Raw genomic sequence first — 114,609 nt, 5'->3', positions numbered from 1 at the left:
GGACCGGGCCCGTCCCCGGTCCGTCCCCGCGGAGGGGGCGCCGGGTCCCGTCAGGCCGGCACGTGCGCCTTGGCCCGCGTCCAGTGCCGGTGCGCCTTGACCGCCGCGATCAGCTCGGCGGGGAACTCCGCGGTCGGGCCCTCGCCGGTGACGACGCCGCTGTCGCTGACCGTGTTCCCGTCGGCGAACTCCACGCCGGTGATCCCCGCGCGCTCCAGCAGCCCGATGCCGGCGTCGAGGGCGGCCACCGCCTTGCAGTGCACGAACGCCTCGGCGACGAAGTGGACGGCGTCGCCGTCCTGCGCGAGCGTCCGGACGCTCTCCTCCCCGCCCGGCACGAACACCGCGTCGTAGAGGACGGACGCGACGGTCGGCATGGCCCGGGTCACCTCGACCTGGCCGCCGTTGGCCGCCTGGACGTGGCCGTCCCCGGCGGCGAGCACCTCGCAGACCGCGCCCGCCTCGGTGAGCGCGTCCCCGACCGCGGTCACGGCGCCCGAGTCGACGCCGTCCGCCACCAGGAACGCGATCTTGCGGCCCTGGACCGAGTCCCCCGGCGCGTTCGCCTGGCTCAGCGCGGGCGAGCTGCGCCCGTGGTTGGCGGTCGCGGCCGTCCCGGGAGGCGTCACGCCGACGCCCTCGGCGACCCGGACGGCGAGGTCGTGGTCGACGTGGTCGAGGTGCCCCACGACGCCCTCGCGGATGTGCATGTGCTCGCACTTGCCGAGCTCGAACCGGAACGCGCCGACGATGTGCTCCTTCTCCCAGTCGGTCATGCTGTTCCAGAACAGCGTCGCCTGGGAGTAGTGGTCGGCGAAGCTCTCGCTGCGCTTGCGGATCTTGTTGCCGTCTACCCGCTCCTGGTAGTGGCTGAACGAGCCCGCACCGCCGACCGCCGGGCAGCCGCCCGACAGGGAGTTCTTGTGGTAGGCCGCCTGCGCCGGGTGGAGGTCCATCTGGTGGTAGCCGTCCCGGTGGTGGTTGCGCACCGGCGCGATCGGCCGGTTGACCGGGATCTGCGGGAAGTTGGGGCCGCCGAGCCGGATCAGCTGGGTGTCGAGGTAGGAGAACAGCCGCGCCTGCAGCAGCGGGTCGTTGGTGAAGTCGATGCCGGGCACGACGTTGGCGATGTGGAAGGCGACCTGCTCGGTCTCGGCGAAGAAGTTCCGCGGGTTGCGGTTCAGCACCATCGTGCCGACCGGCCGCACCGGCACCTCCTCCTCCGGAATGATCTTGGTCGCGTCGAGCAGGTCGAACCCGAACCTGTGCTCGTCCTCCTCGGGCACGAGCTGGACGCCGAACTCGTACTCGGGGAAGTCGCCGTCCTCGATCCGGTCCCACAGGTCGCGCCGGTTGAAGTCGGGGTCCTTGCCGGCGATCTTCTGGGTCTCGTCCCAGGCCAGCGAGTGGGTGCCGAGCTTCGGCTTCCAGTGGAACTTCACGAACGTGCCGCGGCCCTGCGCGTTGACCAGCCGGAACGTGTGGACGCCGAACCCCTGCATCATCGCGAAGCTGCGCGGGAGCGCCCGGTCCGACATCAGCCACATCATCATGTGCATGGTCTCGGGCTGGAGCTGCACGAAGTCCCAGAGGGTGTCGTGCGCGGACGACGCCTGCGGGATCTCGTTCGGCGGCTCCGGCTTCACCGCGTGCACGAAGTCGGGGAACTTGATGCCGTCCTGGATGAAGAACACCGGCATGTTGTTGCCGACGAGGTCGAAGTTCCCCTGCCGCGTGTAGAACTTCGTCGCGAAGCCGCGGACGTCCCGGACGGTGTCGGCCGACCCGCGCGAGCCGGCGACGGTGGAGAACCGCACGAACACCGGCGTCGTCAGCGACGTGTCGGTGAGGAACTCGGCCGTGGTGTACTCGGCGAGCGACTCGTGCAGCGTGAATTGACCGTACGCGCCGGCGCCGCGGGCGTGCACGACCCGCTCCGGAATCCGCTCGTGGTCGAAATGCGTGATCTTCTCGCGCATATGGAAGTCGTCGATCAGGGACGGGCCGCGCTCACCCGCGGAAAGGGTGTTGTCGGTGTCGTCGACCCGGATCCCCTGATCGGTGGTGAGCTCCGTGCCCTCGGGGCTCACCCGCCGTCGGTCCATCTGCTCCTGTTTCGGGTCCGCGCGGTCGGCGGGGTCGGCCATGGTCCAGCTCCCTCGACGGTGAATGGGCTTGCCGGGCGGCTACCCGCCGGTGCGTGCGGCATGCGCGCTTTGACCGGAACTTGAGGCCGTTCCGGCACACCCGTTTCCACGGCCGGCGCGAGCCCTTGTCAGCACGCTGACAAACGTGCCTCCATACGGTGAAGGAAGCTGAGTGTCGCTTATCACGCCGCCTACCTAGGTTGGGATCCACCGGGACGCCAGGCCGCCCGGAAGATGGCGCTTTCGCAGAAGGCTGAGCGGGAGGTGGCACCGTGACCGCGGCATACGAAGAGGCGCACTCCGGATCACCGGTCCTGGAGAGCCTGACGGAGGAGCCCTGGCGGGACGTCCCGGCGGAGGAGGCGCGCTGGATGCGGCCCCACCTGCCCGGGCTGCTCGGCGTGATGGTGAAGGGCGTGCTGCGCCTCGTCCCCGAGTACGACCGGCCGGGCGACGCGGCCTACTGGCGGGTGGCGGAGGCCGCGGTCGCGCACGCGATGGAGCACTTCGTGCAGATGATCGCCGACCCGGACACCTCATGGAAGGAGGTGTCCCAGGTCTTCTTCGACGTCGGCTACGGAGAGGCCGTCGAGGGCCGCAGCCTGGAGCACCTGCAGAACGCGATGCGGGTCGGGTCGCGGATCGCCTGGCGGCACCTCGCGGTCGAGGCCGAGCGGCTCGGCCGCCCCCGCGCGCTGATCAGCCTGCTCGCCGAGGCGAACTTCGCCTACCTGGACGCGCTGGCGTCCGCGGCGGCGCACGGCTACGCGCGCGCCCGGGAGAAGGCGGCCGGGGAGCGCGAGCAGCGCCGCGGCCGGCTGCTGACGCTGCTGCTGTCGGACCCGCCGGCGCCGCCCGAGGTCGCCCGCGAGCAGTCCGCGCGGGCCGGCTGGCCGCTGCCGCGCCGGCTGGCGGTGATCGTGCTGCGGCCGCGGCCGGGCAACGGCGGCGAGGGCCCGGCGGGGCTGCCGCCGTCCCTGCTGACCGGCCTGGACCACGGCCGGCCCTGCCTGATCATGCCCGACCCGGACGGCCCCGGCCGGATCGACGAGCTGACCGCGACGCTCGTCGGCTGGACGGGCGCGATCGGCCCGTCCGTCCCGGTCGAGCAGGCCGGGACGTCGCTGCTGTGGGCGCGGCGCGCGCTCGACCTCGCCCCCGCCGCGCCCCGCCGCCCGGCCCGGTCCGCGCCCGCCGGCGGGCGCGCGGCCCGGCGCGCCGGGGTGCTCGTCCGGGCCGAGGAGCACCTGCCGGGCCTGCTGCTGCGCGAGGGCGGCACGCTCGCCGAGATCGTGGCGTCCCGGCGGCTGGCCCCACTGGACGAGGCCGGGCCCCGGCAGGGCCTGCGGCTCGCCGTGACGCTGCTGGAGTGCATGAAGCACGGCTTCAACGCCACCGGCGCCGCCGAGGTCCTGTGCGTGCACCCGCAGACCGTCCGCTACCGGCTGGCGCAGCTCCACGAGATGTTCGGCTTCGACATCGAGGACCCGGAGATCCGGCTGGAGATGATGCTCCTCCTGCATACCTGGATCCGGCGCCACGAAGGCTGACATCTCCGCCCTCCCCGTCCCGCCCCCCGTGTCCCATCCCTGGTCGACCCGGAATCCGCTACGGTCGGGGACGCCGCGTAGGCGAGGGGAAGGAAGACACAGAGCACATGGCCGAGAAGGTCATTCGCGTGGACGACATCGACGGCTCCGAAGGCGGCGATGTCGTAAAGCGAGACTTCGAAGTCTTGGGTCGGACGTTCACGATCGACTTGAGCGATGACAACTACAAGCGGCTGAACGAGATGCTGGACGCCCTCGCGCCCTTCATCGAGAACGCCGCGGAGGTGAAGCCCGCCGGGAAGGGCCGCAAGTCCCGCGTCGCGAAGATCAAGGGCTACACGAACGGCGATGTCCGCGAGTGGGCATTGCGTCAGGACATCGAAGTCTCCGAACGTGGCAAGATATCGGATGAGGTCTATGCTGCATTCATCGAGGCACATCCGGACGCCAGGCCGGACGTATAGCTAGAGGGAGTCCCCGCATGGCACAGAAGGTCGAAGTCCTTCTCGTGGACGACATCGACGGCGGAGAGGCTGACGAGACCGTCAGCTTTTCCCTCGATGGCACCACTTACGAGATCGACCTGAGCAAGAAGAACGCCGCCAAGCTGCGCAACGGCCTGGAGCCGTTCGTGGCGAGCGCCCGCAAGGCGCGCAAGACCACCGGCCGCGCGGGCCGCGGGTCGCGCACCGCGGGCAGCCGCGAGCGCTCCGCCGAGATTCGCGAGTGGGCGAAGAACCACGGCATCAAGGTCAATGAGCGGGGCCGTATCCCCGCCAATGTGATCGAGCAGTACGAGGCCGCCCACTAGCGGCCGCGCGGCCGGCTGCGTTCCGGCACGGCACCGAGGGGCCGGGGTGGAATTCTCACACCCCGGCCCCTTCCGTGCGCACCGGGAAAATCGCTAATTAGGAGAGAATGCCGGGAATGGTGTGAGTCATCGCAATAGGCTGGGGGCGGGCAACGGCTGGAGGGGGGCGGACCGGTTGGCACCTGTGACGCGACGGGACCGGGTCCGGTACTGGTTCGACCGGACGATGTCGAAGGGGACGCCCGCGCTGATCGGCTGGCTCGGCCTCGCATCGGTGGCGCTGGTGCTCGTGGTGGCGAGCGCGGCCGTCGTCCTGGCGCCGCGCGACAGCGAGGAGAACGGGCACTGGCCCGGCATGGTCTGGCGGAGCCTGCTGCGCACGCTCGACCCCGGCACGATGGGCGACGACACCGGCACCGGCCCGTTCCTGGCGCTCATGCTCGTGTCCACCATCGGCGGCATCTTCATCGTCAGCTCGCTGATCGGCGTGCTCACCACCGGCCTCGAGGCGAAGATCGGCGAGCTGCGCAAGGGCCGGTCGCGGATCGTCGAGCACGGGCACACCGTGCTGCTCGGCTGGTCGGAGCAGGTGTTCACCGTCGTCGCCGAGCTGGTGGAGGCCAACCAGAGCAAGCGCAGATCATGCGTGGCGATCCTCGCCAACCGCGACAAGGTCGAGATGGAGGACGCGATCCGCGCCCGGGTCGGCGACCTCGGCCGCACCCGGATCGTGTGCCGCACCGGCGACCCGCTGAAGGTCGCCGACGTGGAGCTGGTCAGCCCCGGCACCGCGCGCTCCATCCTCATCGTCACCCCGGAGCTGGAGGACGCCGACACCCGCGTCATCAAGGTGCTGCTGTCGCTCGGCGCCCGGACGTGGGAGCGCGACCCCCCGCACGTCGTCGCCGCGGTGCACGACTCGGCCAACCTGCCCGCCGCGCGCCTCGCCGGCGGCGACCGCGCGCACATCATCGACGCCGACGACGTCGCGATCCGGCTGATCGTGCAGTCGCACCGCCAGTCGGGCCTGTCGCAGGTCTGCACCGAGCTGCTCGACTTCGCCGGCCACGAGTTCTACATGCGGCCCGAGCCGTCCCTCGCGGGACGGCCGTTCGGCGAGTCGCTGTCGGCCTACGACCTCGGCGTCCCGGCCGGACTGCGGCGCCATGACGGGACCGTGCTGCTCAACCCGCCGATGGACACCGTGATCCGCGCCGACGACGAGATCATCATCCTGGCCGAGGACGACCTGCTCATCAGCCTCGCCGGCGACCGCGGACCAGCCGTCCGGGAGGAGGCGATCAGCACCGCCGTCGCGCGGGAGCCGGTGCCCGAGCGGACCCTGATGCTCGGCTGGAACCACCGCGCCCCCAAGATCATCGAGCTGCTGGACGAGTTCCTCGCCCCCGCGTCGGAGCTGACCGTGGCCGCGCCGCGGGAGGACCCCACCGAGAGCCTGCCGGCCCCCGCGAACCTCAAGATCGATTTCGTCCGGGCGGAGCCGACCGAGCGGCCGTCGCTGGAGTCCCTCGACGTCGGCTCCTACCAGAAGGTCATCGTCCTGTCGGACGCCGGCCACGCCCCCGACCACGCCGACGCCCGCACCCTCGTCACACTCCTGCACCTGCGCGACATGGCGGACGCGCTGGGCGCCCCACCCCCCGCCCGGGGGGCGACCCCCCACACCCCCCGACACGACCCACCCACCCGTGGGGGGACGACCCCCCACACCCCCCGACACGACCCTTTTGCCATCGTCAGCGAAATGCACGACGACGCCAACCGGGAGATCGCCCAGGTCACCAAGGCCGACGACTTCGTGGTCAGCGAGAAGCTGATCAGCCTGATGCTCACCCAGCTCAGCGAGAACCGCCACCTGTACGACGTCTTCGTGGACCTGCTCGACCCGGCCGGCTCGGAGATCTACCTCAAGCCCGCCTGCGACTACCTGGTGCCGGGCGTGCAGGCGAACTTCGCGACGCTGATCGAGTCCGCGCGGCGGCGCGGCGAGGTCGCCCTCGGCTACCGGATCACCGCGCGGTTCCACGAGCCGCCCGGCTACGGCGTGGCGCTCAACCCGGACAAGGCGGCGCCGATCACCCTGGCCGCCGACGACCGCGTCATCGTGCTCGCCGAGGACTGACCCCGCAGTCCCCCGGCGGCGGGGCCAGGTCGCGGCCCGCGCGCAGCGCCCCGGCGACGCGCTCGCGCAGCGCCAGCTCGGCGCGGTGGGCGTCCTCGGCCATGCCGCGGATCTCCGCGCCCGCCATCTCGTCCCCGACGGTGCTCGCCAGCAGGTCCCGGTAGCGGGCGTTCTGCTCCGGCAGCGCCTGCACCACCAGCGACTCGTGGTAGGCGTCGTCGGCCTCGCCGGCGCGGCGCGCGTACGCCTCCAGCGCCTCGATCCGCCCGGTGACCGAGCCGATCGACAGTTCGAGGGCGCGGTCCTGCGGCTCCAGCAGCGCCAGGACCCGCGGCGAGAGCCGGTCGGGCCGCTGGGCGAGGCGTTCCCGGCGCAGCCGGCTGTGCTCGGCGAGGGCGCCCGCGATCGCCCACTCCTGCCGGGGCAGGACGACCGTGTTGTTGACGTCGTCGAGCAGCCCGGCACCGTGGGACCGCGACCCGAGGACGGCGTCGACGGCCCGCTGGGCGCGGACGAGCAGCCGCGCGGCGGGCCGGTCGAAGTCGGCGGGCAGCAGGTAGGAGCCGTGGTGCTCGCGCGCGGCGCGGGCGGCGGCCGGCTCCTGCACGTGCCGCAGCGCGCCCGCCGCCCAGGCGGTGAAGCTGGCGGCGGCGAGGACGGCGGCGGCCCCGGCCTGGCCGAGCAGCAGCAGGAGGATCTGCAGGGCCGGGGTGAGCATCATCGCGAGGACGGGCAGCCGCCCCCAGCGCGTCGCGCCGCCCAGCATCTCGTCGTCGTCCAGCGAGCCGAGGAGGCAGACGCGCAGCCAGCCGCCGGGCAGGACGCCGTAGAAGACGGCGAACGCCGGGATCCACACGAGCCGCGCCACGATCGTGGGAGCGCGCAGCCGCGGCGGCGGCGGCGCCGGCAGGTGGGCCGCGACCAGCCGTTCGGGCGCCGCGGCGAGCAGGGTGCGGACCTCGTCGCCGAGGGCCGGGTCGAACACCGGACGGGGACGGTCTTCTCCGGTCATCGCCACTCCCCTCCGGGTCCGGGCGTCCGGCGGCCGCGGACGGAGTCAATCCTCGCCGACGAACCCGGTCGATTGCGGATTGTCACGAGATCCAGGCATCGCATGGCCACCGCCCCGGTCAGTCCTGGAGCTCCGCCCAGACCTCCCGGTCGCGGTCCGCCGTCCAGATCCGGGGGCGCTCGACGCCGTCCAGCTCGTCCCACAGGCGGGACACGTCGAACGGCAGGCAGTGCTCGAAGATCGGCCAGCCGCCGTAGGCGGGCGCGAGGGCGGCGTGCACGGCGGCGAACGCGTCCTTGAGCGTGCCGCCGTCCCGCCGGACCCGGCCCGCCTCGCCGGTCATCGTGGTGAGGAAGTCGCGGGTCTGGCCGACGGCGGCGCGGGCGGCGTCCCGGCCGTGCGCGACGGCGCCGCGCCCGCCGACGAGGGTCTCGGCACCGAACGAGTTCACGTGGTCGAGCGTGCCGGACGCCCACTCCCGGTGGAACGCGTCGCCGGTGTAGAGCGCCGCCTGCGTCTCGACGAGGTCGCCGGCGAACAGGACGCGGTGCCGGGGAAGCCACGCCACGATGTCGCCCTCGGTGTGCCCGCGCCCGCAGTACGCCAGGTCGAGGTCGCCGCGATCGCCGCCGAGGTCGATGGTCAGCGTGCCGGTGAACGTCACCGACGGCCAGGTGAGGCCGGGAATGCCGTCGGGGTCCTTGAACAGCCGGGGCATCCGGCCGAGCTCGGACTCCCAGTCCTGCTTGCCGCGCTCGGTGATGAGCGCGCGGGTCAGGTCGTGCGCGATCACCACCGGGGCGCCGAACGCGCTCGCGCCGAGCGTCCGGACGGCGTGGTAGTGCGACAGGACCAGGTAGCGGATCGGCTTGTCGGTGTGCGCGCGCAGCACGGTGAGCCAGTCGCGGGCGGCGGCGGGCGTGGCGAGGGCCTCGAAGCAGACCAGGAAGTCCTCGCCCTCGACGGCGCCCACGTTCGGGTCGCCTTCGGCCGTCAGCGCGTACACGCCGTCGGCGAGGATCTCCAGCGTCGGCGTCTTGTCGCCCAGATCTGCGGACGACGCGAACGGTCTGGGCATCGGGCCCCCTCGCACTCGTGGCCGCGGCTCCTGCTCGCTCATGGGTTCATTCCACGCAGAGCGGTCGATAACCGTCCGGGGATCGGGAGAGACACCGTCCCGCCGGGGTAAGGAAGATCGTGGACGGCGGCGCCGGCGGAGGCGCTCGCGGCCGCCCGCGGCGGAGGGAGACCGGGTGAACGGCGCGCTCGGGCTGCTGGCCGTGCTGGTGCTGACGGCCGCGACCGGCTACTTCGTGGCGCAGGAGTTCGCGTTCGTCACCGCGGACCGGCCGGCGCTCGACCAGCGGGCGGCCGAGGGCGACCGGGCGTCCGCGCGGGCGCTGCGGGTGATGGGGCGGCTGTCGTTCATGCTCTCCGGCGCCCAGCTCGGCATCACGGTGACCGCGCTGGTCGTGGGGTTCATCGCCAAGCCCGCGCTGGCCGACCTGCTCGACCCGGTGCTGCGCGCGGGCGGGGTCCCGGACGCGGCGGCGGGCGGCGTGGCGGTGGCGCTCGGGTTCGTCCTGGCCACCGTGGTCCAGATGGTGCTGGGCGAGCTGTTCCCGAAGAACCTGGCGCTGGCGCGGGCGGAGCCGCTGGCCCGCGCGCTCGCCGGGTCCACGCTGGTCTACCTGATGGTGGCGGGACCGCTGATCAGGCTGTTCGACGCGTCCGCGAACCGGCTCGTCCGCGCCGTCGGCATCGAGCCGGTCGAGGAGCTGCACCACGGCGCGACGCTGGAGGAGCTCGGGCACATCATCGGCGAGTCCGGCGAGCAGCTGCCGGCGGGCCAGGTCGACCTGCTGGAGCGCGCGCTGGCCTTCTCCGAGCGCGACGCCGAGGAGGTCATGGTGCCGCGGGTGGACGTGATCACCGTGCAGGCGTCCGCGCGGGCGGCCGAGCTGAGCGACGTCATCTCCGCGAGCGGGCACACGCGCTACCCCGTCCTCGGTGAAGGGGTGGACGACGTCGTCGGCGTCGTCGGGCTGGAGGAGCTGGTCGTGCTGGACCCGGACGAGGCGGCGCGCACCGGCGTCGGCGAGATCGCCCGGCCGCCGCTGCTGCTGCCGTCGTCGCTGCCGCTGCCGGAGGTGGTGCTGCGGCTGCAAGGCGCGGCCGAGCCGCTGGCCTGCGTGGTGGACGAGTACGGGGGCTTCGCCGGCATCGTCACCTGGGAGGACGTCGCCGAGGAGCTGGTCGGGGAGATCGCCGACGAGAACGAGCCGGGCGAGGACCTCGCGATCCGGACCGGCGAGTGGTGGACGACCGACGCCGGCCTGCGGATCGACGAGGTCGCCCACGAGACCGGCATCGCGCTGCCGGAGGGCGACTACGAGACCGTGGCGGGCCTGCTGCTGAAGCGGCTCGGCCGGGTGGCGGCGCCCGGCGACGTGGTCAGCGTGGACATCCCGCCGGACCGGCTGGACGAGCCGCCCCGCACGGCCGTCGTGGAGGTCCTGACGATCCACCGGCACGTGCCCGAGCTGATCCGCGTCCGGACCGTCGAGACCGCCCGGGAGGACCGGTGAACCTCGCACTCGGCGCGCCCGTCACGCTGGCGCTGCTGGCCGGCAACGGGTTCTTCGTCGCCACCGAGTTCGCGCTGGTGGCCGCGCGCCGGCCGCGGCTGGAGCGGGCCGCGGCGCGCGGCGGGCGCGCCGCCGGCGCCGCGGTCGCGGGGATCGACGAGCTGTCGCTGACGCTCGCGGGCGCGCAGCTCGGCATCACGATGTGCTCGCTCGGTCTCGGCCTCGTGTCCGAGCCGGTGTTCGCGGGGGCGCTGAGCCCGCTGTTCCACTCCGCCGGGCTGCCCGGCGGGGCCGCGCACGCGGTCGCGTTCGTGCTGGCGCTGGCGCTGGTGACGTTCCTGCACATGGTGGTCGGGGAGATGGCGCCGAAGTCGTGGGCGATCGCCGACCCGGAGCGGTCCGCGACCGTGCTGGGGCTGCCGTTCCGGGCGTTCACGACCGTCGTCCGCCCGGCGCTGGCGGCCCTGAACGGCACGACGAACCTGCTGCTGCGCGCGGCCGGCGTCCGGCCCGCCGACTCGCGGGAGGTGTCGCGCACGCCGGAGCAGCTGCGCAGCATCGCGCAGGAGTCGCGGCGGCTCGGGCTGATCGAGGAGAGCGAGCTGACGCTGCTCACCACCGCGCTGGACGCGCCGCGCACGCCGCTGGCCGACCTGGTCGTCCCGGTGTCCGGCATCGTGTCGGTGCCGGTGACGGCGTCCCCGCAGGAGGTCGTGGACGCCGCCGCCCGCAGCGGGCACACGCGGCTCATGCTGCGCGGCTCGGGCCGGCCGGGCGCCGCGCGGATGGTGCACGTCCGGGACGCCTACCTGGCCCGCGCGCGGGGACTCGCGACGCCGGCCGGGGAGCTGGCGCACCCGGTCCCGGCGATGCCGGTCGGGACCCCGGTCGGCGAGGCCGTGGCCGTCCTGAAGTCGCACCACAGCCATCTGGGCCTGGCCATCGCCCGGGACGGCGGCGTCGCCGGGCTGGTCAGCCTGGACGACCTGCTCACCACGCTGCTGGCCGTCCGCTGAGCCGCGGCGGTCGGCGGCCCGAGCCTCGATCGTCAACGTTGGTTGACATGGCGCTGATGTCAACCTACATTGACAGCATGAGCGATGGAGATGGCGTGACGCTCGCCCAGGAGGCGAGCAGCCGCGACCCGGCCGTGGGCCTGCGGGCCGTGCGGGCGCTGCGCGAGCTGGCCGAGCGGCTGGAGGCGCTGCAGGTCGCCAGCGCCCGCGACCAGGGCTGGTCCTGGCAGGAGATCGCGGTCTGCCTCGGCGTGAGCCGGCAGGCCGTCCACAAGAAGCACGGCGGCGGACGCCGCCTCTCACTCCCGGCGAAGCCGGGCGGGGGGCGCGGAGCGTCGCCCGCCCCCGACACCGGCACCACGCAGAAGAAGGAGCGGTAGGACGATGTTCGAGCGTTTCACCCAGGGAGCGCGGCAGGCCGTGACGGGAGCCCAGGCGGAGGCGCGGGCCATGCACGATCACCACATCGGCACCGAGCACGTCCTGCTCTCCCTGCTGACCGGCGACGACCCCGTCGCGCGCGCCCTCCGCGAGGCCGGCCTGGACGCCGGCGACCTGCGCGCCCGGATCGTCCGGGTCAACCGGTCCGGCGGGGACGTCCTCGACTCCGACGCGCTGCGGAGCATCGGGATCGACCTCGACGCCGTCCGGGAGGCGACCGAGGAGAGCTTCGGCGAAGGCGCGCTCGACGTGCCCGCGGGCAAGCTCCACCGCTACGGCCGGGGGCACATCCCGTTCACGCCGAAGGCGAAGAAGGCCATGGAGCTGAGCCTGCGGCACGCGATCCGGCTCAAGCAGAAGCAGATCCGCGGCGGCCACATCCTGCTCGGCGTCCTGCACGACGACGACTTCCTCGCGGCGCGGCTCGCGGTGGAGGCCGGGGTGGACGTCAGAGCGCTGCGCGCCGACGTCGAGCGGCTGCTCACGGCCGAGGCCGCCTGACCGGCTCAGCCGCGCATGGCCTCCCAACCCCGGACGTAGGCGGCGGCGCAGTACCTCCTGCGGAGCGGGTCGTCCGGGAAGCGGCGGCGGCACTCGGCGTCGATCCAGGACGGCGGCGCCGGACGCGCGGCACGCGTCTTGCGCTTCACGGTCGGGCGGGCGCGCGGCCTGTCCGGCACGGCCGGGCGGCGCGATGCGGCCGGAGTGCGGCGCGATGACCTCGGGGCCGGGCGACCGCGGTGGCGGGCCGGTTCCGGCGACGGCGCGGCGGTCACGGCGTCCACGGGCTCGGGCCGTTCGGCCGGCGGCGCGGGCCGCTTCGCGGGCGGCGGCTGCGTGGCGGCGTCCGGCGTCACCGAGCGGGACGCCGTCCGCAGCTCCCCGTAGGCGGCCGCGATCAGGCCGGCGCCGAGGACGAGCACGACGACGGCGGCGAGCAGCGGCCACGGCGCGCGGAGCGCCCGCCGGCGGGTGGGCGGGCTCGGCTCGGCCCGGGTGAATCCGGCGGGCGGGAGACTGGAAGAAAGGCGCACCCCACGATGCTCACGCTAAGTAGCCGTCCTGGCACGCAGAATCGCCGGGACCGTTGCCGGGTTGATACACGGACGGCGTGTCCCGGGTCGCCGTGATCCCCGGTCACCGGCCGGCGAGCAGCTCCACCACGGGCGCGAACTCCTCGACGAAGGCGGACGAGACCGACACGTACGACACGCCCAGCTCGTCGCGCCGCCGGGCGAGGGCGTCCGCCATCTCGCGCGCCGTCCCCGACAGCTTCGCGATCGCGTCGGAGGCCGCCATGGCGGCCGGGTCCACGCCCATCTGGCCGCTCAGCCACGCGGGCACCTCGTCGCCGACGACGTGCACCTGGGTGCAGAGCTCCAGGTCGTCGAACCGCTCCCCCGCCGCATCCCGGACGAGGTCGACGTACCCGGCGAGTTCCGCGTCGCCGGTCAGCGGCGGGACGCCGAACGCGACCGTGTCGGCCCGCCGCGCGGCCAGCTCCAGCATCCGGGGACGGGACGCTGCCACGACGACGCGCGGCGAGCGGCCCGTCCCCGCGAACAGCCCCTCAGGCGGCCGCGCGACCGCGTCGAGCACCCGCTCGACCCGGGCGATCCGCTCGGCGGGCGCGCCGTAGGGGACGCCGAAGAGGGCGGCGTCGTCCTCGCCGCCGGGGCGGCCGGCGCCGATGCCGAGTTCGAAGCGGTCGCCGGTGGCGAAGGCCATCGACGCGGCCTCCCAGGCGATCATGTGCGCGGGCCGGGTCGCCGCGGACAGCACGAACGTGCCGACCCGCAGCGTCGTGGTCGCGCCCGCCGCCGCGGCGAGGGACGCCGCCGGCATGGCCGTCCCGGACGTGTCGGGCGTCAGCAGCGTCGCGTACCCGAGGTCCTCCGCCCGGCGCGCCTGCGCCGCCCAGTGCGCGCCGTCCCGCGCCCAGGCCGCCATCACTCCGAACCGGAACAGCCGATCCGCCATCGCCGTGCCTCCCCGTGAGCGCCGTCGTCCCCACCAGTTTGAGTGGGTGCTCACTCAAAGGTCAAGGCGAACGGTCGAACACCGGAGCCGGCGCGGGTCACCCGGCCTGGGCGATGGTGAACCGGCGCAGGCCGAGCGCCGGATTCGTCTTCCGGACGGCGGCGACCCGCGCGGGCGAGATCTCGCCGGACACGACGCCCGACCCGTCCCCCAAACCGGCGACGACGACGCCCATCGGGTCGACGAGCATGCTGTTCCCGGCGCCCATCGGCGCGCACTGCCCGGCGGCCGCCACGTAGATCGTGTTCTCGATCGCGCGGGCCCGGACCAGCGTCCGCCAGTGGTCCTCCTTCAGCGGGCCCGGCACCCAGGCGGCGGGCAGCACCAGGACGTCGGCGCCCGCGTCCACGATCCGCCGCGTCACCTCCGGGAAGCGGACGTCGTAGCAGGTCTGCATGCCGAACGTGACCCCGTCGACGGTGAACGTCTCCGGGGCGCCGATCTCGCCGGGCCGCACCAGCGCCGACTCCTTGTACCCGAACGCGTCGTACAGGTGGAGCTTGCGGTACTCGGCGACGATGTCGCCGCCGGGGCCGAGGGCGACGAGCGTGTTGGAGATGCGGGCCGTCGAGCGGGGCTCGTCCGTCGCGTGGTGGCGGGCGGGGGCCGGCGGACCGTCGGGGTCGTCCAGCCGCTCGTTCACCCCCGCGACCAGATGCACGCCGTACCGCCCCGCCAGCGCGCCGAGCCCGCCCGCGAACGGGCCGTCCAGCGGCTCGGCGGAGTCGACGAACCGGCCGTCCAGCTTCGGGGCGGTGAACATCGCGAACTCGGGGAACACCACGACCCGCGCGCCGCGCCCGGCCGCCTCCCCGGTGAGCTCTCCGATCGCCGCCAGGTTCTCGTCCTTGTCGAGGCCGGGCGCGAACTGCGCCACCGCGACCTGCACCATGGGTTGCCTCCTACATCCGGTCGACGCCGGTCACCCGGATCACGGCCTCGCCCTCCTGGTCGGAGCCCGCGAGGTCGACCTCGGCGCTGACGCCCCAGTCGTGATGGCCCTCCGGGTCGTCGAACACCTGCCGGACCCGCCACAGCGCGTCCTCCGGGACCTCCTCGATCCGCAGCAGCTTCGGCCCGCGCGCGTCGGCCCCGGTGAGCAGCTCGTCGTGCTCGGCGAAGTAGCCGTCCATCGCGTCCGCCCACGCGTCGGCGCCGAAGTCCGGGTCGAGCTCGCCGAGGTCGCCGTACCGCTCCAGCGCGGCCAGCTCCACCCGCCGGAACATCGCGTTGCGGACCAGCACCCGGAACGCCCGCGTGTTCGCGGTCACCTTCGTGACCCGGTCCTCGATCGGCTCGTCCACGTCCTCGTCGGCCGGGTTCGCGAGCTGCTCCCACTCGTCCAGCAGACTGGAGTCGACCTGCCGGACCAGCTCGCCCAGCCACTCGATCAGGTCGATCAGGTCATCGGTCTTGATCGACTCGGGGACGGTCTGCTGCAGCGCCTTGTACGCCCCCGACAGGTACCGCAGGACGAGGCCCTCCGTTCGCGCCAACTCGTAGTACGCGATGTACTCGGTGAACGTCATCGCCCGCTCGTACATGTCGCGCACGACCGACTTCGGCGCCAGCGGATGGTCGCCGACCCACGGGTGCCCGGCCCGGTAGATCTCGTACGCGGCGCCGAGCTCCTCCTCGAGGGGCTTCGGATGGTCGACCTCCTGGAGCAGCTCCATCCGCTCCTCGTACTCGATGCCCTCGGCCTTCATCTCCTGGACGGCCTCGCCCCGCGCCTTGTTGACCTGCGCCGCGAGGATCTGCCGCGGGTCGTCCAGCGTCGCCTCGATCACCGACAGGACGTCCAGCGCGTACGACGGCGACGCCGGGTCGAGCACCTCGAACGCCGCCAGCGCGAACGTCGACAGCGCCTGGTTGAGCGCGAAGTCCTCCTGGAGGTCGACGGTGATGCGCGCGTACCGGCCGGCGTCGTCGGGCTCGGGCAGCACCTCCACGACGCCGCCGGCGAGCAGCGACCGGTAGATCGCGATCGCCCGCGAGATGTGCCGCCGCCGCGCCGCGGGCTCCTCGTGGTTGTCGGTCAGCAGCCGCTTCATCGCCTGGAACGCGTTGCCCGGCCGCGCGATCACCGACAGCAGCATCGCGTGGCTGACCTGGAACCGGGACCGGAGCATCTCCGGCTCGGCCTCCTGGAGCTTCGCGAAGACGTCCTCGTCCCAGCCGACGAACCCCTCGGGCGGCTTCTTGCGCTGCACCTTCCGCCGCTTCTTCGGGTCGTCCCCGGCCTTGGCGAGGGCCTTCTCGTTCTCCACCACGTGCTCGGGGGCCTGCGCCACCACGAAGCCGACCGTGTCGAACCCGGCGCGGCCCGCCCGTCCGGCGATCTGGTGGAACTCCCGCGCCCTCAGCCGCCGCACCCGGTGCCCGTCGTACTTGCTCAGCGCGGTGAAGACGACGGTCCGGATGGGGACGTTCACGCCCACGCCCAGCGTGTCCGTCCCGCAGATGACCTTGAGCAGCCCGGCCTGCGCGAGCCGCTCCACCAGCCGCCGGTACTTCGGCAGCATCCCCGCGTGGTGCACCCCGATCCCGTGCCGCACGAAGCGCGACAGGTTCCGGCCGAACTTCGTGGTGAAGCGGAAGTTGCCGATCAGCTCCGCGATCCGGGCCTTCTCCGCCTTGGTGCACACGTTGACGCTCATCAGCGACTGCGCCCGCTCGATCGCCGCGGCCTGGGTGAAGTGCACCAGGTAGATCGGCGCCTTCTGCTCGGCCAGCAGCTCCTCGATCGTCTCGTGCAGCGGCGTCAGCCGGTAGTCGTAGATCAGCGGGACGGGCCGCTCCGCCGACGTGACCAGCGCCGTCGGCCGTCCCGTCCGCCGGGTCAGGTCCTTCTGGAAGAACGCGACGTCCCCCAGCGTGGCCGACATCAGCAGGAACTGGGCCTGCGGCAGCTCCAGCAGCGGAATCTGCCACGCCCACCCCCGCTCGGGCTCGGCGTAGAAGTGGAACTCGTCCATGACGACGACGCCGATGTCGGCGTCGGCGCCGTCCCGCAACGCGATGTTGGCGAGCACCTCCGCGGTGCAGCAGATGATCGGCGCGTCCGCGTTCACGCTCGCGTCGCCGGTCATCATCCCGACGTTCTCGCGCCCGAACATCTCGCACAGGTCGAAGAACTTCTCCGACACCAGCGCCTTGATCGGCGCGGTGTAGAACCCGACCTGCTCCTTCCCGAGGCCCGCGAACAGGGCCCCGGCCGCCACCAGGCTCTTGCCCGACCCGGTCGGCGTCGAGAGGATCACGTTCGCGCCCGACACCACCTCGATGAGCGCCTCCTCCTGCGCCGGATACAGCGTGATCCCGCGCCCCGACACCCACCGCTCGAACGCCTCGAACAACGAATCGGCGTCGGCGTCATTTCCCGAGGGAAGCTCATCGATAAGGCTCACCCCTCCATCCTGCCCCCGCCCGCCCACTGCCCGCGTCATCGCCGGCACGGCCGACACGGCCGCGCCCCGGTGTCACACGAGGGAGTGCCCGTACCGTTCCGCCAGCGGCCTGAGGTCGGGTTCCCCGAAGACCTCGCGCATCGCCGCGAAGACCGCTCCCTTCCCCGCCCCGAAACGCCGCACGTGAACGGCATACGTCTCCGCGGACACGAACGTCGGCGGATTGGTCTTGCTGTGGAACTTGTCCGCGTACATGACGAGCCGCTCCTCGCCGCTCTCGGCCACGTAGTCCCCCGGAGGCACGGGAAGCCCCTGCCGCTCGATGTCGTCCCTCGTCAGCCCCATCCCGGTATGGCGGGAGCAGAACCGGCAGATCTCCTCGGGAAACCCCTCGCCCGCGAGCAGCTCGTGCCCGAGGACCCCGTGCCGGACGTACCGCGAGTGGTCGAGGCGCCCGGCCGGCCCGTACAGCCGGTAGACCCCGACGTCGTGCAGCAGGCACCCGGCCCGCACGAGGCCGGCGTCGACGCCGGCGCCGGTGACGGCCATGATCTGCTCGGCGATCTCACAGACGATCCGGCAGTGCGTCCAGACGAGCTCGAACGCCTCCCGCCCCGGCGCCCACCGCTCGTGCAACGCCCGAATCTCGCCGTCCTCCGGAATCCGCACCCGCCAACCCTACGGCCGTCGCGGCGACCGCCCGCGTGATCGCGGACCCCGGGGGCGGCGCTCAGGCGGTCACCTCGGTCCGGTCTCCGCCCCACAGGGTGTGGTAGGAGCCTTCGCGGTCGGTCCGGCGGTAGGTGTGGGCGCCGAAGAAGTCGCGCTGGCCCTGGGTGAGCGCGGCCGGCAGGCGGTCGGCGCGCAGGGAGTCGTAGTAGGCCAGGGCCGTGGCGAAGCCGGGCGCGGGGATGCCGAGGCGGGCGGCGGTGGCGACGACGTCGCGCCAGGCGCCCTGGGCGTCGCCGACGGCCTCGGCGAAGTGGTCGTCGGTCAGCAGCGTCGGCGTCTGCGGGTCGGCCTCGTAGGCGGCGCGGATGCGGTCCAGGAAGCGGGCGCGGATGATGCAGCCGCCGCGCCAGATCGTGGCCATCGCGCCGAGGTCGATGTTCCAGCCGTACTCGGCGCTGCCCGCCTGGATCTCGTGGAAGCCCTGCGCATAGGCGACGATCTTGGACGCGTAGAGGGCCTTCTCGACCGCGTCGGCGAAGCCCGGGCCGGCGGCGGCGGCGCGGGAGGGGCCGGGCAGGTTCCGGGCGGCCTCGCGGAGGGCGGCGTGGCCGGAGACGGACCGGGCGAAGACGGCCTCGGCGATGCCGCCGACCGGGACGCCCAGGTCGAGCGCGGTCTGGACGGTCCAGCGGCCGGTGCCCTTCTGCTCGGCCTGATCGAGGACGACGTCCACGAAGGGCCCGCCGGTGGCGGCGTCGGTGTGCGCGAGGACCTCGGCCGTGATCTCGATCAGGTACGACTCCAGCCGGCCGGTGTTCCAGGTGCGGAAGACCTCGGCGATCTCTGCGGGCGCGAGGCCGGCGGCGTGCCGGAGCAGGTCGTAGGACTCGGCGATCAGCTGCATGTCGGCGTACTCGATGCCGTTGTGCACCATCTTCACGAAGTGCCCGGCGCCGTCGGGGCCGACGTGGGTGCAGCAGGGCGTCCCGTCCACCTTGGCGGAGATGTCCTCCAGGAGCGGCCCCAGGGCCTCGTAGGACTCGGCGGAGCCGCCGGGCATGATGCTCGGGCCGTGCAGGGCCCCCTCCTCGCCGCCGGAGACGCCGGTGCCGACGAAGTGGATGCCGCGTTCGCGGAGGGCGGACTCGCGGCGGCGGGTGTCGGCGAAGTTGGCGTTGCCGCCGTCCACGATCATGTCGCCGGGCTCCAGCAGCGGGGCGAACTCGTCGATGACCGCGTCGGTCGGGCCGCCCGCCTTCACCATGACCACCAGCCGGCGGGGGCGCTCCAGGGACTCGACGAACCGCTCCGGCGTCTCGGCCGGCAGGAACGTCCCCTCGTCGCCGAACTCCTCCACCAGCGCCTTGGTCCGGCTGGGCGTCCGGTTGTGGACGGCGACGGGATGCCCGTGCCGGGCGAGGTTGCGGGCCAGGTTCCGGCCCATCACCGCCAGCCCGGTGACGCCGATTCGCGCCTTCTGCATTGGCTCACTCCTCCTCGTGTGCGACCCTGACCAAGGGGTGGTACGCGGAGCGTGATCCGCTCGTTCGAGCGCCCGGGCGGTGTGCCCGCGCCCGATCCGGGGGACGGCTCGCGGCGGTACCGATCATGGTTGGCCTTCACTTCGATGGTGACACTCCAGGGGGTGCGGATGCTGGGACTGCCGGACGAGGCGGCGGCGTGTCTCTTCGATCTCGACGGCGTGCTGACCCGGACGGCGTCCGTCCACGCCGCGGCGTGGAAGGAGATGTTCGACGGCTACCTGCGGGAACGTTCCCGGCGTACGGGGGAGCCGTTCGCCGAGTTCGACCCCGTGACCGACTACGGCCGCTACGTGGACGGCAAGAGGCGCGAGGACGGCACGCGCTCGTTCCTGGAGTCGCGCGGCATCACCCTCCCCGAGGGAGAACCGGGCGATCCGCCCGAGAAGGAGACGATCCGGGGGCTCGGCAACCGGAAGAACGCGCAGGTGCTGCGGCTCATCGAGGAGAAGGGCGTAGAGACGTTCGACGGCTCGATCGACTACGTCCGCAGGGCGCGCGCGGCGGGGCTGCGGACGGCGGTGGTGTCGTCCAGCGCGAACACCGTCCAGGTGCTGCGGACGGTGGGCATCACCGACCTGTTCGACGCGCGGGTGGACGGCGTCGTCGCGGCCGACCGGCACCTGCCCGGCAAGCCGGCGCCGGACATGTTCCTGGAGGGCGCGCGGGAGCTGGGCGTCCCGGCGGCGAAGGCGGTGGTGTTCGAGGACGCGCTCGCCGGCGTCCAGGCGGGGCGGGCCGGCGGGTTCGCGTACGTGGTGGGCGTCAACCGGGTGGGCGACGCGCACGCCAAGGCGCTCGCCGAGCACGGCGCGGACGTGGTGGTCGACGATCTGTCCGAGCTGCTGGAGGGCGCGTGAAGGAGCGGGAGGGCCAGGCCGCCGACCGGGCGGTGTTCACGGTCGAGCCGTGGTGCGTGCGCGAGCCCGAGCTCCGGCTGGACCGGCTGGCCCAGAGCGAGTCGGTGTTCGCGCTGTCCAACGGGCATCTCGGCATGCGCGCCAACCTCGACGAGGGGGAGCCGCACGGGCTGCCGGGCACGTATCTGAACTCGTTCTACGAGCAGCGCCCGCTGCCGCACGCCGAGACCGCCTACGGCTACCCCGAGTCGGGGCAGACGGTCATCAACGTCACCAACGGCAAGGTGATCCGGCTGCTGGTGGACGACGAGCCGCTCGACGTGCGCTACGGCCGCGTCCACCACCACGAGCGGGTGCTGGACATGCAGGCCGGCACGCTGACCCGGCAGGTCGAGTGGACGTCCCCCGCCGACAAGACGATCAAGGTGACGTCGGTGCGGATGGTGTCGCTGACGCAGCGGGCGATCGCGGCGATCTGCTACGAGGTCGAACCGGTGGGCGATGCGGTCCGGCTGGTCGCGCAGTCGGAGCTGGTGGCCAACGAGGCGCTGCCCGGGGGCGGCAAGGACCCGCGCGCCTCCGCGATCCTGGACAGCCCGCTCGTCAGCGAGGAGCACTTCGCCAACGGCACCAAGGTCCTGCTGCTGCACCGGACGCGGCACAGCGGCCTGCGGATGGGCGCCGGGATGTCGCACGACATCGAGGGCCCCGAGTCGATGCGGGTGGAGACCGAGAGCGCCCCGGACGTGGGCCGGCTGACGGTCGCGACGCGGCTGGAGCCGGGGCAGAAGCTCCGCATCGTCAAGTACATCGCGTACGGGTGGTCGAGCCGGCGGTCCCGGCCGGCGCTGCACGACCAGGTGGTCGGGGCGCTGGCGGGGGCGCGGCAGACCGGCTGGGACGGCCTGCTCGCCGAGCAGCGCGCCTACCTCGACGACTTCTGGAAGGGCGCGGACGTCGAGGTCGAGGGCGACGCCGAGATCCAGCAGGCCGTCCGGTTCGGGTTGTTCCACATCCTGCAGGCGGGCGCGCGCGCGGAGCGGCGCATGATCCCCGCCAAGGGGCTGACGGGTCCCGGCTACGACGGGCACACGTTCTGGGACACCGAGACGTTCGTCCTGCCGGTGCTGACCTACACGTCCCCGAGCGCGGCGGCGGACGCGCTCGCCTGGCGGCACATGACGCTGCCGCTGGCCTGCGAGCGCGCCCGGCAGCTCGGCCTGCACGGCGCCACGTTCCCCTGGCGGACGATCCGCGGCCAGGAGTGCTCTGGCTACTGGCCCGCCGGAACCGCGGCGTTCCACATCAACGCCGACATCTCGGACGCCATCGTCCGCTATCTCGACGCGACGCGGGACGAGCAGTTCGAGCGGGAGATCGGCCTCGACATCCTGGTGCAGACGGCGCGGCTGTGGCGGAGCCTCGGCCACCACGACGTCGGCGGCGTGTTCCGCATCGACGGCGTCACCGGGCCGGACGAGTACAGCGCGATCGTGGACAACAACGTCTACACGAACCTCATGGCGCGCCGGAACCTGCAGGAGGCCGCCGAGATGGCGATGCGCCATCCGGACGTGGCCGACCGGCTCGGGGTGAACGCCGAGGAGGCGGCGTCCTGGCGGGACGCGGCGGCGGCCATGCTGATCCCCTACGACGACCGGCTCGGCGTGCACCCGCAGAGCGAGAGCTTCACCAACCACGCCCGCTGGGACTTCGCGGCCACCAAGCCCGACCACTACCCCCTGCTGCTGAACTTCCCCTACTTCGACCTCTACCGCAAGCAGGTCGTCAAGCAGGCGGACCTCGTCCTCGCCCTGCACCTGTGCGGCGAATCGTTCACCGACGAGCAGAAGGAGCGCGACTTCGCCTACTACGAGGGGCTCACCGTCCGCGACTCCTCGCTCTCGGCGCAGACGCAGGCGGTCGTCGCGGCCGAGGTCGGCCAGCTGGAGCTGGCGCACGACTACCTCGGCGAGACCGCGCTGATGGACCTGCGCGACCTCAACCGCAACACCCGCGACGGGCTGCACATCGCCTCGATGGCGGGGGCGTGGAGCGGGCTCGTCGCCGGGTTCGGCGGGATGCGGGCCTGCAGCGGGGAGCTGCGGTTCGCGCCGCGGCTGCCGGGCGGGATCAGCCGGCTGACGTTCCGGATGCGCTACCGGGACAACCTCATCAAGGTCGGGGTCACCGCGGAGGCGGCCCGCTACGAGCTGCTGGACGGCCCGGGCCTCCCGATGCTGCACCACGGCGAGAGGTTCACGCTCGGCGACGAGGCCGTGGAGCTGCCGATCGAGCAGATCCCGGCGCGCCCCGCGCTGACGCAACCCGCCGGACGCGAGCCGGCGCCGCGCCGCTTCGACCCGCACGCCCGCGACCCGCGCGGACGCCGCCGCTGACGGCGGGTCAGTCCGCCGGGGCGCAGACGTCCGCGCATTCCGGGGGGACGGGGCCGCCCGCGCGCCGCCTCCTCCCGGACGGGGCGCCGGACGGGGAGCCGGACGGGGAGCCGGACGGGGCGCCGGACGGGGCGTGCTCGACGAGGAGCCTGCGCGGCCCGGGGCCCTCGTCGCCGAGCCGGTCGTAGGGGTTGGCCAGGGCGCACTTGTTGATCGACAGGCAGCCGCAGCCGATGCAGTCGGTGAGGTCGTCGCGCAGCCGCTCGAGCTGCCGGATGCGCTCGTCGAGGTCGCTGCGCCACGTCTCGGACAGGCGCGCCCAGTCCGCGACCGTGGGGGTGCGCTCCTCGGGGAGGGTGGCGAGGGCGTCGCGGATGTCGCTGAGGGGGATCCCGACGCGCTGCGACACCTTGATGAAGGAGACCCGGCGGAGCGTGTCGCGGCTGAACCTGCGCTGGTTGCCGGCCGTCCGCCGGCTGCTGATCAGCCCTTTGGACTCGTAGAAGTGCAGCGCCGAGACGGCCACGCCGCTCCGCTCGGCGAGCTGCCCGACGGTCAGTTCGTGCACCCGGTGCTCAAGCCGCGTCATGACCCGCATCCTATGCGACCTCAACCGGACTTGAGGTTCTTCGGGGCGCCCGGGACGGTCAGTAGCGCGCGGCCGGGCTCGTCCGGCCGTGCCGCTGGGCCTGCCGGCCGAGCCGGCGGAGCCGGAACGCGGCGCCGAGCATGGCGGCGCCGCTCAGGATCGCGAGCAGCCCGATCAGCCAGACGATCGCGATCGCGCCGGACACCGGCCAGGCGAACAGCAGGATCCCGAACAGCAGCGAGATCGCGCCGGTCAGGATGTACGCCCACTCGCCGCGCAGCTCCCGGTGCATCGCGACGGCGACGACGATCTCCAGCACCCCGACCGCGACCGCCCACGCGGCGATGAGCATCAGCAGGACGAACGCGGTGATGCCCGGCCACACCAGGGCCGCGATGCCGAGCGCGATGCCCGCGAAGCCGACGAGCAGGAGCAGGGCGCGCGACCCGCCGGTCGCCCCGCGGAACGCGTGCGCCACCGCGATCACGCCGTCCGCCAGGGCGTACGCGCCGAACAGCAGGACGAGCGCCCACACGGTGATGCCGGGCCACGCCCACGCGACGATGCCGAACAGGATCGCGAACGCGCCGCGCAGCGCGAGCACCCACCAGTGGCGGGTCATCAGGTCGAACATCCGGACCCTCCCAGGAAGGGGACTTCTTCCCTTGTGCCCCCATATGCCACGGGAAAGGCCAAGGCCGGTCGCGGACTCGGCAAAGTCCGCGACCGGCCCATGGATCACGCCTGAGTCGGCCGCCGCCCGATCAGTGCTCCCCGATCAGTGCTCCAGGCGGCGCACCAGGTCGCTGTACTCGTCCCACAGCGGCTTCGGCAGGTGGTCGCCGAACTTCTCGAAGAACTCCGGCACGAGCGCGGCCTCCTGCTTCCACACCTCGGTGTCGACCGTCAGGAGCGTCTCCAGGTCGGCGTCGTCGATGGTGAGGCCGTCGGTGTCGAGCGCCTCCCGCGTCGGCAGGTGGCCGATCGGGGACTTGGCGGCGTCGGCCTTGCCGTTGAGCCGCTCGACGATCCACTTCAGGACGCGGCTGTTCTCGCCGAAGCCCGGCCAGATGAACTTGCCGTCGGCGTTCTTGCGGAACCAGTTGACGTAGTAGATCCGGGGCAGCTTCTCCGGGTCGGTGGCCTTGCCGATGTCGAGCCAGTGGCCGAAGTAGTCGCCCATGTTGTAGCCGCAGAACGGCAGCATCGCGAACGGGTCGCGGCGCAGCTCGCCGACGGCGCCCTCGGCGGCGGCGGTCTTCTCGGACGCGATGTTGGCGCCGAGGAACACGCCCTGCTGCCAGTCGAAGGCCTCGGTGACCAGCGGGACGGCGGAGGCGCGCCGGCCGCCGAACAGGATCGCCGAGATCGGGACGCCCTTCGGGTCCTCCCACTCGTCGGCGATGATCGGGCACTGCCCGGCCGGCGTGGTGAAGCGGGCGTTCGGGTGGGCGGCCGGGGTCTGCGACTCCGGCGTCCAGTCGTTGCCCTTCCAGTCGGTGAGGTGCGCGGGCGGCTCGTCGGTGAGGCCCTCCCACCACACGTCGCCGTCGTCGGTGAGCGCGACGTTGGTGAAGATGCTGTTGCCCCACAGCGTCTTCACGGCGTTGGCGTTGGTGCTCTCGCCGGTGCCGGGCGCGACGCCGAAGAAGCCCGCCTCCGGGTTGATCGCGTAGAGGCGGCCGTCGTCGCCGAACCGCATCCAGGCGATGTCGTCGCCGATGGTCTCGACCTTCCAGCCCGGGATGGTGGGCTCCAGCATGGCGAGGTTGGTCTTGCCGCACGCGGACGGGAACGCCGCGGCGACGTAGCGGGTCTCACCGGTCGGCGGCGTCAGCTTCAGGATGAGCATGTGCTCGGCCATCCAGCCCTCGTCGCGCGCCATCGTGGAGGCGATCCGCAGCGCGTAGCACTTCTTGCCCAGCAGGGCGTTGCCGCCGTAGCCGGATCCGTACGACCAGATCTCCCGGGTCTCGGGGAAGTGGGTGATGTACTTGGTGGAGTTGCAGGGCCACTTGGCGTCCGCCTGGCCGGCCTCCAGCGGCGCGCCGACGGAGTGGACGGCCTTGACGAACGAGCCGCGCTCCTCGATGAGCCGCAGCGCGCCCGCGCCCATCCGCGTCATGATCTTCATGGACACGGCGACGTAGGCGGAGTCGGTGATCTCGACGCCCAGCTGGGAGATGTTGCCGCCGAGCGGGCCCATGCTGAACGGCACCACGTACATGGTGCGGCCCTTCATGCAGCCGTCGAAGAGACCGTCCAGGGTCTCCTTCATCTCGGCGGGAGCCACCCAGTTGTTGGTGGGACCGGCGTCCTCCTCCTTCTGGGAGCAGATGAACGTGCGGTCCTCGACGCGAGCGACGTCGGTGGGGTCGGACGCGGCGTGGAAGCTGTTCGGCCGTTTGGCCGGGTCGAGCCGCGTGAACGTGCCCTGCTCGACGAGGAGACCGGTCAGCCGCTCCCACTCCTCGTCCGAGCCGTCGCACCACTCGACGCGGTCCGGCTTGGTCAGCTCGGCGATCCCGCGTACCCACTCAATCAGTTCGGTGTGGCCGGTTGGGGCCTGGTCGAGGCCGGGGACCTGGATGGACACGGGCAACTCCTTCAGCTGTTCGCAGGATGTTTGCATGATGAACAACACCCGACGTTTTTGCCATTTGGTCTGGACCAATCCCGTCCGTATTTGAGGCTCTATGCCCGCTTTGTGATTGTTCTCACTCGCGGCCGGGCGTGACGGGCGCCACCTTGACCGCCGCCGGTCCGGGCCCCTCAAGCTGGGTAAACGTGCGTCTCGGTGGCCTTGACGGCCGCCCAGACGGCGACCCCCTCCGACAATTGGAGCTCCGCCACGGCCGCCGGAGTCACGTCCGCGACGGCGTCGAAAGGCGGCCCCGACAACTGCACCCGGACCCGGTCCCCCTGCCGTTCGACCGCCGCCACGCGGGCCCGCCAGAGGTTGCGGGGGCTGCCGTCGGGACGGGACCGGTACAGCGCCACCGAGGACGGCGCGAAGGCTATGAACACCTCACCTTCGGGTGAGTCCACCGTGTCGAGCGTCCCGCCGCCGTCGCCGATCACGACGGTCCCGCCCTCGGCCCGTCCCCGGTACAGGTTGAGCCCGACGAGCCGTGCCACGTAGCCGGTGCGGGGGCGGCGGGCGACGTCCGCGGGCGTCCCCTCCTGGACGAGTCGCCCGCCCTCGATCACGACGATGCGGTCGGCCAGCACCATCGCGTCCAGCGGGTCGTGGGTGACGAGCACGGCCGCCCCCGCGAACCCGGCGAGGTGGCGACGCAGCGCGGCCCGGATCTCCAGCCGCGTGTGCGCATCGAGGGCGGCGAGCGGCTCGTCCAGCAGGAGCAGGCCCGGATCGACGGCCAGCGCGCGGGCGAGGGCGACGCGCTGCGCCTGCCCGCCCGACAGCGCGCGCGGCCGGGCGGACGCGTACTCCGCCAGCCCCACCCGGTCCAGCCACCCGGCGGCGGCGCGGCGGGCGGCGCGGCGGCCCGCGCCCCGGCAGCGCGGCCCGAACGCGACGTTCTCCAGCGCGCTGAGGTGCGGGAAGAGCAGGTAGTCCTGGAAGACCATGCCGATGCGGCGGCGGTCGGGCGGCAGCGGGCGCAGATCCTCGCCGTCCACCCGGACGTGCCCGCCCGCCATCGGGACGAGCCCGGCCAGCGCCCGCAGCGCGGTGCTCTTGCCGGCGCCGTTCGGGCCGAGCAGCGCGACGACCTCGCCCGGCGCGGCGGTCAGCGCGAGGTCGAGGTCGAACGCGGCGCGCCGCACGACGAGGCGGGCGTCCAGCCCCTCGCTCCCCGGCCTCCGGTCCGCACCGCTCATGCCGGGCTGCTCACCCAGCGATCGCGCAGGGCGGCGAGGACGATCACCGACACGGTGAGCAGGACGAGGCTGAGGACGATCGCGGCCTGCGGGTCGGTCTCCAGCGCCAGGTAGACGGCGAGGGGCATCGTCTGCGTCCGGCCCGGGAAGTTGCCCGCGAACGTGATCGTCGCGCCGAACTCGCCCAGCGCCCGCGCCCAGCACAGCACGGCGCCCGCCGCGACGCCGGGCGCGACGAGCGGCAGCGTGACCCGGTGGAAGATCGTCCAGCGGCCGGCGCCGAGGGTGGCGGCCGCCTCCTCGTAACGCAGGTCGGCGGCGCGCAGCGCGCCCTCGACGCTGATCACCAGGAACGGCATCGCGACGAACGTCTCGGCCAGCACCACGCCGGCCGTGGTGAACGGGAACGTGATCCCGAACGCGGCGTCCAGCCGGCCGCCCACCAGCCCGCGCCGGCCGAGCACGAGCAGCAGCGCGACGCCGCCGACGACTGGGGGCAGCACCAGCGGCACCGTCACCAGCGCCCGGACGAGCCGGACGCCGGGGAACCGGACCCGGGCCAGCGTCCACGCCAGCGGCACCCCGAACAGCACGCACAGGCAGGTGGCGAGGGTGGCGCTGAGCAGCGACAGCCGCAGCGCGTCCAGGACGTGCGGCTGCGCGAGCCGGGTGCCGAGCGTCGACCACGGCGCCCGGACGAGCAGCCCGGCCAGCGGCAGCACGAGGAACCCGAGGCCGATCAGCGCGGGCAGCAGGAGGACCCACGGCGGCCTGCCCGGCAGCCGGTCGGCCCGCCCCGCCGGCCTCACGGCGCCTCGAAGCCCGCCCGGGCCAGCGCCGCCCTGCCCCGCTCCCCCAGCACGAGCCCGATGAACTCACCGGCGAGCGCGCCGTTCGGCGCCTTGGCGACCTCGACGATCGGGTAGTCGTTGACGGCCTTCGCGGCCTCCGGGAACTCGATGCCCGTGACCTTGCCCGCCGCGGCCTTCGCGTCGGTCCGGTAGACGAGCCCGGCGTCGGCCTCCCCCAGGCCGACCTTGGTGAGGACGGCCTTGACGTCCTGCTCCCGCGACGCGGGCCCGACCTCGACCCCGGCCGCGCCGAGCGCGGTCTTCGCGGCGGCTCCGCAGGGCACCTGCACGGCGCACAGGACGACCTTCAGCCCCGGCCGGGACAGGTCGCCCACCTTCGCCACCTTTCCGGGGTTGTCCTTGGGGACGGCGATGACCAGGCGGTTCCTGGTGAACACCCGCGGGCTCCCGGACGCGTCCCCGGCGTCGGTCACGGTCTTCATCGTGGCCGGGCTCGCGGCGGCGAACACGTCCGCCGGGGCGCCCTGGGTGATCTGCTGCGCGAGCGTCGAACTGCCGCCGAAGTTGAACCTGACCTTCACGCCGGGGTGCGAGCCCTCGAACGTCTCGCCGAGCGCGGTGAACGCCTCGGTCAGCGAGGCCGCCGCGAACACGGTCAGCGTCCCGCCGCCGTCGCCCGTCCCGGACGAGCCGCCGTCGACGTCCCCGCAGCCGGCCAGGGCCGTGAGGAGCAGAGCCGTGAGGGGCCCGGCGGCCACCGCGGCGCGCTTGATCATGATGCTCCCGGTTCCGCCACCTCGACCACGACGTTCGTCGACTTCACGACCGCCTCGGCGACCACGCCGACCTGGAGGCCGAGGTCGTCGGCGGCCTCCCGGCTCATCAGCGACACGACCCGGAACGGGCCCGCCTGGATCTCCACCTGCGCCATCACGCCGTCCCGGACGACGTCGGTCACGATGCCGCGCAGCCGGTTGCGCGCCGAGGAGAACCGCTCGGACTGGTCGGGCGGCGCGGCGCCGCGCGCCTGGTCGCGCACGAACGCGGCCAGCTCGGCGCCCGGGACGCGCCGGTGCCCGTGCTCGTCGCGGGACGCCGGGAGCCGCCCGCCGTCCACCCAGCGGCGGACGGTGTCCGCGCTGACGCCGAGCAGCGCCGCCGCCTCGCTGATCCTGAACGTCGTCACACGGCAAGCCTAGCCAACCGCAGATACGAGGGGAAGACCGTCATTCATCCCGAGATTGCCGCACATATACCGGCATCACATTCGCAGATGCGGTCAGCGTCCGTCGAGCAGCGCCTCGGCGATCTGTCACTTTCCACGGAAATGCTCCATTTTTGGTTATGTGTGGGCCTTCTGGCCGCGTAGACCGCCCCGTGCCGGGTAAACGGTGCTTCAAAACGAAATCACGCCCGGTCAGGAGGACTGATCATGACTGGGACCATGCGAGCACCACGCACCCGGGGCGTCCTCAGCGGAGTCCTGCTGGTCCTGCTGGGTCTGTGGGGCGGCCTGCTGCCCTTCGCCGGCCCCTACTTCGGCTTCGGCTTCGCGCCGGACGACACCTGGGTCTACAACATCGACCGGCTGGAACTGAGCATCGCTCCCGCCGCCGCGACCGTGCTGGGCGGGCTCATCCTGCTGTTCAGCGCCAACCGCGCGTTCGCGATGTTCGGCGGCTGGCTGGCAGCACTGGGCGGCGCCTGGTTCGCCGTCGGCCCGCTCGTCGCCAGGCTGTGGGACGTCCAGGGCATCGGCGCCCCGCTCGGCGCCGGCGAGGGCAAGGTTCTCGCCGAGCAGATGTCCGGATTCACCGGCCTCGGCGTCGTCATCGTGTTCCTCGCCGCGTTCGCGCTCGGCCGCTTCGCGGTCATCGGCGCACGCGAGCGGTCCTGGGCGGACGAGCCCGGACCGGCCGGCGGGGCCACCGCCACGCAGCCGATCGTGCACGGGCGCTACGCGCGGGAGAACCAGCCCGGGCAGGCGCCACCGAGGCACGGCGACCAGCACGTGGCGGGCGACCCCCGCTACGACCGCTGACCGGCGGTTGTCAGCGGCGGTCGCGGCTGCGCATGTTGCGGACCGACTTGGTCGTCTCGTAGCTGGAGCGCTCGTCGTCGGTCCGGACGTCGTCGCGGTCGGTGAACATGGCGACGAAGGCGATCAGCAGGCCGACGCCGCCTATCCACGGCTCCCGCCAGGCGAAGCTGAGGGCCACGCAGCCGACAGCAACCGAGATCAGCAGCAAGAGCTTCACGTCGCACCCCTCGACCGCGCCCTGGTGTCCGGCAGACCTGGTCTCCCGGACGACAACCGGTGTCCGTCACGAAATCCCCGAGTAATGGAAGACTTACTCGTGGATCGTTGGATGCATCCTGACATGCCGCGACCCGCCCGGGAAAGATCCCGGGCGGGTCGCATGCCGAATATTTCCGCTACTTCTTGCCCTTGCCGCGCTTCTCGCGGATCTTCATCGCGATGTCCAGCGGCGTCCCGGCGAAGCCGAACTCCTCGCGCAGCCGCCGCTCGATGAACCGCCGGTAGCCCTCCTCCAGGAACCCGGAGGTGAACAGCACGAACCGCGGCGGGCGCACCCCCGCCTGCGTCGCGAACAACACCCGCGGCTGCTTGCCGCCCCGCACCGGGTGCGGGTGGGAGTTCACCAGGTCGGCGAAGAACTGGTTCAGCTTGGACGTCGGGACGCGCGTGCCCCAGCCCTCCAGGGCCGTCTCGATGCCCGGCACCAGCTTCTCCATGTGCCGACCGGTCTTCGCGGAGATGTTCACCCGCGGCGCCCAGCGCGCGTTGTGCAGCTGCCGGTCGATCTCGCGCTCCAGGTAGTGGCGGCGCTCCTCGTCCAGCAGGTCCCACTTGTTGTAGGCGATCACCAGCGAGCGGCCCGAGTCGATCACCATCGAGATGATCCGCAGGTCCTGCTCGGCGAGCGGCTGGTCGGCGTCCACCAGCACCACCGCGACCTCGGCGCGCTCCAGCGCCGACTGCGTGCGCAGCGTCGCGTAGAAGTCGGCGCCCTGGTTCTCGCGGTGCCGCCGCCGGATCCCGGCCGTGTCGATGAACCGCCACGTCTTGCCGCCGAGCTCGATCAGCTCGTCGACCGGATCGCGGGTCGTCCCCGCCACCGAGTCGACGACCGCGCGCCTCTCCCCCGCCAGCTGGTTCAGCAGGCTCGACTTGCCGACGTTCGGACGGCCCAGCAGCGCCACCCGGCGCGGCCCGCCCTCCAGGTCGAACGTCTCCGCCGGCGGCTCCTCGGGCAGCGCGTCCAGCACCGCGTCGAGCAGGTCGCCGCTGCCGCGCCCGTGCAGCGCGCTGACCGGGTGCGGCTCGCCGATGCCGAGCGACCACAGCAGCGCCGCGTCGGACTCGGCCCCCACGTCGTCGACCTTGTTGGCCACCAGCACCACCGGCTTGCCGGACCGGCGCAGGATCTCCACCACGGCCTCGTCCACGTCGGTGGCGCCCACGGTCGCGTCGACCACGAACATCACCACGTCCGCCAGGTCGACCGCCAGCCGGGCCTGCTCGGCGATCGCCGCGGCCAGGCCGGACGAGTCGGGCAGCCAGCCGCCGGTGTCGACGACCGTGAACCGGCGCCCGCTCCACGCCGCGTCGTAGGCGACCCGGTCGCGGGTCACGCCAGGGACGTCCTCCACGACCGCCTCGCGGCGGCCGAGGATCCGGTTGACGAGGGTGGACTTGCCGACGTTCGGCCGCCCGACCACCGCCACGACCGGCGCCGGCCCCGCGTCCTCGGCGACGTCCGTGACGGCGTCCACCGTTTCGATGTCGTAATCGCTCACAGCTCACTCATGCTCTTTGGCGAGGCGGACGACCGCCTCGATGACCTCGGCGAGCCCCAGCTCGGACGAGTCGATCTCGTGCGCGCCGGCCGCCTTCGTCAGCGGCGACGCCTTACGGGTGGAGTCGAGCCGGTCCCGCCGGGCCTGCTCGGCCTGCGTGACCGTCACCGACGCGCCGGGGTCGGCCGCGAGGTCCTTCGCGCGGCGCGCGGCGCGCACCTCCTCGCTGGCCGTCAGATACACCTTCACCGCCGCGTCCGGCGCGACGACCGTGCCGATGTCGCGGCCCTCCACCACGATCCCGCCGGCACCGATGATCTCCCGCTGGAGCTCGACGAGCCGGGCCCGGACCGCCGGGACGGCGCTGACCGCGCTGACCGCGTTCGTCACCGTGCGCTCGCGGATCGGGCCGGACACGTCCGTCCCGTCCACCGTGATCGTCGGCGCGTCCGGGTCGGTGCCGCAGGCGATCTCCGGGTCGAGCGCGCGGGCCGCCACGGCGACGCCGTCCTCGACCGGGACGCCGTTCTCCAGCATCCACCACGTCATGGCCCGGTACATGGCGCCGGTGTCGAGATACCGCAGCCCCAGCGCGCGGGCGACGCCCTTGGACGCGCTGGACTTGCCCGAACCGGAGGGTCCGTCCATGGCGATGACGAGCGGCACGATCGCTCCCTCTCTTCTTCGTCGGAGCACCCGCCGACCCGGTCGGCGGGCGGAACGGGCGGCGTTCGACGCCGCCCCGCGCAGGCGTCCCCCCGGACAGGCCCCGGCGAACCAGGCTACCGGTCCCCCACCGCGGACGCGTCATTCTGGGGCACGCCCCCGGAGACCGGCCGGCCGCCGCCCTCCGTTCCGACGGCGCTCCGCTCCGGGCGCCGGTCAGCCGGGGACGGACCAGCCGCGGGCGCGCAGCTCCGCCGCGAGCCGCTCGGCGGCCTCGGGGACCACCGACAGCTCCAGCACGCCGAGCGGACGGCCCGGGGAGTGCTCGATCGTCACGTCCTCGATGTTGACGCCCGCGATCCCCGCCGCCTGGAAGATCATCGCCAGCTCGCCGGGACGGTCCGGGATGACCACCTGGACGGTCGCGTACGCCGGCTGGTCGCCGCCGTGCTTGCCGGGGATGCGGGACCGGCCCGCGTTCCCGCGCAGCAGCAGGTCGGCGACGTGCGCCGCGGCCTCCTCGCTGCCGTCGCGCAGCAGCGACGCGGCCACCGCGAGATCAGTGGCGACGGCCTCCAGCACGTCCGCGACGGGCGCGGAGTTCGCCGACAGGATGCCGATCCACAGCCGCGGGTCGCTCGCCGCGATGCGGGTCACGTCCCGGACGCCCTGCCCCGACAGGCCCAGCGCCACGTCGTCCGCGCCGGTCAGCCGGGCCGCGACGGCGGCCGACACCACGTGCGGGCCGTGCGAGACCAGCGCGACCGCCCGGTCGTGCTCGGCGGCGTCCACCTGGACCGGCATCCCGCCGCACGCCTTCACCAGCCCCGTGACGACCCCGACCGTCTCCGGCGTCGCCTCGGGAGTCGCGCACAGCGCCCACGGGCGGCCCAGGAACAGGTCGGCGCGGGCGGCGCCCGGACCCGACCGCTCGCTCCCGGCGAGCGGATGCCCCGCCACGAACGTCGTCAGGTCGCAGCCCAGCTCGGCCGCCTGCGCCAGCGGCAGCGCCTTCACGCTCGCCACATCGGTGTACGCGGCGGCGAGGCCGCGCTTCTGCGCGTCCAGCAGCGTCACCGCCACGGCCGCCGGCGGCACCGCCAGCACCGCCAGGTCGGCGGGCTCCTCCCGCGCCCCGTCCGGCAGCGCCGCGCCGGCGCCCAGCTCCACCGCCAGGGCCAGCGCCGCCGCGTCCCGGTCGGTCAGCAGCACCTCGGCGCCGCGCTCCCGCATCGCCAGGGCGATCGACGTGCCGATCAGCCCCGTCCCGACGACGACGATGCGCCGCGCCACCACGTCCTCACTCACGCCGGTCACCCTACTGCGCCCCGCCCACTGCCCCGCCCAGGCGCCACCGCGCCCCGCCGACCGCCCCCGCCCCGCTCGGGCGCTACTGCGCGATGTCCAGCCGGAGCGCCGTCGCGCCGCGGAGGTAGACGTGCTGGACGTCCGCACGCGGGCGGGCCGTCTCGATGTGCGCCATCAGCCGGATCACCCGCGGCAGCGAGCCCGGGACGCCGATCTCCGTCGCGCACAGCAGCGGCACCTCGTGGAAGCCGAGCTTGCGGGCGGCGAGCGCGGGGAACTCCGCCGTCAGGTCCGGCGTCACCGTGAAGATGACGCTGATCACGTCGTCGGTGCTCAGCTCGTTGCGGGACATCACCTCGGAGACGAGCTCCGTCGTCGCCTCCAGGATCTGGTCCCGGTCGTCGGCGTCGATCTGCGTCGCCCCGCGGACCGCGCGTACCGCCATGCCGTCTCCCCTCCTCGTGCCCGGTGCCCCCGCGGGCCCTACAGCCCCACGGCCGCGTACAGTTCGCCGATCTCCCGCACGGTCAGCGCCCGCATCCCGCCCGGCTTCAGCGACCCCAGCTTGATCGGCCCGAACTCTACGCGGGCGAGCTGCTGGACCGGGAACCCGACCTCCTTCAGCAGCCGCCGGACGATGTGCTTGCGCCCCTCGTGCAGGGTGATCTCCACCAGCACGCGGCGGCCCACCTGGTCGAAGACGCGGAACTTGTCGGCCTTGGCCGGCCCGTCGTCCAGCGTCACCCCGGCCTTCAGCCGCTTGCCGAGGTCGCGCGGGATCGGGCCGTGGATCTCCGCCAGGTACGTCTTGTAGACCCCGTAGGACGGATGGGTGAGCCGGTGCGACAGCTCCCCGTCGTTCGTCAGCAGGATCAGGCCCTCGGTGTCGGTGTCGAGCCGGCCGACGTGGAACAGCCGCTCCGGCACCTCCACGTAGTCGGCGAGGGACTTGCGGCCCCGCTCGTCCGACATCGTGGACACCACGCCGCGCGGCTTGTTGATCGCGTAGTACCGCATCTCCGAACGGGTCTCGACGCGCTTGCCGTCCACGTGGATGACGGCGCTCTCCGGGTCGACGCGCTCGCCGAACCGGAACACCTTCTTGCCGTCCACGGTGACGCGGCCCTCGCCGATCAGTTCCTCGCAGTGGCGGCGGCTGCCGATCCCGGCCTCCGCCAGCACCTTCTGCAGCCGCACGCCCTCGTTCTCGCTCACGGAAACTTCAACCATCCACTATGTCGTCAGGCAGGTCATCGGGCAGGTAGGGGGCGAGCTCGGGCAGCTCGTCGAGGTCGCGCAGCCCGAGGCGCTCCAGGAAGTACCCGGTCGTGCGGTACAGGTGCGCCTGCGACTCCGGGTCCTGCCCGGCGTCCTCGATCAGGCCGCGCAGCGTCAGCGTCCGCATGACGCCGTCGCTGTTGACGCCCCGGATCGCCGACACGCGGGCGCGGCTCACCGGCTGCCGGTAGGCGACCACGGCGAGCGTCTCCAGCGCCGCCTGCGTCAGCCGCGCCTGCTGCCCGTCGGTGACGAACCGCTCCACGACCGGGGCGCACACGTCCCGGGTGTAGAACCGCCAGCCGCCGGCGACCTCCCTGAGATCGAACCCGCGGCCCTGCTCGGTGTATTCCGCGGCCAGCTCGCGCAGCGCGCCGGCGACCTCGTCGCGGGGACGCTCCAGCAGCTGCGCGAGCGTCATCACGGTGACCGGCTCGTCCACCACCAGCAGGATCGCCTCGATCGAGGCGCGCAGCCCCGGAAGCTCCGGCGCGTCCGCGCCGGGTTCCTCAGTCATCGTCCTCCCCGTCCTTCGTCTGCGCCTCGTCCTTCTTGGGCGCGCCCTCGTAGTCGTCGCCGACCTCGACGTCCCCGTCGTCGGTGCCGGTCCACGTCACGTGCAGCTCGCCGAGGGGCTCGTCCTGCTCGAACGTGACCGCCTGCTCCCGGTACAGCTCCAGCAGCGCCAGGAACCGCGCGACGACCTCGTAGGTGCCCTCCGCGTCGGCCGCGAGGACGCGGAACGTCGTCCGGCGCAGCCTGCGGAGCATCTCCACGACGATCGCGGCCTGCTCCTTGACGCTGGCCTTCGGCTGGTACATGTGCTCGACCGACACCGCGGGCGGCGCCTTCGGCGTGAGCGCCCGCGCGGCGAGCCGGGCGAACTCGTCCGGGCCGAGGCCGAGCAGCACCTCCGGCAGCAGGTTCGCGAACCGCGGCTCCATCGGCACGAGGCGCGGGAATCGTCGGCTCGCATCGGCGATCCGGCCGGCGATCACCTGCGCGACCTCCTTGTAGGCGCGGTACTGCAGCAGCCGGGCGAACAGCAGGTCGCGGGCCTCCAGCAGCGCCAGGTCGTCCTCGTCGTCGACCTCGCCGGACGGCAGCAGCCGGGCGGCCTTCAGGTCCAGCAGGGTCGCGGCGACGAGCAGGAAGTGGCTGGCCTGGTCGAGGTCCCAGTCCCGGCCGTAGGAGCGGATGTGCGCGATGAAGTCGTCGGTGACCTTGTGCAGCGACACCTCGGTGATGTCGAGCTTGTGCTTGGAGATCAGGCCGAGCAGCAGGTCGAACGGGCCGTCGAAGTTGTCCAGGTGGACGCGGAAGCCCTGTTCCCGCTCACCCTCCTGCCCTGCCTCCTGCGCACCCTCCCGCTCGGGCTCCGGCGACGTCTCGTCCACGTCGCTCACGGTAGCGGAGGAGTCCTGCCGCGCTGTGCTCACCGGCCACATCGTCCCATGCCCGGCGCGCCGCTCGCGCCGGGCGCTACCGCCCGGTCAGCCTGCGGACGAGGCCCTCCGCTCCCGCGCGGGTGCCGGGCCCGTCGCCGGCGGGGCCGGTGATCTCCAGCTTGCCGCCCGGGATGGCGGACATCACCTGGGCGGGCTCCGCGATGAGCGTCCCGCCGAGGAGCATGCCCAGCCGGCCGCCCGGCGACCGCTGCGCGTACGCCTGCGCCGCCTTGCCGGTCAGCGCGCCGAACGCGGACGCGTCCGCCGAGGTCAGCGTTATCGTTGGGCGCGGCACTCCGTCTCAGGGAACGGCGGGCGGGCTCACTCCGCCTCGGTCTCGGCCCAGCGGATGAGGACCTCGCGCGCGAGGCTGCGGTACGCGTTCGCGCCCATCGAGCTCGGGTCGAAGAACGTGATCGGCTCACCGGCGACGGTCGCGTCGGGGAACCGCACGGTCCGGTTGATGACGGTGTGGAAGACCGTGTCGCCGAACGCCTCGACGATGCGGCCGAGGACCTCGCGGGTGTGCAGCGTGCGCGAGTCGTACATGGTGCCGAGGACGCCGTCGATGACGAGGTCCGGGTTGATCCGGCCCTGCACCTTGTCGATGGTCTCCATCAGCAGCGCGACGCCGCGCATCGCGAAGTACTCGCACTCCAGCGGGATCAGCACGCCCTGGCTGGCGGCCAGCGCGTTGACGGTGAGCAGGCCGAGCGACGGCTGGCAGTCGATCAGGATGTAGTCGTAGTGGTCGACGGCCGACTTCAGCGCGCCCTGCAGGATGTACTCCCGCCCGACCTCGTGGACGAGCTGGACCTCCGCGCCGGACAGGTCGATGTTGCTCGGCAGCAGGTCCATCCCGTCGACGCCGGTCTCGATGACGACGTCCTCCCACTCGGTGTCGCGTTCGAGCAGCAGGTTGTGGATCGTCACGTCGAGCTGGCGCGGGTCGCCCTTGCCGAGGCCGACCGAGAGGGCGCCCTGCGGGTCGAAGTCGACGAGCAGGATGCGGCGGCCGTACTCGGCGAGCGCCGCGCCCAGGTTGATCGTCGTGGTGGTCTTGCCGACGCCGCCCTTCTGGTTGCAGACGGCCACGATCCGCGCGGGCCCGTGCTCGGTCAGCGGCTCCGGCTCCGGGAAGTCGGGCTTGGGCCGCTGCGTGGGCCCGAGGGCGCGGCTCGGATCGGTCTCGATGGTCGCGGAGGAGAGGTCTCCATCCGCACCCTTTGTGCTGGTCACAAGATCCCTCCCCGGCGGCCCGGAAATGCCATCCAGAACGGGGACTCTAGGGCCGCCGTCCCCGTCGCTCAAGCCGACGCGCGACGAACGTCGCGATTTGTCAGCGCCCCGGTCCGTCCGATTCGTCCCTCAATGCGGGCCCCTCGGTCAGCTCCGCGCCCGCGGATGCGACGTCGCGTACACCTCGCGCAGCAGCCGCACCGTCACCAGCGTGTACACCTGGGTCGTCGTCACGGACGCGTGGCCGAGCAGTTCCTGGACGACGCGGACGTCGGCGCCGCCGTCCAGCAGGTGGGTCGCGAACGAGTGCCGCAGCGTGTGCGGCGACACCTCCGACAGCCGCGCCCGGTCGGCGGCGGCCCGCAGCACCATCCACGCGCCCTGCCGCGACAGCCGCCCGCCGCGCGCGTTGAGGAACAGCGCCGGGCCGCCCCGCCCCGCCCCGGCGAGCTGCGGCCGCGCGCGCACCAGATAGGCGTCCACGGCCTCCCGCGCGTAGTCACCGATGGGCACCACCCGGGCCTTGCCGCCCTTGCCCGCGACGCGGGCGAACCCGTCCCGCAGGTCGAGGTCGTCGACGTCCAGGCCGACGGCCTCGGAGATCCGCGCGCCCGACCCGTACAGCAGCTCCAGCAGCGCCCGGTCGCGCAGCCCCCGCGCGGTGCCCGGCTCGGCGTCCGCCGCCGCGAGCAGCCGCTCGACCTCGTCCAGCGAGATCGCCTTCGGCAGCCGGCGCGGCGGCGTCGGCGGCTTGACGCCGCCGGCCGGGTCCCCGGCGGCGAGGCCCTCCCGCAGCGCGAAGCGGTGCAGCCCCCGCACGGCGACGAGCGCCCGCGCCGCCGACCCCGCCGACAGCGGCGGATGGTCCTCGTCACCCTCCCGCAGGCCCGCCAGGAACGCGCGGACGTCGTCCTCGGTGATGTCGCCGATCGCCGCGCGGCCCCGCGCGTCCTGCACCTCGGCGTAGCGGCGCAGGTCGCGCCGGTAGGAGTGGAGCGTGTTGGCGGCGAGGCCCCGCTCGACGGCCAGATGCCCCAGATACGTGCGGACGGCCGAGTCGAGCGCGGAACCGGCGTCCCGCGCGGCGCTCCGGGGGGACGGGCTCGCGGACAGTGCGCCACCTCTTCCGGCCGGGGTCTGCGGGGACCCGCCCATCATGCCCCCTCCGGCCGCCGCGGGGGGACCGCATCCGCTCAGTCCTCGGGCGCGTCGGCGGCCCGCAGGCCCCGGAAGCCGGCGTCGCGCGCCGCGCGGGCCGCCAGCACCCCCATGCAGGCGACCATGTTGTGCAGCTCGCCGGCCAGCACCTTGCGGACCGCCTCGTCCAGCGGCACCCACACGACCGGCATGTCGGCCTCCTCGTGGACGCGCTCGAAGTCGATCTCGCCTGCGGGGACCTCGGTGAGGCCGCGGGCCAGGAAGATCCGGACGCGCTCGTCGGCGATGCCGGGCGAGGTGTAGACGTCGACGAGCGTGTCCCAGCGCTCGGCCCGGTAGCCCGCCTCCTCCAGCAGCTCCCGCTGGGCGAGCACGTGCAGGGGCTCGCCGTCGACGTCGCGCAGCCCCGCGGGCGCCTCCCACAGCAGCCGCCCGACCGGGTGCCGGTACTGCCGCAGCGTCAGCACCCGGTCGCGGTCGTCGAGGGCGAGGACGCCGACGGCGCCGATGTGCTCGACCACGTCCCGGCCCACGATCTCGGTGCCGGTGCCGCGCGGCATCTCCACGCGGTCGCGGCGGACGCGGAACACCGGGCCCTGGAACGCCGTCGACGACTCCACGACGTTCCAGCGCTCCGGCCGGTCGCGGACGTCGCCGACGCCGAGCTCGCCGCTCACGCGCGGCCCGCGCGCTGCTCGGCGTAGTCCAGCGCGGCGGCGATCAGCCCGGTGAACAGCGGGTGCGGGCGGGTCGGGCGGGACCGGAACTCCGGGTGCGCCTGCGTGCCGACGAAGAACGGGTGCCGCTCGCGGGGCAGCTCCACGTACTCCACGAGCCGGCCGTCCGGGGACAGGCCGGAGAACCGCAGCCCCGCCTCCTCCAGCCGGTCGCGGTAGGCGTTGTTGACCTCGTAGCGGTGCCGGTGCCGCTCGGACACCTTCGCCTCCCCGTACAGCCCCCGCACGACGGAGCCCTCGGCAAGGTCGGCCGGGTACAGGCCGAGCCGCATCGTCCCGCCCATGTCGCGCTCCCCGGCGACGACGTCCAGCTGGTCGGACATCGTCGCGACGACCGGGTGGGCGGTGGTGGCGTCGAACTCGGAGCTGCCCGCGTCGGCGAGCCCGCCGAGCGTCCGCGCCGCCTCGATGACCATGCACTGCAGGCCGAGGCAGATGCCGAGCAGCGGGATCCGGTTCTCCCGGGCGTGGCGCACCGCGCCGAGCTTGCCCTCGATCCCGCGCACCCCGAACCCGCCGGGGACGAGCACGCCGTCGACGCCGTCCAGCTGCTCCTTGGCGCCCTCGGGGGTCGCGCAGTCGTCGCTCTTCACCCAGCGGATGTGCACCTTGGCGTCGTTGCCGAACCCGCCGTGCCGCAGCGCCTCCGTCACCGACAGGTACGCGTCCGGGAGGTCGATGTACTTGCCGACCAGCGCGATCGTCACCTCGCGGGCCGGCTTGTGGACGCGGCGCAGCAGCTCGTCCCACGCGCCCCAGTCGACGTCGCGGAACGGCAGGTCCAGCCGCCGCACGACGTAGGCGTCCAGGCCCTCGGAGTGCAGCACCTTCGGGATGTCGTAGATGGACGCCGCGTCCACGGCCGACACCACGGCCTCGCGGTCCACGTCGCACATCAGGCTGATCTTCTGCTTGAGCCCGTCGGTGATCGGCCGGTCCGAGCGGCACACGATCGCGTCGGGCTGGATGCCGATGGAGCGCAGCGCCGCGACCGAGTGCTGCGTCGGCTTGGTCTTCAGCTCCCCGGACGGGCCGATGTAGGGCAGCAGCGACACGTGCAGGAAGAAGCAGTTCTCCCGGCCGATCTCGTGCCGGATCTGCCGGACCGACTCCAGGAACGGCAGCGACTCGATGTCGCCGACCGTCCCCCCGACCTCGGTGATGACGATGTCGACGTCGCCGTCCTCGGCCATCCCCCGGATCCGGTCCTTGATCTCGTTGGTGATGTGCGGGATCACCTGGACCGTGTCGCCGAGGTACTCCCCGCGCCGCTCCTTGGCGATCACGTTCGAGTAGACCTGGCCCGTGGTCACGTTCGCGGACCCGTGCAGCTCGGTGTCGAGGAACCGCTCGTAGTGCCCGACGTCCAGGTCGGTCTCGGCGCCGTCGTCGGTGACGAACACCTCGCCGTGCTGGAACGGGTTCATCGTGCCGGGGTCGACGTTGAGGTAGGGGTCGAGCTTCTGCATGGTGACCCGGAGGCCGCGAAGCGCGAGAAGCCGCCCCAGGCTGGACGCCGTCAGTCCCTTGCCGAGGCTGGAGGCGACACCGCCGGTGACGAAGAGATGCTTGGTAGGACGTGACCTGCCATTGGCTGCCGAAGGCAAGAAGGCGCTCCCGTGGTCGTGATGAGGCGGACGAGTCTCAACGTCCACGGGCCACCAGGATAGCGTGTTCATTGCATTGACCTCGGCGTCGGGCCCTGGGGGCCCTCCTTCCACGGTCAAAGCGGCGATCACGGTGTTCATCGCTTCGCCCTCGGCGTCGGGCGCTGGAGCGCCCTCCTTCCACGGTCAAGGCGGCGATCACGGTGTTCATCGCTTCGCCCTCGGCGTCGGGCGCTGGAGCGCCCTCCTTCCACGGTCAAAGCGGCGATCGCTGCATCGCTCCGGCTCGCCTGGCGGCTCGCTGCGCGATCAGGTTCTCGCAGGCTCGAACCTGGCTTCGCACGCGATCGCAACGCCGAGGTCGTCGGAGGTCCAGATTAGGGACGATCCCTCGCGGTCGGCGCCCGGCCGCTGCGACGCCACGGCCGTGGGCGCTGGGTGACATGGCGAGCGGACGTCCTGGCCTTGTGGGCGGACGTCCGCTCTCGGGTCACAGGCGGGGCGTGGCCGCGCTCGGCATGATCGTGCGGAGTTGCCTCGTGAGTTCGTCGATCAGGGAGCGGGCCTGGTCGGCGGCCTGGCGGGCGGCGTCGCGCTCCTGGGAGAGTTCGGCGATCTGGGCGCGCTGCTCGGTGACGGCCTGGGCGAGCTGGTCGACCCACTGGTCGCGTTCGGCGAGCTTCTCGGCGACGGCGTCGCGTTCGGCGGCCATCTGCCGCATGCCGGTGACCGCATTGTCGCGCTCGCGGCCGGCCTGGTCGGCGCGGCCCCGGGCGAGGGTCAGCTCGGACTCGGCGCGCGCCTGGGCCTGGACGGCGGCCTCGCGGGTGCGCTCGGCGGCCTCCCTGGACTTGGCGTTGGCGTCGCGTTCCCGTTCGGCCTTCTTGGCGGCCTCAAGGGACTGCGCGGCCGTGTCGAGGGCCTGCTGGCGCTCGGCCTCGGCGGCGTCGGCGCGGGCGGCGGTCTCCTGGACGCGGCGCTCGGCGTCCTGCGCGCGGCGCTCGGCCTCCTGGGCGCGGCGCTCGTTCTCCTGCGCGCGGCGCTCGGCGACCTCGGCCCGGCGGCGGGACTCGTCGACCTCCTTGCCGGCGGCGACGACGGCGTGCTGCAGGTTCTGCGCGGTCATCTCGGCGTCGGTGACCTTGGCGCGCAGCGCCGCCAGCTCGCCGTGCGCGGTCTCCAGCGCGCGGGACAGCTCGCCGGCCTGCTCGGCGACGCGGTCGCGCTCGGCCTCGGCGGAGCGGCGCCCGCCGGCGGCGTCCTCGACGGCGCGCAGGGCGTCGTCGCGGGCCTCGCTCATGGCGTCGCGCTGCTGGATCGCCTGGCGGACGGTCGCCTCGGCCTCGGCGACGCGGCGCTCGGCCTGCTCGACCTGGGCCTGCACCTGCTCCAGCTGCGCGCGGGCCTGGTCGGCCTGGGCGCGGGCCTGGTCGGCCTGGACGCGCCCCTGCTGGGCCTGGTTCCAGGCGGCGGCCGCGTCGCGCTGCGTGTTCTCCTTCTCGGCCTGGAGCGCGGCGATCTGCGTGACCGCCTCGTTCTGGACCTCGGCGGCGCGCCGCTCGGCCTCGGCGAGCTGGCGTTCGGCCTCGACCGCCCGGCGCTCGGCCTGCTCGGCCTGGCCCCGGGCGCGCTGCACCTCGCCCCACGCGGCCGCGGCGTCGCGCTGCGCCGCCTCCTTCTCCTGCTGGACGGCCGCGACCTGCGAGGCGATCTCGGTCTGGGACTCGGCGAGGCGCCGCTCGGCCTCGACCGCCCGGCGCTCGGCCTGCTCGGCCTGGCCCCGGGCGCGCTGCACCTCGCCCCACGCGGCCGCGGCGTCGCGCTGCGCCGACTCCTTCTCCTGCTGGACGGCCGCGACCTGCGAGGCCGTCTCGGTCTGCGCCTCGTTGACCTTGCGCTCGCCGGCGGCGAGCGCGTCGCCGATGAGGTCGGCCATCTGGCGGAGCCGCTCGACCATGTCCCAGGGCTGGGCCTCGGACTGCTCGACGTCGGGGCGCACCAGTTCGCCGGTCTGGCCGTGCCGCCCGTGCTGGCCGCCCTGCGCGGGCCGGCCCGGCTGGGCGTGCTGGCCCGGCTGGGCGTGCTGGCCCGGCTGGGCGTGCTGGCCCGGCTGGGCGTGCTGGCCCGGCTGGGCGTGGGCGTGCTGGCCGGGCTTGGCCATCTGGATCGGCTGCTGGGCGGCCGGCAGCGCCGGAGGCTGCGCGGCCTCGGGTGCGCGGCCCGGGTCGCGTCCCATGGCGGGCCAGGGCGCCGCGGCGTCCGGGACGCCGCGGTTGCCGCCCGATCCGTTCAGCTCGCTCACCGTTCTCCTCGCCTCACGGCCGGGAGCGCGGTGACCGGCAGGGCGCCGCCCATCCTGCTCGCCGCTTTCCTCGGACGGCTCGTCACTTCGCTCACGTGTCTCCTCGCCCGGCGGCGCGCGGCCGCGTTCGCGGGGGTCGTTGTGCACATCTCGTTCGCTCCGCAGCCGGCCCTGTGGCTCCTCGCTTCGCTCACTGAAGGCACTCTAGTCCCGACCAGCGGAGCGTTTGCCCAGTTTGGGGTTTACTTTCTCGGCGGCCGTGCGGCGTTCCCGCACGCAGGGCGCCTGATGGCGGCCGGTACGGGCCGCGTCACGGTGCCGCGGGTCACATCCGCCCCGCGGACGCGGCGGGTGGGACAATCGCGCTCCATGGAGCTTCGCACCCTGTATCCGCCGATCGAGCCGTACGAATCCGGGCTGCTCGACGTCGGCGACGGCGATCAGATCTACTGGGAGGTCTGCGGGAACCCCGGCGGCAAGCCCGCGGTCATGGTGCACGGAGGGCCGGGGGCCGGCTGCGGCCCGGACCACCGCCGGCAGTTCGACCCGGAGGCGTACCGGATCGTCCTGTTCGACCAGCGCAACTGCGGGCGCAGCCTGCCGCACGCGAAGGACCCGGAGGTGTCGCTGGAGGCGAACACCACCTGGAACCTCGTCGCGGACATGGAGCGGCTGCGCGAGCACCTCGGCATCGAGCGGTGGCTGGTGTTCGGCGGGAGCTGGGGCAGCGCGCTGTCGCTGGCCTACGCCGAGACCCATCCGGACCGGGTGAGCGAGCTGGTGCTGCGCGGCATCTTCACCCTGCGCCCGTTCGAGCTGTACTGGTTCTACCAAGAAGGGGCGTCGCTGCTGTTCCCCGACCTGTGGGAGAAGTACGTGGAGCCGATCCCCGAGGACGAGCGGGAGGACCTCGTCTCGGCGTTCCACGAGCGGCTCAACTCGCCGGACCGGGACGTGCGGGTCGCGGCGGCGAAGGCGTGGGCGACCTGGGAGGGCTCGACGATCACGCTGCGGCCGGACCCGGGTCTCGCGGACGAGTTCGGCGAGCCGGACTACGCGGTCGCGTTCGCCCGCATCGAGAACCACTACTTCGTGAACGAGGGGTTCTTCGAGGACGAGCAGCTCATCCGGGACGTCGGCAAGATACGCCACATTCCGGCGGTGATCGTGCAGGGCCGCTACGACGTCTGCACCCCGGCGGCGACGGCGTGGGATCTGCACCGCGCGTGGCCGGAGGCCGATTTCCACATCGTGGACGACGCGGGGCACGCGTTCAGCGAGCCGGGGATATTGCACCGCCTCATCGAGGCGACCGACCGCTTCGCCGCGACCGCGTGACCGATCCACGGTAACCCGGGGCATTCCAAGGCGATCCGGGGCAACCCAGGCAAAAGGACTTTCAAGAGTGCCTGAAGATTCGGCAGCACCATAATGCGGCCCGGCGGGCGGGCCGTAACGGGCCCGGGGTTCGGCGGTGACGCCGGCCCCGGCCCGCTCGTTCGCGGGCCGAAATTCTCATTTTCTTACTCGTTCGCAACCAACGCCTTACCCCGCAGTCAGACACTCAGCCCCTTGCAGGTAACCAGGTGCGGCCTCCCAGAGCCCGCGTGAACGCCCTGGCCCCCCACCCGTCCCAGAGCGCCCGCGACCGGACGACCTCGTCCGATGCCACGTGACGCGCGCCGCACCGGTGTCGTTGACATTAAATCTGAGTGACTTACCTCACACAACCGATACACAGGAGCACTCCCCGGGCGGCGCCGAAACATTAAGCTGGCGTTCAGGAAGCGTCCTGGCAGCCGCTCCGGTGACCTCGGCAGTACCTCCTGCGTATCAGCGGGAAAGGCGGATTCCCGCCGGTCCGAGCCTCATTCAAATTGCACCGAATTCGGCAAAGCCCTTAACCATACCCAGCACGCGCCGCGGCTAAACATCTCGCCGATAACATTCATCTGCGATCACGGGGCGAGATTCGCTAAGTTGCCTGGACATGGCAGCGCAACCCCTGGAATCACCGACCCGACGCCACGACACGAACGAGACGAACGCGGAAGTGCAACTCCAGGAGCCGAGCCTCTCCGATGGCCCGGAGCTGTGGCGGCTCGCCCGGGACTCACGGGTTCTCGACGTCAACTCGCCGTACAGCTACACGCTTTGGTGCCGCGATTTCGGGGACACTTCCGTAGTGGCGCGTGACAGCGCCGGGCCGTGCGGTTTCATCACCGGCTACGTCCGCCCGGTCCGGCCCGACACCTTCTTCGTGTGGCAGGTGGCGGTCGACCGCGACCACCGCGGCCAGGGCCTCGCCCGCCGCATGCTCGACCGCCTCGCCGACCGGCTCGCCCCCCGCGGGCACCGGTACATGGAGGCCACGGTCACGCCGGACAACACCGCTTCCACCGCGATGTTCGAATCGTTCGCGCGGGACCGCGGGTGCGAGGTCGCCCGCAGCCCGCTGTTCGGCGCGGAGCACTTCCCCGATGGGGGACACGAGCCCGAGGTGCTCTTCAGGATCGGCCCGATCGCCGCGAACTGACCCACTCCACTCCCCCATCCGCTCCCCCGACCGACCTGCCTGGAGGCAGAAAATGGACGTTTTCGCCAGCCTGGAATCGGAAGTCCGCGGCTACTGCCGAGGGTGGCCCACCGTGTTCACCACCGCGCGGGGCAGCCACATGACCGACGAGAACGGTAAAACGTACCTCGATTTCTTCGCCGGCGCCGGGACGCTCAACTACGGGCACAACAACCCGCAGTTGAAACGCCGGCTGCTGGACTATCTGGGCAGCGACGCGATCGTGCACAGCCTCGACATGTACACCGCGGCCAAACGAGACTTCCTGGAACGCTTCAACGAGTACGTCCTGCAGCCGCGTGGGCTCGACTACAAGGTCCAGTTCCCCGGCCCCGCGGGCAACAACTCGGTCGAGGCGGCGCTGAAACTCGCGCGGAAGTACACCGGCCGCGAGACCGTCGTCAGCTTCACCAACGCCTTTCACGGGATGACGCTCGGCGCGCTCGCCGTGACCGGCAATTCGATGAAGCGCACCGGCGCCGGGGTGCCGCTCGGCCACGGCGTCGCGATGCCCTACGACAACTACCTGGACGGCCGGACGCCCGACTTCCTGCTGTTCGACACGATGCTGGACGACAGCGGCAGCGGCCTGGACAAGCCCGCCGCCGTCATCGTGGAGACCGTGCAGGGCGAGGGCGGCATCAACGTCGCCACCGCCGAGTGGCTGCGCGGCCTGCAGGACCTGTGCCGCCGGCACGACATCCTCCTCATCGTCGACGACGTGCAGATGGGCTGCGGCCGCACCGGCCCGTTCTTCAGCTTCGAGGAGGCCGGGATCACCCCGGACATCGTCTGCCTGTCCAAGTCCCTCAGCGGGTACGGGCTCCCGTTCGCGGTCACGCTGATGAAGCGCGAGCTGGACGTCTGGGAGCCGGGAGAGCACAACGGCACGTTCCGCGGCTTCAACCCCGCGTTCGTCACCGCCGTCGCCGCGCTGGAGGACTACTGGACCGGCGACGACATGGAGAAGCAGACCCTCGCCAAGGGCCAGCAGGTCCAGGCGGCGCTGGAGGAGATCGCCCTCGCGCACGCCGGCGCGATCGACTCCGTCCGCGGCCGCGGCCTGGCGTGGGGCCTGGTGATGAACGACCCGGAGACGGCGCCGAAGGTGTGCGAGGAGGCGTTCGCGCGCGGGCTGCTGATGGAGACGTCCGGCCCCGAGGGCGAGGTCGTCAAGCTGCTGCCGCCGCTCACCACGACGGAGGCCGAGCTGGCCCGCGGGCTGGAGATCATCGCGGACTCGGTCGAGGCCGTCCGCCAGAAGGTCACCGTCTGAACCGGCTCCGGCCCGCCACTGGAAAGAGGAGATCCATGATCGTTCGTTCCCTTGACGAGATCGTCGGCACCGAGCGCGACGTGCAGGCGCCCACCTGGTGCAGCCGGCGTTTCGTGCTCGCCAAGGAGGGCGTCGGCTTCTCGCTGCACGAGACGATTCTGTACGCGGGGACCGAGACGAAGATGTGGTACGCGAACCACATCGAGGCCGTCTACTGCATCGAGGGGGAGGGCGAGCTCACCAACGACGACACCGGTGAGAAGCACGACATCCGGCCCGGCGTGATGTACCTGCTGGACGGCCACGAGCACCACACCCTGCGCGCGCACACGGACGTCAAGACCGTCTGCGTCTTCAACCCCCCGTGCACCGGCCGGGAGGTCCATGACGAGAACGGGGTCTATCCGCTGCTGACTGAGGAGGACGCATGAGCATCATCGAGTCCCATCCGACCATCGATGACGCCTACCCCACCCGGAAGGCCACCGAGGCGGCGCTGCTGTACCGGCAGGACCCGGTCGTGTACGGCGCCCCGCAGGACGGGCCGATCGACGGCGCCACCCTCGACTCGTTCGAGGCCAACGGCTTCCTGTCCGTCGACCAGCTGCTCGCGCCGGAGGAGGTCGAGGACTACCGCGCCGAGCTGCGCCGGCTGTCGTCCGACCCGGAGATCCTGGCCGACGAGCGCACGGTCACCGAGCGCGGCTCGGACGAGGTCCGCTCCATCTTCGAGGTCCACAAGATCAGTGAGGTCTTCGCCGCGCTCGTCCGCGACCCCCGCGTGGTCGGCCGGGCCCGGCAGATCCTCGGCTCCGACGTCTACGTGCACCAGAGCCGGGTCAACTACAAGCCGGGTTTCACCGGCAAGGACTTCTACTGGCACTCCGACTTCGAGACGTGGCACGCCGAGGACGGCATGCCGCGGATGCGCGCGGTGAGCATGTCCATAGCGCTCACCGAGAATTTCGTGCACAATGGCGGGCTAATGATCATGCCTGGCTCGCACAAGACCTTCGTGGCCTGTGTCGGGGAGACCCCGGACGACCACTACAAGGAGTCCCTGCGCGGACAGGAGATCGGGACGCCCGATCCGAACAGCCTCTCAATCCTGGCCGACAAGCACGGGATCGAGCTGTTCACGGGCCAGGCGGGCTCCGCGACCATGTTCGACTGCAACTGCATGCACGGCTCGAACGGCAACATCACCCCCTTCCCGCGCTCCAACGTGTTCATCGTCTTCAACAGCGTTGAGAACACTTGCGTCGAGCCGTTCTCGGCGCCCGCGCCGAGGCCGCCGTTCATCGGGGCGCGCGATTTCACGCCTGTCCGCGACTGAGCGGCTCACAACAATTCGATGATCCCGACCGTCAGCCCCGCGCACGCGGGGGGCCCGCACGCGGCCCCCCGCGTGCGCGTGGCACTGGAACACCGACAGGAGTTCAACGATGACCTCTTCGAGGAGAGACTTCCTCCGCACCGCCGTGCTGCTGTCCGCCGCGGCCCCGCTCGCCGCGGCGGGCTGCTCCACGACGGATCCGGAGGAGGAGAAGGCCGGCGGCGGCACGCTGCAGAAGGCCAAGGACGCCGGCACCATCACCGTGGGCTTCGCGAACGAGGCCCCCTACGGCTACACCGACAAGTCCGGGAAGCTGACCGGTGAGGCGCCGGAGCTGGCCCGCGCCATCTTCAAGAACCTCGGCATCGACGAGATCAAGGGCGTGCAGGTCGACTTCGGCGGCCTGATCGCCGGGCTCAACGCCAAGCGTTTCGACGCGATCGCCGCCGGCATGTTCATCACGCCGGAGCGGTGCGCGTCCGCGGCGTTCGCGAACCCCGAGTACGTCGCCAAGAGCGCCTTCATGGTCAAGGAGGGCAACCCGAAGGGCCTGAAGGGCGAGAAGGACCCGGCGGCGAAGGGCGTCAAGGTCGGCGTCCTCACCGGCGCGGTCGAGGCCGAGTACGCCGAGAAGACCGGCGTGAAGAAGGGCGACATCAAGACGTTCGCCGACCAGGCGAGCGCCTACGAGGGCCTGAAGGCCGGCCGCATCGACTGCATCTGGCTGACCCGCATCTCGCTGGCCGACCTGCTGTCCAAGCACAAGGGCGAGGGCTTCGAGGTCACCGAGCCGTTCACCCCCGTCATCGAGGGCAAGGAGCAGCTCGGCGCCGGCGCGTTCGCGTTCCGCAAGGCCGACTCCGACCTGGTGACCGCCTGGAACGGCGAGCTGGACAAGCTGAAGCAGCGGAACGGGCTGCTGCCGATCCTGCAGCCCTTCGGGTTCACCCAGGCCGACATGCCGGGCCCGGACGACACCTCCGCCAAGTTCTGCGCGGGCTGATCACCCGTGTCCGACGTCCTCGACAGCTACCCCCAGTGGCTGGACGGCGCGTGGGTCACGGTCCGCCTCACCCTGCTCGGCGGCGCGCTGGCGCTGGTGCTCGCCCTGCTCTTCGGCATGGCGGGCACCTCACGCCACGCGTGGGTGCGCGTCCTGAACCGCGTGTACGTGGAGTTCTTCCGCGGCAACGCGACACTCGTCCTGCTGTTCTGGTTCTTCTACGCGCTGCCGCTCATCGGCCTGCGCTTCACCACGATGTTCGCGGCCGTGCTGGCCCTCGGCCTGAACGTCGGCGCCTACGGCGCGGAGGTGGTGCGCGGCTCGATCAACGCCGTCCCGAAGGCGCAGTACGAGGCGACGATCGCGCTGAACTTCACCCCGTTCCAGCGGATGCGGCGCGTCCTGCTCCCGCAGGCGTTCGCGCTGATGCTGCCGCCGTTCGGCAATCTGCTCATCGAGCTGATGAAGGGAACGGCGATCGTGTCCCTGGTCGGGCTCGTCGACCTGACCCGCGTCTCGAAGAACATCCAGGGCAGCACCGGCGAGACCGTCGCGGCGTTCTCGATGGTCCTCGTCCTGTACTTCGTCGTCGCGCAGGTGCTGCAGCTGTTCGTCCGCTACGCCGAGCGCCGCGTGGACCGCATGCTCGGCCGCCGGCTGCCCAGTGAGCCGTCGCTCGGGACGATCGCGGCGGGCGCGCCCGGGGCGGGGGTGACGGGCTGATGACCTGGGACTGGCAGTACTCCGGGGACATCCTCCCCGACCTGCTGAGCGGCCTGCGCTACACGGTCATCGCGACGCTCGCCGGCTACGTGATCGCGATCGTCCTCGGGCTGGTGTGGACGCTGCTGCGCCGCTCCCCGAGCCGGGTCTTCAACCAGGCGATCCGGTGGATCACCGAGTTCATCCGGTCGACGCCGCTGATCCCGCAGCTGTACTTCGTGTTCTTCGTCCTGCCCGCCTGGGGCATCACGATCGGGTCGCTCACCGCGGGCATCATCACGCTCGGGGTGCACTACTCGACCTACACGGCCGAGGTGTACCGGGCCGGGATCGCGGACGTGCCGAAGGGGCAGTGGGAGGCGTGCACCGCGCTGAACCTGCCGCGGTCGCGGGTGTGGCTGGACGTGATCCTGCCGCAGGCGATCCGCCGCGTGATCCCGACGCTCGGCAACTACCTGATCGCGATGTTCAAGGACTCGCCGATGCTGCTGGCCATCAACGTCGCGGAACTGCTGTTCTCCGCGTACAAGGTCGGTTCGCAGAGCCTGCAGTTCCTGGAGCCGATCACGATCGTCGGCCTGTTGTTCGTCGTGGTCAGCGTCATATCCTCGATACTCGTCCGCCGCTTGGAGAGGCGCTATGCCACCATCTGACACACCGGAAGCCCCCAAGGACGCCCAGCGGGACACGGCGGCGGAACCCGCGCCGGACGTCGTCACCGAGAAGGGCGACGTCACCGAGAAGGGCGACGCGCCCGGAGGAGGGCCCGCGGCGGAACTGCCGCAGAGCGGCGCGCCGGGAATCCGCTTCGAGAAGGTGGTCAAGCGGTTCGGCTCCAACGTCGTCCTGCGCGAGCTCGACTTCACCGTGGCGCCCGGCGAGCGCGTGACGCTCATCGGGCCGAGCGGGTCGGGCAAGACCACGATCCTGCGGCTGCTGATGACGCTGGAGACGCTCGACGAGGGCGTCATCTGGATCGGCGACGAGACGCTGTGGCACATGGATCGGGGCGGCAAGCGCGTGCCGGCCAACCAGAAGCACCTGCACGAGATGCGCAAGCAGGTCGGCATGGTGTTCCAGCAGTTCAACCTGTTCCCCAACATGAACGTGCTGCGCAACCTCACCGAGGGGCCGGTGCGCGTGCTGGGGGTCTCCAAGGACGAGGCGGTCGAGCGCGCCAAGGGCCTGCTGGACCTGGTGGGCCTCGCCGACAAGGAGAACGCGCATCCGACGCAGCTGTCGGGCGGGCAGCAGCAGCGGGTGGCGATCGCGCGGGCGCTCGCCATGCAGCCGAAGGTGCTGCTGCTGGACGAGGTCACCTCCGCCCTGGACCCCGAGCTCGTCGTCGGCGTCCAGGACCTGCTGCGCGACATCGCCCGGCAGAGCGACCTCACCATGCTGTGCGTCACCCACGAGATGGCCTTCGCCAAGGACATCTCCAACCGGGTCCTGATGTTCGACCAGGGCCAGATCGTGGAGGAGGGCCCGCCGGACCAGATCTTCGGCGAGCCGTCCGAGCAGCGCACCCGGGAGTTCCTGCAGGCCGTCCTGGCCTCGTAGGCCCCCGGCACGCCGGCGCCCGCCGCCCGCGTCCCCGTCGCCCCGGGGACGCGGGCGGCCCTCGTCTCGGCGCGGTGGTTCAGGCGAGGCCCGGCCAGGCGGCGGCGATGATCTGCGTCCAGTCGGGCACGGGGGCGCCGACGCCGTGCCGGCGGGCGAGGTCGGCGGGGAAGCCGCCCATCGGGGCCTTCTCACCCCGGCGCATCCTGCACCGAATGTCGTTCGGTACCGTGGTGCGCACGGGACGAGGAGAGCGAGGCGATGGGCATTTCGACGGGCACTTCGATCGTGGGGCTCGGCATGACCGAGCTCGGCAAGGTGTACGGGCGGAGCCCGCGGCGGCTCGCCGCGGACGCGGTGCGGCTCGCCGCGCAGGACGCCGGACTCGAACTCGGCGACCTGGACGGGCTCCTGGTCAGCCACGGAATGGGCGGCTCCCCCGGCATCGAGCTGGCCGGCACGCTGGGGCTGCGCGACCTGCGGCTGCTGTCGCAGGTCAACTCGTTCGGCGCGACGGCGGGGGCGATGGTGTCCTACGCGGCGATGTCGGTGCTGAGCGGGAACGCCACCACCGTCGCCTGCGTGTTCGCCGACGCGCCGCTCAAGCCGAAGCAGTCGGCGGGCTCGGCCTACAACCGGGACGCCCGCGAGTGGTACGGGTTCAGTGGGATGACGGCCGCGCTCGGGCTGCGCAGCGTCAACTCGTTCTACGCGCTCGCCACGCAGCGGCACATGGCCCGGTACGGGACGACCAGCGAGCAGCTCGGCGCGATCGCCGTCGCGACCCGCGAGTGGGCGTCGCGCAACCCGCTCGCCCAGATGCGCGACCCGATCACCCTAGAGGACCACCAGAACTCCCGCTGGGTGTCGGAGCCGCTGCACCTGCTGGACTGCTGCCTCGTCTCCAACGGCGCGATCGCCGTCATCGTGACGAGCGACGACCGGGCCCGCGACCTGGCCCGTCCGCCCGTCCGGCTGTGGGGGTGGGGGCAGGGGCATCCCGGGCACCGCAAGGAGCGCGGCAGCGACTTCGGCCTGACGACCGGCGCCGCCTCCTCGGGCGCGACGGCGATGAAGATGGCCGGGATCACCACGTCCGACGTCGACATCTGCGAGCTGTACGACTGCTACACCTACACGGTCCTCGTGTCGCTGGAGGACTACGGGTTCTGCGCCAAGGGCGAGGGCGGCGCGTTCGCCGCGTCCGGTGCGCTCGGACCCGGCGGGTCGCTGCCGACCAACACCGGCGGCGGGCAGCTGTCGGCGTACTACATGTGGGGCATGACCCCGCTGTCGGAGGCCGTGATCCAGGCGCGCGGGGACGGCGGCGAGCGGCAGGCGCCCGCCAACGACGTGATCCTCGTCAGCGGGAACGGCGGCATCCTCGACCACCACTCCACCCTGATCGTCAGCCCGCACCGGAAGGGGGCCTAGCCATGGAGATCGGCGTTCTGCGGCGAGACGGGCGCACCGACCCGTTCTTCGACGGCACCGCGTCCGACCGGCTGGTCGTCAAGCGCTGCGAGGCGTGCGACCAGTGGTTCGCGCCGGACGCGTCCGGCTGCCCGGGCTGCGGCGAGGAGGACCTCGGCTGGGCGGAGGCGAGCGGCGAGGCGACCCTCGTGACCTGGACCGTCCTGCCCAAGGACCCGCCGGCCTACCTGGCGCTGGTCGAGCTGGCCGAGGGACCGTGGCTGCACGCCCGCCTGGACGGCGTGACCCGCGACGGCCTCCGCGAGGGCCTGCCCCTGCGGGCGGCCTTCGAGCACCCCGCCGAGGGCGAGTCCTACATCCTGTTCCGCCCCTAGACCGAATGACATTCGGTCCGTTAGCGTCGGAGCCATGAACACCGAGGTCTGCAAGCGATTCGGCATAGAGTTCCCGCTCTTCGCCTTCAGCCACTGCCGCGACGTCGTCGCCGCCGTCACCAACGCCGGCGGCTTCGGCGTCCTCGGGGCGGTGGCCTACACGCCCGAGCGGCTCGAAGAGGAGCTGCGCTGGATCGACGACCACGTGAACGGCCGCCCCTACGGCGTCGACGTGCTCGTCCCCGGCAAGATCGACAAGTCCGCGGAGAGCGGCGGCGGCCTCGACGCCATGCTCGCCGCCATCCCGGAGGAGCACTGGACGTTCCTCACCGGCCTGTTCGACAAGTACGACGTCCCGCTGCCCGACTTCGAGAAGACGAAGCACTCGAACGCGCGCGGCGGCACGCAGGTCACCAAGAAGGGCGCGACCGAGCTGATCGACGTGTCGCTCGCGCACCCCATCGGCCTCATCGCCAGCGCCCTCGGCACCCCTCCCCCGCTCATGGTGGAGAAGGCCCGCGAGGCGGGCGTCCCCGTCGCCGCGCTGGTCGGGACGTCCGAGCACGCCCGCCGCCAGGTCGCCGCGGGCGCCGACCTGATCATCGCGCAGGGCGGCGAGGCGGGCGGCCACACCGGCGAGATCTCCACGATGGTCCTGGTCCCCGAGGTGGTCGACACGGTCGCGCCGGTGCCCGTCCTCGCCGCCGGCGGCATCGCCACCGGACGCCAGATGGCCGCCGCGCTCGCCCTCGGCGCGTCCGGCGTCTGGTGCGGCTCGGTCTGGCTCACCACGGAGGAGGCGGAGACGTCCCCGGCGGTCAAGGAGAAGATGCTCGCCGCCACGTCCCGCGACACGATCCGGTCCCGGTCCCGCACCGGCAAGCCCGCCCGCCAGCTCCGCTCCGCCTGGACGGACGAGTGGGAGGGCCCCGCGAGCCCCGGCCCGCTCGGCATGCCGCTGCAGATGATCGTCGCCGAGGGCGCGATGCGGCAGATCACCAAGGTGGCCGAGTCCGGCAACCCCGGCGCCCGCGCCCTCGCCAACTACTTCGTCGGCCAGTGCGTCGGCCTGATGAACACCGTCAAGCCCGCCCGCCAGGTCGTCTACGACATGGTCGAGGAGTTCGCCGGCGCCGTGGAGCGCCTCAACGCCATCACCGAAGAGGACTGAACGACCGAAACCGGCCGCGACGCCATGGCGTGATTCGGTCATCACGCCATGGCGTCGCGGCGATCATCGCCCTACGCTTTCCCCCCGACACGAGATCCCCCGCCCGGGAAGGCCAGCCGTGGGCAACCCGCGACACCCCGAGTCCGGACGCGGGCTCCTCGCGCTGTTCGACTGGATGTCCGGACGGCTGCCGTGGCGGCTGGACTCCCGGCCCTACCCCGTCATCGTCCTGGAACCGGCCGACGGGCCGGACGCGCCCGCCGGGCACCTCGACGAGCTGAAGCGGCTCGCCGCCGAGATCGGGCTGCCCGCGATCGCCCCCGACCTCGCCGCGGGCGGCGCGGACACCGCCGCGATCGGCCTGGTCGACACGATCTCCCAGCCGCTCACCTGGACCCACACCCGGTCGCCGTTCGGCCGGCTGCGCTTCCCCCGCTCCGACCTCGTCCGGACGATCCAGGCCGCGGCCGCCGAACCCGGCCCGGACGGCTCCCCCGCCCCGCCCCCGTACCGCCGCTCCCCCGTCGCCGCCGTCGACCGCTGGAACGACAGCGCCCGGCTGCCAGGCGGCGCAGAACGCCTTCGCGGGCCTCGGCCTGACCGCCGCCGGGACGCGCCCCGTGGCGGGCAGCCGCTCGGTGACGTCGGGGGCCGTCCTGCTGGAACTGCGCCACCTGTACGTCCGCAAGGCCGCGACGGGCGACATCGACTTCCGCGGCGACACGCACAAGGTGAACGGACCCGGCGACCGCGGCCTCACCCTGATCAAGGTCACGCCGAAGGACGGGACCCCGGTCTCCAGCCCGGTCTGCGGCCGAACGCGAGGCCGCCGAACGCGAAGCGGCCGAACGCGAGACCCTCGCCCGCGCCGTGCTCCCGGCCAGGGCCCGGAACTAGACCGACCGGAGCGGGGGCGGGCCGGCGAACCGCATCCACACCGTCGTCCTCTGCCCGTCCGTCCTGACGCCCCACGCCAGGGCGAGCGCATCGATGATGCGCAGCCCCCGGCCGTCCTCCGCCAGCGGATCGTCCCTCATCACCGGGCGCTCCCCCGACGCCCCGTCGTCGGTCACCTCGGCGACGACGTGCTCACCGTCGACCGAGAACAGCACCGTCACCCTCCCGCCCCGGCCGGACGCGGTGTGCTCGACCCCGTTCACGAACGCCTCGTTCACGCACGTCTGGACGTCGTCGAGCGACGGATGCCCCTCCCCCAGCACATCCCGCGCGAACACCCGCGCATACCTCGCCGACTGCTCCACACCCGGCAGCGTGAGCGCCGCGATGACCTCGCTGATCGCCATGAACACCCCTTCTCGTCGGGGCCCAGGTTCGTCAGCGCAGCGCACCCGCCACAACACGTTCCGCAGCCCCCGAAAGGACCTCTCACTAAAAATTCAGCGCACACCGGTTCTCCGGACATCTGACTCCGTAGCGTGACACGCTGACCACATGCCGGAAGCGACCCTCTCCACCACGCGCCGCCGCAAGATCGGAAGAGTGCTCCGCCGGCTCAGGGAGGAGTCCGGCTACACCCTCAAGACCGCGGGCAGGCACCTGGAGCGCTCGCCCTCGTCCCTCAGCCAGATCGAGAACGGCGTCCAGTGGCTGCGTCTCCGCGACCTCGGCTTCATCCTCGACCGGTACGACGTCCCGACGGACCTCCGCGCGGCCCTCATGACCCTCGCCGAGCAGGACCGCCAACCAGGCTGGTGGGACGCCTATAAGGACCTGGCCGCCCCCGAGGCCCTCGACCGCGTCTCCCTGGAACACGACGCCTCACGCATCATCACCACCGAGACGACGTTCATCCCCGGCCTCCTCCAGACCGAAAGCTACGCCCGCGCCGTCATCCGAGGTCTTACGTTGCGGCATTCGCCGACCGCCTTGGAACGCTACGTGGAATTCCGCCTCACCCGGCAGTGCATCCTCAACGAAGATGCGCTGATCAGCCTCGACGTCATCCTCGACGAGGCGGCCCTGCGCCGGGTGCGCGGCGGACGGGACGTCATGAGGTCCCAGCTCAGAAGACTCCTCAACCAGTCAGAACTCGACACAGTGGCATTGCACATCCTGCCGTTGTCCGTCGACGCAGGTCCCGCCTACGCCGGGCAGTTCCAACTTCTGGACATCGGCAACCGCATACTCAGCGCCGTACTGACCGACCATCCCACGGGCCAGTGGATCGCGGAGGACGACAAAGAAGTCGCCCAGTACCGGGACACGTTCGAGCAGGTCCGATCGTCCGCACTGTCAGAAGCCGCTTCGCGGGACATGATCCGCCGAATAGTGTCGGAACTATGAACGGTTCATGCCTGGTCCATGCGACGTGGCGCAAGAGCAGCCAGAGCGGCTCACAGGGAGCCGACTGCGTCGAGATAGCCCAAACCGCTGAAGTGGTTGCCGTGCGGGACTCCAAGGACCCGGACGGCCCCGTCCTCACCTTCGGGCCGCGGGCATGGAGCGCATTCCTCCACCACCTCAAAGCACAGAATCCCTGACCGCCCTCCGGCCGAGCAGAGGCGACACCGGCTCTCACACTTTGGAATCACATACCCGCGTCGTGTGACGCATCCGAGAATCAGCCGCTGGCGGGCGGGGGCGTCCAGCGTTCGGTGAGGAGCCGGGGCGAGGGCGGCGAGCCGGGGAGGGCGGAGTGCCGCCCGGCGCGCAGGCCGTCGACGGCGATCCCGACGAGCCTGCGGTGGGCCTCGGCCGCCGCTTCGAGCAGGTCGGTGCGGCCCTGCCGGCGGAGTTGCTCGACGGCGGGCGAACGGCCGAGCTGCTCAAGCAGCAGGAAGATGTCGGCGCTGGTGACGTCCGGCCGCAGCACCCCGGCCTCGTGGGCGCGGGCGATGAGCGCCTCGGTCAGCTCGTCCGAACGGGCGGACTTGGCCGCCATCGCGTCGGTGACCTCGATGGTCCCGGCGATGGGTCCCAGCGTGCCCTGCCCGTACTCGACACGCTCGGTGATGAAGCCCGTCAGGCCCCGCCATGGATCGTCTTCGGCCAGCCCGCGTTCGGCGGCCTCGATCCAGTGGTCGAGGGACAGCTCCGTCAGCCGCTGGAAGAGGTCCTCCTTGGTGCGGTAGCGGCGGTAGAGGCTGCCGATCCCCACCCCGGCGCGGGCCGCGATGGCCGCGACCGTGGCGTGGGCGCCGTCCTCGGCGAGCACCTCCCGTGCCGCCTGGAGCAGGGTGCGGTCGTTGCGTTCGGCCTCCGAACGGCGCGGGGCGCGGCGGCTGCGCTTCTCGGTCATGATCCCATCCTATTGCCGCGGAGCGGATCGCTCCGCTAGTGGCCGCCATCTCTTGCGGAGCGATTCGCTCCGCGATAGCCTCCTATCGGAGCAGATCGCTCCGTTTGGGGGGTCCGCGCGACCCCTGGGAAGGAGCAGCTCGCCATGGCGAACATCGACGCGGAGGCGGAGACCGCCGCCGTCCGACGGCTCGTCGCCGAAGTCCAGGAGCATCAGAACGATCTCGACCGCTTCCTCTCCCTCCACACGGCCGACACCAGCATCGTCAACTTCGTGGGACGCCGGGTCCGCGGCAAGGACGTCCTCCACCGGACCGCGAAGGCCGCCCTGGAGTCGCCGCTGGCGAAGGTGACCTCGACGGCCGAGATCGAGGACATCCGCTTCGTCCGGCCCGACGTGGCGATCGTGGCGGCCGTCAAGCGCGTGTTCGACGGGCGGGAGGACTCGCCGCCCGACGCCCTGCCCGCGTCCTCGGGATGGATCACCTACGTCGTGGCGAAGGAGCACGACGCCTGGCGCATCGTCTCCGCGCAGACCACCCCGATCATGGAGTGACCAGCCGCGCCCGCGACGCCCGCCCGCGACGGCCTTCCTGTTGCGCGTCCGCGACTCCCGAGCCCGGCCGTACTGGGACGACCTGTCGGCCGACGCCGCGCTCGGGGCCTCGTTCGACGCGCTGATGGGGCAGCGGCTGGAGGCCGAGGCGCCCGACGTGGCCGCGCCCCGGCCCGGTAACCTCGCGCGGCTCGCGCTCGATCGTCGAGTTGCACCCCGCCCGCTGAGCAGCGGTGGCGCGGCGTGGCGGTCCGGCCGCCCGGACGCCTGATCAGTCGCGGGCGGGGAAGCGCATCACCGGGTTGGTGCGGCCGGCCAGGGACAGGACCAGCGCGATCCCGGCGGCGGCCCATACGCCGAGGACGACCAGGGGCCGCGTCAGGGCGTGGCCGTCGAAGTAGACGGCGTTCCGCACGGCCTCCGTCGCGGCCCAGTTCGGCAGCCAGGGGCCGACGTCCCGCCAGAACCCCGGCAGGAACTGGAGCGGCCACGGGCCCCCGGCCGACGGGTTCCCCAGCACGACGAACACCAGGATCGTCAGCGCCGTCCCGATGATGCCGAGCAGGCTCTCGGCGGCGGCCGTCGCCACCGTCACCGCGAAGACGCACAGGGCGCCGACTCCCGCGAGCAGCCAGGGGGCGCCGGGCAGGTAGCCGTACCCGGTCTCCACGATCAGCGTCCCGGCCCCGCCCATGGCCGCCGCGTACACCGCGAAGGCCAGCACGCGGAGGGCGCCGTCCCGCGGCGTCCCGGCGGCCATGCCCCGGTAGAGCCCGAGGATCGCCGCGACCAGGTAGCCGCTGACGATCCATCCGATCACCAGGTAGAACGGGACGAGTCCCTCCGAGTCGCCGGCGTCGGCCGGCACCACGTCCCGCACGGACAGGCTCTTGCCGCCGGCCGCGGCGACGGGGCCGAACGCGCCGCGCAGGACGGTGACGGTCGTCGGGCCGAAGGCGGACGTGACGAGCAGCCGGCCCTGCTGCGGCAGGTAGGCGCCGTAGACGTCGCGGCGCCGGATCGCCCGGTCCGCGGCCCCGGCCGTCGGGTACGCGCGCGGGTCGATCGTGTCCCCCTCCCGGCGCAGCGCGGCCTCGACCCGGGCGGTGGCCTGCGGCGGGCCGACGACCGCCACCGGCACCCGGTGCGGGCGCGGCGCGTGGAGCCCGCCCACGTAGGACGCGATGAACGCCGCGCCGAGCACGAAGACGGCCAGCATGAACAGCGCGGCGACCGGATAGGAGACGACGCGTTCGGGCCGGTCCGACTCTCGCATTGCAGCGAGCTACCCTCAAGGCACGCTCAGTAACTCCACTTGCCGGATCGCGTCCTGGATGATTTTATAAATGCTCGTTCATTTATAAATGGGGGTGCGATGGCGGGACGGCCGCGCGGCGTGGACGACTCGGCGATCCTGCGGGCGGCGGCCGAGGTGGTCGGCCGGGCCGGCCCGGCGGGGCTCACGCTCGGCGCGGTGGCCCGGGAGGTCGGCCTCGTCCCGGGCACGCTCGTCCAGCGGTTCGGGTCCAAGCGCGGGCTCCTGGTGGCACTGGCCGCCCGGTCGGTCCAGGATCCCGAGGCGCTGCACGAGCGGGCGCGGGCCGGGCACTTGTCGGCGCTGGACGCGCTCATGGCGTTCGCCATCGGGTCGATGTCCGAGATGTCGACACCGGAGCGGTACGCCAACCATCTGGCCTTCCTGTGCATGGATCTCACCGACCCCGAACTCCACGAGCACGCCCTGGCCGTCCACCGCGCCAACGAGCAGGTGATCGGGATGCTGCTCGCCGAGGCCGTGGCGGCGGGCGAGCTCCGCGCCGGCACCGACGCCGGGGCGCTGGCCCGAACCGTCCGGGCCGTCATCGCGGGGGCCGGGCTGGCCTGGGCCCTCGACCGCGAGGGGACGCTGCCCGAGCGGCTCCGGCGGGAGATCGGCGCCGTCCTCGCACCGCACGTCCCTGAGGGGGAACCATGGGAACACTGACCGACCGGGTCGCGCTCGTCGCCGGGGCCACACGCGGAGGCGGCCGGGGCATCGCCGTCCAACTCGGGGCCGCCGGGGCGACCGTCTACGTGACCGGACGCAGCAGCCGGTCCGAACGCTCCGACCTCGACCGGCCCGAGACGATCGAGGAGACCGCCGAGCGGGTCACGGCCGCCGGCGGCACCGGGATCCCGGTGCGGGTCGACCACTCCCGCCCGGACGAGGTGCGCGCCCTGGCCGACCGCATCGCCGCCGAGCAGGACGGCCGGCTCGACGTCCTCGTCAACTCGGTGTGGGGCGGCGACCCGCTGACCGACTGGGAGCACCCGCTGTGGGAGCAGGACCTCGGCACCGGCCTGCGGCTGCTGCGGCAGGCGGTGGAGACCCACGTGATCACCAGCCGGTTCGCGCTTCCGCTGCTGGTCGCGCGGGGACGCGGCCTGGTGGTGGAGGTGACCGACGGCAACACCGCCCGCTACCGCGGCTCGTTCTTCTACGACCTGGCGAAGTCGTCGGTGATCCGGCTGGCGGTCGCGCAGGCCGCCGAGCTGAGGCCGCACGGGGTCGCGGCCGTCGCGCTCACGCCCGGATTCCTGCGGTCCGAGGCCGTCCTCGACCACTTCGGCGTCACCGAGGACAACTGGCGGGACGCCGTCGCCCGGGACCCGCACTTCGCCCACTCGGAGTCCCCCGCCTATGTCGGGCGGGCGGTCGCCGCCCTGGCCGCGGACCCCGGCGTCATGGCCAAGACGGGCCGGGCCCTCGCGACCTGGGGCCTCTACGCGGAGTACGGGTTCACCGACGCGGACGGCACCCGGCCCGACTTCGCCGCCCACTGGGCCGACGCGCTGGTCGACGAGTACGGGCCGCTCGGCGACCCGCTATGACCCGCTATGACCCGCCGGCCGCGACGACCAGCCGGCCGTCCCGCACGCTGACGTCCGTGCCGAAGGCGCCGCACGCCGCGATGAAACGGTCGGTGATCCAGGCGCGGTCGGCGCCGTCCGCCAGCCGGGGGCGGGCGAGGCCGAGGCGGAGCGGGACCGCCTCGATCCTGGACGGGCGGCCGCCGTCCACGGTGACCAGGAACATCAGGCCCAGATCGTTGCGGAGCCGGGCGTCGACCACGTAGTCGTCGATGAAGTCGCCCATGTCGAAGACCACCGGCCAGGCGACGCCGTGGAACACGTGCGCCGAGCTCCCCGCGACGAGCGAGGCGCCCGCGTCCACCAGGGACCGGGCCGCCCGGCGGACGTAGCGCAGCGGTTCCCGCGTCATGTTCGGGCCCCAGTGCGGCATGACCAGCACGGCGTCGGCCTCGTCCCGCAGCCGGCGGACCAGCCGCACCAGGTCGTCCGGGACCCCGGCGCGAAGATCGGCGTAGGCGACGCCGGGCCGGCCGGGCCCCGCGGCGAAGTCGGCCGGATGATCGGTGACGCCGACCAGCGCGACCCGCGTGCCCCCCGCCTCCAGGATGGCGGGTTCGCGGGCCGCCGCGGCGTCCGCGCCCGCGCCGACCGTGCGGATCCCCGCCCGTCCCAGGAGGGTGAGAGTGTCCGCCAGGGCGTCCGCGCCGAAGTCGAGGGCGTGGTTGTTGGCGAGCGTCACGCAGTCGACGCCCAGGTCGGCGAGGGCTTCGGCGGCGGCCGGCGGGGCCCGGAAATGGAATGGCTTGCCCGGCGCGTCCCATGGGCGTCCGCGCTCGGAGACGCAGCATTCCAGGTTCAGCAGCGCGAGATCGGCCCCGGCGAAGGCCTCGCGCACGCCGTCCGAGAACAGCCCGTGCGGGCCCGACACGGCGATCTCCTCCGCCACGCCCCGGCCCAGCATGGTGTCCCCGGCGAGCGCCACCGTGATGGGCATGCCCTAGCCGTACCCACGCGCCCGGCGACGAGTCGGTGCCGCGCCGGAAAGGAGGTCCAGGACCGCGCGGCGGTCGCCGTCTCCCGCTAGGAGAGGGGGCGGCCCGGCCCCTTCTTGATCTGGGCGATGAACAGCTGCGCCAGGGCGTGCTGCCCCGCGACCGTCGGATGGTAGCTGCGCGGCTCGGCCTCGAGCGCCGGCAGGTTCACCGTCAGGCCGTTCATGTACGCGTCCCGGCTGCCCACCTCGTGCCCGGCGAAGGCGCTGTAGGCGTCGACGAACTCGACGCTCCCGTGGCCGCGCGTGGCCGCCTTGCGCGCGTCCGCCTCCTGGACGGCCTGCCGGATCAGCTGCCCCAGGTCGTAGGCGCGGGCGTTGAGCCAGCGCTGGTCCGACACCGTGATGTTGTCCCCGTCCACGCCGCTCACCTCGGAGAACGCCTTCGGGTAGCCCATCACGATCACCCGGGCGTAGGGCGCCCTCGCGGTGATCTCGGCGAGCAGGGCCGGGAGGTTCTGCCGCAGGTCGCTCATCTTCCCGGCGATCTCCCCGCCCTGGGCGGCGCAGCCCTTGCTCCACGGCAGCCGGACGACGCACCCGGCAAGCACCGTGGAGAACCCGACGTCGTTGCCGCCGATGCTGATCGTGATCAGGCTGGTGTCGCGCCCGATGCGCCCGATCTGCGGGGGCTCGCCGCCGTGACCGTCCAGGACATCGCGGGTCTTGGCGCCGGAGCAGGCCCAGAACGAGGTGCCCTTCGCGAACCGGAACGCATGGGCGACCTCGTTGTAGTACGCCTTGGACGTGCGATGGCAGCGCTCCAGGGGGTTGTGGTCGGCGGGGGTCGCCTCCGCGCCCACGCCCGCCGAGTAGGAGTCCCCGAGCGCGGCGTAGGAGCCCCGCGTCGCCACGTCGAGCGGCGTCGGCGCCCTCTCGGCCGCGACCGGGTCGGCGCGCTTCTCCTGGACGGGCGTCCGGCATCCGCTGCCGAAGACCTCGCAGCGCGCCGCCGGCAGCGCCACCACCGGAAGGACGGCCAGCACCAGCAGTGCCACCAGCAGGAGGAGTGCGGCCCTCCGTTCGCCGAGGCGGTCCCGCACCCATGCCACCGGGCTGATCATCGTCCTCCTCGTCGTCCATGGGGCAAGACGTCCGCGGGCCGTTCCGGGTTCCCGCCTTTACATTGTAGATCTTCTACTGGAACGCGGGCGGGAGACCGTGCGTCCAAAGACCAACGGTAGGTCAAGTAGGGACGAGTCAGCGGGAGGGACCCATGCTCGCGGCACTGACCGGCTTCGGCCTCTCCGCGGCCGCCGGTCTCAACGCCTTCATCCCCTTGCTGGTCGTCGGCCTGATCGCCCGCTACAGCGACCTGGTCCGGCTGCCCGCCGAGGCCGGCTGGCTGACCGACGGGCGGGTCCTCGCCGGACTGGCCGTCCTGCTGGCCGCCGAGGTCGTCCTCGACAAGGTGCCGGTCGTGGACAGCGTCAACGACGCCGTCCAGACGTTCGTCCGGCCCGCCGCCGGAGGCGCGGTCTTCGCCGCCACCGACGCCGCCGGAAAGGTCGACTCCTCCGCGTTCATGCGGGACCACGCGTGGATCGGCTGGGGTCTCGGCATCGCCGTGGCGCTGATCGTCCACGCCGCGAAGGCGTCCGTGCGGCCGGTGGCGAACGCGGGCACGATGGGTGCCGGAGCGCCCGTCCTGAGCACCGTCGAGGACGTCGCGTCCCTGGTCATGAGCGTGCTGGCGGTCCTCGCCCCGGTCATCGGGCTCGTCGCGGCGGTCCTCACGGGATACGCGGGCTTCCGCCTGTACCGCCGGCGGCGACGGCGGCGCGCCGCTACGCGATCGGCGCCCACATGACGACGCGCGGCCCCAGCTCGTGCAGGCCGGCCTCGATCTCGGCGTCCCAGTAGGACCGGATCCCGCTCCCCCACCGCTCCTCGGGCAGCTCGGCGAACCCGTGGCGGGCGTACCAGGGGCCGTTCCACGGGACGTCCCGGAACGTCAGCAGGCTGACGCCGGGCGAGCCGGCCGCCGCCGCGCGCGCCACGACCTCGTCCAGCAGAGCGGCGCCGATCCCCCGTCCCACCAGGTCGCCGCGCACCGAGATCTGCTCCAGGTGCGCCGCGCCGTCGACCTCCTCGACCGCCGCGAACCCCACCGGCGGATCGCCCGCCACCACGATCTCCGCGTCCTTGCCGATCAACTGCTCGACCACGGTCGGGCCCGGCGGGAACACGATCCCGATCTCCCCGAACATCGGGTCGCCCGAGTTCTCGATGTCCGCCAGAACCGGCAGATCGGCGGGCCGCGCCGGCCGAACCTCGTACTCCATCCCGCGATCGTAGGCCGCGCCGCCGCCCGGCGCCTCCCGTACGCCCGGGCACCGGCCGGGGTGCCGCCACGACCTGATCGCGTCAGGAGTAGAAGCGGCCGTGCCAGCCCGCGGGCGCCGTACCGGGCGCCGAGGAGGTTCCGCAGAGGGCGCCGGTGGAGTCGCTGTCGCCGGAGTGCTCGACCGCGAGCAGCGGCCCCCGCGGGTCGGGCGGGTCAGTACTCGGTGGAGGCGAGCAGCGCGGCGGCGAGGCCGCGCATCTCGCGGTCCTCGGAGAAGCTGCGCCAGCCGCCGGAGCAGCGGTGCCGCCGGTCGGCCTCCAGGATCGTCCGGAGCTCCCGCCGGTGACCGTTCGGGGCGGTGCCGAGGGCGGCGAGATCGCGGACGGCCTCCCAGCTCGCCGGGTGGTGGACGCCCTCCGCGATGTGGTCGAGAACGCGGGCCAGCATGCCGGCCCAGGTCGACGGCCTGCCGGTGATCCTGCCCATCGCGTACGCGGCCTTGTACCGGACCCGCTCGCGGTTGGAGTCCAGGAAGGACCGCACCCACCCCTCACACGCGGCGGCGTGCGGCCCCAGCTCCGCGATGTACGGCAGGATCCGATCCGGCAGGCCGCGCGGGCCCGCCAGGGCGCTCACCAGGCCGGCGAGGCGCGCCGGATCACCGGTGATCTTCCAGTGCGCCCGGGCGAAGGCCAGGTCCCGGAATTCGTCGATCGGGCGGCCCGACCTGGCGGTACGCCGCATCGCCTCCTCGATGACCGGGAGGGCGTCCCCGGCCGCCGGCCCCATCGCCGCGAGCGCCTCCACCGCCGGTACCGCCAACCTGCTCCCGAGCAGGCCGGTCAGTTCCGGGACGGCCGGTGCGCCCTCCTCCTCCCACAGCCCGACCAGCCGGACCAGGCACGCCTCCGCGCGGGAGGGCCGCGCCCGCATGTGGGCCTGCGGCGGCGTCTCGGGGACGTCGGCGAGCCGGTCGCGGATCACCGGGAGCAGTGCCGCGGCATGGTCGCGGAGCGGGGCCAGGACGTCCGCGGCGCCGGGCAGGCGGGCCGGGTACCAGGTGCCGGCGGAGCCGCCCAGGTCGCCCGGGCCGTAGACGAGGCCCTCGGCTCCGAGCCGCTCGACCAGCCGCGGCAGGCACCGCGGGTCGCCGTGCCACGCCAGGCCCCAGGCGGCCACGTCGGCGATCCGGTCGTCGGTCGAGGAGTGCAGCCGCCGGTCGTCGTCCAAGGCGGCGGCGAGCAGTTCCGTGTGGGCGGCGGCGTCCGGGCCCATCGCCGCGATCACGTGCAGGGCGTGCAGGCGGTCTTCCACCGCCTCGTCCGCCGCGCGTTCCGCCAGGACCGGCAGCAGCTCTGCGGACGCGGACCGCCACCCGGCGGCCAGGGCCGCCGCGACCTTGATCGCCTCGCTCCGCCGGTCGGGGTCACGGTGGTGCGCGAGCACCGCGCACAGGCGGGTGCGGGTGACGAGATCCTCCGCGAGCCGCTCGTCGACCCAGTGGACGAGCTGCCGCGACGTTCCGCCGTACGAGGGGATGACATAGGGCGGCTCCAGGTCGGGGATGTACCGCCACACCTCGACGTCGGGTTCGCTCAGCGCCCGGATCACCGCGTCGGGGTCGGCGCGATCGGCCTCGACAAGGCGGGCCAGGGAGATCGACGCCGCCATCCTGGCGTGCGGGCTCCCGTGGGCGGCCCTTTCGCGGAGCCAGATCAGCGCCTCGGGCAGGACGGCGGCCGAGCAGAGTCCCGCGAGGTCCGCCACGGCCAGCACGGCGCAGAGCCGTACCGCCTCGTCGTCGTCCTCGTCCCATGCCTCGCACAGCGCGCTCACCGCCAGGTCCGGGTCGCCGACCGCCGACGCGAGCGCGCGGGTCGACGCCAGCCGCACCTCGGCCTCCGGGGCGGCGAGCAGCACGGCGAGGTCCGGCAGGACGCCCCGCAGCGCGGGGTCCCACTCCGGGTCCTCGTGGTCGTTCGCCTCGCGGCTCAGCCGCGCCAGCAGGTTGAGCGCGTCGACGCGGACGTCCTCCTCGCCTGATCCGGCCAGCTCGACCAGGAACGGCAGCGCCGGTATCGCCTCCGCGTACAGCGAGCGGGGCAGGAAGAAGGCGTCGTCCGCGTTGCGCGGGTTCTCGGCCCTGTCGGCCTGCACGGCCAGCTCCCGGACCACGTCGAGCAGCGGACCGGCCGTTCCGCAGGCGCGTTCCAGCCTGGCCAGGTCGATGTCGCCGGATTCCCGCAGGGCCACACGCGCGATGCTGCCACGGTTCCGGGCGTCCGTCGCGCGGTTTTCCGCCGGAAACCGGGATGCGGGCGGCGCGGCGGCAGGGGCATGCTCGGGTATGGCCTGGACACTCGCCGACGATCTTGAGAGCTTCCTCGCGCGGGCGGGCGGCTTCCTGCGGGCCGATCCCGTCGCGAACACGGTGCCGCTGACCGTGACCGAGTCCATGCGCGTCCAGGGCCCCGGGCTCTTCGGGGACGCGCTGCTCGGGTGGTGGACGGCGGGCGGGCAGGTCGCGGGCGCGTGCCTGTGGACCGGCGCGCACCCGCCGATGCTGAGCGCGATGCCGGAGGCGGCGGCCGCGGAACTTGCGGACGCACTGGCCGGACGGGGGGCGAGGGTGTCCGGCGTCAACGGGGCACCGCAGGCCGTCGAGGCGTTCACGGACGCGTGGACGAAGAGGACCGGGGCGGCGAGCAGCGTCGCGATGCGGCAGCGGCTCTACCGGCTCGACGGCCTGGACGCCCCCGCCCCGCCGCCCGAGGGCGCCGCGCGGGTGGCGGGCGGTGGCGACCGCGGGCTGGCGATGGAGTGGTTCACCGCGTTCCATACGGACGCCGGGCAGCCCGCTCGCGCGAATCCCGGGCTGGTCGACGGCAGGATCGCGGCGGGCGGGCTCATGTTCTGGGAGATCGGCGCCAGGCCGGTGGCCATGGCGGGACGGACCGAGGTCGTCGCGGGCATGGCGAGGGTCGCGCCCGTGTACACGCCGGCGGAGCACCGGCGCCGCGGCTACGGGGCGGCGATCACCGCCGCCGTCACCCGCTCCGCGCTCGACGCGGGCGCCGAGCACGTCGTGCTCTTCACCGACCTCGCCAACCCGACCAGCAACGGCATCTACCAGCGCCTCGGCTACCGCCCCGTCGAAGACCGGCTCGTCCTCGCCTTCACGTAGGCGCCATCCAGGCCGGGCCCACCTGACACCGGGCCCACCTGACACCGGACCTACTTGACGCCGGGCCTACTTGACGCCGGCCTCCTTCATGTCGCGGAGTTCGCGCTTGAGCTCCTTGATCTCGTCGCGGAGGCGGGCGGCGAGCTCGAACTGCAGGTCGGTGGCGGCCTGGTGCATCTGGTCGGTCATCTGCTCGATCAGGGCCTCCAGCTCCTCGCGGGGCCGTTCGCCGACGAGGTCGGCGGCGTGCCGGCCGACCTCCTTCGTCCTGGAGGCGAGGCCCGGGACGGGGGCCTTGCCGCGGGACTGCTGCCGCCCGGCGCCGCCGATGAGGGTCTCGGTGTCGGCGTCCTCGCGGGCGAGGGAGTCGAGGATGTCGGCGATGCGCTTGCGCAGGGCCTGCGGCTCGATGCCGTGCTCGTCGTTGTAGGCCTGCTGCTTGGCGCGCCGCCGGTTGGTCTCGTCGATCGCCCGCTCCATCGACGGGGTGACGGTGTCGGCGTACATGTGGACCTGCCCGGACACGTTGCGGGCCGCGCGGCCGATCGTCTGGATGAGGGACGTCTCGGAGCGCAGGAAGCCCTCCTTGTCGGCGTCCAGGATCGCCACGAGGGACACCTCGGGCAGGTCGAGGCCCTCGCGGAGCAGGTTGATGCCGACGAGGACGTCGAACTCGCCGGCGCGCAGCTCGCGGAGCAGCTCGATGCGGCGCAGCGTGTCGACCTCGCTGTGCAGGTAGCGGACCTGGATGCCGAGTTCGAGGAGGTAGTCGGTGAGGTCCTCGGCCATCTTCTTGGTGAGGGTGGTGACGAGGACGCGCTCGTCGCGTTCGGTGCGCTCGCGGATCTCGTGGATGAGGTCGTCGATCTGCCCCTTGGTGGGCTTCACGACGATCTCGGGGTCGATGAGGCCGGTCGGGCGGATGACCTGCTCGACGACGTCGCCCTTGACGCGGTTCATCTCGTAGGTGCCGGGCGTCGCCGACAGGTAGACGGTCTGGCCGATGCGGTCGAGGAACTCCTCCCACTTCAGCGGCCGGTTGTCCATCGCGGACGGCAGCCGGAACCCGTGCTCGACCAGCATCCGCTTGCGGGACGCGTCGCCCTCGTACATGGCGCCGATCTGCGGGACGGTCTGGTGCGACTCGTCGATGACGAGGAGGAAGTCCTCCGGGAAGTAGTCGAGGAGGGTGTTGGGCGCCGTGCCCGGGCCGCGGCCGTCGATGTGCCGGGAGTAGTTCTCGATGCCCGAGCAGGTGCCGACCTGCCGCATCATCTCGATGTCGTAGGCGGTGCGCATGCGCAGCCGCTGCGCCTCCAGCATCTTGCCCTGCCGCTCCATCACGGCGAGGGTCTCCTCCAGCTCGGCCTCGATGTCGCGGATCGCCCGCTCCATGCGCTCGGGCCCGGCGACGTAGTGCGAGGCGGGGAAGACGTACAGCTCGTCGTCCTCGGTGATCAGCTCGCCGGTCAGCGGATGCAGGGTGGCGAGCTTCTCGATCTCGTCGCCGAACATCTCGATGCGGACGGCCAGCTCCTCGTACTGCGGGATGATCTCGATCGTGTCGCCGCGGACCCGGAACGTGCCGCGGGTGAACGCCAGGTCGTTGCGGGTGTACTGCATGCCGACGAGCTGGCGGAGCAGGTCGTCGCGCTCGATCTCCTGGCCGACGCGCAGCCGGACCATGCGGTCGACGTACTCCTGCGGGGTGCCGAGGCCGTAGATGCAGGACACCGAGGCGACGACGACGGTGTCGCGGCGGGTGAGCAGCGAGTTGGTCGCCGAGTGCCGGAGCCGGTCGACCTCGTCGTTGATCGAGGAGTCCTTCTCGATGTAGGTGTCGGTCTGCGGGATGTACGCCTCGGGCTGGTAGTAGTCGTAGTACGACACGAAGTACTCGACGGCGTTGTTCGGCATCATCTCGCGCAGCTCGTTGGCGAACTGGGCGGCGAGCGTCTTGTTCGGCTGCATGACCAGGACGGGGCGCTGCAGCTTCTCCACCAGCCAGGCGATCGTGGCGGTCTTGCCGGTGCCGGTGGCGCCGAGCAGCACGGCGTCCTTCACGCCGCCGGAAACGCGGGCGTTCAGCTCGGCGATCGCCTGCGGCTGGTCGCCCGACGGCGTCATCTCGGTGACGACCTCGAACGGCGCGACGCGGCGCCGCAGGTCGGTGACTGGGCGCATCGGCACTCCCCCTGCTCCGGCGAACTCCCTGCTCTGACAACTGTATGCAGGGCCTCCGACATTCCGCGGCCGGCGAGGTCAGGACGCGGGCAGCGGGAGCCTCGCCCGGACGGCGTAGCCGCCGCCGCGCGGACCGGCGTCGAAGCTGCCGCCGAGGGCGTTGACCCGCTCGCGCAGCCCGACCAGGCCGTTCCCGCCGCTCGGCAGCAGGTGCTCGGGCCGGGCGGTGGGCGGCGCGTTGACGATCTCGACCTCGATGGCCTCGGGCAGCAGCCCGAGGGCGACGCGGGTGTCGGCGGCCCCGGCGTGCTTGTGGACGTTGGTGAGGGCCTCCTGCACGAGGCGGTAGACCGTCCGCCCGACGGCGGTGGGCATCGGGCGCTCCTCGCCGCGGACCGACAGGTCGACGCGAAGGCCGGCGGCCCCGGACTGGCCGACGAGCTCGCGGACGTGGGCGAGCGTCACGGCCTCCTGGGGCAGGGCCTCCTCGCCCTGGCGCAGGACCCCGATGACGTGGCGCAGCTCCTCCAGCGCCTGGCGCCCCATGTCCCCGATGACGGTGGCGGTCTCGGCGGCGCGGCCGGGGTCGCGTGCGGCGATCGCCTTCAGGGCGCCCGCGTGCACGACCATGACGCTGATCCGGTTGGCGACCACGTCGTGCATCTCCCGCGCGATGCGGGTGCGTTCCTCGCCCCGCGCGCGCTCCGCGAGGAGGTGCTGTTCGCGTTCGAGCCTCGCGGCGCGCTCCTGGAGCGATGCGAGGAGCTGCTTGCGCGCCCCCATGTAAAGGCCGAGGAGGACGGGGACGGCGCTGAACGCTATGCCGAAGACCGCCTGCGCTGCGAAGTTCTCGGTCGCCGCCGTGGGCGAGGGGAAGACCAGCCCGGCGACGTACGTCACGACCGCGATCGTCACCACCGTCCGGCGGGACGAGGTGTAGGCGGCGAGCGAGTACAGGATGACCAGTGCGGCGAACACGCCCGCACCGGTGACGGTCCCGAACACCAGGGCGAACACGGCGAGGCCGACGGGATGGACGCGCCGCACGACCAGCGTCAGGCCGAGCACGACGCTGCACCCCGCCACGACGGGCGGCGGCAGCCAGAACCGCTGGTCGGCGAACCACAGGAACGCGGCATCGCCGGCGGCCAGGGACACGGCGAGGAAGACGTCGAGCGCGCGGGAGCGCCGGGTCGGCCAAGCCCCCGTCCACGCCCCCGTCCACCGGCCCCGCACGCGCATGCGCCGAGTCTATGGCGACCGGGGGCACCCCTGGTCGCGCAAGGGACCGAAGCCCTTACCTGCGGGGCTTTTCCGCAGTCCAGGCACTGTGGTTACGATGACGGCGCCGACCGTGCCGTCCGATGGGGGCCACCCCGCACCCCGTTGAACGTCCGGCGCCGACCAGAACGGGGTGCCAGCCGACCATGACCCGCTTCACCAACTGGCTCGGGAAGAACGCCGACGCGGTGATCGCGCTGGTGCTGGCGATCGTCGTCGCCGTGCTGGGGCTCGGGGTGAACCTGCCGAACGAGGCCGAGATCACCAACAGCGGGATCCTCGCGGTGATCGGCCTGCTGGCGACCTCGGTGCTCCGGGACCGCGGCCGCCGGATCCCGGTCGAGGCCGAGGTCCGCGACACGCTGCGGTCCTCGTCGGCCACGCTCGGCGAGCTGGACGCCAAGCTGACCCACATCGAGACGTTCGAGCAGGTCCTGTCCGACACCAAGCGCGCGCTGGACGAGACCGCCGTCGTCCGCGTCATCAGCGGCGCGCAGGTCGCGCAGGTCCTGGAGGAGGCCCGCCGCGACACCGACCGGTGGTTCTTCAAGGGCGGGACGGGCACCTACATCCGCGCGCGGACGCTGCCCGAGTGCGTGGCGGCGGCGCGCAGGGAGCGGCGCACGCTGCTGTTCCGGGTGGAGATCCTCGACCCCACGAACGTGGAAGTGTGCGAGGCGTACGCGCGTCACCGCCGCTCCGTGTCGGACGGCCCGGACGCGACGGGCGAGCCGTGGACGCTGGAGCGCACCCGCAAGGAGGCGTACGCGACGATCCTGGCGGCGTGCTGGCAGAAGCAGCGGTTCGCCATGCTCGACATCGACATCGGCCTGTCGCGGACCATGACGACGCTGCGCTACGACCTCGCCGCGTCCCGCCTGGTGGTGACCCGGGACGATCCGCGCGGCGAGGCGCTGGTCGTCGACAGCACGAAGTTCTACTACAGCTGGGTGAGCGCGGAGCTGCAGACCAGCCTGGACCAGGCGCGCCGCGTCCCGGTCGAGCAGGCGCGGCTGGCGCCGCTGGACGAGGAGCCCACCGTCGAGGAGGTCCGCAAGCTCTTCGAGGTGATCGGCATCGACCTCGCGCACGGCTACACCGACCGGGACGTCATCGAGATCATCCGCAAGGCGCTGCGGGCCAAGGACCCCTACGAGTGAGGTACCAGGAGATCCGGGAGGATATCCGCGCCGGGACCGCGGCGCGGACGCTGCCGGCGTGGGCGGGGCGCGTCCTCGACGACGTTCTCAAGGGGCTCGCGGCGGGCGCGCCGCCCGTCCCGGCGGTGCGGCACCCGCTGGGGTTCCTGTGCCTGCCGGTGGAGCGCAGCGGCGATCTCGGCGTGTGCCTGCACATCTGGACGCCGGAGGTGCGGCCCGCGCCGTCCACCACGTCGCCGGTGCACTGCCACAGCTGGGAGCTGCTCAGCTTCGTCCTCTACGGGACCGTCCGGAACGTGCGGATGGACGTGGAGGAGGCCGCCGGAACGGCGCCGCAGCAGGTCTTCGAGGTCGTCAGCCACGGCGACGTGGACGAGCTGAGGGCGACCGGGCAGGCCGTCCACTGCTCCCCCGGCCGTTCCACCGCGCACCGGACGGGCGAGTCGTACACTCTGCCCGCGGGTGTGTTCCACAGCACGCTCATCGAGGACGGCCGGGACGCGGCCACGGTCGCGCTGGGCCGTCAGACGCCGGGCGGCGGCGACCTGTCGCTGGGCCCTCTGGACACGCCCACGCACCGCGTGCACCGGGCACGTTCCGATCAAGCCGATACCGAGCGCGCCCTGCGGCGTTCCGCGGGCAAGATCGCCGCCGCCCACTGCTCGGCACGCCGGTGGGCCGCCGCGAAGCCCTCTGGAGAGGCCCTATGAGACCCACCACCCCGTCAGCGGCCCTTCCGGTCGATCTCTCCGAGGCCCGCGGCGTGGCGGTGGACGCCGCCGAGGCCGCCGGCGCCCTGCTCAGCGCCGGTGTGGGCGGGCCCCTGGACGTCCGGCCGAAGGGGACGGGCGGGGACGTGGTCACGGCGCTGGACACGGCCGCCGAGGAGCTGATCCTCGGGCGCCTCCGGGCGGCGTATCCGGGGCACCGCATCATCGCGGAGGAGTCCGGCGTCCTGGACGGGGCGCCCGGCGAGGAGATGGTGTGGCTCGTCGACCCGCTCGACGGCACCAACAACGTGGCGATCGGCATGCCGGTGTACGCGGTGGGGCTGGCGCTGTGCGCGCGCGCCGAGCCGGTCTTGGGCGTCGTCCACGACCCGGTGTCCGGCCGGACGTGGTCGGCGGTGCGCGGCAAAGGCACCCTGGGCCCGGACGGGGCGCCGGTGAGGCTGCCCAGCCGCCCGCGGCCGGGCAGGCGGGACAACCCCGTCCTGGCGTGGACGCAAGGGCATCAGGTCACGTCGGACGATCCCGTGGCGTTCGCGTTGCGCACGGCCGTGGAGAAGCGGTGCGCGCGGATGCTGCAGCTGTGGGCGCCGCTGGTCGCCTGGACGATGCTCGCACGCGGCGACATCGACGGCATCGTGGGCTACCTGCCCGAGATCGTGGACCTGCCCGCCGGTGCGCTCGTGGCGGCCGAGGCGGGCGCGGAGCTGCGCCGGTTGAACGGCGGCCCGTACGAGATGGGCATCGACCGCCCGGCGTCCGAACTGGGGTTCGTCGCCGCCCGCCCGGACCTCCTGGACCGCCTCCTGGAGACCACGACGCGGATAGCCGGGCCCGACGGCCGCTTCCCCTCCTCCTGCTAGACCGCGGCTCCTGCCAGACCGCGCCTGCCAGACCGCGCCTGCCAGACCGCGCCTGCCAGACCGCGGCGCCTGCTAGGTCAGCAGCAGGGCCCCCACGGAGGCCGCGCAGCCGAGCACCGCCAGGACCGTCCCCGTCAGGACGAACTTGCGGATCGGGACGCGCACGTCCCACCTGCGGCACCACTCGAACCACAGCAGCGTGGCGAGCGACCCCCACGGTGTGATGACGGGCCCCACGTTCGTGCCGACGAGCAGGGAGAGAAGCTGGTCCTTGTTGGACGCCGGTACGGCCGACTCCCCCGCGACGTACGCCGGGAGGTTGTTGAGGACGTTCGACAGCCCCGCCCCGGAGAACGCCGCCCGCAGGGCCCCCACGGCGTCCCCGTCCTGGCCGACGAAGGCGCGCATCACGTCGTCCAGGCCGAACCGTTCGAGCGTGGGGACGACCAGGAACAGCCCGGTGACGAACACCAGGAGCTGCCACGGGACGAGGGCCGGGCGCAGCGCCGACCGGTCCCGCACGGCGAAGGCGGCGACGGCCACGACGGCGGCGACGGTCGCGGCGATGCCGAGCTGGACGCCGGTGTGCACCCCGGCGAGGATCGCGCCGATGAACAGCAGGCAGGCGGCCCCGGTGGCGGAGAACAGCACCCGGTCGCGGACGGGCACCGGCTCGGGCGGATCGTACACGTCCTCGCCGCGCATGCTCCGCCGCCAGTAGAACGCCCACAGCAGCGCCATGGTGACGGCCAGGACGGCCAGTTGCGGCAGCCACATGCGGGCCGCGAAGGCGCGGGTCTCCAGCGCCACCCGTTCGGCGGCGAGCAGGTTGGTCAGGTTGGACACCGGCAGCAGGAGGCTCGCGGTGTTGGCCAGCCACACGGTCGTCATGGCCAGCGGCAGGGTGGCGATCCGCGCGCGCGCCGCGAGCGCCAGCATGACCGGCGTCAGCAGCACGGCGGTCGTGTCGAGGTTGAGGAAGATCGTGGTGAGCGACGCGAACGCCACGCACAGCAGGAACAGCGCGGCGTAGTTGCCGCGCCCGGCCCGCGCCATCCGCTGCGCGATCGCGTCGAAGACCCCGGCCTCCTTGGTCAGCTCGGCCAGGACGATGACGCTGAAGAGGAAGAGGAGGAGCGGCGCGATCCGTCCGATACTGGCCCGCGCCGTGCCGGCGGGCAGCAGGCCGGTGGCGACGAACACGAGGCCCAGCGCGAGGACGCCGAGGCGGATCCAGTCGAGAACGCCCAGGGAGCCGGCGGCGCGGCGCAGGGTCTCCATCCGAGGCGGCACGGCCGCCATGATCCCATAACGCGCGCCCTGACCAAGATCCGAAGACGGCGCGGGCCGCTGCTTTCCCCGCCGCTCCGCGCGATACTGGCGGCATGACAACCCCCGGCGGCCGTACAGGGCAGGAGCGTCCGACCGACTTCTTCATCAGCTACTCCCCCGCCGACGAGCGGTGGGCGTCGTGGATCGCCTGGCAGCTGGAGGCCGCCGGCCACCGGACGATGATGCAGGCGTGGGACTTCGTGCCGGGGACCAACTTCATCGACTTCATGGACCGGGGCCTGTCGGAGGCCAAGGCCGTGGTGGCGGTGCTGTCGCGCAACTACCTGCGCTCCCGGTACGGGAGGCTGGAGTGGATGGCGGCGCTGCGCGCCGACCCCGACGACCCGGCCCGCAAGCTCGTCACGGTCCGGATCGAGGACTGCCCGATCGACGGCCTGCTCTCCACGATCACCTACGTGGACCTGGTGGGGATCGACGACCCGGACGAGGCGCGCGGGCTGCTGATGCGCCGCATCGCCGAGGCCCTCGCCGGCCATGCGCGCCCCCTGGACGGCCCGGGGTTCCCGGGCGGCGGCGCCCCGCCGCCGGAAGGCGCGGGCACGCCGCCGGGCCGCCTGGAGCGGCCTGAGGGCCCGCAGGAGCCGGCCGGGGAGCGTCCCGCCCGGCGGGCGCCCGCCGCCGCGCCGGCGTTCCCGGCCGCGGGCGGCGGCCACGAGGCCCGCGGGCATCTCAGCGTCCTGCACGTCTCGGGGCCCAGGTTCGGCCGGACGCTCGCCGAGCCGGGCGAGCCGACCACCGCGACCGAGCTGCAGGACCGCATCTGGAGCGACGTGACGCGCCTCGCCGACTCCGGCGTGCCGCGCCCCGACCTGCTGGTCGTCACCGGCAACATCACCCACTCGGGCAGCCGCAAGGAGTTCGCCGAGGCGCTGTCGTTCCTCACCAGCCTGCGGGCGCTGCTCGGGCTGGAGGCGCAGCGCGTCGTGGTCGTGCCGGGCACCCACGACGTCACCCGCGCCGCCTGCCAGGCGTACTTCTCCAGCTGCGAGGCCGACGACATCGAGCCGCAGCCGCCGTACTGGCCGAAGTGGCGGCACTACGCGGGCCTGTTCAAGGAGTTCTACCAGGGCATCGACGCGCTGATCTTCGACAGCGCGCAGCCGTGGACGCTGTTCCCCGTCCCCGACCTGCGGGTCGTGGTCGCCGGCCTCAACTCGACCCTGCCGCAGACCCACCGCGAGGAGGACCGCTACGGGCGCGTCGGCCGGGCCCAGGCCGCGTGGTTCAACGAGCGGCTGCGGCACTTCGAGGGCGAGGGGTGGCTCCGGCTGGCCGCCGTCGAGCACACGCCCATCGCCGGGGAGCCCGGCGCGCTGCGCGACCCCGAGACGGTGGAGACGCTGCTCGGCGCGCACGTCAACCTGTTCTTCCAGGGGACGGAGTCGGAGTTCGGGGCCGTCCCGCTGCTCGGCGGCGGGGTCCCGGCCGTCCCGGCGCTCGGGCCCGGCCGCCACCAGATCGTCGTCCTGCGCCGGGACGGCCTGGAGCGGTGGATCCCCGAGGACGCCGCCCGGCGCGGCCCCGAACGCCTCGAACGGTCCTGGCCGAACGCCGGCGGAACGTTCCCGGCGCCGCGCGCGGAGACCCCGCCCGCCCCGCCCGTCCCGGAGCTCGGGCCGGCCGGGAACGGCGCGGCCGACCCCGTCCCCGACCCCGCGTCCCGGCTCCTCGACCGGCTGACGGAGGCGTGCGAGACGCGGTTCGAGCGCGCGACCATCCGGCGGATCGTCCCGCCCGCCCGCGAGGGGGGCCGGTCCGACCCGCCGCACCTGCTGCTCACCCACCTGGAGGACGGCTTCGTCCGCCAGTACCGCATCGGCGCCCACGTCGGGCAGGTGACCGAGGCGGACGTGGACGCCTTCATCCGGCACGTCCACGCCGACGGCGCCGACCACGGGTCCGAGCTCGTGTACCTGGGGCCGGCGCCGTCCCGGTCCCTGCGCGAGGACGCGCTGCGGCGCGGCATCCGGGTGCGCAGCCTCACCGAGTTCCAGGGGCTGCTCGACCTGTCGGAGTACGTGGCGGCGCAGACGGCGCGGCTGTCGGCCGACGGGCTGTACCCGCCGTCCCTGTACGTCCCGCAGCGCTTCCAGGAGCTCGACCGCCTCCAGGCGCCGGAGGAGGGGGCGCGCCCGGCCGGGGACGTCCGCGAGGACGTCGTCGGCGAGATGCTGCGGCTGCTGGCCGCCGACCACGGGCGGTTCCTGCTGCTGCTGGGCGACTTCGGGCGCGGCAAGACGTTCGCGCTGCGCGAGCTGGCCCGCCGCATCCCCGCGGAGCTGCCGCACGTCGTCCCGATCCTGATCGAGCTGCGCGCGCTGGACAAGGCGCACTCGGTGGACGGCCTGGTCGCCGCGCACCTCGCCAACCACGGCGAGGAGCTGATCGACCTCAAGGCGTTCCACTACATGCTCCGCCAGGGCCGCATCGTCCTGCTCTTCGACGGGTTCGACGAGCTGGTGACGCGGATGACCTACGACCAGGCCGCCGACCACCTCGACACGCTGCTGCAGGCCGCCCGGGACAAGGCGAAGATCGTGGTGGCGAGCCGCACGCAGCACTTCAAGTCGCAGGCGCAGGTGCTGACCGCCCTCGGCGAGAAGGTCGGCGTGCTGCCGCACCGGCGCGTCCTCGGCCTGGAGGAGTTCGCGCCGCCGCAGGTCCGCTCCTACCTGGTGAACCGGTACGGGGACGAGGCGGCCGCCGAGGCGCGGCTCACCCTGCTCGCGGGCATCGAGGAGCTGCTCGCGCTGACGTCCAACCCGCGGATGCTGTCGTTCATCGCCGACCTGCCCGAGGACCGGCTGCGCGCGGTCGCGCAGGCCCGCCGCGCCGTGTCCCCCGCCGACCTGTACCACGAGATCCTGTCGTCCTGGCTGGCGTACGAGGCCGAGCGGGTCGGCGGCGCCGGCGGGCCGTCCGGGCTGAAGGCCGAGGACATGTGGCAGGCCGTGGGCACGCTCGCGCTGCGGCTGTGGGAGGGCAACGAGCAGTTCCTCAGCCTCGCCGAGATGGGGGACGTCGCCGACACCCTCACCGGCCTCGCCGGCGGCCGGATGTCGCCGCACCAGGTCACGCACGCCGTCGGCGCCGGGAGCCTGCTCGTCCGCACCGACGAGGGCCTGTTCGGGTTCATCCACGCCTCGGTGATGGAGTGGCTCGTCGCGCGGCACATCGCCGACGAGTTCGCGCGGGAGCCGGCGCCCGCCGCGCTCGGCCGCCGCGCCCTGACCCAGCTCACCGTCGACTTCCTGTGCGACCTCGCCGACACGCGCGCCTGCCAGGACTGGGCGGCGGGCGTCCTCGCCGACCCGGACGCCGGCGACCTGGCCCGCGCCAACGCCATCCGCGTCACGACCCGGCTGCGGACCCCGGCGCGCACCGACCTGCGCGGCGCCCGCCTCCAGGGCGAGGACCTGTCCTACCGCGACCTGCAGGAGGTCGACCTCACCGGCGCCGACCTCACCGACGCGCAGCTCGTCGGCGCGAACCTGTCGCGCGCGGTCCTGCGGGACGCCTCGCTCGCCGGGGCCCGCCTGGACGAGGCGCGCCTCACCGGGGCCGACCTGCGCGGCGCCGACCTGTCCCGGGCCCGGCTCGCCCGCGCCGACCTGCGGGACGTCGCCGTCGACGGCAGCCGCTGGACGCGCGCCGCGCTCGTCGACGCCGACCTCCCCGACCGGATCGCCGCCGCGCCCGAGCTGCGCGAGGCCGCGATCGCGCCGGGGCGCCCCATCGACATCCAGATCGCGCCGCCCGCGGTCGGCGTCCCCTACGGGTTCCACTTCCAGACCAGCCGCCTCCCGCAGCCGCTCGCCTACAGCCCCGGCGGGTCCGTCCTGGCCGTGGGCAGCGAGGACGGCGGCGTCCTCGTGTGCGACGCCGTCACGGGCACCCCGCTGCGCACCCTCCAGGGCCACACCGACCGCGCCTACGCGGTGGCGTTCGACTCCCGCGGCAACCTCCTGGCGAGCGGCTCGGCGGACGGGACCGTCCGGCTGTGGGACCTCGCCACCGGGCACGCGGCGCACACCCTCGCCGTCCACCCCGAGGGCGTGTGGCCGGTCGTCGTCGGCGGACGCGCACCGTCGGGCGCCGACCTCGTCGCGGCGGGCGCCGCCGACGGGACCGTCCGCGTCTGGGACACCGCGTCCGGCGCGCTCCTCCACGAGCTCTCCGGGCACACCGCGCCCGTCTACACCGCCGTGTTCGACCCCGCCGGCTCCCTCATGGTCACCGGCGACGCGGGCGGCACACTGCGCGTCTGGGACCTGGCCACGGGCGCGCTGCGGCGCGAGCTGACCGGGCACCGGGGCGCGGTGTTCCGCGCCGTCTTCCACCCGGACGGCTCCCTCCTCGCGGCCGGGGACGAGGCCGGCGTCGTCCGGCTCTGGGACATCCGCACCGGCGAGATCGGCCGGGAGCTCCTCGGCCACACCGGGCGCGTCTACGCCATCGCCTTCCACCCCGGCGGCGGGCTCCTCGTCACCGGCGACACCGACGGGTCCGTCCGCATCTGGGAGGGCGGCCGGCAGCGCAGCGTCCTGTCCGGCCACGGCGGCGGCATCTACCAGGCGACCTTCAGCCCGGACGGGGGCCGCCTCGCCACCGCCGACAGCGCCGGGTCGGTCCGGCTGTGGGACCCCGCGACCGGGCGGCAGCGCCTCGAACTCGCCGGGCACCGCGGCGCCGTGTGGCCGTTCGCGTTCCGCCCCGACGGCGCCCAGCTCGCCACCAGCAGCAACGACGGCACCGCCCGGCTGTGGGACGCCGAGACCGGGCAGTGTCGGGCGGTGCTGCGCGGCCACGGCCGCCGCGTCACCGGCGTCGCGTTCAGCCCGGACGGCGGCATGCTCGCCGCCAGCGGCAACGACGGCCTCGTCCGGCTCTGGGAGCCGCGCTCCGGCCGGATGATCCGGGAGCTGCGCGGCGTCGCCGACAACCTCACCTCCGCCGTGTTCAACACCCGCGACTCCCAGCTCGCCACCGCCACCAACGACGGCGGCGTCCACCTGTGGCAGGCCGGCACCGGGGCCTTCGAACGCGAGCTGAACGTCGAGACCGACCACGTGTGGGCGCAGGCGTTCGCGCCCGCCGGGGACGTCCTCGCCACCGCCAACGACGACGACACCGTCCGCCTCTGGTACTGGACGACCGGCCGCGAGATCGTCAACCTCGCCGACCACCGGGGCCGGGTCCGCTCCATCGACTTCCAGCCGGGCGGCGCGCTGCTCGCCACCGGCTGCGACGACGGCGTCGTCCGCCTCTGGCACCCCCGCACGGGCGAGCTCACCGCCGCGCTGCGGGGCCACACCGACCGCGTCTACCGGGTGGTGTTCTCACCGTCCGGCGAGAGCCTCGCCAGCGCGAGCAACGACGGCACCGTCCGCCTCTGGGACCCGTCCACCGGGGAGGCTCTGCACACCCTCACCGGACACGACGGCCGCCTCTGGACGACCGCGTTCCACCCGTCCGGGGCCATGCTCGCCAGCGCGGGCGACGACATGGTGGTGCGCCTCTGGAACCCGTCCAGCGGACGCCTCCTGCACACCCTCACCGGCCACACCCGCCGCGTCTGGTCGGCCGCGTTCAGCCCGGACGGCACGCTCCTCGCCACCGCGGGCGACGACGGCGCCGTCATCCTCTGGGACGTCGCCGACCGCGACGCCCCCGCCCGCCGCGCCACCCTCCTCGGCCTCGCCGAGGGCTGGGCCGCCCTGGCCCCCGACGGCCGCTACAAGTGGGAGGGCAACGCCACCGCCGAGTTCTGGTACGCCGTCGGCATGTGCCGCTTCGAACCGGGCGAACTGGACCCCTACCTCACCGAGGTCCACCGCCTCCCCCTCGACGCCCCGTTCTAGCGGGCGGCGCGGCGGGTGAGGGTCTCCCAGAGGGCGTCGACCTGGGCCTTCAGGTCGTCCAGGGTGCCGGAGTTGTCGATGACGTGGGTGGCGACGGCGCGGCGCTCGTCGCGGGACGCCTGGTTCGCCATGCGGGCGCGGGCGTCCTCCTCGGTCATGCCGCGGCGGGCGACCAGGCGGTCGAGTTGGGTCTCCTCGGGGGCGTCCACGACGACGACCTCGTCGTACATGGGGGCGAGGCCGTTCTCCGCCAGCAGGGGGACGTCGTAGACGACGACCGCGCCGGCGGGGGCGGCGTCCATCAGCTCCTGCATCCGCTCGCCGACGAGGGGGTGGACGATCGCGTTGAGCGCCGCGAGCCGGCCGGCGTCGGCGAACACGATCCTGCCGACCTTCTCCCGGTCCAGGGCGCCGTCCGGCAGGAGCACGTCCTCGCCGAACTCCGCCACGACGGCGGCGAGACCGGGGGTGCCCGGCTCCACGACCTCACGGGCGATCTTGTCGGCGTCGATGACCACCGCGCCGCGCTCGCTCAGCCGCGCGGACACCTCGCTCTTGCCCGACCCGATACCGCCGGTGAGTCCCACTTTCAGCACGGGGCTCACCCTAACGGCTACCCGGTTCCGGCCGGGACGAGGGGTTTGCGCATGTGCACGAGGGTGAGGTGCGCGGCGACGCGCTCGCGGTGGGTCTCGCTGTAGCCGAGGCGGCGGTACAGGCGCAGGTTCGACTCGCTGAGATGCCCGGTGAACAGCACGCAGGCGTCCACCCGCCCGGCGACCTCGGCCTCCAGCTCCGCCAGCAGGCGCCGCCCGATGCCGCGGCCCTGCAGGTCGGGGACGACGACGAGCCGCCCCACCAGGCACGTGTGGTCGCTGAACTGGGCGCGGACCGCGCCGACGAGGCGGCCGTCCCGCACCGCCTTCAGCACCACCGCGTCCGTCTCCAGCACCTTGCGCAATTGCTCGACCGACTCGACCAGCGGCGGGAGGAACGGGTCGCCGTACAGCTGCGCCTCCGCCACGTAGGCGGCGCGCTGGACGGTCGTCAGCTCCCCCGCGTCCGCGGGGCCCGCCCGCTCGATCACGACCGGCGGTTCGCTCATCGCCGTTCCCTCCGGTCCGCTCCCGTCGCCGCGGGCGGGCCGCCCGCGGTCCCGGGTCCGCCGCGTCATGCGCACGACCCTAGCGCCGGACGGCCGCCGGGGCCGCTCACCGCCCGATCCGGACGGTCACCGCGACCGGATAGTGGTCGGACGCCGCCGACTTCGGCACCTCGTAGTCGGTGACCAGGATGCCGTCCGACCCGAAGATCCAGTCGTGCGTGGAGCCGTCGGGCCGGGTCGGGTACGGCTCGCCGCCGAGCGCGGCGCTGCGCAGGTCCGTGCCGTCGGTCATCGCGGCCAGCTCCGGGCTGCCCGCGTCGGTGTTGAAGTCGCCGCCGATGATCGTGCGGGGCGCGCCGCCCCAGGCCCGCAGCAGCGCCGCGATCTCCCGGGACCGCTCGTCGGCCTGGTCGTCGCCGCCCTCCAGGTGCGTCGACCACACGTCCATCGTGCTCTTCCCGACGGAGAGCCGCGCCCACACGTACCCGCGGATCTGCGACCAGTCGCCGCGCGGCATCCGGCCCGTGCCGGAACTGCGCACCGGCAGCGACGTCAGGATCGCGTTCCCGAACTGGCCGTCGGCGGCCGGGCCCCAGATCAGCTTCATGCCGAGCCGGCGCGACAGCCACACGCCGACGTCGGTGGTCCCGGACGTCAGCGCGCCGCGGCCCGCCTCCTGCAGCAGGACGACCTGGGCCCGCTGCCCCTCGATGACGCGGGCGATGCCCTCCGGGTCGAGCTGCCCGGACTGGTCGACGGCGTCGTGGATGTTGTAGCTGAGGACCCGCACATGGCCGGCGCCGGCCGCCGCGGGCCGCGCCTCCCCGTCCGGTGCCGCCACGGTGAACACCAGCGTGCCGGCGAGGAGCACCAGGGCGGCGGCGCCCGCGGTGAGGGCGCGCAGCGGGGCGCGGGCGGGCAGCGGCCCGCCGCGGGCCGCGGCGAACGCCGCGAGCGCGCCGAGCAGGATCCCGGCGAGGCCGGGCAGCAGATTGTTCGGGAACGGCAGCGGCGACACCGCGCTGACCTGGTACGGGACCAGGATCGCGGCGATCAGCAGGCCGCCGAGCGCGGCCCCGGCGTCGATCCGCCAGACCGGCCCGCCGGTCCCGGCGCGGCGCAGCGGCGCCCGCACCGCCACGGCCAGCAGCCACGCCGCCATCACCTGGCCGACGATGACGACGGGCACGACCTCGATGCCGGAGACCGCGTACGTCCCGGCGACGGCGCCGGTGCCGACGCCGAGGACCGTCCCGCCGAGCACGCACAGGCCGCCCGGCACCGCGCGCACCGCGAGCCCGGACGCGAGGAACGCCAGCGCACAGCCCTGCCCGATCACGATCGTGACGTGCGCGCCGGTCAGCGACTGCCAGCCGGACGACGCGACGAACGCGGGGCTGGACAGCACGAGGATCTCCAGCGCGAGGAACGGCCCGAGCGCGGCGGCGCCCAGCGCGTCCCGCCACGACACCCCGGGGGCGCTGACGGGCCCGGAGGCCAGCTCGCGGTAGAGGGCGGCGGCGCCCACGGCGACGAACGCCAGGCAGGCCAGCCAGGGGCCGGCGCCGTCCCGCCACACCGGGTCCCAGGTGGCGAAGCACATCCGCACCGCGCCGTCGATGGACAGGCCCGCGATCACCGCGGTGGCGAACCCGACGCCGGACAGGCCGCGGGCGCCCTCGAACAGCGCCGCGACGGCGATCATGCCGATCGCGGTGCCGGCGAACGCCAGCCAGGTCCGCGGGTCGATGGCCTGCGCGAGCAGCCGGACGGCGAACAGCCCGCCGACGCCGGCGAGCAGCAGCCCGCGCGGGCCGGCCGCGCGGCGGATCAGCGGGGCGGCGAACCCCGCGAGGTAGATGAGCAGCACGCCGACCGCGGCGAGCGCGGTGCCCGTCTGGTCGGCGAAGTGGTCGAGCTGCGGCAGCGAGAACCGCAGGGTCTGCGCGAGCACCGCGACCGTGACCGCGATCAGCGCGAGCCGTGCGGGGCCCTGCGGGACGATCGAGGGGCCGGCCTCGGCGGGGCCGCCGGTCCTGGTGCCGGCGGAGGCGCCGGCGTCTGTGCTGGCCAATTGAACGAGTGCTCCCGGGGACGAGCGGACCTTCGGGGGGTGGGGCGACGGCGCCGCGGCGCACGGGCCCCCGCCATCGTGACGCAAGCGAAGCACGGCCGGAGGCCGATCCAGAAGATCGTTCTCCGGCCGTGTTCGTGTTGTTCACCGTCCGGCCGCGCGGGCCGCCGCGGCGGCACCGTGCGGACGGCGGGTGCGCGCCATCGGCGCGCGGTCACCGGCCTCCGCTCCCCCGGCGGCCGGACGGGCCGTCCGCCGGGGAAGGGACGCGGCTCACTGACCGCCGGAGAGCTTCTCCCGCAGCGCGGCGAGCGCCTCGTCGGTGGCGAGGGCGCCACCGCCGGACTCGCTCTCGCCGCCGCCGGAGTAGGAGGTCTCGCCGCCGCCGCCGGTGCTGCTGCTCGCGGGCGTGGTGTCGGCCTCCGCCTCGGCCTTGCGGGCCTCCTCGATCTGCTTGCGGTGGGCGTCGAAGCGGGTACGGGCCTCGGCGTACTGCCGCTCCCAGGTCTCCCGCTGCTCGTCGAAGCCCTCCAGCCACTCGCCGGTGTCGGCGTCGAAGCCCTCGGGGTACTTGTAGTTCCCCTGGTCGTCGTACTCGGCGGGCATGCCGTACAGCGTGGGGTCGAAGTCCTCTTCCTCCATGCTGGCGGCGCCCTCGTTGGCCTGCTTCAGCGAGAGGCTGATGCGGCGCCGGTCGAGGTCGATGTCGATGATCTTCACGAAGATCTCGTCGCCGACCTGGACGACCTGCTCGGGGATCTCCACGTGGCGCTCGGCCAGCTCGGAGATGTGCACCAGGCCCTCGATGCCCTCCTCGACCCGGACGAACGCGCCGAACGGCACCAGCTTGGTGACGCGGCCCGGCACGACCTGGCCGATCTGGTGGGTGCGGGCGAACTGCTGCCAGGGGTCTTCCTGCGTGGCCTTGAGCGACAGGGAGACGCGCTCGCGCTCCATGTCGACGTCCAGGACCTCGACCGTGACCTCCTGGCCGACCTCGACGACCTCGGACGGGTGGTCGATGTGCTTCCAGGACAGCTCGGAGACGTGCACCAGGCCGTCGACCCCGCCGAGGTCGACGAACGCGCCGAAGTTGACGATGCTCGACACGACGCCCTTGCGGACCTGGCCCTTCTGCAGGGTGTTGAGGAAGGTCTGGCGGACCTCGCTCTGCGTCTGCTCCAGCCAGGCGCGGCGGGACAGGACCACGTTGTTGCGGTTCTTGTCCAGCTCGATGATCTTCGCCTCGAGCTCGCGGCCGACGTACGGCTGCAGGTCGCGCACGCGGCGCATCTCGACCAGCGACGCGGGCAGGAAGCCGCGCAGGCCGATGTCGAGGATGAGACCGCCCTTGACGACCTCGATGACCGTGCCGGTGACGATGCCGTCCTCGTCCTTGATCTTCTCGATCGTGCCCCAGGCGCGCTCGTACTGGGCGCGCTTCTTGGACAGGATCAGGCGGCCTTCCTTGTCCTCCTTCTGGAGGACGAGGGCCTCGACGTGGTCTCCGACGGTGACGACCTCGTTGGGGTCGACGTCGTGCTTGATGGAGAGCTCGCGCGAGGGGATGACGCCCTCGGTCTTGTAGCCGATGTCGAGGAGGACCTCGTCACGATCGACCTTGACGACAGTGCCTTCGACAATGTCGCCGTCGTTGAAGTACTTGATGGTCTCATCGATCGCCGCGAGGAAGGCTTCCTCGGACCCGATGTCGTTGACCGCTACCTGCGGGGTGGTCGAGGTGGCCTCGGTGCTGCTCGTCATGTGTCGGCTGGCTCCGGTACGGACATGGAAGTCGTATGGGTTGTGCGCGGAGGGCCGTTATCCGCCCTGCCGAAGACCGGAATGGGACGCGAACCGTGCCGCGTCAGTGAACCGAACCGTTGTCGCCGACCTGACCGAGCGCGAGCCTGCTCCGTCCGAAGCGCGCGCAGGCCCACAGCGCAGCGATCAGGATATGGGACCGATCTCGCGTGGTCAATCCGCCCGGGGCGGCGATGATCAGTACGTCCGCGCACGGGCCCTGTACTCCTTGGCGATCCGGTCCTCGGCGGTCTTCGGAAACGTCACGGTGTTCGGGTCCCCGTCAGATGTGTACCGCTCATCGGGGTTCTTGTCCAGATACTCCAGCCACGCGGTGGAGCAGTACTTCGTGCAGTCGTTCTCCTTGATCTTGCCCTCGGACCGGACGCGGTCGATCTTCCACCGGTCGAAGTCGCCGTCGAACGGGGAGAGCGACGGCCGCCAGCCCGCGAGGAACATGCCCTGGAAGGTGTACCGCCCGTCCTGCTTCCCGGCCCACTTCGCCTTCTTCGGGACGGACCCGAACGGGAACGCGAACGTCGTGGTGTGCGCCCCGGTGAGCTTGACGATGCGGTCCTCCATGTCACCGATCTCCTTGCGCACGCCCTTCTCGGACATGCCGGCCAGGTTCGGGTGCGTCACGGTGTGGTTGCCGATCTCGAAGCCGTGCTGCCGGAGCCATCCGAGCCCGGCGGCGGCCTGCGCGTCGTCCATCCCGAACAGCTCCTTGTTCAGGTAGAACGTCGCGACCGGCCGGAACCCGGGGTTCTCCCGCGCCACCTGCTCGATGATCGCGACCGCGGTGTCGGGCTTGGGGTTGCCCTGCGCGTCCAAGCCGAAATGGCCGGGCGTGCTGTCGTCGAACGTCAGCACCACCGGATGCCTGCCCGCCGGGACGTTGAACCGCCCGCCGACGAACTCCGCCGCCGTGACCGGGGAGTAGCCGTCCTTGGCGAGCCCCGTCAGCTCGTCGTACAGCTCCTTGGTCGACCGGTCCAGCGACATCTCGGGCTTCTTCAGGATGCGGTGGTACATCAGCACCGGCACCTGCCCCAGCTCGTTGGCCTTGACGGCCACGGCCCCGGCCGCCGCCGCGGCGATCGGCACGGACGCCGACGCGGACGCACTCGCCGCCCCGGACCCGCCCGGCGCGGGCGGCCGCCCCGCCTTCGCGGCCTGCGCCGTCGGCGTCGCCCCGGACGTCGCTCCGGCCCGCTCGGCCGCCTTCCCCTCGTCCCGCCCCCGCCGTTCCCCGGGCAACGTCAGCCCGAGCACCACGGCACAGACGATCACAACTCCAGCGATCTTGTGAAGGAGAGGCACGATACCCCCGCCGGTAGACCCGAACAGGACCAGGGGGACAGCGTACGACCCCCCGGACATCTACGGACACCAACCGGCGTACCCGCATGATCCCCACGCACCCCCCGCGCCCGCCCCGCATCAACCAAAGAGCGCATTACCGTTCCAAGCCCGCCCGTCCCAACAACCAGAACCCAGAACAAACCCATCCACCTGAGAGCGACAACGGCCCGCGTCGCGGCAAGGCGCGCACGAGCGGAAGCCGGCCGCTCAGCACCACGTGGAGAGCTGAGGAGAACGTCCTTGACCTCCGCCCGCACCGACCGACACGTTGCGATCGCGCAGCGAGCCGCCAGGCGAGCCGGAGCGATGCAGCGATCGCCGTTTTGCCTGTGGAAGGAAGGCGCGCCCAGCGCCTGACGCCGAAGGCAAGACAAACAAGCTAGTGCGCCGCGTCTTGCCAGGTCCTTCCCGTGCCCATGGAGACGCTCAGGGGGGCTCGTAGTTCGTAGGCGCCGGCCATCTGTGTGCTGACGAGGGTCTTCAGGGCGTCGAGTTCTCCGGGGGCGACTTCGAAGACCAGTTCGTCGTGGACCTGGAGGAGCATGCGGGACGTGAGGCCGGCGTCGCGGAGGGCGCGGTCGACGTTGAGGCTGGCGACCTTGATGATGTCGGCGGCGGAGCCCTGGATGGGGGCGTTGAGGGCCATGCGCTCGGCCATCTCGCGGCGCTGGCGGTTGTCGGAGTTGAGGTCGGGCAGGTAGCGGCGGCGGCCGAGGATCGTCTCGGTGTAGCCGTCCTGGCGGGCCTTGGCGACGATGTCGCGCAGGTAGTCGCGGACGCCGCCGAACTGCTCGAAGTACTCCTCCATGAGGCCGCGGGCCTCGTCGGGGGAGATCCGGAGCTGCTGGGAGAGGCCGTAGGCGGACAGGCCGTAGGCGAGGCCGTAGTTCATGGCCTTGATGCGGGCGCGCAGCTCGGAGTCGATCTGCTCGGGCGGGAGGCCGAAGACGCGGGACGCGGTGATGGTGTGGAAGTCGGCGCCGGAGCCGAACGCCTCCAGGAGGGCGTCGTCCTCGGAGAGGTGCGCCATGATGCGCAGCTCGATCTGCGAGTAGTCGGCGGTGAGGAGGGACTCGTAGGGCTCGCCGACGACGAAGGCCTCGCGGATCTGGCGGCCCTCGGCGGTGCGGATCGGGATGTTCTGCAGGTTCGGGTCGGTGGACGAGAGCCGGCCGGTCGCGGCGATCATCTGGTTGAACGTGGTGTGGATGCGGCCGGCGTCGTCGAGCATCGGGATGAGCGAGTCGACGATGCTCTTGAGCTTGGCGACCTCGCGCCAGCGCAGGATGTGCTCCAGGACGGGGTGGCCGTCCTTCTCCAGGAGGGTGGTGAGGGCCTCGGAGTCGGTGGTGTAGCCCGTCTTGGTGCGCTTGGTCTTGGGGAGGTTCAGTTCGTCGAACAGGACCTGCTGGACCTGTTTGGGCGACCCCAGGTTGAACTCGCGGCCGACGGCGTTGTGGGCCTGCTGCTCCTGCTCCTTGACCTGGCCGCCGAGGGAGGCCGAGAGGTGCGCGAGGTGGTCGGCGTCGACGGCGATGCCCGCGCGCTCCATGTCGGCGAGGACGCCGACGAGGGGCAGCTCCACCTCGTGCAGGAGGCGTGTGGCGCCGCGCTTCTCGAGGTCCTTGTCGAGGATGTCGGCCAGTTCGGTGACGGCGCGGGCGCGGACGGCGAGGGCCTCGGCCGCCTCCTCCTCGCCGGAGCCGTCCAGGGTGAGCTGGCCCGTGTCCTCGGTCTCGCTGCGCAGCTCGCGGTGCAGGTAGCGCAGGACGAGGTCGGCGAGGTCGAACGTCCGCTGCCCGGGGAGCGCGAGGTACGCGGCCAGCGCGGTGTCGCTGGTGAGGCCGGCGAGCGCCATGCCGCGGGCGGCCAGCGCCAGCATCGGGCCCTTGGCCTCGTGGATCGCCTTGGGGCGCGCCGGGTCGGCGAGGTAGGCGGCGAGGGCGCGCTCGTCGTCCTCGATGAGCTCGGCGGGGTCGAGGCTGACGGCCGGGCCCTTCTTGGACGCGAGGGCCAGCGCGGTGATCTCGCCGGTGCCGCGCCCCCAGGTGCCGGTGACGGCGATGCCGAGGCGGTCGCCGCCGTTGGCGTCCAGCCAGGCGCCGAGGGCGCCGGGCTCCAGCGCTTCGAGGTCGACCTCGAAGCCCTCGTCGGCCTCGGGCTCGGCCGCCGACAGCGACGCGTACAGGCGCTCGCGCAGGACGCGGAACTGCAGCGAGTCGAAGAGGGTGTGGATCTCGTCGCGGTCCCACTGGCCCATGGTGAGCTGCGGCGGCGTCAGCTCCAGGCCGACCTCGGTGTCGAGCTTGTTGAGCTGCTGGTTGCGCAGCACCCCGGCGAGGTGCTCGCGCAGGTTGTCGCCGGCCTTGCCCTTGATCTCGTCGACGCGGGCGACGAGGGCGTCGAGGTCGCCGTACTTGGTGAGCCACTTCGCGGCGGTCTTCGGGCCGACGCCGGGCACGCCGGGCAGGTTGTCGCTGCTCTCCCCGACCAGGGCGGCCAGCTCGCGGTAGCGCTCGGGCGGGACGCCGTACTTGGCCTCGACGGCGGCAGGGTCCATGCGGGCGAGCTCGGACACGCCGCGGACCGGGTACAGGACGGTGACGTGCTCGTCGACGAGCTGGAACGCGTCCCGGTCGCCGGTGACGACCAGGGTGTCGAGGCCGGCGGCGGTGGCCTGCACGGACAGCGTGGCGATGATGTCGTCGGCCTCGTAGCCGGCGACCGACAGCCGCGGGACGCGCAGCGCGTCCAGGACCTCGAAGATCAGGCTGACCTGGCTGCGGAACTCGTCGGGGGTCTTCTGCCGGCCGGCCTTGTACTCCACGTACTGCTCGTGCCGGAACGTCGGCTCCGAGCGGTCGAACGCCACCGCGATGTGGGACGGCTGCTCGTCGCGCAGCACGTTGATGAGCATCGAGGTGAAGCCGTACACGGCGTTGGTCGGCTGCCCGTCGGTGGTGGAGAAGTTCTCCACCGGCAGGGCGAAGAACGCCCGGTAGGCGAGGGAATGCCCGTCGAGCAGGAGAAGCCGGTCGCGCTTGTCAGGGGTCGCTGGTGTCGTCGCCACACCAGGACTCTAGTCTGCGCGTACGACAGTTGTGTGGAGGCGTAAGTGACTGACACCGGCGGGATGTCCCCGCAGGAAGTGGCCGCGAAGATCAGTTCCGGCGAGGAGTTCGACGGGCACGGCGACCTGGCGAAGCGGATGGGCGTCGAGTACCTGGAGGTGTCGGCCGAGCGCGTCGTGGGGCGGATGCCGGTCAAGGGCAACACCCAGCCGTACGGTCTGCTGCACGGCGGCGCGTCCTGCGTGCTGGCCGAGACGCTCGGCTCCACCGGATCGGCGCTGCACGCGGGTCCGGACCGGGTCGCCGTCGGCATCGAGATCAACGCCACCCACCACCGGTCGGCGACCGAGGGGTACGTGACGGGCGTGGCGACCCGCGCGCACGGCGGGCGCACCCTCGCCACCTACGACATCGTGATCACCGATGACGAGGGCCGGCGGGTCTGCACCGCCCGGCTCACCTGCATGCTGCGGGACGCTCCCCCCGGCGCCTGACCCAGCGCCCGGCGCGGCGTGATCCGCGCTTTCTTTGCGATGCGCGGCCCGGGGTCTGTAGCGTGGATCGGAACGGCCCGGGATCACCGAGTAGACAACGTACGCGCCCGGGGAAGGTTCGTACGGCCCCAAAGGTGATCCCGGGTCAACGCATGTCCGGGGACGGGCGGCTCCCCTGTTCGACACCGGTATGGGTCCGTCACCGGTTGCGGTTGGGTTGCGAAACGAGATCGCGGGGTTCAGCGCGTCCCCAATCGGCCGTACGTTCCGGATCATGCGCCTCCATCACCCGCGCACCCGCCCGGCCGCCGCCCCGCGACTCGCCGCCGCCCTGGGCCTCGCCGCCGCCCTCCTGCTCGCGGGCTGCTCCGGCGGCGGCTCCGGCGGGGCCGCATCGCTCCCCACCTACAAGATCCCCGCCGAGAAGGCCCGGGAGGGCGAGGCCGTCCCCGAGGGCAAGACCGGGCAGAGCGCCGACATGCGCTTCACCGTCGTCGGCTTCAGCGACGCCATGACCGACGTCATGGGCACCCACGCCGCGATGGACGCGAAGGGCGCGTTCACCCGCGTCCGCGTCCTCGCCGTCAACACCGGCCGCGACATCCAGGTCTTCGACACCTGGAAGCAGCGCCTCGTCACCACCGACGGCCGGGCCCACTCCCCCGACGTCAACGCCACGATGATCAAACGGCAGCCGGAGCGGCTGTCGGTCGGAGCGGCCATGCGGGTCGAGTTCGACCTGTGGTTCGACATACCGCGCGGCACCAGGACGAAGGCGATCCGCCTCTACGGGTCTCCGCCGGTCGGCGCCGTGAGCGACCCCGCCCCCGCCGAGATCGCGCTCCCCTGATCGCGCCCACCTGATCGCGCCCCCGGACGCGGAAGCGCCCGCCGGGACCGGACGTACCGGGCCCGGCGGGCGCGCGCCGCGAAACGGGTGTCCCTACTTGGCCTCTCCCGCGTCGTCCGCGGACTCGGCCGCCCCGGAGGCGTCGGCCGCCCCGGCCGGCTCGGCCCGCTCGGGGGACGCGGCCGGCTCGCCGGACGCCGCCTCCGGCTCGGCCGCCGCGCCCAGGTCGCCGCCCAGGTAGGCCGCGCGGACCTGCGGGTCGTCGAGCAGCTCGCTCGCCGGCGCCGCCTTCACCACGCGGCCCGTCTCCAGGACGTACGCGCGGTGCGCGATCTGCAGCGCCTGCTGGGCGTTCTGCTCCACCAGCAGCACCGTCGTGCCGCGCCGGTTGATCTCCTGGATGATCGAGAAGATCTGCTGCACCAGCATCGGCGCGAGCCCCATGGACGGCTCGTCCAGCAGCAGCACCTTCGGCCTGGCCATCAGCGCGCGCCCGATCGCGAGCATCTGCTGCTCGCCGCCGGACATCGTGCCGCCCGCCTGCGACTTGCGCTCGGCCAGCCGCGGGAACAGCTCGTAGGCCTCCGCCAGCTCCTTGGAGGAGTCGTCCTTGCGGGCGTAGGCGCCCATCAGGAGGTTCTCCTCCACGGTCATCCCGGGGAAGATCCCGCGCCCTTCGGGCGCCTGCCCGATCCCGGCCGAGACGCGCTTGTGGCCCGCCAGCCGGCTGATGTCGCGGCCGTCGAACCGGATCGAGCCGGACGTCAGGTTCCGCAGACCCGAGATCGTCTTCAGCGTCGTCGTCTTCCCGGCGCCGTTCGCGCCGATCAGCGTGACGATCTCGCCCTCGTTCACGGACACCGAGATGCCCTTGAGCGCCGCGATCTTTCCGTAGTGGACGTGGATGTCCTCGATCTCAAGAAGCATCGGCAGGAGCCCCCAGATACGCCTCGATCACGCGCGGGTCGTTCTGCACCTCGGCCGGCAGGCCGTCGGCGATCTTCTGCCCGAAGTCCAGCACCGCGACCCGGTCGCTGATCCCCATCACGAGGCTCATGTCGTGCTCGATGAGCAGGACGGTCACCCCGGTGTCGCGGATCCTGCGGATCAGGTCCTGCAGGGCGACCTTCTCCGCCGGGTTCATGCCCGCCGCCGGCTCGTCCAGCAGCAGCAGCTTCGGGTTCGTGCCCAGCGCCCGCGCGATCTCCAGGCGCCGCTGGTCGCCGTACGGGAGGTTCTTCGCGGCCTCCTCGGCCCGGTGCGAGACCCCCACCAGCTCCAGCAGCTCGCGGGCCCGCTCCCGGCCCTGCCGCTCCTCGCGGTGGAACCACGGCAGCCCGAGCGCGGCGCCGGCGAGACCGGTCCGGTGGTGGGCGTCCGTGCCCACCAGGACGTTCTCCAGCGCGGTCATGTTGTGGAACAGCCGCACGTTCTGGAACGTCCGGGCGACGCCGAGCTTCGTCACGACATAGCGCTTCTTGCCGTCGATGCGCTTGCCGTCGAACACGACCGCGCCCTCGGTGGGCCGGTAGACGCCGGTGGTCACGTTGAACACCGTCGTCTTGCCCGCGCCGTTCGGGCCGATCAACGCGAAGATCTCGCCCTCGCGGATCGTGATGTTCACCTTGTTGAGCGCCACGACGCCGCCGAAGCGCATCACGACGTCCTGGAGCTCCAGGACCGGCTTGCGCTCGTCCGTCCCGCTCACTTGCCCACCTCCGCGGTCTCGGACTGGCCGGGGCCGGCGACCTCGGCGCCCATGCTGCCCATGCCGCCGGTGCCCTCCGCCAGTTCGGCCTTGCGCCGCCGCGACGGCCACAGCCCCTCCGGACGGAAGATCATCATCAGCACGAGCGCGCCGCCGAAGATCAGCATGCGGTACTCGTCCAGGAACCGGAACCGCTCGGGCAGCCACGCCACCACGAACGCGCCCAGGATCGCCCCGGGGATGTTCCCCGAGCCGCCCAGCACGACCGCCGCCAGGATCAGCGCCGACACGATGAACTCGAAGTTCGCCGGCAGGATCGACGTCTGCTTCGCGGCGAACACGACGCCGCCGCTGCCGCCGATGGCCGCGCCGATCGCGAACGCCGCCAGCTTGAACTTGAACGTCGGGACGCCCATGAGCTCGGCCGCGTCCTCGTCCTCGCGGATCGACGCCCAGGCCCGCCCGACGCGCGAGGCGTCCAGCCGCCGGACGAAGATGATCGCGACGATGATGAACGCGAGCAGCAGGTAGTAGTACGGCCGCGTGTCCAGCAGCCCGTACTTCAGCGGCTGCACGCCGAGGATCTCGAACTCCGACAGGCTCGGCGGGTGCGGGATCCCCTGCACGCCGCGCGGGCCGTTCACGAACGAGCTGTTGTTCGCGGTCCGCTTGACGATCTCACCGAAGCCGAGCGTCACGATCGCCAGGTAGTCGCCGCGCAGCCGCAGCGTCGGGGCCCCCAGGATCACGCCCGCCAGCGCCGAGAACAGGATCGCCAGGACGAGCGTCTCCCAGAAGCTCCAGTGGTACCGGACGGCGAAGATCGCGATGGTGTAGCCGCCGACCGCGTAGAACGCGACGTAGCCGAGGTCGAGCAGGCCGGCCATGCCGACCACGACGTTCAGGCCGAGCGCCAGCAGCACGTAGATGGCGATCTGGTCGCTGAGCATCGACGGCCAGCTCGCGCCGCTCGGCGCCATGAAGCTGCCGATCGACTCGCTCGGCAGGAAGATCGCGCCGACGATGAGCAGGAGGTACACGATCCAGCGCTGCCAGCCGGGGGCGCCCGCCCACCAGTTCCGCAGCGGGTCGAGGGAGAGGCCGGGGCCGCGCCGGCCCGCCTTGCCGTTGGTCGTCTTCGTGAGGTTCATGCGCGCGCCTGCTGGAGGGACTCACCGAGGATGCCGGTGGGACGGAACATCAGGACCAGGATCAGCACGGTGAACGCGACGACGTCCCGCCACTGCGAGCCGAACAGGCTCGAACCGTACATCTCGAGCAGCCCGAGCACGAAACCGCCGGCCAGGGCGCCGCGGATGTTGCCGATCCCGCCGAGGACCGCCGCCGTGAACGCCTTGATGCCGAGCAGGAAGCCGACGAAGTAGTTCGTCTGCTCGAAGCGCAGGAAGTACAGCGCCGCCGCGACGCCGGCCATGACGCCGCCGACCATGAACGTCACCGACACGACGCGGTCGATGTTGACGCCCATGAGCACGGCCGTCTCCGGGTCCTGCGCGGTCGAGCGGATGCCGCGGCCGAGCTTGGTCCGGTTCACGAACTGGTCGAGCGCCACCATCATCAGCACCGCTCCGATGAAGATGATCAGCTTGTCGTTGCTGATCTGGATCGGGCCGTAGTCCACCACGTTCGTGAGCTGCTTGAAGTGCTCGTCGACGGGAAGCCGGCCGCCCTCCTCCGAGGTCCCGAACACCCGGTGCACGACCACCGTCGCGAACAGCTGCTGGATGAAGATCGACGCCCCGATGGCCGAGATCAGCGCGGCCAGCCGGGACGCGCCCCTCTTTCGGAGCGGCCGGTACGCCGTCACCTCGAGGAGCATCGCGCTGCCGGCGGTGACCACGCCGGCCACCACCGCGGTCAGCGCCACCACCCCCACCAGGGCGAACCCGCCCGCGGTGGACACGCCGAGCGTGCGCACGGTCCACAGGGCCGCGAACGTGCCGACCATGAACAGGTCGGCGTGCGCGAAGTTGATCAGCCTCAGCACGCCGTAGACCATCGTGTAGCCCAGCGCCAGCAGCGCGTAGATCGCGCCGAGGGCCAGACCGTCGATGGTCGACGGCCAGAATTGATTGATGAAGTCGTCGAGCACCTTTGGTCGCCTTAATCAGAGAAGGAGCGGGAGCGCTGTAGCGCTCCCGCTCCCGCGCCATCAGGGGGTCTCGGCAGGGGCGCTTGTGACGCCTAGGAGACCTTCGCCTCGCCGCTCTTGCCGAGCAGCGGAAGCTGGTTGTCCTTCACCTCGTAGACGTAGATGTCCTCGGTGGCGAGCTCGCCGTTGTCGGCGAACTTGATCTGCTTGCCCACGCCCTGGACGTCGATGGACTTGAGGTACTCGTTGATGTCCTCGGGCTTGGTCTTGCCGGCCTTGACCGCCTCGATGAACGCGGTGGCCGCGTCGAAGCCCTCGGTCGAGTAGATCGCGACGTCCGAGCCGAACTTCGCCTTGTAGTCGTCGGCGAACTTCTTGGCCTTCGGGTTGGTCTTGCCGGTCGGGTCGATGAGGCAGCCGCAGCTGATCAGCGTGCCCTGGGCGTTCTTCTGGCCGGTGCCCTCGATCAGGCCGGTGGCCAGCGAGCCGTCGCCGGACATCATCTTGCCCTTGTAGCCGCCCTCGCGCAGCTGCTTGAACAGCCGGCCCGCGACCGCGTAGTAGCCGCCGAAGTAGACGAAGTCGGGCTTGAACTCGTTGATCTTGTTGACCGTCGAGGAGTAGTCGGTGCCCTTGTCGTCGACCGCGTCGTTCTGGGTCTGCGCGCCCTTGGCCTTCACGGCCTTCTCGATGGCGTCCGCGAGGCCCTTGCCGTAGTCCTGGTTGTCGGAGACCAGGAAGACCTTCTTGGCGCCCGAGTTCATCACGAACTCGGCCACGCCGGAGCTCTGCGCCGCGTCGTCGGCCACCACGCGGTGCCAGAACTTCCAGCTCTTCTCGCCCAGCGTGATGTTCGTCGCCGACGGCGACACGCTCGGGATCTTGGCCTCTTCCAGGATCGGGCCGACGCTCTGCGACTCGCCCGAGAACGCCGGGCCGACCAGGCCGGCGATCTTGTCGTTCTTGACCGCGCCGAGCGCCAGCGACGTCGCCTGCTCCGGCTTGCCCTGGCTGTCATAGGTCTTGAGCTTGATCTTGACCTTGGGGTTCGTGGCGTTGTACTGCTCGATCGCCAGCTGCGCGCCCTGCTTGGGCGGGATCACCAGGCCCGAGTTCTCACCGGTCAGGTCGCCCATGAACCCGATCGTGACCTCGTTGCCGCTGCCACCGGAATCGCTATCGTCGCCACCACATGCCACGGCGCTGAGCGCGAGCGCCGCGCTCACCGCCACCGCGCCGGTGATCCTCATCTTGTTGCGCCGCAAGGTGCCCAACCTTTCCATCCGGATCCGGGAGGGGATCGGGTACGAGACATGCCCCGACGCCGAACCTTGGGACAAGGAAAACGGTCAGTCGGGGATCAGCTATGTCGTACACCGTCGACCCACCTCAGAACAGGCCCCCCCGATCGAAGGGTTACTCGTTCGTTACTCCCCTGTGCCCATCCGACACCCGGCATTGCCTGGGATGATTACGGAGAGTGACGACACTGGGCCGGGTCTGTTCCGCTGGTCGGACCTTGACGAACGCGTCACAACGCGTCCGGAGGCGGCGCCGGCGCCCTCAGCCGGCGGCCGGCTCGTCCCGGCCGCCGGACGCGCCCGCGACCACGGCCTCGGCGACGGCCCGCATCGTGAGGCGGCGGTCCATCGAGGTCTTCTGGATCCAGCGGAAGGCCTCGGGCTCGGACCAGCCGTGCGCCTGCTGCAGCAGACCCTTCGCGCGGTCCACCACCTTGCGGGTCTCCAGCCGCTCCTGCAGCCCGGCGACCTCCGCCTCAAGCGCCCGCAGCTCGGTGTACCGGCTCACCGCCATCTCGATCGCGGGGGTGAGGTCGGTCTTGGAGAACGGCTTGACGAGGTAGGCCATCGCCCCGGCCTCCGTCGCCCGCTGGACGAGCTCGCGCTGGGAGAACGCCGTGAGGATCACGACCGGCGCGATCCTGTCGGCGGAGATCCGCTCGGCCGCGGAGATCCCGTCCAGGACCGGCATCTTGACGTCCAGGATCACCAGATCGGGCTTCAGCTCACCGGCCAGCCGCACGGCGGTCTCGCCGTCCCCCGCCTCTCCGACGACCTCGTAGCCGTCCTCCTGAAGCATCTCCTTCAGGTCCAGCCGGATCAGGGCCTCGTCTTCCGCGATCACAACTCGCCGCGCGCTCTCCACGCGCACGAGCCTACCGAAACCCGCTACCCTGGTCCCGACCGCCCCTCCGGCGGCGGCCATGCGCCGCACGGCCAAGATGTCCGGTTTATCTGGACTTGAGCCCCGATATCCCAACGGCAGAGGAAATGGTCTCAAACACCATCAAGTGTGGGTTCGAATCCCACTCGGGGCACCTCTCACCGAACCGTCGGCCGCTCTAGTCCGCTCGCCCGCGCGGACGGCACGCGCCCGGACGCGAACCCCCGCTCCCCCCGTGACGGGTTGACCGCTTTTCCGGAGCGACGTGCAAATGAGACCGGGCGGTGATACCTGCGCGGTGGGCAATGACGGCGCCGCGCGCCAAAGGGCCGGTCGACGCGGGGCCGGACGACAAGGGCCGGGCACCGCGCGGGGTGCGTGTCGCGCGGTGCCCGGCGGGGTGAGTGGCTCAGTGCGGGATGGCTATGGCGTCGCCCAGCGTGTGGACGCGGAGGGCGTTCGTGGAGCCGGGCGTCCCGGGCGGAGAGCCGGCCACGACGACGACCTTGTCGCCCTTCTGGCAGCGGCCGAGTTCGAGGAGGGCCTGCTCCACCTGGCCGAACATGGCGTCGGTGTGGTCGACCTGCGGGACGATGAAGGTCTCGACGCCCCACACGTGCGCGAGGCGGCCCCGGACGGCGGGGACGGACGTGAAGGCGACCAGCGGGATGGGCGAGCGGTAGCGCGACAGCCGCCGGGCGGTCTCGCCGGACATCGTGAACGCGGCGAGCGCCTCGGCGCCGACGATGGCGCCGACCTCGGCGGCGGCGCGGGCGATGGCGCCGCCGACCGTCTCCGGGATGCGTTCGAGGGTGTGGGTGGCGTGCAGCACGGCCTGCTCGGCGGTCTGCACGATGCGGCTCATCGTCAGGACCGACTCGATCGGGTACTGGCCGACGCTCGTCTCGCCCGACAGCATCACCGCGTCGGCGCCCTCGAAGACGGCGTTGGCGACGTCGGAGGTCTCGGCGCGGGTCGGGCGCGGGGCGGAGATCATCGACTCGAGCATCTGGGTGGCGACGATGACCGGGCGGGCCTTCTCGCGGCAGAGCTCGATGGCGCGCTTCTGGACGATCGGGACCTGTTCGAGGGGGAGCTCGACGCCGAGGTCGCCGCGGGCGACCATGATGCCGTCGAAGGCGGCGACGATCTCGGGGAGCCGCTCGACGGCCTGCGGCTTCTCGATCTTGCCGATGAGGGGGACGCGGACGCCCTCCTCCTCCATGATCTGGTAGCAGATGTCGGCGTCGGCGGGGGTCCGCACGAAGGACAGGGCGACGAGGTCGACGCCGAGGCGCAGGGCCCAGCGGAGGTCGCGCTCGTCCTTCTCGGTGAGGGCGGGGACGCTGACCGGGACGCCGGGCAGGTTGAGGCCCTTGTTGTCGGAGATCATGCCGCCGACGGTGACCGTGGTCCGCACGCGGGTGCCGTCGACACCGGTGACCTTGAGGGCCACGCGGCCGTCGTCGATGAGGACGGTGTCGCCGGGGCCGACGTCGCCCGGCAGCCCCTGGTAGGTGGTGGACACCTCGCGCCGGGTGCCGGGGACGTCGTCGGTGGTGATGGTGAACTCGTCGCCGAGCGTGAGCCGTACGGGCCCGTCGGGGAAGCGCCCGATGCGGATCTTGGGACCCTGCAGGTCCGCGAGGATGCCGACGCCGCGCCCGGTGGCGTCGGCGGCCGCCCTGATCCGGTGGTAGACCTCCTCGTGGACGGCGTGTTCGCCATGGCTCATGTTGAGCCGGGCGACGTCGATGCCGGCGTCGACGAGGGCGTTGATCTGCTCGGTGCTGGAGCAGGCGGGACCGATGGTGCTGACAATCTTCGCTCGACGGGTCACGTGCACAACCGTACTTAGTTACTTGTTGGTACGGATATTCGCGCAGGATATGGTCGCCCGCGGTTCACCGATTGGTCTAGGTCAGAGGTCTAGACCACATCCGCGGACCACATCCGGCCGGTCAGCGCGCGAACGCCTCGACGGCGGCCCGGCAGAACGCCTTGAGGTCGTCGGGCCTGCGGCTGCTGACGAGCACGTTGGGCCCGGCCTCGCATACCTTTACCTCCTCGTCCACCCATGTGGCGCCCGCATTGCGCAGATCGGTCTGGAGGCTCGGCCAGGACGTCATCGTGCGGCCCCGGACGACGTCCGCCTCCACGAGCGTCCACGGCCCGTGGCAGATGACCGCGACGGGCTTGCCCGCCTCGAAGAAGGACCGGGCGAACGCGACCGCGTTCGGGTCGGTGCGCAGGAAGTCCGGGTTGGCGACGCCGCCCGGCAGGACGAGCCCGGCGAACTCGGTGTGGTCCGAGACGTCGACCGTGGTGTCGACGGGGAAGGTGTCGGCCCTGTCCAGGTGGTCGAACGCCTGGAGGCGGCCCGACTGCGTGGACACCAGGCGCGGGTTCCCGCCGGCCTGCTCGACGGCCGTCCACGGCTCGGTGAGCTCGACCTGCTCGGTGCCCTCCGGGGCGCACAGGAAGGCGATGCTCCGGCCTTGAAGATCGTTCGTCATGACTTCTCCTAGTTTGGTTGGCTTTCAAGGCCCTTGCCCGGATGGCCGGATGGTATGCAGGAGGGGTGAGCCCGACCGTCCGCCGGCCCCCGCCCGCCACCGATCCGATGACGGGCTCCGCCCGGCGGGCGTACCGCGAGTACCGGGCTGCGGGGCTGGCGTGCGTGTGGACGGCGGCGCTGCCGCGCGGCGCCGAGCCGTTCGTCCAGCGCGTCGTGCCGGACGGCTGCGTCGACCTGATCTGGTCTGAGGCCGGCATCCTGGTCGCGGGCCCGGACACCGGGCCGATCCCGGCGGTGATGCGGCCGGGCGACGCGGTGGTGGCGGTGCGGTTCCGGCCGGGGACGGCGCCGCCGGTGCTGGGCGTCCCGGCGGACGCGGTCCGGGACGGGCGCGTCCCCCTGCGGGACCTGTGGGGCGCGGAGGCCGGCCGGCTGGCGGAGGCCGTGGCCGCGGCGGGCGACCGGCGCGCGGCCCTGGTCGCGGCGGTGCGGGAGCGCATGGGCCCGCCGGACCCGCTGGTCCCGGCGCTGGTGGCGGCGCTGGAGCGGGAGTCGGTGCGGGACGCGGCGGGCGGCCTGGGCATCGGCGAGCGCCAGCTGCGGCGGCGTTCGCTCGCGGCGTTCGGGTACGGGCCGAAGACGCTGCAGCGGGTGCTGCGCTTCCAGCGGGCGCTGGCCATGGTGCGGGCGGGCGAGACGCAGGCGGGCGCGGCGTACGCGGCGGGCTACGCCGACCAGGCCCATTTCGCGCACGAGGTGCGGGACCTGGCGGGCGAGCCCGTCCGGAACCTGCTGTGAGAGTCAGGGCTTGAGCCGGCCGTAGGCGCGGAGTGTCAGCAGCCGCTCGACGGTGACGAAGCCGCGCCATTCGGGACGCGTGACCGGGGTCCAGCTGGGGAACGCGATGTCCCAGCCGCCGTCGTCGTCCTGCGCGTCGGCGAGGGCGTCGAGCCGCGCCTCGATCATCCCGGCGCCGAAGAGGCGGTGCCCGTATCCGCCCGGGGCGGGCGCGAAGTCGAGCACGTCCTGGTGGTCGCTTCCGGCGCCGGCGGAGAGGACGTCCCGGACGCCGGCGAAGGCGGCCTCGGCGCGCTCGCGGTCGGGAACGTGGTCGAGGAACGTCAGCACGGCGAGGACGTCGTACGCGCCGGGTTCCGTGTCGAGGCCCTCCAGGTAGCGCCAGCAGAAGGCGTCGGCGGGGCCGAGCCAGGGATGGCCGGAGCGGGCCCGGTGGAGCATTCCGGCGAGGGTGGCGGTGGGGTTGATGCTCCCGGGAGGGTCGTCGGGCGTCCGCCACCACGGGCCGTGCGGGGTGCCGCGGACGCTGGGCAGCACGAACGGCACTCCCCCGTCGTCCCGGCTGATGGACGCGAGGTAGTCGCCCACGCGGCCGACGGCGGGATCGTCGTCCGCGCCCGCCTCGTGCAGGAACTGCAGGGCGTGCTGGGCCGGGACGGGCTGGCTGCCCTCCCCGCGCAGGTCGGGTTCGAGTGCGTGGCCGTAGCCGCCGTCCGGGTTCTCGTAGGCCCGGAGTGCGGCGACGACGGGCGCGGCGGGTCCGCCGAGGAAGTGGAGCGCGAACCGGCGCCGGTCGATGAGGCGGGCGTTGAGCCGCATGAACTCCGCGGCGCGGGCAAGGTCGGACGGGTTCAGGACGTTCATGCGGCCGACGTTACGGCGGCCGCGTCCGGCGGGTCTTGTAGGAAACGGCCGTCCGGCGGGGCGCGGGTGGGCCCGGCCACCCCAGCGGTGGGTGGCCGGGCCCCTGATGTCCCGCCTTGCGGGGTGCGGGAGCGGGCGGCCGCCGCGGCGTGCCGGGACCGTGCCGTCCGGGCGCCGTGGGCGAACCCTGGCGGGACGGTAGCCGACCGGCCCCAAGACCACAAGGGGGGCCGCGGCCGGGCGGTTCCCAGCGGGCTCCGGCTGTGATCTGCTGTGCGCCATGAGCGATCCGCTTGACGAACGCGACAAGGCCGGCGAGCCGCTCGCGGTGGTGGCGCGGGAGGCGGGGCCCTATCTGGACGGCCTGCGCGAGCGCCTCGTCCACGACGGGGCGAAGGACGCGCTCCTGGACGAGCTGGACGGTCCGCTGCCCGCCGCCGGGGAGGGCGCGGTGGCCGCGGTCGAGCGGCTGGTCCGGATCGGGACGGCGGCGGCGACGCACTCGTCCGGTCCCCAGTTCTTCCACTTCGTGGTGGGCGGGTCGACGCCGGCGGCGATGGCGGGCGACTGGACGGCGTCGCTGCTGGACCAGGCGGCCGGGCTGTGGCTCACGTCGCCGCTGGCGGCGCGGGCGGAGACGGTCGTGCTGCGCTGGCTGAAGGAGCTGTTCGGGCTGCCCGCGTCGTTCGGGGGCGTGCTGACGCCCAGCGCGACGCTCGCGCACGTGGCGGGCCTGGCGTGCGCGAGGAGGCGCCGGACCTGGAGCTGCTCGCACCGGTTCAGCTGTGCGTCGTGTGCTTCCGGTACCGCCCGGAGGGCGTACCCGCGGGGCGGCTCGACGAGCTGAACGAGCGCCTCGGCGAGGCGCTGCTCGCCGACGGCCGCGTCTACGCGGGCACGAGCACCTACCGGGGCATGACGGTGTTCCGCCCGGCGCCGCTCAACTGGCGGACGACCGAGGCCGACGTGGAGCGCCTCGTGGACGTCGTCCGCGAGCTGGGGGCCGCCCTGAAGGAGGAGTGAGCGGTCACACCTTCTCCGTCGACCATTCCAGCCGGGAGCCGACGAGCTCCCTGAGGACGCGCCGCGTCTCGGCGAGGTCGGTGCACGGCGGCTTGCCCCCGACGCGGATGTGGCTCTCCTGGGTGCGGCCCTCCTCGTCCGTCCAGGTGACGAGGAAGCGCACGGCCCACTGGTCCTTCTTCGTCCAGAGGGTGGCCTTGAGGATGCGCTCGGGTTCCAGGAGCCAGCTGCCCTCCCGGGCGAGGAGCTCTTGGGGCGTGCCGTCCAGCAGCTTCTGGATCCGCTCCCTGATCGGGAGGGTGGACACGCCGCCGCGCATCGCGGCGGCCGTGGAGATCCGGACGAACAGGATGCCGATGTCGAGGACGAGCGCGTCGTAGAAGTCGCCGTCCTCCTCCACGCCGTGCAGGACGCCGATCAGGTCGACGCCGGTGCGCGCGGGCGGGGCCGGGCGGTGCGCCGGGTCGGCGCCCCGGTCCGCCAGCCAGGCGCGCAGGGCCGGGACGTGGCCGGGGCCCAGATCGGCCGGCACGGCCGCCTCGACGTCGACCGGGGCGCCGTCCGGGCCGGTCAGCGACACCGGGTCGCCGGCCCAGGAGAACCGCACGGCGACCCCGCCGGACGCCTGCAGCGCCGAGGAGACCAGGGCGCGCACGTGGCGGGCGAGCAGCTCCCCGCGTTCCCTCTTCGTCCGGTAGGTGCCGCCGCTGACCTCCTTGCCCAGGTCCGGGCCCTTCCCCTGCTCCAGGGCGTCGAGGACGGTCCCGAGGTTCGCGGGGGACGTGCCGGTGACGCGCTCGGCGGCGGTGAGCAGGTCCAGCCCGGTCTCGGCGGCGCCCATGCTCTCGATCCGCGCGGCCAGCTCGTCCCAGCCGAGGGCGGTGGCGTCCGCGCCGAACAGTGCGGTCCGCAGCCGCTCCCGGACGGCCGCCGGGTCGGCGAGCAGGGCGGTGGCGGGACGCTCGTCGGGGACGAGCCCGGACGGCTCGGGGCAGGCGGCGATGGCGGTGAGCCGGTCGGCGAGCGTCGGGTGCGAGTCGTAGGGGTCGCGCTTCTCCGGCTTGGCGAGGGTCGTGCGAATCTCCTCCTGCCGGCTCGGCTCGGCGAGCAGCGCGCGGAACCCGCCGAACAGGTCGGCGGGCGCGAGGCCGTAGCGGCTGCCGGGCAGGGCCAGCCGGTTCAGGAAGAACCCCCAGGCGACGGCGGTCGCGCGGACCGACTCCAGCGCGGCCGCGGCGGCGCGCCGCCCGGAGATCTCGACCATGAACCGGTCGGCCTCGATCTCCTGGGCGCGCCGCACGGCCTGCGACACCCGGAAGTAGATCTTCGCGTAGCCGTCGAAGACCTTGCGCAGGACGGCGAGGAGCGCGCCGCCGTCGCCGTCGAGCGCGTCCACCGTCCGGTCCAGGGCGATCGCGCCGCGGTAGGTGATGCCGCCCAGCCGGGTGTGGCGGCCGCCGTAGTGGCCGAGTTCGTGGCCGAGGACGGCGCGCAGCTGGGACACGGTGAGGGTCTCCAGCAGCGGCACCCCGATGATCATGTGGCGGCGGCGGGCGGAGAGCCCGAACCAGCGGGTCTCCTCGCTCACCGCCGCGTTCACGTCGGGGACGAACTTGAGCTCGTCCGGCGGGCGGGTGCCGACGCGCGCCGCCAGCTCGTCGACGGCCGCCCACAGCGCGGGCTCGTCGGCGCGCCCGGCGGGCAGCCCGCCGGGCGGCTCCGGCCGGTGCCGCGCGGTGCGGACGAGCGCCCCGAGGACGGGCACCGACACGATCAGCATGGCCGCGCCGATCTTGATCGTGGCCAGGCCGGGATGGACGACCATGAGGTAGCAGGCCAGCGCGGCGACGGCCAGCACGGCGAGGGTCAGCAGGTAGTAGCCGGCCAGCAGCGCGAGGGCCACGACGGCTCGGAGCGTTGTCTTCACAGGGGGGCTCACCGGGTGCCTGTCCCGCACGGGGACGATCTTGGGGGTGTCGGCATGGTAGCCGCATCGAACCGGCGGGGCACCCCGTTTCTCAGGTCGCGCAGTCGTTCCAGGGCGCGGTCTCGTCGAGCTCCTCGAACGGCTGGGTGAGGCTGTACCAGCAGCCGGAGTCGTCCCGGAAGACCGCCTCGATGCCGTAGGGGCGCTTCTGCGGCTCGTGGACGAACTCGACGCCCAGTGCGCACAGCCGGTCGTACTCGGACTGGCAGTCGTCGGTGTTGAAGGCGCCGGCGCCGAGGACGCCCTTGGCGATGAGCGCCCTCATCTGGGCGGCGGAGTCCGGGTCCATCGTGGGCGGGCCGGGCACCATGAGCGTGAGGCTGAGGTCGGGCTGGCCTTTGGCGCCGACGGTGATCCAGCGCATCCCGCCCTCGCCGAGCGTCATGTCGTCCCGGGCCTCCAGGCCGAGCTTCTCGGTGAAGAACGCCTTGGCCGAGTCGAGGTCGAGCACCCAGACGGTGGCGAGCCCCAGTTTGGTGATCATGCAGCTGTCTCCTTCGTGATCCGCGATGACGGGTCCACGCTAGGGCGCGGCCGGTGGGCCGGCCTTCTCCAAAGTTGCTAGCCCGCGCGGAAGCCGCCGGCCCAGAGCAGCACGAAGCAGCCGGGGATCGAGGACGCGCCGGGGCCGCGGGCCCGGCGCCGGAACTCGGTGGGCGTCATCCCGGTCTGCCGCTTGAAGCGGGTGCAGAACGTGCCGAGGCTCGTGAACCCGACCAGCATGCAGATCTCGGTGACGGTCAGGTTGGCGGTGCGCAGCAGGTCCTGCGCGCGCTCGATGCGGCGGCGGGCGAGGTAGGCGCCGGGGGTCTCGCCGTAGACCTCGCGGAACAGCCGGACGAAGTGGTAGCGCGAGTAGCCGGCGCGGGCGGCGACGGCGGACACGTCGAGGGGTTCGGCCCACTCGCGGTCCATCGCGTCCCGGGCGACCCTCATCCGGCGCAGCGTGCCCGTGTCCAGGGTGGACGCCGTGTTCTCCATGCCCCGATGCTCGCACGGAAGCACCGACAAATTTTTTTGTCTTGACAACTCGGCTTGTCTGAGCGCAGGATGGGGACGTCCCCTAGGGCCGCCGGCCCGGACGAACCGAAGGAGCACCGCGATGACCATCACGACCGCCACGACCGCCACGACCGCCACGACGATGACGAGCACCGTTGCCGCCGCCGGGACCTGGAGCGTCCGGCGGGTGCGCGCGACGGCCGTGGGCGCGGCGGTCGCCGCCAACACCGCCCTGTACCTGGCGGCCTCCGCCGCCGGGACCGACTTCCTGCTCACCGACCCCGGCAAGGCCGAGGCGCACCACCTGATCGTTCCGGAGATCGCCGTCTTCACCCTGCTGTTCGGGCTGCTCGGCTGGGGGACGATGGCGGCGCTGGAGCGGTTCACCCGGCACGCGCGGGCCGCCTGGAGCGTGCTCGCCGCCGCCGTGCTGGTGCTGTCGTTCGTGCCGATCGGCCTGGAGCAGGCCTCCGCCGCCACCCGCGCCGCGCTGACGGTGATCCACATCGTGGTGGCCGTGGCGCTGCTCCCCCTGCTCCGCCGCCCGGCCGGCCGGTGACCGGCGGCGCCGCGACGCGGAAAGGCCCCGGAGGACGATCCTCCGGGGCCTTTCCGCGTGCCGCGTCAGGCGATCGGGCGCGCCGTGGGCGGGATGGGGTAGGGCAGGTCGGTGCGGCCGGTGAGGTGGGCGTCGACGCCGTGCGCGGCGGCGCGGCCCTCGGCGATCGCCCAGACGATCAGCGACTGGCCGCGGCCCATGTCGCCCGCGGCGTACACGCCGTCCACGGACGTCTTGTAGTCGCCGTCGCGGACCACGTTGCCGCGCTGGTCCAGCTCGACGCCGAGCTGGTCGAGCAGGCCCTCGCGCTGCGGGCCGAGGAAGCCCATCGCCAGGGTGACCAGCTCGGCGGGGATCTCCCGCTCGGTGCCCGCGATCGGCGCGAACCGGGTCTCCGGGCCGCCGACCTCCACCAGCCTCAGCGCGCGGACGTTGCCGTCCGCGTCGCCGGCGAACTCGGTGGTGGACACCGCGTAGACCCGGTCGCCGCCCTGGTCGGCGAGCTCCTCGTGGGCGCTCTCCATCTTGAACAGCATCGGGTACGTCGGCCACGGCTGGGCGTCCGGCCGGGTCTCCGGCGGCCGCGGCATGATCTCCAGCTGGGTGACGGACGCGGCGCCCTGCCGGATCGCCGTGCCGACGCAGTCGGCGCCGGTGTCGCCGCCGCCGATCACGACGACGTGCTTGCCCTTCGCCGAGATCGGCGACTCGTCGTAGTCGCCCTCCTGCACCTTGTTGGACGGCGGCAGGTACTCCATCGCCTGGTGGACGCCCTTCAGCTCCCGGCCCGGGACGGGCAGGTCGCGCCAGGCGGTGGCGCCGCCCGCGAGCACGACCGCGTCGTAGCGCTCGCGCAGCTCGTCGGCGGTGATGTCGACCCCGACGTTCACCGAGGTCTTGAAGGAGGTGCCCTCGGCGCGCATCTGGGCGAGGCGCCGGTCGAGGTGCCGCTTCTCCATCTTGAACTCGGGGATGCCGTAGCGCAGCAGCCCGCCGATCCGGTCGGCGCGCTCGTACACGGTGACGTCGTGGCCGGCGCGGGTGAGCTGCTGCGCGGCGGCGAGGCCCGCGGGCCCCGAGCCGACGACCGCGACCGTCCGGCCGGTCTTCACGGCGGGCGGCTGCGGCCGCACCCAGCCCTCCGCGAACGCCCGGTCGATGATCTCGACCTCGACCCGCTTGATCGTCACCGGGTCCTGGTTGATGCCGAGGACGCAGGCGCTCTCGCACGGGGCGGGGCACAGCCTCCCGGTGAACTCCGGGAAGTTGTTGGTGGCGTGCAGCCGCTCGACCGCCTCGTGCCAGTCCTTGCGGTAGACGAGGTCGTTCCACTCGGGGATCAGGTTGCCGAGCGGGCAGCCCTGGTGGCAGAACGGGATGCCGCAGTCCATGCAGCGGCTCGCCTGCTTCTCCAGCCGGTCCTTGCCGAAGTCCTCGTAGACCTCGGACCAGCTCCTGATCCGGACGTCGACCGGGCGGCGCTTCGGGAGCTCCCGCCGGACGGTCAGAAAACCCTTCGGGTCGGCCATGTGGGCAGTCCCCCTCTCAGCTCTGCGCGGCGGCCATGACGGCCTCGTCGACGTCGCGTCCCTCGGCCTCGGCCTTCGCCATGGCGTTCAGGACGCGTCGGTAGTCACGCGGCATGATCTTGGTGAAGCGGGCCGCGGCGGCGTCCCAGTCGTCCAGCAGCAGCCGGGCGACCTGCGAGCCGGTCTCGGCCAGGTGCCGCTCGACGAGCCCGCGGACGGACGCGGCGTCGTCGAGGTCGAGCGGTTCCAGGTCGACCATCTCGCCGTTGACCCGCTCGGGCACCAGGTCCAGGACGTAGGCGATGCCGCCGGACATGCCGGCCGCGAGGTTGCGTCCCGTCCCGCCGAGGATGACGGCGCGGCCGCCGGTCATGTACTCGCAGGCGTGGTCGCCGACGCCCTCGACGACGGCGGTGGCGCCGGAGTTGCGGACGCAGAACCGCTCGCCGACGACCCCGCGCGCGAACAGCTCGCCCGAGGTGGCGCCGTACAGGATGACGTTGCCGCCGATGATCTGCTGCTCGGCCGCGAACGCGGCGTCCGCCGGGGGACGCAGCGTCAGCCGCCCGCCCGACAGGCCCTTGCCGACGTAGTCGTTGGCGTCGCCGACGAGCCGCAGCGTGACCCCGCGCGGCACGAACGCGCCGAACGAGTTGCCCGCCGACCCGGTGAAGGTGACGTCGACGGTGCCGTCGGGCAGGCCCGCGCCGCCCCACTTCTTCGTCACCTCGTGGCCGAGCATGGTGCCGACCGTCCGGTTGACGTTGCGGATCGGCAGCTCCAGCCGCACCGCGTCGCCGTAGGCGATCGCGCCCTCGGCGAGCTGGATCAGCGTGTTGTCGAGGGCCTTCTCCAGCCCGTGGTCCTGCTCGGCGGTGCGGCGCAGCGACGCGCCGTCCGCCACCTCGGGGGCGTGCAGGATCGGGGTCAGGTCCAGCCCGGACGCCTTCCAGTGCTCGACGGCCTCGCGCGTGTCGATCATCTCGACGTGCCCGATGGCCTCGTCCAGCGACCGGAACCCGAGGGCCGCCAGGTACTCGCGGACCTCCTCGGCGACGAACTCGAAGAAGTTGACCACGAACTCGGGCTTGCCGGAGAACCGCTGCCGCAGCACCGGGTTCTGGGTGGCGACGCCGACCGGGCAGGTGTCCAGGTGGCAGACCCGCATCATGATGCAGCCCGACACCACCAGCGGCGCGGTAGCGAAGCCGTACTCCTCGGCGCCGAGGAGCGCCGCGACGACGACGTCCCGGCCGGTCTTCATCTGCCCGTCGGTCTGCACGACGATGCGGTCGCGCAGCCCGTTCAGCAGCAGCGTCTGCTGCGTCTCGGCGAGGCCGAGCTCCCAGGGCGCGCCGGCGTGCTTCAGCGACGTCAGCGGGGACGCGCCGGTGCCGCCGTCGTGCCCGGAGATGAGCACCACATCGGCGTGCGCCTTCGACACCCCGGCCGCGACCGTGCCGACCCCGACCTCGGCGACGAGCTTGACGTGCACGCGCGCCGCCGGGTTGGCGTTCTTCAGGTCGTGGATGAGCTGCGCCAGGTCCTCGATCGAGTAGATGTCGTGGTGCGGCGGCGGCGAGATGAGGCCGACGCCGGGCGTGGAGTGCCGGGTCTTGGCGATCCACGGGTACACCTTGTGGCCGGGCAGCTGGCCGCCCTCGCCGGGCTTGGCGCCCTGCGCCATCTTGATCTGGATGTCGTCGGAGTTGGTGAGGTACTCCGAGGTCACGCCGAACCGTCCGGAGGCGACCTGCTTGATCGCGCTGCGCCGCAGGTCGCCGTTCTCGTCCGGGGTGAAGCGGGACGGGTCCTCGCCGCCCTCGCCGGTGTTGGACTTGCCGCCGAGGCGGTTCATCGCGATGGCGAGGGTCTCGTGCGCCTCGGCCGAGATGGAGCCGTACGACATGGCGCCGGTGGAGAACCGCTTGACGATCTCCGACACCGGCTCGACCTCGTCGATCGGCACCGGCGGCCGGGCGCCCTCCTTCAGGTTGAACAGCCCGCGGAGGGTCATGAGCTTCTCCGCCTGCGAGTCGACCTTGGAGGTGTACTCCTTGAAGATCTCGTAGCGGCGGGTGCGGGTCGCGTGCTGGAGCTTGAACACCGTGTCCGGGTTGAACAGGTGCGGCTCGCCCTCGCGGCGCCACTGGTACTCGCCGCCGACCTCCAGGGTGCGGTGCGCGAGCTCGTTGCCGCCCGGCGGGTAGGCGCGGGCGTGCCGCTGCGCGACCTCGCGGGCCAGCACGTCGAAGCCGACGCCGCCGAGCCGGGACGTGGTGCCGGTGAAGCAGCGGGACACGACGTCCTCGCCGAGGCCGATCGCCTCGAAGATCTGCGCGCCGGTGTAGGACGCGACCGTGGACACGCCCATCTTCGACATGACCTTCAGGACGCCCTTGCCGTACGCCTTCACCAGGTTCCGGACGGCCTCGCCCGGGGCCGGGCCCTCGATGACGCCGCCGCGGACGAGGTCCTCGACGGTCTCGATCGCCAGGTACGGGTTGATCGCGGACGCGCCGTACCCGATGAGCAGCGCCATGTGGTGGCACTCGCGGGCCTCGCCCGTCTCGATCACCAGGCCGACCCGCGTGCGGGTCTTCTCCCGGATCAGGTGGTGGTGGACGGACCCGGTCAGCAGCAGCGACGGGATCGCGGCGCGGGCCGAGTCGGCGCCCCGGTCCGACAGGACGATGATGCGGGCGCCGGCGCCGATGGCCCGGCTCACCTCGGAGTTGATCTCCTCCAGGCGGGCCTCCAGGGCCTCTCCCCCGCCGGACACCTCGTACAGGCCCTGCACGACGTAGGCCTGCAGGTGCGGCAGCGACCCCTCGTCGTCGATGTGGATGATCTTGGACAGCTCGTCGTTGTCCAGGATCGGGGTCGGCAGCACCAGCCGCCGGCACGAGTCCGGGCCGGGCTCCAGGAGGTTGCCCTCCGGCCCGAGCGTGGACTGCAGCGAGGTGACGAGCTCCTCGCGGATCGCGTCCAGCGGCGGGTTCGTGACCTGCGCGAACAGCTGCTTGAAGTAGTCGAACAGCAGCCGCGGGCGCTCCGACAGCACGGCGATCGGGGTGTCGGTGCCCATCGACCCGATGGGCTCGGCGCCGTTCTTCGCCATCGGCGACAGGATGATCCGCTGCTCTTCGAGCGTGTAGCCGAACGTCTGCTGCCGCTTGACCAGCGTCTCGTGGGTCGGGATCTCCCGCTCGCGCTGCGGCAGCTCCTCGAACCGGACCAGGCCCTCGTGCAGCCACTCGCCGTACGGGTGCTCGGCGGCCAGCTCGGCCTTGACCTCGTCGTCCTCGACGATCCGCCCGGCGGCGGTGTCCACGAGGAAGATCTTGCCGGGCTGGAGCCGGCCCTTGCGGACGACCTTGCTCGCCGGGATGTCGAGTACGCCGGCCTCGCTGGCCAGCACGACCAGGCCGTCGTCGGTCACCCAGTACCGGCCGGGGCGCAGCCCGTTGCGGTCCAGGACGGCGCCGACCACGGTCCCGTCGGTGAAGCTGACGCTGGCGGGGCCGTCCCACGCCTCCATCAGGGTGGAGTGGAACTCGTAGAACGCGCGGCGACCGGCGTCCATCTCGGCGTGGTTCTCCCACGCCTCCGGGATCATCATCAGCACCGCGTGCGGCAGCGACCGGCCGCCGAGGTGCAGCAGCTCCAGGCACTCGTCGAACGAGGCGGTGTCGGACGCCTCGATGTCGATCACCGGGTAGATCCGGGACAGCTCGCCCGGGATCAGGTCGGACTTCAGCAGCGCCTCGCGGGCCCGCATCCAGTTCCGGTTGCCCTTCACCGTGTTGATCTCGCCGTTGTGGGCGATGAACCGGTACGGGTGGGCCAGCTCCCAGGCGGGGAACGTGTTAGTCGAGAACCGCGAGTGGACCAGGGCGATCGCGCTGGTGAAGCGGCGGTCCGACAGGTCGGGGAAGAACGGCTCCAGCTGCGGGGTGGTCAGCATCCCCTTGTAGACGATCGTCCGGCTGGACAGGCTCGGGAAGTACACCGGGACGTCCTGCTCGGCGCGCTCGCGCATGCAGAACACGACGCGGTCCAGCTCCAGGCCGGTCTTGCCCGCATGCGGGCCGCCCGCCGCGGGGGCGACGAACAGCTGCGTGAAGTGCGGCATGACGCGGCGCGCGGCCGGGCCGGTGAAGTCGGGGTCGTGCGGCAGCTCGCGCCACCCGAGGACCGTCAGGCCCTCCTCCACGCAGAGGGTCTCCACGTAGGCGATCGCGGCGGCGCGCTCCTCGCCGTCCGCGGGCAGGAACCCGATGCCGGCCGCGTAGCCGCCGGCCTCGGGGAGGGGGAAGTCGCAGACCTCCCGGAAGAACGCGTCCGGGAGCTGGACGAGGATGCCGACGCCGTCGCCGTCGTCCGGCTCCGCGCCCACCGCCCCCCGGTGGTCGAGGTTCTTCAGGACGGTCAGGGCTTTCTCGACGATGTCGTGGCTCTTGCGGCCGTGCATGTCGGCGACCATGCCGACGCCGCAGGCGTCATGCTCGTTGGCCGGGTCGTACAGCCCCTGCGAATCGGGGCGGCCCTGTACGCGGGCAGCAGGTGTGAAGGCAGCCGAGGCCATCAACCCTCCCGTCGTCTCGTGTCACTGCTTCGATGTCAGTGCAGTCGTGGGACGACGTTGGCCCTGCTGCGGTGAGATGACATTACATCACTGCCGGGATCATGCCCGACTGCACCAGATCGCGAAACTTCTTCGCGGCCATCACCGGTGCGCCATCTCGAATTGGTTTAGACCAGGCTAGCGGCTGGCCCCGACCGGGCACGGCACCGGGCCCGGTGAAAATCATCACCGAGGCACGATGTTTACGCTTAAAGCCGCTGACCTACCGAAATATTCCCTCAACCGGGTGCCGGGAAGGGCCGGCGGGCCGGGCCGGCCGTGCGGCGGGACGGGTCAGTCGGACGCGCGGGCGGCGCGGCCCAGCACCGCCGGGGACTTGCCGCCCTCGATCAGCAGCGACAGCAGCGTCTCGTCGGTCTCGTCACCCTTGCCGTCCAGCCGCTGCGCCCACGAGACCACGGCGAAGTGGCCCATGGCGAGGCCCCGGGCCATGCCGAAGCCGCGGCCGAAGCCGTCCAGGGGTCTCGGGGCCTCCAGGGGCAGGACGAACCCGGCGCCGATCGTGTGCTCCAGCCTCTCGACGAACCGGTCCGCGTCGGCCGCGGCGTTCAGGTTGAACACCGCGACGGCCAGCGCGTACCCGTGCCGCGGGTCGGAGTAGATGCCCCGCGCCGCCTGCGTGCAGCCGCCCCTGCCCAGTTCGGCGCCCACGGAACCGCCCCACACGGCGGCGGCGCAGTCGCCGTCCAGCCGCTTGGCGCGCAGCCTCACCTTCGCCTTGCCGCCGGGGACGGACAGCGTCGCCGCCTCCGCGGGGAACACCTCCCCGATCGTCAGCGGGCCGGGGTCGGCGCTCCGGGAGGCGATGCCGCCGTACGCCGACGTCGAGGGAGAGCTGGAGTACGAGACCGGCGAGGGACCGTTCCCCGCCGGCGTCCCGATCTTCGCGTCGGCCGCGTGCTCGGGCGCCGGACCGTTCCCACCGCGGAGCAGGACCACGCCCGCCGCGCCGAGCAGCAGGAACGCGCCCAGGACCGCCGCGGCGCCGAAGTACAGCCTCGGGCCGAGGCCGCCGGACCTGCCCGCCTGCTTCGCCTTGCCGGCCCGCTTCGCTCCGCCCGCCTGCTTGGCCTTGGCGGCCTTCTGCGGCCTCTTGGCCTTGCCGGGCCTCTTCGGCTTCCCGCCGCGCGGCCCGGAGGGCGAGGCCGCCTCGTGACCGTCCCCGTAGCGCGGGTCCTCGTACGGGACGCCCCCGTACGGCTCGGCGCCGTACGGCTCGCCCTCGTACCGCTCGCCTTCGTAGGGCCACTCGTCGTACTGCGGCTCGGGCGGCGGCGGGGCGGGGCGCTCCCGGCGGGGCGCGGGGCGGCGGGGCGGCGTGCCGCGGCGCGGGCCGCCCGCGCGGGCCGGCGGCGTCCTGCGGGGGGCGGGCCTGCCGCGGCCCTGCCGGCTCACCGGCGCTCC

At 72.7% G+C, this 114,609-nt stretch carries 104 protein-coding genes and 1 tRNA gene; 42 read left to right on the top strand and 63 right to left on the bottom strand.

Annotation, left to right across the window (positions count from 1 at the left end; genetic code table 11):
• Positions 1 to 50 precede the first annotated feature (50 nt).
• Positions 51 to 2,147 (bottom strand): catalase, encoded by a 2,097-nt coding sequence (locus SM611_RS29135; protein ID WP_371953499.1) that lies wholly within the window; start codon positions 2,145 to 2,147, stop codon positions 51 to 53.
• A 272-nt stretch (positions 2,148 to 2,419) separates the two neighbouring features.
• Here SM611_RS29135 and SM611_RS29130 point away from each other — a divergent pair, with 272 nt between their 5' ends.
• From SM611_RS29130 to SM611_RS29115, 4 genes are all read left to right on the top strand, one after another.
• On the top strand, positions 2,420 to 3,697 hold the full coding sequence (locus tag SM611_RS29130) for a PucR family transcriptional regulator (RefSeq protein ID WP_371953498.1): 1,278 nt from the start codon (positions 2,420 to 2,422) through the stop codon (positions 3,695 to 3,697).
• A 107-nt stretch (positions 3,698 to 3,804) separates the two neighbouring features.
• The gene (locus SM611_RS29125; protein WP_371953497.1) at positions 3,805 to 4,161 is read left to right on the top strand and encodes a histone-like nucleoid-structuring protein Lsr2; all 357 of its coding nucleotides are present in this window, start codon (positions 3,805 to 3,807) and stop codon (positions 4,159 to 4,161) included.
• 17 nt (positions 4,162 to 4,178) lie between these two features.
• Entirely contained in the window at positions 4,179 to 4,508 is a 330-nt protein-coding gene (locus SM611_RS29120; protein WP_371953496.1) for a histone-like nucleoid-structuring protein Lsr2, read from the top strand.
• 175 nt (positions 4,509 to 4,683) lie between these two features.
• A complete protein-coding gene (locus tag SM611_RS29115) occupies positions 4,684 to 6,651 on the top strand; it encodes a CASTOR/POLLUX-related putative ion channel (RefSeq protein ID WP_371953495.1) in 1,968 nt (655 codons plus the stop codon).
• Here SM611_RS29115 and SM611_RS29110 read toward each other — a convergent pair.
• Positions 6,629 to 7,663, bottom strand: a complete 1,035-nt coding sequence (locus SM611_RS29110) for a hypothetical protein (protein WP_371953494.1) — start codon at positions 7,661 to 7,663, stop codon at positions 6,629 to 6,631. The genes SM611_RS29115 and SM611_RS29110 overlap by 23 nt on opposite strands.
• A 118-nt stretch (positions 7,664 to 7,781) precedes the next feature.
• The gene (locus SM611_RS29105; RefSeq protein ID WP_371953493.1) at positions 7,782 to 8,741 is read right to left on the bottom strand and encodes an MBL fold metallo-hydrolase; all 960 of its coding nucleotides are present in this window, start codon (positions 8,739 to 8,741) and stop codon (positions 7,782 to 7,784) included.
• 175 nt (positions 8,742 to 8,916) lie between these two features.
• On the opposite strand from SM611_RS29105, the gene SM611_RS29100 reads away from it, so the two are divergent.
• From SM611_RS29100 to SM611_RS29085, 4 genes are all read left to right on the top strand, one after another.
• On the top strand, positions 8,917 to 10,251 hold the full coding sequence (locus SM611_RS29100; RefSeq protein ID WP_371953492.1) for a hemolysin family protein: 1,335 nt from the start codon (positions 8,917 to 8,919) through the stop codon (positions 10,249 to 10,251).
• On the top strand, positions 10,248 to 11,267 hold the full coding sequence (locus SM611_RS29095) for a hemolysin family protein (protein ID WP_371953491.1): 1,020 nt from the start codon (positions 10,248 to 10,250) through the stop codon (positions 11,265 to 11,267). Before SM611_RS29100 ends, SM611_RS29095 begins: the two co-directional genes overlap by 4 nt.
• A gap of 77 nt (positions 11,268 to 11,344) precedes the next feature.
• Positions 11,345 to 11,647: a helix-turn-helix domain-containing protein gene (locus SM611_RS29090; RefSeq protein ID WP_443112149.1), complete on the top strand. Its 303-nt coding sequence runs from the start codon at positions 11,345 to 11,347 to the stop codon at positions 11,645 to 11,647.
• 4 nt (positions 11,648 to 11,651) lie between these two features.
• Positions 11,652 to 12,209 carry a Clp protease N-terminal domain-containing protein gene (locus tag SM611_RS29085; protein ID WP_371953490.1) on the top strand — a complete coding sequence of 186 codons (558 nt, stop codon included), beginning with the start codon at positions 11,652 to 11,654 and terminating at the stop codon, positions 12,207 to 12,209.
• 5 nt (positions 12,210 to 12,214) lie between these two features.
• Here the strand turns inward: SM611_RS29085 and SM611_RS29080 are convergent, their stop codons facing one another.
• The 6 genes from SM611_RS29080 to gnd form a co-directional block, all read right to left on the bottom strand.
• Positions 12,215 to 12,742: a hypothetical protein gene (locus tag SM611_RS29080; protein ID WP_371953489.1), complete on the bottom strand. Its 528-nt coding sequence runs from the start codon at positions 12,740 to 12,742 to the stop codon at positions 12,215 to 12,217.
• A 103-nt stretch (positions 12,743 to 12,845) separates the two neighbouring features.
• A complete protein-coding gene (locus SM611_RS29075) occupies positions 12,846 to 13,688 on the bottom strand; it encodes an LLM class flavin-dependent oxidoreductase (protein ID WP_371953488.1) in 843 nt (280 codons plus the stop codon).
• A gap of 97 nt (positions 13,689 to 13,785) precedes the next feature.
• A complete protein-coding gene (locus tag SM611_RS29070) occupies positions 13,786 to 14,640 on the bottom strand; it encodes a carbon-nitrogen hydrolase family protein (protein ID WP_371953487.1) in 855 nt (284 codons plus the stop codon).
• Between the two features lie 10 nt (positions 14,641 to 14,650).
• Entirely contained in the window at positions 14,651 to 17,158 is a 2,508-nt protein-coding gene (locus SM611_RS29065) for a DEAD/DEAH box helicase (RefSeq protein ID WP_371953486.1), read from the bottom strand.
• Between the two features lie 72 nt (positions 17,159 to 17,230).
• Complete coding sequence (locus SM611_RS29060; protein ID WP_371953485.1) at positions 17,231 to 17,827, bottom strand: HD domain-containing protein; 597 nt, start codon at positions 17,825 to 17,827, stop codon at positions 17,231 to 17,233.
• A 61-nt stretch (positions 17,828 to 17,888) separates the two neighbouring features.
• Positions 17,889 to 19,313: an NADP-dependent phosphogluconate dehydrogenase gene (gene gnd / locus SM611_RS29055; protein WP_371953484.1), complete on the bottom strand. Its 1,425-nt coding sequence runs from the start codon at positions 19,311 to 19,313 to the stop codon at positions 17,889 to 17,891.
• Positions 19,314 to 19,481: 168 nt separating this feature from the next.
• Between gnd and SM611_RS29050 the strand changes: the two genes are divergently transcribed.
• Positions 19,482 to 20,231, top strand: a complete 750-nt coding sequence (locus SM611_RS29050) for an HAD family hydrolase (protein ID WP_371953561.1) — start codon at positions 19,482 to 19,484, stop codon at positions 20,229 to 20,231.
• Positions 20,228 to 22,630: a glycoside hydrolase family 65 protein gene (locus SM611_RS29045; protein ID WP_371953483.1), complete on the top strand. Its 2,403-nt coding sequence runs from the start codon at positions 20,228 to 20,230 to the stop codon at positions 22,628 to 22,630. The genes SM611_RS29050 and SM611_RS29045 overlap by 4 nt, the downstream gene beginning before the upstream one ends.
• A 7-nt stretch (positions 22,631 to 22,637) precedes the next feature.
• Here the strand turns inward: SM611_RS29045 and soxR are convergent, their stop codons facing one another.
• The 7 genes from soxR to SM611_RS29010 form a co-directional block, all read right to left on the bottom strand.
• Positions 22,638 to 23,219, bottom strand: a complete 582-nt coding sequence (gene soxR / locus SM611_RS29040; RefSeq protein WP_371953482.1) for a redox-sensitive transcriptional activator SoxR — start codon at positions 23,217 to 23,219, stop codon at positions 22,638 to 22,640.
• 58 nt (positions 23,220 to 23,277) lie between these two features.
• Positions 23,278 to 23,853, bottom strand: a complete 576-nt coding sequence (locus tag SM611_RS29035) for an HdeD family acid-resistance protein (protein ID WP_371953481.1) — start codon at positions 23,851 to 23,853, stop codon at positions 23,278 to 23,280.
• 144 nt (positions 23,854 to 23,997) lie between these two features.
• Positions 23,998 to 25,815, bottom strand: coding sequence for a phosphoenolpyruvate carboxykinase (GTP) (locus SM611_RS29030; protein ID WP_371953480.1), 1,818 nt, complete (start codon positions 25,813 to 25,815; stop codon positions 23,998 to 24,000).
• A gap of 176 nt (positions 25,816 to 25,991) precedes the next feature.
• Positions 25,992 to 27,062 carry an ABC transporter ATP-binding protein gene (locus tag SM611_RS29025; protein ID WP_371953479.1) on the bottom strand — a complete coding sequence of 357 codons (1,071 nt, stop codon included), beginning with the start codon at positions 27,060 to 27,062 and terminating at the stop codon, positions 25,992 to 25,994.
• A complete protein-coding gene (locus SM611_RS29020; protein ID WP_371953478.1) occupies positions 27,059 to 27,871 on the bottom strand; it encodes an ABC transporter permease in 813 nt (270 codons plus the stop codon). Before SM611_RS29020 ends, SM611_RS29025 begins: the two co-directional genes overlap by 4 nt.
• Positions 27,868 to 28,650: a molybdate ABC transporter substrate-binding protein gene (gene modA / locus SM611_RS29015; protein ID WP_371953477.1), complete on the bottom strand. Its 783-nt coding sequence runs from the start codon at positions 28,648 to 28,650 to the stop codon at positions 27,868 to 27,870. The genes SM611_RS29020 and modA overlap by 4 nt, the downstream gene beginning before the upstream one ends.
• A complete protein-coding gene (locus tag SM611_RS29010; protein WP_371953476.1) occupies positions 28,647 to 29,060 on the bottom strand; it encodes a TOBE domain-containing protein in 414 nt (137 codons plus the stop codon). Before SM611_RS29010 ends, modA begins: the two co-directional genes overlap by 4 nt.
• A gap of 258 nt (positions 29,061 to 29,318) precedes the next feature.
• On the opposite strand from SM611_RS29010, the gene SM611_RS29005 reads away from it, so the two are divergent.
• Positions 29,319 to 29,915 carry a hypothetical protein gene (locus tag SM611_RS29005; RefSeq protein ID WP_371953475.1) on the top strand — a complete coding sequence of 199 codons (597 nt, stop codon included), beginning with the start codon at positions 29,319 to 29,321 and terminating at the stop codon, positions 29,913 to 29,915.
• 10 nt (positions 29,916 to 29,925) lie between these two features.
• On the opposite strand, the gene SM611_RS29000 is transcribed toward SM611_RS29005, so the two are convergent.
• From SM611_RS29000 to SM611_RS28935, 14 genes are all read right to left on the bottom strand, one after another.
• Positions 29,926 to 30,132, bottom strand: coding sequence for a hypothetical protein (locus SM611_RS29000; RefSeq protein WP_371953474.1), 207 nt, complete (start codon positions 30,130 to 30,132; stop codon positions 29,926 to 29,928).
• Between the two features lie 178 nt (positions 30,133 to 30,310).
• On the bottom strand, positions 30,311 to 31,696 hold the full coding sequence (gene der, locus SM611_RS28995) for a ribosome biogenesis GTPase Der (RefSeq protein ID WP_371953473.1): 1,386 nt from the start codon (positions 31,694 to 31,696) through the stop codon (positions 30,311 to 30,313).
• A 3-nt stretch (positions 31,697 to 31,699) separates the two neighbouring features.
• On the bottom strand, positions 31,700 to 32,362 hold the full coding sequence (cmk, locus tag SM611_RS28990) for a (d)CMP kinase (protein ID WP_371953472.1): 663 nt from the start codon (positions 32,360 to 32,362) through the stop codon (positions 31,700 to 31,702).
• Between the two features lie 216 nt (positions 32,363 to 32,578).
• Positions 32,579 to 33,670 carry a prephenate dehydrogenase gene (locus SM611_RS28985; RefSeq protein WP_371953471.1) on the bottom strand — a complete coding sequence of 364 codons (1,092 nt, stop codon included), beginning with the start codon at positions 33,668 to 33,670 and terminating at the stop codon, positions 32,579 to 32,581.
• 82 nt (positions 33,671 to 33,752) lie between these two features.
• Entirely contained in the window at positions 33,753 to 34,115 is a 363-nt protein-coding gene (gene aroH / locus SM611_RS28980; RefSeq protein ID WP_371953470.1) for a chorismate mutase, read from the bottom strand.
• A 38-nt stretch (positions 34,116 to 34,153) separates the two neighbouring features.
• The gene (locus SM611_RS28975) at positions 34,154 to 34,885 is read right to left on the bottom strand and encodes a pseudouridine synthase (RefSeq protein ID WP_371953469.1); all 732 of its coding nucleotides are present in this window, start codon (positions 34,883 to 34,885) and stop codon (positions 34,154 to 34,156) included.
• A gap of 7 nt (positions 34,886 to 34,892) precedes the next feature.
• Positions 34,893 to 35,465, bottom strand: coding sequence for an SMC-Scp complex subunit ScpB (scpB, locus tag SM611_RS28970; protein ID WP_371953468.1), 573 nt, complete (start codon positions 35,463 to 35,465; stop codon positions 34,893 to 34,895).
• Positions 35,458 to 36,354 (bottom strand): segregation and condensation protein A, encoded by an 897-nt coding sequence (locus SM611_RS28965; protein WP_371953560.1) that lies wholly within the window; start codon positions 36,352 to 36,354, stop codon positions 35,458 to 35,460. Before SM611_RS28965 ends, scpB begins: the two co-directional genes overlap by 8 nt.
• 76 nt (positions 36,355 to 36,430) lie before the next feature.
• The gene (locus tag SM611_RS28960; protein ID WP_371953467.1) at positions 36,431 to 36,691 is read right to left on the bottom strand and encodes a hypothetical protein; all 261 of its coding nucleotides are present in this window, start codon (positions 36,689 to 36,691) and stop codon (positions 36,431 to 36,433) included.
• 26 nt (positions 36,692 to 36,717) lie between these two features.
• Positions 36,718 to 37,590, bottom strand: coding sequence for a ParA family protein (locus tag SM611_RS28955; protein WP_443112152.1), 873 nt, complete (start codon positions 37,588 to 37,590; stop codon positions 36,718 to 36,720).
• A gap of 192 nt (positions 37,591 to 37,782) precedes the next feature.
• Entirely contained in the window at positions 37,783 to 38,793 is a 1,011-nt protein-coding gene (locus tag SM611_RS28950; protein WP_371953465.1) for a site-specific tyrosine recombinase XerD, read from the bottom strand.
• Between the two features lie 35 nt (positions 38,794 to 38,828).
• Positions 38,829 to 39,470 (bottom strand): NUDIX domain-containing protein, encoded by a 642-nt coding sequence (locus SM611_RS28945; RefSeq protein WP_371953464.1) that lies wholly within the window; start codon positions 39,468 to 39,470, stop codon positions 38,829 to 38,831.
• The gene (gene pyrG / locus SM611_RS28940; protein ID WP_371953463.1) at positions 39,467 to 41,137 is read right to left on the bottom strand and encodes a CTP synthase; all 1,671 of its coding nucleotides are present in this window, start codon (positions 41,135 to 41,137) and stop codon (positions 39,467 to 39,469) included. The genes SM611_RS28945 and pyrG overlap by 4 nt, the downstream gene beginning before the upstream one ends.
• 490 nt (positions 41,138 to 41,627) lie before the next feature.
• Positions 41,628 to 43,439 (bottom strand): hypothetical protein, encoded by a 1,812-nt coding sequence (locus SM611_RS28935; RefSeq protein WP_371953462.1) that lies wholly within the window; start codon positions 43,437 to 43,439, stop codon positions 41,628 to 41,630.
• Between the two features lie 369 nt (positions 43,440 to 43,808).
• On the opposite strand from SM611_RS28935, the gene pip reads away from it, so the two are divergent.
• From pip to ehuA, 9 genes are all read left to right on the top strand, one after another.
• A complete protein-coding gene (gene pip / locus SM611_RS28930) occupies positions 43,809 to 44,777 on the top strand; it encodes a prolyl aminopeptidase (RefSeq protein WP_371953461.1) in 969 nt (322 codons plus the stop codon).
• 652 nt (positions 44,778 to 45,429) lie between these two features.
• Complete coding sequence (ectA, locus tag SM611_RS28925; RefSeq protein ID WP_371953460.1) at positions 45,430 to 45,975, top strand: diaminobutyrate acetyltransferase; 546 nt, start codon at positions 45,430 to 45,432, stop codon at positions 45,973 to 45,975.
• Positions 45,976 to 46,027: 52 nt separating this feature from the next.
• Positions 46,028 to 47,290, top strand: a complete 1,263-nt coding sequence (gene ectB / locus SM611_RS28920; RefSeq protein ID WP_371953459.1) for a diaminobutyrate--2-oxoglutarate transaminase — start codon at positions 46,028 to 46,030, stop codon at positions 47,288 to 47,290.
• A gap of 35 nt (positions 47,291 to 47,325) precedes the next feature.
• Positions 47,326 to 47,721 carry an ectoine synthase gene (locus tag SM611_RS28915; protein ID WP_371953458.1) on the top strand — a complete coding sequence of 132 codons (396 nt, stop codon included), beginning with the start codon at positions 47,326 to 47,328 and terminating at the stop codon, positions 47,719 to 47,721.
• Complete coding sequence (gene thpD, locus SM611_RS28910; protein WP_371953457.1) at positions 47,718 to 48,626, top strand: ectoine hydroxylase; 909 nt, start codon at positions 47,718 to 47,720, stop codon at positions 48,624 to 48,626. Before SM611_RS28915 ends, thpD begins: the two co-directional genes overlap by 4 nt.
• Positions 48,627 to 48,735: 109 nt before the next feature.
• Positions 48,736 to 49,629: an ectoine/hydroxyectoine ABC transporter substrate-binding protein EhuB gene (gene ehuB / locus SM611_RS28905; protein WP_371953456.1), complete on the top strand. Its 894-nt coding sequence runs from the start codon at positions 48,736 to 48,738 to the stop codon at positions 49,627 to 49,629.
• 6 nt (positions 49,630 to 49,635) lie between these two features.
• Positions 49,636 to 50,352: an ectoine/hydroxyectoine ABC transporter permease subunit EhuC gene (gene ehuC / locus SM611_RS28900; protein WP_371953455.1), complete on the top strand. Its 717-nt coding sequence runs from the start codon at positions 49,636 to 49,638 to the stop codon at positions 50,350 to 50,352.
• A complete protein-coding gene (gene ehuD, locus SM611_RS28895) occupies positions 50,352 to 51,005 on the top strand; it encodes an ectoine/hydroxyectoine ABC transporter permease subunit EhuD (protein WP_371953454.1) in 654 nt (217 codons plus the stop codon). The genes ehuC and ehuD overlap by 1 nt, the downstream gene beginning before the upstream one ends.
• A complete protein-coding gene (gene ehuA / locus SM611_RS28890) occupies positions 50,992 to 51,912 on the top strand; it encodes an ectoine/hydroxyectoine ABC transporter ATP-binding protein EhuA (protein ID WP_371953453.1) in 921 nt (306 codons plus the stop codon). The genes ehuD and ehuA overlap by 14 nt, the downstream gene beginning before the upstream one ends.
• A gap of 79 nt (positions 51,913 to 51,991) precedes the next feature.
• On the opposite strand, the gene SM611_RS28885 is transcribed toward ehuA, so the two are convergent.
• Positions 51,992 to 52,117: a hypothetical protein gene (locus SM611_RS28885; protein ID WP_371953452.1), complete on the bottom strand. Its 126-nt coding sequence runs from the start codon at positions 52,115 to 52,117 to the stop codon at positions 51,992 to 51,994.
• 56 nt (positions 52,118 to 52,173) lie between these two features.
• Between SM611_RS28885 and SM611_RS28880 the strand changes: the two genes are divergently transcribed.
• From SM611_RS28880 to SM611_RS28870, 3 genes are read left to right on the top strand one after another with little or no spacing between them, the layout of a single operon-like run.
• Complete coding sequence (locus SM611_RS28880) at positions 52,174 to 53,346, top strand: thiolase family protein (RefSeq protein ID WP_371953451.1); 1,173 nt, start codon at positions 52,174 to 52,176, stop codon at positions 53,344 to 53,346.
• Between the two features lie 2 nt (positions 53,347 to 53,348).
• Positions 53,349 to 53,720 (top strand): Zn-ribbon domain-containing OB-fold protein, encoded by a 372-nt coding sequence (locus SM611_RS28875; protein ID WP_371953450.1) that lies wholly within the window; start codon positions 53,349 to 53,351, stop codon positions 53,718 to 53,720.
• A 34-nt stretch (positions 53,721 to 53,754) separates the two neighbouring features.
• Positions 53,755 to 54,891: an NAD(P)H-dependent flavin oxidoreductase gene (locus SM611_RS28870; protein WP_371953449.1), complete on the top strand. Its 1,137-nt coding sequence runs from the start codon at positions 53,755 to 53,757 to the stop codon at positions 54,889 to 54,891.
• A gap of 213 nt (positions 54,892 to 55,104) precedes the next feature.
• On the opposite strand, the gene SM611_RS28865 is transcribed toward SM611_RS28870, so the two are convergent.
• On the bottom strand, positions 55,105 to 55,293 hold the full coding sequence (locus SM611_RS28865) for a hypothetical protein (protein WP_371953448.1): 189 nt from the start codon (positions 55,291 to 55,293) through the stop codon (positions 55,105 to 55,107).
• Positions 55,294 to 55,784: 491 nt separating this feature from the next.
• Entirely contained in the window at positions 55,785 to 56,195 is a 411-nt protein-coding gene (locus tag SM611_RS28860) for an ATP-binding protein (protein WP_371953447.1), read from the bottom strand.
• Between the two features lie 148 nt (positions 56,196 to 56,343).
• On the opposite strand from SM611_RS28860, the gene SM611_RS28855 reads away from it, so the two are divergent.
• Together SM611_RS28855 and SM611_RS28850 are read left to right on the top strand one after the other, a co-directional pair.
• The gene (locus SM611_RS28855; protein ID WP_371953446.1) at positions 56,344 to 57,195 is read left to right on the top strand and encodes a helix-turn-helix domain-containing protein; all 852 of its coding nucleotides are present in this window, start codon (positions 56,344 to 56,346) and stop codon (positions 57,193 to 57,195) included.
• On the top strand, positions 57,192 to 57,392 hold the full coding sequence (locus SM611_RS28850; protein WP_371953445.1) for a DUF397 domain-containing protein: 201 nt from the start codon (positions 57,192 to 57,194) through the stop codon (positions 57,390 to 57,392). Before SM611_RS28855 ends, SM611_RS28850 begins: the two co-directional genes overlap by 4 nt.
• Before the next feature lie 80 nt (positions 57,393 to 57,472).
• Here SM611_RS28850 and SM611_RS28845 read toward each other — a convergent pair whose 3' ends face one another.
• Positions 57,473 to 58,150, bottom strand: coding sequence for a TetR/AcrR family transcriptional regulator (locus SM611_RS28845; protein ID WP_371953444.1), 678 nt, complete (start codon positions 58,148 to 58,150; stop codon positions 57,473 to 57,475).
• A gap of 144 nt (positions 58,151 to 58,294) precedes the next feature.
• On the opposite strand from SM611_RS28845, the gene SM611_RS28840 reads away from it, so the two are divergent.
• Positions 58,295 to 58,705 carry an SgcJ/EcaC family oxidoreductase gene (locus tag SM611_RS28840; protein ID WP_371953443.1) on the top strand — a complete coding sequence of 137 codons (411 nt, stop codon included), beginning with the start codon at positions 58,295 to 58,297 and terminating at the stop codon, positions 58,703 to 58,705.
• Between the two features lie 40 nt (positions 58,706 to 58,745).
• Positions 58,746 to 58,976, top strand: a complete 231-nt coding sequence (locus SM611_RS28835; RefSeq protein ID WP_371953442.1) for a hypothetical protein — start codon at positions 58,746 to 58,748, stop codon at positions 58,974 to 58,976.
• Here the strand turns inward: SM611_RS28835 and SM611_RS28830 are convergent, their stop codons facing one another.
• A complete protein-coding gene (locus tag SM611_RS28830) occupies positions 58,977 to 59,981 on the bottom strand; it encodes an ABC-2 transporter permease (protein ID WP_371953441.1) in 1,005 nt (334 codons plus the stop codon).
• 99 nt (positions 59,982 to 60,080) lie between these two features.
• On the opposite strand from SM611_RS28830, the gene SM611_RS28825 reads away from it, so the two are divergent.
• Together SM611_RS28825 and SM611_RS28820 are read left to right on the top strand one after the other, a co-directional pair.
• Entirely contained in the window at positions 60,081 to 60,689 is a 609-nt protein-coding gene (locus SM611_RS28825; RefSeq protein ID WP_371953440.1) for a TetR/AcrR family transcriptional regulator, read from the top strand.
• On the top strand, positions 60,677 to 61,576 hold the full coding sequence (locus SM611_RS28820) for an SDR family oxidoreductase (RefSeq protein WP_371953439.1): 900 nt from the start codon (positions 60,677 to 60,679) through the stop codon (positions 61,574 to 61,576). Before SM611_RS28825 ends, SM611_RS28820 begins: the two co-directional genes overlap by 13 nt.
• 4 nt (positions 61,577 to 61,580) lie before the next feature.
• Here SM611_RS28820 and SM611_RS28815 read toward each other — a convergent pair whose 3' ends face one another.
• Positions 61,581 to 62,552: a CapA family protein gene (locus SM611_RS28815; protein ID WP_371953438.1), complete on the bottom strand. Its 972-nt coding sequence runs from the start codon at positions 62,550 to 62,552 to the stop codon at positions 61,581 to 61,583.
• Between the two features lie 86 nt (positions 62,553 to 62,638).
• The gene (locus tag SM611_RS28810; RefSeq protein WP_371953437.1) at positions 62,639 to 63,673 is read right to left on the bottom strand and encodes an SGNH/GDSL hydrolase family protein; all 1,035 of its coding nucleotides are present in this window, start codon (positions 63,671 to 63,673) and stop codon (positions 62,639 to 62,641) included.
• 152 nt (positions 63,674 to 63,825) lie between these two features.
• Between SM611_RS28810 and SM611_RS28805 the strand changes: the two genes are divergently transcribed.
• Entirely contained in the window at positions 63,826 to 64,419 is a 594-nt protein-coding gene (locus SM611_RS28805; RefSeq protein WP_371953436.1) for a DUF4126 domain-containing protein, read from the top strand.
• Here SM611_RS28805 and SM611_RS28800 read toward each other — a convergent pair.
• Together SM611_RS28800 and SM611_RS28795 are read right to left on the bottom strand one after the other, a co-directional pair.
• Complete coding sequence (locus SM611_RS28800; protein ID WP_371953435.1) at positions 64,397 to 64,894, bottom strand: GNAT family N-acetyltransferase; 498 nt, start codon at positions 64,892 to 64,894, stop codon at positions 64,397 to 64,399. The genes SM611_RS28805 and SM611_RS28800 overlap by 23 nt on opposite strands.
• Positions 64,895 to 65,109: 215 nt before the next feature.
• Positions 65,110 to 67,149 (bottom strand): HEAT repeat domain-containing protein, encoded by a 2,040-nt coding sequence (locus tag SM611_RS28795; RefSeq protein WP_371953434.1) that lies wholly within the window; start codon positions 67,147 to 67,149, stop codon positions 65,110 to 65,112.
• Between the two features lie 94 nt (positions 67,150 to 67,243).
• Between SM611_RS28795 and SM611_RS28790 the strand changes: the two genes are divergently transcribed.
• Entirely contained in the window at positions 67,244 to 68,080 is an 837-nt protein-coding gene (locus SM611_RS28790; protein WP_371953433.1) for a GNAT family N-acetyltransferase, read from the top strand.
• A 66-nt stretch (positions 68,081 to 68,146) separates the two neighbouring features.
• Here the strand turns inward: SM611_RS28790 and uvrB are convergent, their stop codons facing one another.
• Together uvrB and SM611_RS28780 are read right to left on the bottom strand one after the other, a co-directional pair.
• Positions 68,147 to 70,264, bottom strand: a complete 2,118-nt coding sequence (gene uvrB / locus SM611_RS28785; protein WP_371953431.1) for an excinuclease ABC subunit UvrB — start codon at positions 70,262 to 70,264, stop codon at positions 68,147 to 68,149.
• A 78-nt stretch (positions 70,265 to 70,342) separates the two neighbouring features.
• Entirely contained in the window at positions 70,343 to 71,506 is a 1,164-nt protein-coding gene (locus SM611_RS28780) for a sensor histidine kinase (RefSeq protein WP_371953429.1), read from the bottom strand.
• Between the two features lie 185 nt (positions 71,507 to 71,691).
• Here SM611_RS28780 and SM611_RS28775 point away from each other — a divergent pair, with 185 nt between their 5' ends.
• Genes SM611_RS28775 through SM611_RS28765 form a run of 3 tightly spaced genes read left to right on the top strand, consistent with a single transcriptional unit; the run spans position 71,692 to position 74,296 of the window.
• A complete protein-coding gene (locus tag SM611_RS28775) occupies positions 71,692 to 72,705 on the top strand; it encodes a hypothetical protein (protein ID WP_371953428.1) in 1,014 nt (337 codons plus the stop codon).
• A complete protein-coding gene (locus SM611_RS28770) occupies positions 72,702 to 73,415 on the top strand; it encodes a hypothetical protein (RefSeq protein WP_371953426.1) in 714 nt (237 codons plus the stop codon). The genes SM611_RS28775 and SM611_RS28770 overlap by 4 nt, the downstream gene beginning before the upstream one ends.
• On the top strand, positions 73,412 to 74,296 hold the full coding sequence (locus SM611_RS28765; RefSeq protein ID WP_371953424.1) for an inositol monophosphatase family protein: 885 nt from the start codon (positions 73,412 to 73,414) through the stop codon (positions 74,294 to 74,296). Before SM611_RS28770 ends, SM611_RS28765 begins: the two co-directional genes overlap by 4 nt.
• Before the next feature lie 72 nt (positions 74,297 to 74,368).
• Here SM611_RS28765 and SM611_RS28760 read toward each other — a convergent pair whose 3' ends face one another.
• On the bottom strand, positions 74,369 to 75,589 hold the full coding sequence (locus SM611_RS28760) for an ArsB/NhaD family transporter (protein WP_371953422.1): 1,221 nt from the start codon (positions 75,587 to 75,589) through the stop codon (positions 74,369 to 74,371).
• A gap of 92 nt (positions 75,590 to 75,681) precedes the next feature.
• On the opposite strand from SM611_RS28760, the gene SM611_RS28755 reads away from it, so the two are divergent.
• Positions 75,682 to 81,510: a WD40 domain-containing protein gene (locus tag SM611_RS28755; RefSeq protein ID WP_371953420.1), complete on the top strand. Its 5,829-nt coding sequence runs from the start codon at positions 75,682 to 75,684 to the stop codon at positions 81,508 to 81,510.
• On the opposite strand, the gene coaE is transcribed toward SM611_RS28755, so the two are convergent.
• The 6 genes from coaE to polA all read right to left on the bottom strand — a co-directional run bounded on the left by coaE (position 81,507) and on the right by polA (position 90,927).
• Positions 81,507 to 82,106: a dephospho-CoA kinase gene (gene coaE, locus SM611_RS28750; protein WP_371953418.1), complete on the bottom strand. Its 600-nt coding sequence runs from the start codon at positions 82,104 to 82,106 to the stop codon at positions 81,507 to 81,509. The genes SM611_RS28755 and coaE overlap by 4 nt on opposite strands.
• 17 nt (positions 82,107 to 82,123) lie before the next feature.
• Positions 82,124 to 82,615, bottom strand: a complete 492-nt coding sequence (locus tag SM611_RS28745; RefSeq protein WP_371953416.1) for a GNAT family N-acetyltransferase — start codon at positions 82,613 to 82,615, stop codon at positions 82,124 to 82,126.
• Between the two features lie 106 nt (positions 82,616 to 82,721).
• On the bottom strand, positions 82,722 to 84,689 hold the full coding sequence (locus tag SM611_RS28740) for an endonuclease/exonuclease/phosphatase family protein (RefSeq protein ID WP_371953415.1): 1,968 nt from the start codon (positions 84,687 to 84,689) through the stop codon (positions 82,722 to 82,724).
• Positions 84,690 to 84,962: 273 nt separating this feature from the next.
• Positions 84,963 to 86,453 (bottom strand): 30S ribosomal protein S1, encoded by a 1,491-nt coding sequence (rpsA, locus tag SM611_RS28735; RefSeq protein WP_371953414.1) that lies wholly within the window; start codon positions 86,451 to 86,453, stop codon positions 84,963 to 84,965.
• Positions 86,454 to 86,690: 237 nt separating this feature from the next.
• Complete coding sequence (locus SM611_RS28730; RefSeq protein WP_371953412.1) at positions 86,691 to 87,770, bottom strand: polysaccharide deacetylase family protein; 1,080 nt, start codon at positions 87,768 to 87,770, stop codon at positions 86,691 to 86,693.
• Positions 87,771 to 88,236: 466 nt separating this feature from the next.
• The gene (gene polA / locus SM611_RS28725; RefSeq protein WP_371953411.1) at positions 88,237 to 90,927 is read right to left on the bottom strand and encodes a DNA polymerase I; all 2,691 of its coding nucleotides are present in this window, start codon (positions 90,925 to 90,927) and stop codon (positions 88,237 to 88,239) included.
• A 63-nt stretch (positions 90,928 to 90,990) separates the two neighbouring features.
• Here polA and SM611_RS28720 point away from each other — a divergent pair, with 63 nt between their 5' ends.
• Both SM611_RS28720 and SM611_RS28715 read left to right on the top strand, forming a co-directional pair.
• Complete coding sequence (locus SM611_RS28720; protein WP_371953559.1) at positions 90,991 to 91,422, top strand: PaaI family thioesterase; 432 nt, start codon at positions 90,991 to 90,993, stop codon at positions 91,420 to 91,422.
• A gap of 274 nt (positions 91,423 to 91,696) precedes the next feature.
• Positions 91,697 to 92,272, top strand: a complete 576-nt coding sequence (locus tag SM611_RS28715) for a DUF4352 domain-containing protein (protein WP_371953410.1) — start codon at positions 91,697 to 91,699, stop codon at positions 92,270 to 92,272.
• Positions 92,273 to 92,365: 93 nt separating this feature from the next.
• On the opposite strand, the gene SM611_RS28710 is transcribed toward SM611_RS28715, so the two are convergent.
• From SM611_RS28710 to SM611_RS28685, 6 genes are all read right to left on the bottom strand, one after another.
• Complete coding sequence (locus tag SM611_RS28710) at positions 92,366 to 93,199, bottom strand: ABC transporter ATP-binding protein (RefSeq protein WP_371953408.1); 834 nt, start codon at positions 93,197 to 93,199, stop codon at positions 92,366 to 92,368.
• Positions 93,189 to 93,980: an ABC transporter ATP-binding protein gene (locus SM611_RS28705; RefSeq protein WP_443112148.1), complete on the bottom strand. Its 792-nt coding sequence runs from the start codon at positions 93,978 to 93,980 to the stop codon at positions 93,189 to 93,191. Before SM611_RS28705 ends, SM611_RS28710 begins: the two co-directional genes overlap by 11 nt.
• Positions 93,977 to 95,131 carry a branched-chain amino acid ABC transporter permease gene (locus tag SM611_RS28700; RefSeq protein ID WP_371953407.1) on the bottom strand — a complete coding sequence of 385 codons (1,155 nt, stop codon included), beginning with the start codon at positions 95,129 to 95,131 and terminating at the stop codon, positions 93,977 to 93,979. The genes SM611_RS28705 and SM611_RS28700 overlap by 4 nt, the downstream gene beginning before the upstream one ends.
• A complete protein-coding gene (locus SM611_RS28695) occupies positions 95,128 to 96,093 on the bottom strand; it encodes a branched-chain amino acid ABC transporter permease (protein ID WP_371953405.1) in 966 nt (321 codons plus the stop codon). Before SM611_RS28695 ends, SM611_RS28700 begins: the two co-directional genes overlap by 4 nt.
• A gap of 92 nt (positions 96,094 to 96,185) precedes the next feature.
• Positions 96,186 to 97,358 carry a branched-chain amino acid ABC transporter substrate-binding protein gene (locus SM611_RS28690; protein ID WP_371953404.1) on the bottom strand — a complete coding sequence of 391 codons (1,173 nt, stop codon included), beginning with the start codon at positions 97,356 to 97,358 and terminating at the stop codon, positions 96,186 to 96,188.
• 298 nt (positions 97,359 to 97,656) lie between these two features.
• Complete coding sequence (locus tag SM611_RS28685; protein WP_371953557.1) at positions 97,657 to 98,238, bottom strand: ANTAR domain-containing response regulator; 582 nt, start codon at positions 98,236 to 98,238, stop codon at positions 97,657 to 97,659.
• Positions 98,239 to 98,358: 120 nt separating this feature from the next.
• Here SM611_RS28685 and SM611_RS28680 point away from each other — a divergent pair.
• A tRNA-Leu gene (locus tag SM611_RS28680) sits at positions 98,359 to 98,431 on the top strand.
• Positions 98,432 to 98,686: 255 nt separating this feature from the next.
• Here the strand turns inward: SM611_RS28680 and pyk are convergent.
• On the bottom strand, positions 98,687 to 100,117 hold the full coding sequence (pyk, locus tag SM611_RS28675; protein ID WP_371953403.1) for a pyruvate kinase: 1,431 nt from the start codon (positions 100,115 to 100,117) through the stop codon (positions 98,687 to 98,689).
• 121 nt (positions 100,118 to 100,238) lie between these two features.
• Positions 100,239 to 100,793, bottom strand: a complete 555-nt coding sequence (locus SM611_RS28670) for a type 1 glutamine amidotransferase domain-containing protein (RefSeq protein WP_371953402.1) — start codon at positions 100,791 to 100,793, stop codon at positions 100,239 to 100,241.
• Positions 100,794 to 100,858: 65 nt separating this feature from the next.
• Between SM611_RS28670 and SM611_RS28665 the strand changes: the two genes are divergently transcribed.
• Positions 100,859 to 101,593: a DUF6597 domain-containing transcriptional factor gene (locus tag SM611_RS28665; protein WP_371953401.1), complete on the top strand. Its 735-nt coding sequence runs from the start codon at positions 100,859 to 100,861 to the stop codon at positions 101,591 to 101,593.
• 3 nt (positions 101,594 to 101,596) lie between these two features.
• On the opposite strand, the gene SM611_RS28660 is transcribed toward SM611_RS28665, so the two are convergent.
• Entirely contained in the window at positions 101,597 to 102,457 is an 861-nt protein-coding gene (locus SM611_RS28660) for a hypothetical protein (RefSeq protein ID WP_371953399.1), read from the bottom strand.
• 280 nt (positions 102,458 to 102,737) lie between these two features.
• On the opposite strand from SM611_RS28660, the gene SM611_RS28655 reads away from it, so the two are divergent.
• Together SM611_RS28655 and SM611_RS28650 are read left to right on the top strand one after the other, a co-directional pair.
• Positions 102,738 to 103,304 carry a pyridoxal-dependent decarboxylase gene (locus SM611_RS28655; protein WP_371953397.1) on the top strand — a complete coding sequence of 189 codons (567 nt, stop codon included), beginning with the start codon at positions 102,738 to 102,740 and terminating at the stop codon, positions 103,302 to 103,304.
• Positions 103,250 to 103,480: a hypothetical protein gene (locus SM611_RS28650; RefSeq protein ID WP_371953395.1), complete on the top strand. Its 231-nt coding sequence runs from the start codon at positions 103,250 to 103,252 to the stop codon at positions 103,478 to 103,480. The genes SM611_RS28655 and SM611_RS28650 overlap by 55 nt, the downstream gene beginning before the upstream one ends.
• A gap of 4 nt (positions 103,481 to 103,484) precedes the next feature.
• Here SM611_RS28650 and SM611_RS28645 read toward each other — a convergent pair whose 3' ends face one another.
• From SM611_RS28645 to SM611_RS28635, 3 genes are all read right to left on the bottom strand, one after another.
• Positions 103,485 to 105,407 (bottom strand): M48 family metalloprotease, encoded by a 1,923-nt coding sequence (locus SM611_RS28645; protein WP_371953393.1) that lies wholly within the window; start codon positions 105,405 to 105,407, stop codon positions 103,485 to 103,487.
• A 91-nt stretch (positions 105,408 to 105,498) separates the two neighbouring features.
• Positions 105,499 to 105,951 (bottom strand): VOC family protein, encoded by a 453-nt coding sequence (locus SM611_RS28640; protein ID WP_371953391.1) that lies wholly within the window; start codon positions 105,949 to 105,951, stop codon positions 105,499 to 105,501.
• Between the two features lie 77 nt (positions 105,952 to 106,028).
• The gene (locus tag SM611_RS28635) at positions 106,029 to 106,448 is read right to left on the bottom strand and encodes a helix-turn-helix transcriptional regulator (RefSeq protein ID WP_371953389.1); all 420 of its coding nucleotides are present in this window, start codon (positions 106,446 to 106,448) and stop codon (positions 106,029 to 106,031) included.
• A gap of 121 nt (positions 106,449 to 106,569) precedes the next feature.
• On the opposite strand from SM611_RS28635, the gene SM611_RS28630 reads away from it, so the two are divergent.
• Positions 106,570 to 107,028: a DUF6069 family protein gene (locus SM611_RS28630; RefSeq protein ID WP_371953387.1), complete on the top strand. Its 459-nt coding sequence runs from the start codon at positions 106,570 to 106,572 to the stop codon at positions 107,026 to 107,028.
• Between the two features lie 65 nt (positions 107,029 to 107,093).
• Here SM611_RS28630 and SM611_RS28625 read toward each other — a convergent pair whose 3' ends face one another.
• The 3 genes from SM611_RS28625 to SM611_RS28615 all read right to left on the bottom strand — a co-directional run.
• Positions 107,094 to 108,557 carry a glutamate synthase subunit beta gene (locus SM611_RS28625; RefSeq protein WP_371953385.1) on the bottom strand — a complete coding sequence of 488 codons (1,464 nt, stop codon included), beginning with the start codon at positions 108,555 to 108,557 and terminating at the stop codon, positions 107,094 to 107,096.
• A gap of 16 nt (positions 108,558 to 108,573) precedes the next feature.
• Positions 108,574 to 113,145 (bottom strand): glutamate synthase large subunit, encoded by a 4,572-nt coding sequence (gene gltB, locus SM611_RS28620; protein ID WP_371953384.1) that lies wholly within the window; start codon positions 113,143 to 113,145, stop codon positions 108,574 to 108,576.
• 333 nt (positions 113,146 to 113,478) lie between these two features.
• Positions 113,479 to 114,609 (bottom strand): hypothetical protein (locus SM611_RS28615; protein ID WP_371953383.1); only part of this gene is annotated, 1,131 nt, incomplete at its 5' end.

Source organism: Actinomadura monticuli (assembly GCF_041463655.1).
GTDB classification, from domain to species: Bacteria; Actinomycetota; Actinomycetes; order Streptosporangiales; family Streptosporangiaceae; genus Spirillospora; species Spirillospora monticuli.
Note: the sequence above shows the minus strand (reverse complement) of the source record. Positions and strands in the feature narration are given on the sequence as shown.

Coding starts and splice junctions, on each gene's coding strand:
- ehuA (WP_371953453.1), top strand. CDS start 50,992: ATGCCACCATCTGACACACCGGAAGCCCCCAAGGACGCCCAGCGGGAC.
- SM611_RS28710 (WP_371953408.1), bottom strand. CDS start 93,199: ATGCTTCTTGAGATCGAGGACATCCACGTCCACTACGGAAAGATCGCG.
- SM611_RS28810 (WP_371953437.1), bottom strand. CDS start 63,673: ATGATCAGCCCGGTGGCATGGGTGCGGGACCGCCTCGGCGAACGGAGG.
- SM611_RS29135 (WP_371953499.1), bottom strand. CDS start 2,147: ATGGCCGACCCCGCCGACCGCGCGGACCCGAAACAGGAGCAGATGGAC.
- SM611_RS28780 (WP_371953429.1), bottom strand. CDS start 71,506: ATGCGCGTGCGGGGCCGGTGGACGGGGGCGTGGACGGGGGCTTGGCCG.
- ehuD (WP_371953454.1), top strand. CDS start 50,352: ATGACCTGGGACTGGCAGTACTCCGGGGACATCCTCCCCGACCTGCTG.
- SM611_RS29005 (WP_371953475.1), top strand. CDS start 29,319: ATGCGAGCACCACGCACCCGGGGCGTCCTCAGCGGAGTCCTGCTGGTC.
- SM611_RS28845 (WP_371953444.1), bottom strand. CDS start 58,150: ATGACCGAGAAGCGCAGCCGCCGCGCCCCGCGCCGTTCGGAGGCCGAA.
- SM611_RS28625 (WP_371953385.1), bottom strand. CDS start 108,557: ATGGCCGACCCGAAGGGTTTTCTGACCGTCCGGCGGGAGCTCCCGAAG.
- SM611_RS28915 (WP_371953458.1), top strand. CDS start 47,326: ATGATCGTTCGTTCCCTTGACGAGATCGTCGGCACCGAGCGCGACGTG.
- SM611_RS29035 (WP_371953481.1), bottom strand. CDS start 23,853: ATGTTCGACCTGATGACCCGCCACTGGTGGGTGCTCGCGCTGCGCGGC.
- SM611_RS29025 (WP_371953479.1), bottom strand. CDS start 27,062: ATGAGCGGTGCGGACCGGAGGCCGGGGAGCGAGGGGCTGGACGCCCGC.
- scpB (WP_371953468.1), bottom strand. CDS start 35,465: ATGACTGAGGAACCCGGCGCGGACGCGCCGGAGCTTCCGGGGCTGCGC.
- SM611_RS29090 (WP_443112149.1), top strand. CDS start 11,345: ATGAGCGATGGAGATGGCGTGACGCTCGCCCAGGAGGCGAGCAGCCGC.
- SM611_RS28655 (WP_371953397.1), top strand. CDS start 102,738: ATGAGCGATCCGCTTGACGAACGCGACAAGGCCGGCGAGCCGCTCGCG.
- SM611_RS28885 (WP_371953452.1), bottom strand. CDS start 52,117: ATGCGCCGGGGTGAGAAGGCCCCGATGGGCGGCTTCCCCGCCGACCTC.
- SM611_RS28765 (WP_371953424.1), top strand. CDS start 73,412: ATGAGACCCACCACCCCGTCAGCGGCCCTTCCGGTCGATCTCTCCGAG.
- SM611_RS28800 (WP_371953435.1), bottom strand. CDS start 64,894: ATGGAGTACGAGGTTCGGCCGGCGCGGCCCGCCGATCTGCCGGTTCTG.
- SM611_RS28790 (WP_371953433.1), top strand. CDS start 67,244: ATGGCCTGGACACTCGCCGACGATCTTGAGAGCTTCCTCGCGCGGGCG.
- SM611_RS28775 (WP_371953428.1), top strand. CDS start 71,692: ATGACCCGCTTCACCAACTGGCTCGGGAAGAACGCCGACGCGGTGATC.
- SM611_RS28630 (WP_371953387.1), top strand. CDS start 106,570: ATGACCATCACGACCGCCACGACCGCCACGACCGCCACGACGATGACG.
- SM611_RS28840 (WP_371953443.1), top strand. CDS start 58,295: ATGGCGAACATCGACGCGGAGGCGGAGACCGCCGCCGTCCGACGGCTC.
- SM611_RS28875 (WP_371953450.1), top strand. CDS start 53,349: ATGGAGATCGGCGTTCTGCGGCGAGACGGGCGCACCGACCCGTTCTTC.
- SM611_RS28870 (WP_371953449.1), top strand. CDS start 53,755: ATGAACACCGAGGTCTGCAAGCGATTCGGCATAGAGTTCCCGCTCTTC.
- ectB (WP_371953459.1), top strand. CDS start 46,028: ATGGACGTTTTCGCCAGCCTGGAATCGGAAGTCCGCGGCTACTGCCGA.
- thpD (WP_371953457.1), top strand. CDS start 47,718: ATGAGCATCATCGAGTCCCATCCGACCATCGATGACGCCTACCCCACC.
- SM611_RS28715 (WP_371953410.1), top strand. CDS start 91,697: ATGCGCCTCCATCACCCGCGCACCCGCCCGGCCGCCGCCCCGCGACTC.
- aroH (WP_371953470.1), bottom strand. CDS start 34,115: ATGGCGGTACGCGCGGTCCGCGGGGCGACGCAGATCGACGCCGACGAC.
- SM611_RS28755 (WP_371953420.1), top strand. CDS start 75,682: ATGACAACCCCCGGCGGCCGTACAGGGCAGGAGCGTCCGACCGACTTC.
- SM611_RS28700 (WP_371953407.1), bottom strand. CDS start 95,131: ATGAACCTCACGAAGACGACCAACGGCAAGGCGGGCCGGCGCGGCCCC.
- SM611_RS28825 (WP_371953440.1), top strand. CDS start 60,081: ATGGCGGGACGGCCGCGCGGCGTGGACGACTCGGCGATCCTGCGGGCG.
- SM611_RS29105 (WP_371953493.1), bottom strand. CDS start 8,741: ATGCCCAGACCGTTCGCGTCGTCCGCAGATCTGGGCGACAAGACGCCG.
- gnd (WP_371953484.1), bottom strand. CDS start 19,313: ATGCAGAAGGCGCGAATCGGCGTCACCGGGCTGGCGGTGATGGGCCGG.
- SM611_RS28950 (WP_371953465.1), bottom strand. CDS start 38,793: ATGATGGGCGGGTCCCCGCAGACCCCGGCCGGAAGAGGTGGCGCACTG.
- SM611_RS28805 (WP_371953436.1), top strand. CDS start 63,826: ATGCTCGCGGCACTGACCGGCTTCGGCCTCTCCGCGGCCGCCGGTCTC.
- SM611_RS28745 (WP_371953416.1), bottom strand. CDS start 82,615: ATGAGCGAACCGCCGGTCGTGATCGAGCGGGCGGGCCCCGCGGACGCG.
- SM611_RS29110 (WP_371953494.1), bottom strand. CDS start 7,663: ATGACCGGAGAAGACCGTCCCCGTCCGGTGTTCGACCCGGCCCTCGGC.
- SM611_RS29120 (WP_371953496.1), top strand. CDS start 4,179: ATGGCACAGAAGGTCGAAGTCCTTCTCGTGGACGACATCGACGGCGGA.
- uvrB (WP_371953431.1), bottom strand. CDS start 70,264: ATGCGCCCAGTCACCGACCTGCGGCGCCGCGTCGCGCCGTTCGAGGTC.
- SM611_RS28880 (WP_371953451.1), top strand. CDS start 52,174: ATGGGCATTTCGACGGGCACTTCGATCGTGGGGCTCGGCATGACCGAG.
- SM611_RS29125 (WP_371953497.1), top strand. CDS start 3,805: ATGGCCGAGAAGGTCATTCGCGTGGACGACATCGACGGCTCCGAAGGC.
- SM611_RS28660 (WP_371953399.1), bottom strand. CDS start 102,457: ATGAACGTCCTGAACCCGTCCGACCTTGCCCGCGCCGCGGAGTTCATG.
- SM611_RS29050 (WP_371953561.1), top strand. CDS start 19,482: ATGCTGGGACTGCCGGACGAGGCGGCGGCGTGTCTCTTCGATCTCGAC.
- SM611_RS28820 (WP_371953439.1), top strand. CDS start 60,677: ATGGGAACACTGACCGACCGGGTCGCGCTCGTCGCCGGGGCCACACGC.
- SM611_RS28635 (WP_371953389.1), bottom strand. CDS start 106,448: ATGGAGAACACGGCGTCCACCCTGGACACGGGCACGCTGCGCCGGATG.
- SM611_RS28815 (WP_371953438.1), bottom strand. CDS start 62,552: ATGCCCATCACGGTGGCGCTCGCCGGGGACACCATGCTGGGCCGGGGC.
- SM611_RS28670 (WP_371953402.1), bottom strand. CDS start 100,793: ATGACGAACGATCTTCAAGGCCGGAGCATCGCCTTCCTGTGCGCCCCG.
- SM611_RS29085 (WP_371953490.1), top strand. CDS start 11,652: ATGTTCGAGCGTTTCACCCAGGGAGCGCGGCAGGCCGTGACGGGAGCC.
- SM611_RS28850 (WP_371953445.1), top strand. CDS start 57,192: ATGAACGGTTCATGCCTGGTCCATGCGACGTGGCGCAAGAGCAGCCAG.
- SM611_RS29070 (WP_371953487.1), bottom strand. CDS start 14,640: ATGGTGCAGGTCGCGGTGGCGCAGTTCGCGCCCGGCCTCGACAAGGAC.
- SM611_RS28640 (WP_371953391.1), bottom strand. CDS start 105,951: ATGATCACCAAACTGGGGCTCGCCACCGTCTGGGTGCTCGACCTCGAC.
- soxR (WP_371953482.1), bottom strand. CDS start 23,219: ATGACGCGGCTTGAGCACCGGGTGCACGAACTGACCGTCGGGCAGCTC.
- ehuB (WP_371953456.1), top strand. CDS start 48,736: ATGACCTCTTCGAGGAGAGACTTCCTCCGCACCGCCGTGCTGCTGTCC.
- gltB (WP_371953384.1), bottom strand. CDS start 113,145: ATGGCCTCGGCTGCCTTCACACCTGCTGCCCGCGTACAGGGCCGCCCC.
- SM611_RS28855 (WP_371953446.1), top strand. CDS start 56,344: ATGCCGGAAGCGACCCTCTCCACCACGCGCCGCCGCAAGATCGGAAGA.
- pip (WP_371953461.1), top strand. CDS start 43,809: ATGGAGCTTCGCACCCTGTATCCGCCGATCGAGCCGTACGAATCCGGG.
- modA (WP_371953477.1), bottom strand. CDS start 28,650: ATGATCAAGCGCGCCGCGGTGGCCGCCGGGCCCCTCACGGCTCTGCTC.
- ectA (WP_371953460.1), top strand. CDS start 45,430: ATGGCAGCGCAACCCCTGGAATCACCGACCCGACGCCACGACACGAAC.
- SM611_RS28830 (WP_371953441.1), bottom strand. CDS start 59,981: ATGCGAGAGTCGGACCGGCCCGAACGCGTCGTCTCCTATCCGGTCGCC.
- rpsA (WP_371953414.1), bottom strand. CDS start 86,453: ATGACGAGCAGCACCGAGGCCACCTCGACCACCCCGCAGGTAGCGGTC.
- SM611_RS28720 (WP_371953559.1), top strand. CDS start 90,991: ATGTCCCCGCAGGAAGTGGCCGCGAAGATCAGTTCCGGCGAGGAGTTC.
- SM611_RS29075 (WP_371953488.1), bottom strand. CDS start 13,688: ATGGCGGATCGGCTGTTCCGGTTCGGAGTGATGGCGGCCTGGGCGCGG.
- SM611_RS28860 (WP_371953447.1), bottom strand. CDS start 56,195: ATGGCGATCAGCGAGGTCATCGCGGCGCTCACGCTGCCGGGTGTGGAG.